The organism is Enterobacter sp. 4974935 (assembly GCF_058661735.1).
On the sequence record NZ_JBZWGT010000003.1, the window covers coordinates 4,107,995 to 4,223,337 of the forward strand.

The 115,343-nt window shown below is 55.1% G+C and carries 107 protein-coding genes and 9 tRNA genes (2 of these 116 running past the window's edge); 37 read left to right on the forward strand and 79 right to left on the reverse strand.

Annotated elements, in window-relative coordinates; genetic code table 11:
- The 12 genes from rpoB to AC4OVS_RS20905 all read right to left on the reverse strand — a co-directional run.
- Positions 1-3,203, reverse strand: partial view of a DNA-directed RNA polymerase subunit beta gene (gene rpoB, locus AC4OVS_RS20850; RefSeq protein ID WP_023299068.1) — the 5' portion only. Its footprint begins 826 nt before the window's first position; the window shows 3,203 of its 4,029 coding nt (coding positions 1-3,203); it begins with the start codon at positions 3,201-3,203; the stop codon falls past the left edge of the window.
- A gap of 319 nt (positions 3,204-3,522) precedes the next feature.
- Positions 3,523-3,888 carry a 50S ribosomal protein L7/L12 gene (gene rplL / locus AC4OVS_RS20855; protein ID WP_002445276.1) on the reverse strand — a complete coding sequence of 122 codons (366 nt, stop codon included), beginning with the start codon at positions 3,886-3,888 and terminating at the stop codon, positions 3,523-3,525.
- Between the two features lie 66 nt (positions 3,889-3,954).
- Positions 3,955-4,452 (reverse strand): 50S ribosomal protein L10, encoded by a 498-nt coding sequence (gene rplJ / locus AC4OVS_RS20860; RefSeq protein ID WP_003862338.1) that lies wholly within the window; start codon positions 4,450-4,452, stop codon positions 3,955-3,957.
- Between the two features lie 289 nt (positions 4,453-4,741).
- Positions 4,742-5,446 (reverse strand): 50S ribosomal protein L1, encoded by a 705-nt coding sequence (rplA, locus tag AC4OVS_RS20865; protein WP_006810530.1) that lies wholly within the window; start codon positions 5,444-5,446, stop codon positions 4,742-4,744.
- Between the two features lie 3 nt (positions 5,447-5,449).
- Complete coding sequence (gene rplK / locus AC4OVS_RS20870; RefSeq protein ID WP_003862340.1) at positions 5,450-5,878, reverse strand: 50S ribosomal protein L11; 429 nt, start codon at positions 5,876-5,878, stop codon at positions 5,450-5,452.
- 156 nt (positions 5,879-6,034) lie between these two features.
- The gene (nusG, locus tag AC4OVS_RS20875; protein WP_003862341.1) at positions 6,035-6,580 is read right to left on the reverse strand and encodes a transcription termination/antitermination protein NusG; all 546 of its coding nucleotides are present in this window, start codon (positions 6,578-6,580) and stop codon (positions 6,035-6,037) included.
- Position 6,581: 1 nt separating this feature from the next.
- The gene (gene secE, locus AC4OVS_RS20880) at positions 6,582-6,965 is read right to left on the reverse strand and encodes a preprotein translocase subunit SecE (protein WP_003862342.1); all 384 of its coding nucleotides are present in this window, start codon (positions 6,963-6,965) and stop codon (positions 6,582-6,584) included.
- 227 nt (positions 6,966-7,192) lie between these two features.
- Complete coding sequence (gene tuf, locus AC4OVS_RS20885) at positions 7,193-8,377, reverse strand: elongation factor Tu (protein WP_022646700.1); 1,185 nt, start codon at positions 8,375-8,377, stop codon at positions 7,193-7,195.
- Positions 8,378-8,495: 118 nt separating this feature from the next.
- Positions 8,496-8,571 (reverse strand) — tRNA-Thr (locus AC4OVS_RS20890).
- A gap of 6 nt (positions 8,572-8,577) precedes the next feature.
- Positions 8,578-8,652: transfer RNA gene (locus AC4OVS_RS20895), tRNA-Gly, on the reverse strand.
- Positions 8,653-8,768: 116 nt separating this feature from the next.
- A tRNA-Tyr gene (locus tag AC4OVS_RS20900) sits at positions 8,769-8,853 on the reverse strand.
- A gap of 8 nt (positions 8,854-8,861) precedes the next feature.
- Positions 8,862-8,937, reverse strand: a tRNA-Thr gene (locus AC4OVS_RS20905).
- A 317-nt stretch (positions 8,938-9,254) separates the two neighbouring features.
- Between AC4OVS_RS20905 and coaA the strand changes: the two genes are divergently transcribed.
- Positions 9,255-10,205, forward strand: coding sequence for a type I pantothenate kinase (coaA, locus tag AC4OVS_RS20910; protein WP_032622068.1), 951 nt, complete (start codon positions 9,255-9,257; stop codon positions 10,203-10,205).
- Between the two features lie 43 nt (positions 10,206-10,248).
- On the opposite strand, the gene dppF is transcribed toward coaA, so the two are convergent.
- The 9 genes from dppF to AC4OVS_RS20955 all read right to left on the reverse strand — a co-directional run bounded on the left by dppF (position 10,249) and on the right by AC4OVS_RS20955 (position 20,643).
- Positions 10,249-11,247, reverse strand: coding sequence for a dipeptide ABC transporter ATP-binding subunit DppF (gene dppF / locus AC4OVS_RS20915; RefSeq protein WP_022646698.1), 999 nt, complete (start codon positions 11,245-11,247; stop codon positions 10,249-10,251).
- A complete protein-coding gene (dppD, locus tag AC4OVS_RS20920) occupies positions 11,244-12,227 on the reverse strand; it encodes a dipeptide ABC transporter ATP-binding protein (protein WP_010426220.1) in 984 nt (327 codons plus the stop codon). Before dppD ends, dppF begins: the two co-directional genes overlap by 4 nt.
- A gap of 10 nt (positions 12,228-12,237) precedes the next feature.
- Positions 12,238-13,140, reverse strand: a complete 903-nt coding sequence (gene dppC / locus AC4OVS_RS20925) for a dipeptide ABC transporter permease DppC (protein WP_022646697.1) — start codon at positions 13,138-13,140, stop codon at positions 12,238-12,240.
- Between the two features lie 9 nt (positions 13,141-13,149).
- Positions 13,150-14,169 (reverse strand): dipeptide ABC transporter permease DppB, encoded by a 1,020-nt coding sequence (gene dppB, locus AC4OVS_RS20930; RefSeq protein ID WP_022646696.1) that lies wholly within the window; start codon positions 14,167-14,169, stop codon positions 13,150-13,152.
- A 161-nt stretch (positions 14,170-14,330) separates the two neighbouring features.
- Positions 14,331-15,938, reverse strand: coding sequence for a dipeptide ABC transporter periplasmic-binding protein DppA (dppA, locus tag AC4OVS_RS20935; protein WP_022646695.1), 1,608 nt, complete (start codon positions 15,936-15,938; stop codon positions 14,331-14,333).
- Between the two features lie 621 nt (positions 15,939-16,559).
- Positions 16,560-16,636, reverse strand: a tRNA-Pro gene (locus AC4OVS_RS20940).
- 91 nt (positions 16,637-16,727) lie between these two features.
- Positions 16,728-18,422 (reverse strand): kdo(2)-lipid A phosphoethanolamine 7''-transferase, encoded by a 1,695-nt coding sequence (gene eptB / locus AC4OVS_RS20945; protein ID WP_022646694.1) that lies wholly within the window; start codon positions 18,420-18,422, stop codon positions 16,728-16,730.
- 239 nt (positions 18,423-18,661) lie between these two features.
- Entirely contained in the window at positions 18,662-19,864 is a 1,203-nt protein-coding gene (locus AC4OVS_RS20950; RefSeq protein ID WP_023299065.1) for an L-lactate MFS transporter, read from the reverse strand.
- Positions 19,865-20,100: 236 nt separating this feature from the next.
- Positions 20,101-20,643: a lipase gene (locus AC4OVS_RS20955; RefSeq protein WP_023299064.1), complete on the reverse strand. Its 543-nt coding sequence runs from the start codon at positions 20,641-20,643 to the stop codon at positions 20,101-20,103.
- A gap of 160 nt (positions 20,644-20,803) precedes the next feature.
- On the opposite strand from AC4OVS_RS20955, the gene tag reads away from it, so the two are divergent.
- Together tag and AC4OVS_RS20965 are read left to right on the forward strand one after the other, a co-directional pair.
- Positions 20,804-21,385 carry a DNA-3-methyladenine glycosylase I gene (tag, locus tag AC4OVS_RS20960; RefSeq protein ID WP_022646691.1) on the forward strand — a complete coding sequence of 194 codons (582 nt, stop codon included), beginning with the start codon at positions 20,804-20,806 and terminating at the stop codon, positions 21,383-21,385.
- Positions 21,363-21,803: an N-acetyltransferase gene (locus AC4OVS_RS20965; protein ID WP_022646690.1), complete on the forward strand. Its 441-nt coding sequence runs from the start codon at positions 21,363-21,365 to the stop codon at positions 21,801-21,803. Before tag ends, AC4OVS_RS20965 begins: the two co-directional genes overlap by 23 nt.
- Here the strand turns inward: AC4OVS_RS20965 and AC4OVS_RS20970 are convergent.
- The gene (locus AC4OVS_RS20970) at positions 21,772-24,141 is read right to left on the reverse strand and encodes a molybdopterin guanine dinucleotide-containing S/N-oxide reductase (RefSeq protein ID WP_491922685.1); all 2,370 of its coding nucleotides are present in this window, start codon (positions 24,139-24,141) and stop codon (positions 21,772-21,774) included. The genes AC4OVS_RS20965 and AC4OVS_RS20970 overlap by 32 nt on opposite strands.
- A 122-nt stretch (positions 24,142-24,263) precedes the next feature.
- Between AC4OVS_RS20970 and AC4OVS_RS20975 the strand changes: the two genes are divergently transcribed.
- From AC4OVS_RS20975 to ghrB, 6 genes are all read left to right on the forward strand, one after another.
- A complete protein-coding gene (locus AC4OVS_RS20975; RefSeq protein ID WP_022646688.1) occupies positions 24,264-24,926 on the forward strand; it encodes an OmpA family lipoprotein in 663 nt (220 codons plus the stop codon).
- A gap of 158 nt (positions 24,927-25,084) precedes the next feature.
- On the forward strand, positions 25,085-26,101 hold the full coding sequence (locus tag AC4OVS_RS20980) for a LacI family DNA-binding transcriptional regulator (protein ID WP_491922686.1): 1,017 nt from the start codon (positions 25,085-25,087) through the stop codon (positions 26,099-26,101).
- A gap of 102 nt (positions 26,102-26,203) precedes the next feature.
- Positions 26,204-26,953: a sugar phosphate isomerase/epimerase family protein gene (locus AC4OVS_RS20985; RefSeq protein ID WP_032677165.1), complete on the forward strand. Its 750-nt coding sequence runs from the start codon at positions 26,204-26,206 to the stop codon at positions 26,951-26,953.
- 3 nt (positions 26,954-26,956) lie between these two features.
- Positions 26,957-27,895 (forward strand): sugar kinase, encoded by a 939-nt coding sequence (locus tag AC4OVS_RS20990; protein WP_063850214.1) that lies wholly within the window; start codon positions 26,957-26,959, stop codon positions 27,893-27,895.
- Positions 27,896-28,012: 117 nt separating this feature from the next.
- Positions 28,013-29,293, forward strand: a complete 1,281-nt coding sequence (locus AC4OVS_RS20995) for an MFS transporter (protein WP_001089079.1) — start codon at positions 28,013-28,015, stop codon at positions 29,291-29,293.
- 26 nt (positions 29,294-29,319) lie between these two features.
- A complete protein-coding gene (gene ghrB / locus AC4OVS_RS21000) occupies positions 29,320-30,294 on the forward strand; it encodes a glyoxylate/hydroxypyruvate reductase GhrB (RefSeq protein ID WP_022646684.1) in 975 nt (324 codons plus the stop codon).
- A gap of 58 nt (positions 30,295-30,352) precedes the next feature.
- On the opposite strand, the gene cspE is transcribed toward ghrB, so the two are convergent.
- Positions 30,353-30,565 (reverse strand): transcription antiterminator/RNA stability regulator CspE, encoded by a 213-nt coding sequence (cspE, locus tag AC4OVS_RS21005; protein WP_003860775.1) that lies wholly within the window; start codon positions 30,563-30,565, stop codon positions 30,353-30,355.
- A 243-nt stretch (positions 30,566-30,808) separates the two neighbouring features.
- Positions 30,809-31,519, reverse strand: a complete 711-nt coding sequence (locus AC4OVS_RS21010; RefSeq protein ID WP_023299059.1) for a DUF3053 domain-containing protein — start codon at positions 31,517-31,519, stop codon at positions 30,809-30,811.
- A 330-nt stretch (positions 31,520-31,849) separates the two neighbouring features.
- On the opposite strand from AC4OVS_RS21010, the gene AC4OVS_RS21015 reads away from it, so the two are divergent.
- A complete protein-coding gene (locus AC4OVS_RS21015; RefSeq protein ID WP_003860776.1) occupies positions 31,850-32,137 on the forward strand; it encodes an HTH-type transcriptional regulator in 288 nt (95 codons plus the stop codon).
- Between the two features lie 38 nt (positions 32,138-32,175).
- Here AC4OVS_RS21015 and AC4OVS_RS21020 read toward each other — a convergent pair whose 3' ends face one another.
- The 3 genes from AC4OVS_RS21020 to ubiD form a co-directional block, all read right to left on the reverse strand.
- On the reverse strand, positions 32,176-33,795 hold the full coding sequence (locus AC4OVS_RS21020) for an ABC-F family ATP-binding cassette domain-containing protein (protein WP_491922687.1): 1,620 nt from the start codon (positions 33,793-33,795) through the stop codon (positions 32,176-32,178).
- A 217-nt stretch (positions 33,796-34,012) separates the two neighbouring features.
- On the reverse strand, positions 34,013-34,714 hold the full coding sequence (fre, locus tag AC4OVS_RS21025) for an NAD(P)H-flavin reductase (RefSeq protein ID WP_003860778.1): 702 nt from the start codon (positions 34,712-34,714) through the stop codon (positions 34,013-34,015).
- A 39-nt stretch (positions 34,715-34,753) separates the two neighbouring features.
- Complete coding sequence (ubiD, locus tag AC4OVS_RS21030; RefSeq protein WP_491922767.1) at positions 34,754-36,247, reverse strand: 4-hydroxy-3-polyprenylbenzoate decarboxylase; 1,494 nt, start codon at positions 36,245-36,247, stop codon at positions 34,754-34,756.
- Between the two features lie 172 nt (positions 36,248-36,419).
- Between ubiD and rfaH the strand changes: the two genes are divergently transcribed.
- Positions 36,420-36,911, forward strand: coding sequence for a transcription/translation regulatory transformer protein RfaH (rfaH, locus tag AC4OVS_RS21035; protein ID WP_032626529.1), 492 nt, complete (start codon positions 36,420-36,422; stop codon positions 36,909-36,911).
- Here rfaH and tatD read toward each other — a convergent pair.
- The 9 genes from tatD to udp all read right to left on the reverse strand — a co-directional run bounded on the left by tatD (position 36,908) and on the right by udp (position 44,818).
- The gene (gene tatD, locus AC4OVS_RS21040; protein ID WP_491922688.1) at positions 36,908-37,690 is read right to left on the reverse strand and encodes a 3'-5' ssDNA/RNA exonuclease TatD; all 783 of its coding nucleotides are present in this window, start codon (positions 37,688-37,690) and stop codon (positions 36,908-36,910) included. The two genes, rfaH and tatD, sit on opposite strands and share 4 nt — an antisense overlap.
- A 41-nt stretch (positions 37,691-37,731) precedes the next feature.
- Positions 37,732-38,502 carry a Sec-independent protein translocase subunit TatC gene (gene tatC, locus AC4OVS_RS21045; protein WP_022646678.1) on the reverse strand — a complete coding sequence of 257 codons (771 nt, stop codon included), beginning with the start codon at positions 38,500-38,502 and terminating at the stop codon, positions 37,732-37,734.
- A 2-nt stretch (positions 38,503-38,504) separates the two neighbouring features.
- Positions 38,505-39,047: a Sec-independent protein translocase protein TatB gene (gene tatB / locus AC4OVS_RS21050; RefSeq protein ID WP_022646677.1), complete on the reverse strand. Its 543-nt coding sequence runs from the start codon at positions 39,045-39,047 to the stop codon at positions 38,505-38,507.
- 3 nt (positions 39,048-39,050) lie between these two features.
- Positions 39,051-39,305, reverse strand: a complete 255-nt coding sequence (gene tatA / locus AC4OVS_RS21055) for a Sec-independent protein translocase subunit TatA (RefSeq protein WP_022646676.1) — start codon at positions 39,303-39,305, stop codon at positions 39,051-39,053.
- A 76-nt stretch (positions 39,306-39,381) separates the two neighbouring features.
- A complete protein-coding gene (gene ubiB / locus AC4OVS_RS21060) occupies positions 39,382-41,022 on the reverse strand; it encodes a ubiquinone biosynthesis regulatory protein kinase UbiB (RefSeq protein ID WP_022646675.1) in 1,641 nt (546 codons plus the stop codon).
- On the reverse strand, positions 41,019-41,624 hold the full coding sequence (gene ubiJ / locus AC4OVS_RS21065; RefSeq protein WP_022646674.1) for a ubiquinone biosynthesis protein UbiJ: 606 nt from the start codon (positions 41,622-41,624) through the stop codon (positions 41,019-41,021). Before ubiJ ends, ubiB begins: the two co-directional genes overlap by 4 nt.
- A gap of 13 nt (positions 41,625-41,637) precedes the next feature.
- Positions 41,638-42,393, reverse strand: coding sequence for a bifunctional demethylmenaquinone methyltransferase/2-methoxy-6-polyprenyl-1,4-benzoquinol methylase UbiE (ubiE, locus tag AC4OVS_RS21070; RefSeq protein WP_022646673.1), 756 nt, complete (start codon positions 42,391-42,393; stop codon positions 41,638-41,640).
- Positions 42,394-42,459: 66 nt separating this feature from the next.
- Positions 42,460-43,917 (reverse strand): DNA recombination protein RmuC, encoded by a 1,458-nt coding sequence (rmuC, locus tag AC4OVS_RS21075; RefSeq protein WP_023299053.1) that lies wholly within the window; start codon positions 43,915-43,917, stop codon positions 42,460-42,462.
- A 139-nt stretch (positions 43,918-44,056) separates the two neighbouring features.
- A complete protein-coding gene (udp, locus tag AC4OVS_RS21080) occupies positions 44,057-44,818 on the reverse strand; it encodes a uridine phosphorylase (RefSeq protein WP_003860792.1) in 762 nt (253 codons plus the stop codon).
- A gap of 259 nt (positions 44,819-45,077) precedes the next feature.
- Here udp and AC4OVS_RS21085 point away from each other — a divergent pair, with 259 nt between their 5' ends.
- Positions 45,078-45,884 (forward strand): dienelactone hydrolase family protein, encoded by an 807-nt coding sequence (locus AC4OVS_RS21085; RefSeq protein WP_252066121.1) that lies wholly within the window; start codon positions 45,078-45,080, stop codon positions 45,882-45,884.
- A 47-nt stretch (positions 45,885-45,931) separates the two neighbouring features.
- Here the strand turns inward: AC4OVS_RS21085 and metE are convergent, their stop codons facing one another.
- A complete protein-coding gene (gene metE / locus AC4OVS_RS21090; RefSeq protein WP_491922689.1) occupies positions 45,932-48,193 on the reverse strand; it encodes a 5-methyltetrahydropteroyltriglutamate--homocysteine S-methyltransferase in 2,262 nt (753 codons plus the stop codon).
- A gap of 115 nt (positions 48,194-48,308) precedes the next feature.
- On the opposite strand from metE, the gene metR reads away from it, so the two are divergent.
- A complete protein-coding gene (gene metR, locus AC4OVS_RS21095; protein ID WP_015570000.1) occupies positions 48,309-49,262 on the forward strand; it encodes an HTH-type transcriptional regulator MetR in 954 nt (317 codons plus the stop codon).
- On the opposite strand, the gene AC4OVS_RS21100 is transcribed toward metR, so the two are convergent.
- The 3 genes from AC4OVS_RS21100 to pldB all read right to left on the reverse strand — a co-directional run bounded on the left by AC4OVS_RS21100 (position 49,150) and on the right by pldB (position 51,956).
- The gene (locus AC4OVS_RS21100) at positions 49,150-50,049 is read right to left on the reverse strand and encodes a carboxylate/amino acid/amine transporter (RefSeq protein ID WP_003860795.1); all 900 of its coding nucleotides are present in this window, start codon (positions 50,047-50,049) and stop codon (positions 49,150-49,152) included. The genes metR and AC4OVS_RS21100 overlap by 113 nt on opposite strands.
- Positions 50,050-50,131: 82 nt before the next feature.
- On the reverse strand, positions 50,132-50,932 hold the full coding sequence (yigL, locus tag AC4OVS_RS21105; RefSeq protein ID WP_023299050.1) for a sugar/pyridoxal phosphate phosphatase YigL: 801 nt from the start codon (positions 50,930-50,932) through the stop codon (positions 50,132-50,134).
- Between the two features lie 31 nt (positions 50,933-50,963).
- Positions 50,964-51,956 (reverse strand): lysophospholipase L2, encoded by a 993-nt coding sequence (pldB, locus tag AC4OVS_RS21110; protein WP_058676811.1) that lies wholly within the window; start codon positions 51,954-51,956, stop codon positions 50,964-50,966.
- A 111-nt stretch (positions 51,957-52,067) separates the two neighbouring features.
- Between pldB and rhtB the strand changes: the two genes are divergently transcribed.
- Positions 52,068-52,688 carry a homoserine/homoserine lactone efflux protein gene (rhtB, locus tag AC4OVS_RS21115; protein ID WP_006812363.1) on the forward strand — a complete coding sequence of 207 codons (621 nt, stop codon included), beginning with the start codon at positions 52,068-52,070 and terminating at the stop codon, positions 52,686-52,688.
- Here rhtB and rhtC read toward each other — a convergent pair.
- From rhtC to pldA, 3 genes are all read right to left on the reverse strand, one after another.
- Positions 52,685-53,305, reverse strand: coding sequence for a threonine export protein RhtC (gene rhtC, locus AC4OVS_RS21120; RefSeq protein ID WP_491922690.1), 621 nt, complete (start codon positions 53,303-53,305; stop codon positions 52,685-52,687). The two genes, rhtB and rhtC, sit on opposite strands and share 4 nt — an antisense overlap.
- A gap of 61 nt (positions 53,306-53,366) precedes the next feature.
- The gene (gene recQ, locus AC4OVS_RS21125) at positions 53,367-55,196 is read right to left on the reverse strand and encodes an ATP-dependent DNA helicase RecQ (RefSeq protein WP_032626543.1); all 1,830 of its coding nucleotides are present in this window, start codon (positions 55,194-55,196) and stop codon (positions 53,367-53,369) included.
- 90 nt (positions 55,197-55,286) lie between these two features.
- Positions 55,287-56,156: a phospholipase A gene (pldA, locus tag AC4OVS_RS21130; RefSeq protein ID WP_022646666.1), complete on the reverse strand. Its 870-nt coding sequence runs from the start codon at positions 56,154-56,156 to the stop codon at positions 55,287-55,289.
- Between the two features lie 160 nt (positions 56,157-56,316).
- On the opposite strand from pldA, the gene yigI reads away from it, so the two are divergent.
- Entirely contained in the window at positions 56,317-56,784 is a 468-nt protein-coding gene (yigI, locus tag AC4OVS_RS21135) for an acyl-CoA thioesterase YigI (protein WP_006812366.1), read from the forward strand.
- Positions 56,785-56,835: 51 nt separating this feature from the next.
- The gene (gene rarD / locus AC4OVS_RS21140) at positions 56,836-57,732 is read left to right on the forward strand and encodes an EamA family transporter RarD (RefSeq protein WP_023299047.1); all 897 of its coding nucleotides are present in this window, start codon (positions 56,836-56,838) and stop codon (positions 57,730-57,732) included.
- A gap of 43 nt (positions 57,733-57,775) precedes the next feature.
- Here the strand turns inward: rarD and corA are convergent, their stop codons facing one another.
- From corA to lptM, 8 genes are all read right to left on the reverse strand, one after another.
- Positions 57,776-58,726 (reverse strand): magnesium/cobalt transporter CorA, encoded by a 951-nt coding sequence (gene corA, locus AC4OVS_RS21145; RefSeq protein ID WP_003860807.1) that lies wholly within the window; start codon positions 58,724-58,726, stop codon positions 57,776-57,778.
- A gap of 150 nt (positions 58,727-58,876) precedes the next feature.
- Positions 58,877-58,933 carry a YsgD/CorL family protein gene (gene ysgD, locus AC4OVS_RS21150; RefSeq protein WP_212743980.1) on the reverse strand — a complete coding sequence of 19 codons (57 nt, stop codon included), beginning with the start codon at positions 58,931-58,933 and terminating at the stop codon, positions 58,877-58,879.
- Positions 58,934-59,082: 149 nt separating this feature from the next.
- Positions 59,083-61,245 (reverse strand): DNA helicase II, encoded by a 2,163-nt coding sequence (gene uvrD, locus AC4OVS_RS21155; RefSeq protein WP_017383586.1) that lies wholly within the window; start codon positions 61,243-61,245, stop codon positions 59,083-59,085.
- A gap of 79 nt (positions 61,246-61,324) precedes the next feature.
- Complete coding sequence (gene yigB / locus AC4OVS_RS21160; protein WP_022646664.1) at positions 61,325-62,041, reverse strand: 5-amino-6-(5-phospho-D-ribitylamino)uracil phosphatase YigB; 717 nt, start codon at positions 62,039-62,041, stop codon at positions 61,325-61,327.
- Positions 62,041-62,943, reverse strand: coding sequence for a tyrosine recombinase XerC (xerC, locus tag AC4OVS_RS21165; RefSeq protein ID WP_491922691.1), 903 nt, complete (start codon positions 62,941-62,943; stop codon positions 62,041-62,043). Before xerC ends, yigB begins: the two co-directional genes overlap by 1 nt.
- Positions 62,940-63,647 carry a DUF484 domain-containing protein gene (locus tag AC4OVS_RS21170; RefSeq protein WP_023295731.1) on the reverse strand — a complete coding sequence of 236 codons (708 nt, stop codon included), beginning with the start codon at positions 63,645-63,647 and terminating at the stop codon, positions 62,940-62,942. The genes xerC and AC4OVS_RS21170 overlap by 4 nt, the downstream gene beginning before the upstream one ends.
- Complete coding sequence (gene dapF / locus AC4OVS_RS21175) at positions 63,644-64,468, reverse strand: diaminopimelate epimerase (protein WP_023299045.1); 825 nt, start codon at positions 64,466-64,468, stop codon at positions 63,644-63,646. Before dapF ends, AC4OVS_RS21170 begins: the two co-directional genes overlap by 4 nt.
- A gap of 35 nt (positions 64,469-64,503) precedes the next feature.
- Positions 64,504-64,707: an LPS translocon maturation chaperone LptM gene (gene lptM / locus AC4OVS_RS21180; protein ID WP_006812373.1), complete on the reverse strand. Its 204-nt coding sequence runs from the start codon at positions 64,705-64,707 to the stop codon at positions 64,504-64,506.
- 135 nt (positions 64,708-64,842) lie between these two features.
- Here lptM and cyaY point away from each other — a divergent pair, with 135 nt between their 5' ends.
- A complete protein-coding gene (gene cyaY, locus AC4OVS_RS21185) occupies positions 64,843-65,163 on the forward strand; it encodes an iron donor protein CyaY (protein WP_006812374.1) in 321 nt (106 codons plus the stop codon).
- Positions 65,164-65,394: 231 nt separating this feature from the next.
- Here cyaY and cyaA read toward each other — a convergent pair whose 3' ends face one another.
- Complete coding sequence (gene cyaA, locus AC4OVS_RS21190; RefSeq protein WP_022646660.1) at positions 65,395-67,938, reverse strand: class I adenylate cyclase; 2,544 nt, start codon at positions 67,936-67,938, stop codon at positions 65,395-65,397.
- Positions 67,939-68,287: 349 nt separating this feature from the next.
- Here cyaA and hemC point away from each other — a divergent pair, with 349 nt between their 5' ends.
- From hemC to hemY, 4 genes are read left to right on the forward strand one after another with little or no spacing between them, the layout of a single operon-like run.
- Positions 68,288-69,229: a hydroxymethylbilane synthase gene (gene hemC, locus AC4OVS_RS21195; RefSeq protein WP_046621712.1), complete on the forward strand. Its 942-nt coding sequence runs from the start codon at positions 68,288-68,290 to the stop codon at positions 69,227-69,229.
- Entirely contained in the window at positions 69,226-69,966 is a 741-nt protein-coding gene (gene hemD / locus AC4OVS_RS21200; RefSeq protein ID WP_491922692.1) for a uroporphyrinogen-III synthase, read from the forward strand. The genes hemC and hemD overlap by 4 nt, the downstream gene beginning before the upstream one ends.
- A gap of 20 nt (positions 69,967-69,986) precedes the next feature.
- The gene (hemX, locus tag AC4OVS_RS21205) at positions 69,987-71,180 is read left to right on the forward strand and encodes a uroporphyrinogen-III C-methyltransferase (RefSeq protein ID WP_022646657.1); all 1,194 of its coding nucleotides are present in this window, start codon (positions 69,987-69,989) and stop codon (positions 71,178-71,180) included.
- Positions 71,181-71,182: 2 nt separating this feature from the next.
- Positions 71,183-72,382: a protoheme IX biogenesis protein HemY gene (hemY, locus tag AC4OVS_RS21210; RefSeq protein ID WP_032622057.1), complete on the forward strand. Its 1,200-nt coding sequence runs from the start codon at positions 71,183-71,185 to the stop codon at positions 72,380-72,382.
- Between the two features lie 539 nt (positions 72,383-72,921).
- Here hemY and AC4OVS_RS21215 read toward each other — a convergent pair.
- The 17 genes from AC4OVS_RS21215 to trxA all read right to left on the reverse strand — a co-directional run bounded on the left by AC4OVS_RS21215 (position 72,922) and on the right by trxA (position 88,077).
- A tRNA-Pro gene (locus tag AC4OVS_RS21215) sits at positions 72,922-72,998 on the reverse strand.
- Between the two features lie 44 nt (positions 72,999-73,042).
- A tRNA-Leu gene (locus tag AC4OVS_RS21220) sits at positions 73,043-73,129 on the reverse strand.
- Positions 73,130-73,150: 21 nt separating this feature from the next.
- Positions 73,151-73,226, reverse strand: a tRNA-His gene (locus AC4OVS_RS21225).
- Positions 73,227-73,293: 67 nt separating this feature from the next.
- Positions 73,294-73,370, reverse strand: a tRNA-Arg gene (locus AC4OVS_RS21230).
- A gap of 102 nt (positions 73,371-73,472) precedes the next feature.
- Positions 73,473-74,858: a bifunctional threonine/serine APC transporter ThrP gene (gene thrP / locus AC4OVS_RS21235; RefSeq protein WP_045308202.1), complete on the reverse strand. Its 1,386-nt coding sequence runs from the start codon at positions 74,856-74,858 to the stop codon at positions 73,473-73,475.
- A 197-nt stretch (positions 74,859-75,055) separates the two neighbouring features.
- A complete protein-coding gene (gene wecG, locus AC4OVS_RS21240; protein WP_023305224.1) occupies positions 75,056-75,796 on the reverse strand; it encodes a lipopolysaccharide N-acetylmannosaminouronosyltransferase in 741 nt (246 codons plus the stop codon).
- Positions 75,797-75,808: 12 nt separating this feature from the next.
- Positions 75,809-77,161 carry an ECA oligosaccharide polymerase gene (gene wzyE / locus AC4OVS_RS21245; RefSeq protein ID WP_017693948.1) on the reverse strand — a complete coding sequence of 451 codons (1,353 nt, stop codon included), beginning with the start codon at positions 77,159-77,161 and terminating at the stop codon, positions 75,809-75,811.
- Complete coding sequence (locus AC4OVS_RS21250) at positions 77,158-78,237, reverse strand: TDP-N-acetylfucosamine:lipid II N-acetylfucosaminyltransferase (protein ID WP_491922693.1); 1,080 nt, start codon at positions 78,235-78,237, stop codon at positions 77,158-77,160. The genes wzyE and AC4OVS_RS21250 overlap by 4 nt, the downstream gene beginning before the upstream one ends.
- A complete protein-coding gene (wzxE, locus tag AC4OVS_RS21255; protein ID WP_023299037.1) occupies positions 78,234-79,484 on the reverse strand; it encodes a lipid III flippase WzxE in 1,251 nt (416 codons plus the stop codon). Before wzxE ends, AC4OVS_RS21250 begins: the two co-directional genes overlap by 4 nt.
- 1 nt (position 79,485) lies before the next feature.
- The gene (rffA, locus tag AC4OVS_RS21260) at positions 79,486-80,616 is read right to left on the reverse strand and encodes a dTDP-4-amino-4,6-dideoxygalactose transaminase (RefSeq protein ID WP_032608214.1); all 1,131 of its coding nucleotides are present in this window, start codon (positions 80,614-80,616) and stop codon (positions 79,486-79,488) included.
- A gap of 4 nt (positions 80,617-80,620) precedes the next feature.
- Positions 80,621-81,298 (reverse strand): dTDP-4-amino-4,6-dideoxy-D-galactose acyltransferase, encoded by a 678-nt coding sequence (gene rffC, locus AC4OVS_RS21265; protein WP_491922694.1) that lies wholly within the window; start codon positions 81,296-81,298, stop codon positions 80,621-80,623.
- On the reverse strand, positions 81,295-82,557 hold the full coding sequence (wecC, locus tag AC4OVS_RS21270) for a UDP-N-acetyl-D-mannosamine dehydrogenase (RefSeq protein ID WP_199126565.1): 1,263 nt from the start codon (positions 82,555-82,557) through the stop codon (positions 81,295-81,297). Before wecC ends, rffC begins: the two co-directional genes overlap by 4 nt.
- A complete protein-coding gene (gene wecB, locus AC4OVS_RS21275) occupies positions 82,554-83,684 on the reverse strand; it encodes a non-hydrolyzing UDP-N-acetylglucosamine 2-epimerase (protein WP_032622055.1) in 1,131 nt (376 codons plus the stop codon). The genes wecC and wecB overlap by 4 nt, the downstream gene beginning before the upstream one ends.
- A gap of 56 nt (positions 83,685-83,740) precedes the next feature.
- On the reverse strand, positions 83,741-84,787 hold the full coding sequence (gene wzzE / locus AC4OVS_RS21280) for an ECA polysaccharide chain length modulation protein (protein WP_022646646.1): 1,047 nt from the start codon (positions 84,785-84,787) through the stop codon (positions 83,741-83,743).
- Between the two features lie 13 nt (positions 84,788-84,800).
- Positions 84,801-85,904 (reverse strand): UDP-N-acetylglucosamine--undecaprenyl-phosphate N-acetylglucosaminephosphotransferase, encoded by a 1,104-nt coding sequence (gene wecA / locus AC4OVS_RS21285; RefSeq protein ID WP_001050933.1) that lies wholly within the window; start codon positions 85,902-85,904, stop codon positions 84,801-84,803.
- A gap of 242 nt (positions 85,905-86,146) precedes the next feature.
- Positions 86,147-87,406 carry a transcription termination factor Rho gene (gene rho, locus AC4OVS_RS21290; RefSeq protein WP_001054528.1) on the reverse strand — a complete coding sequence of 420 codons (1,260 nt, stop codon included), beginning with the start codon at positions 87,404-87,406 and terminating at the stop codon, positions 86,147-86,149.
- Between the two features lie 341 nt (positions 87,407-87,747).
- Entirely contained in the window at positions 87,748-88,077 is a 330-nt protein-coding gene (trxA, locus tag AC4OVS_RS21295) for a thioredoxin TrxA (RefSeq protein WP_006812392.1), read from the reverse strand.
- A 144-nt stretch (positions 88,078-88,221) separates the two neighbouring features.
- Here trxA and rhlB point away from each other — a divergent pair, with 144 nt between their 5' ends.
- Together rhlB and gppA are read left to right on the forward strand one after the other, a co-directional pair.
- Entirely contained in the window at positions 88,222-89,490 is a 1,269-nt protein-coding gene (gene rhlB, locus AC4OVS_RS21300; protein ID WP_022646644.1) for an ATP-dependent RNA helicase RhlB, read from the forward strand.
- 6 nt (positions 89,491-89,496) lie between these two features.
- A complete protein-coding gene (gene gppA, locus AC4OVS_RS21305) occupies positions 89,497-90,981 on the forward strand; it encodes a guanosine-5'-triphosphate,3'-diphosphate diphosphatase (protein ID WP_038416966.1) in 1,485 nt (494 codons plus the stop codon).
- 52 nt (positions 90,982-91,033) lie between these two features.
- On the opposite strand, the gene rep is transcribed toward gppA, so the two are convergent.
- The gene (gene rep, locus AC4OVS_RS21310) at positions 91,034-93,058 is read right to left on the reverse strand and encodes a DNA helicase Rep (RefSeq protein ID WP_022646642.1); all 2,025 of its coding nucleotides are present in this window, start codon (positions 93,056-93,058) and stop codon (positions 91,034-91,036) included.
- Positions 93,059-93,143: 85 nt separating this feature from the next.
- Between rep and ppiC the strand changes: the two genes are divergently transcribed.
- Entirely contained in the window at positions 93,144-93,425 is a 282-nt protein-coding gene (gene ppiC, locus AC4OVS_RS21315; RefSeq protein WP_006812396.1) for a peptidylprolyl isomerase PpiC, read from the forward strand.
- 54 nt (positions 93,426-93,479) lie between these two features.
- Here ppiC and cysE read toward each other — a convergent pair whose 3' ends face one another.
- The 5 genes from cysE to AC4OVS_RS21340 all read right to left on the reverse strand — a co-directional run bounded on the left by cysE (position 93,480) and on the right by AC4OVS_RS21340 (position 96,589).
- Complete coding sequence (gene cysE, locus AC4OVS_RS21320; RefSeq protein WP_022646641.1) at positions 93,480-94,301, reverse strand: serine O-acetyltransferase; 822 nt, start codon at positions 94,299-94,301, stop codon at positions 93,480-93,482.
- A 75-nt stretch (positions 94,302-94,376) separates the two neighbouring features.
- Entirely contained in the window at positions 94,377-95,396 is a 1,020-nt protein-coding gene (gpsA, locus tag AC4OVS_RS21325; protein ID WP_006812398.1) for an NAD(P)H-dependent glycerol-3-phosphate dehydrogenase, read from the reverse strand.
- Positions 95,396-95,863, reverse strand: coding sequence for a protein-export chaperone SecB (gene secB, locus AC4OVS_RS21330; protein WP_003860835.1), 468 nt, complete (start codon positions 95,861-95,863; stop codon positions 95,396-95,398). Before secB ends, gpsA begins: the two co-directional genes overlap by 1 nt.
- 31 nt (positions 95,864-95,894) lie before the next feature.
- On the reverse strand, positions 95,895-96,146 hold the full coding sequence (gene grxC / locus AC4OVS_RS21335) for a glutaredoxin 3 (protein WP_003860837.1): 252 nt from the start codon (positions 96,144-96,146) through the stop codon (positions 95,895-95,897).
- A gap of 11 nt (positions 96,147-96,157) precedes the next feature.
- On the reverse strand, positions 96,158-96,589 hold the full coding sequence (locus AC4OVS_RS21340) for a rhodanese-like domain-containing protein (RefSeq protein WP_003860840.1): 432 nt from the start codon (positions 96,587-96,589) through the stop codon (positions 96,158-96,160).
- Positions 96,590-96,837: 248 nt separating this feature from the next.
- On the opposite strand from AC4OVS_RS21340, the gene gpmM reads away from it, so the two are divergent.
- The 3 genes from gpmM to AC4OVS_RS21355 are packed head-to-tail and all read left to right on the forward strand — an operon-like array spanning position 96,838 to position 100,611.
- Entirely contained in the window at positions 96,838-98,382 is a 1,545-nt protein-coding gene (gene gpmM, locus AC4OVS_RS21345) for a 2,3-bisphosphoglycerate-independent phosphoglycerate mutase (protein WP_017383605.1), read from the forward strand.
- A gap of 33 nt (positions 98,383-98,415) precedes the next feature.
- The gene (envC, locus tag AC4OVS_RS21350; protein ID WP_230259580.1) at positions 98,416-99,675 is read left to right on the forward strand and encodes a murein hydrolase activator EnvC; all 1,260 of its coding nucleotides are present in this window, start codon (positions 98,416-98,418) and stop codon (positions 99,673-99,675) included.
- 3 nt (positions 99,676-99,678) lie between these two features.
- Positions 99,679-100,611, forward strand: a complete 933-nt coding sequence (locus tag AC4OVS_RS21355; RefSeq protein ID WP_032622054.1) for a divergent polysaccharide deacetylase family protein — start codon at positions 99,679-99,681, stop codon at positions 100,609-100,611.
- Positions 100,612-100,622: 11 nt separating this feature from the next.
- Here AC4OVS_RS21355 and AC4OVS_RS21360 read toward each other — a convergent pair whose 3' ends face one another.
- Positions 100,623-101,423 carry a glycosyltransferase family 2 protein gene (locus tag AC4OVS_RS21360; RefSeq protein ID WP_069596131.1) on the reverse strand — a complete coding sequence of 267 codons (801 nt, stop codon included), beginning with the start codon at positions 101,421-101,423 and terminating at the stop codon, positions 100,623-100,625.
- 206 nt (positions 101,424-101,629) lie between these two features.
- On the opposite strand from AC4OVS_RS21360, the gene AC4OVS_RS21365 reads away from it, so the two are divergent.
- Together AC4OVS_RS21365 and AC4OVS_RS21370 are read left to right on the forward strand one after the other, a co-directional pair.
- Complete coding sequence (locus AC4OVS_RS21365; RefSeq protein WP_046621782.1) at positions 101,630-102,835, forward strand: glycosyltransferase; 1,206 nt, start codon at positions 101,630-101,632, stop codon at positions 102,833-102,835.
- Positions 102,836-102,850: 15 nt separating this feature from the next.
- The gene (locus tag AC4OVS_RS21370) at positions 102,851-103,765 is read left to right on the forward strand and encodes a hypothetical protein (RefSeq protein ID WP_063137880.1); all 915 of its coding nucleotides are present in this window, start codon (positions 102,851-102,853) and stop codon (positions 103,763-103,765) included.
- 26 nt (positions 103,766-103,791) lie between these two features.
- On the opposite strand, the gene tdh is transcribed toward AC4OVS_RS21370, so the two are convergent.
- Both tdh and kbl read right to left on the reverse strand, forming a co-directional pair.
- Positions 103,792-104,820, reverse strand: coding sequence for an L-threonine 3-dehydrogenase (gene tdh, locus AC4OVS_RS21375; protein ID WP_017383610.1), 1,029 nt, complete (start codon positions 104,818-104,820; stop codon positions 103,792-103,794).
- 9 nt (positions 104,821-104,829) lie between these two features.
- Positions 104,830-106,026: a glycine C-acetyltransferase gene (kbl, locus tag AC4OVS_RS21380; RefSeq protein ID WP_032626568.1), complete on the reverse strand. Its 1,197-nt coding sequence runs from the start codon at positions 106,024-106,026 to the stop codon at positions 104,830-104,832.
- A gap of 215 nt (positions 106,027-106,241) precedes the next feature.
- Here kbl and rfaD point away from each other — a divergent pair, with 215 nt between their 5' ends.
- The 6 genes from rfaD (at position 106,242) to AC4OVS_RS21410 (ending at position 112,552) form a co-directional block, all read left to right on the forward strand.
- Positions 106,242-107,222, forward strand: coding sequence for an ADP-glyceromanno-heptose 6-epimerase (gene rfaD / locus AC4OVS_RS21385; protein WP_022646634.1), 981 nt, complete (start codon positions 106,242-106,244; stop codon positions 107,220-107,222).
- 79 nt (positions 107,223-107,301) lie between these two features.
- Complete coding sequence (gene rfaF / locus AC4OVS_RS21390) at positions 107,302-108,348, forward strand: ADP-heptose--LPS heptosyltransferase RfaF (RefSeq protein ID WP_063152715.1); 1,047 nt, start codon at positions 107,302-107,304, stop codon at positions 108,346-108,348.
- A gap of 3 nt (positions 108,349-108,351) precedes the next feature.
- A complete protein-coding gene (rfaC, locus tag AC4OVS_RS21395) occupies positions 108,352-109,335 on the forward strand; it encodes a lipopolysaccharide heptosyltransferase RfaC (protein WP_022646632.1) in 984 nt (327 codons plus the stop codon).
- Between the two features lie 3 nt (positions 109,336-109,338).
- Positions 109,339-110,448 (forward strand): glycosyltransferase family 9 protein, encoded by a 1,110-nt coding sequence (locus AC4OVS_RS21400; RefSeq protein ID WP_063152713.1) that lies wholly within the window; start codon positions 109,339-109,341, stop codon positions 110,446-110,448.
- Positions 110,449-110,453: 5 nt separating this feature from the next.
- On the forward strand, positions 110,454-111,353 hold the full coding sequence (locus AC4OVS_RS21405) for a glycosyltransferase family 2 protein (protein WP_023305212.1): 900 nt from the start codon (positions 110,454-110,456) through the stop codon (positions 111,351-111,353).
- The gene (locus AC4OVS_RS21410) at positions 111,341-112,552 is read left to right on the forward strand and encodes an O-antigen ligase family protein (protein ID WP_022646629.1); all 1,212 of its coding nucleotides are present in this window, start codon (positions 111,341-111,343) and stop codon (positions 112,550-112,552) included. Before AC4OVS_RS21405 ends, AC4OVS_RS21410 begins: the two co-directional genes overlap by 13 nt.
- Positions 112,553-112,578: 26 nt before the next feature.
- Here AC4OVS_RS21410 and AC4OVS_RS21415 read toward each other — a convergent pair whose 3' ends face one another.
- Positions 112,579-113,532: a polysaccharide deacetylase family protein gene (locus tag AC4OVS_RS21415; protein WP_023299025.1), complete on the reverse strand. Its 954-nt coding sequence runs from the start codon at positions 113,530-113,532 to the stop codon at positions 112,579-112,581.
- A gap of 150 nt (positions 113,533-113,682) precedes the next feature.
- On the opposite strand from AC4OVS_RS21415, the gene rfaQ reads away from it, so the two are divergent.
- Both rfaQ and AC4OVS_RS21425 read left to right on the forward strand, forming a co-directional pair.
- Positions 113,683-114,753, forward strand: a complete 1,071-nt coding sequence (rfaQ, locus tag AC4OVS_RS21420; protein WP_491922695.1) for a putative lipopolysaccharide heptosyltransferase III — start codon at positions 113,683-113,685, stop codon at positions 114,751-114,753.
- Positions 114,750-115,343: the 5' portion of a glycosyltransferase family 4 protein gene (locus tag AC4OVS_RS21425; RefSeq protein ID WP_023299023.1), read on the forward strand. It continues 534 nt past the right edge of the window; only the first 594 of its 1,128 coding nucleotides appear in the window; it begins with the start codon at positions 114,750-114,752; its stop codon lies beyond the right edge, outside the window. Before rfaQ ends, AC4OVS_RS21425 begins: the two co-directional genes overlap by 4 nt.

Here is a 115,343-nt window from a genome sequence, read left to right on the forward strand (position 1 = left end):
CCTGCCATCTTGTCACCAGGCTGGATCTGACGTTTAACAGCCAGATACACCTTAACAATCTTCAGCACGCCTGGTGCCAGATCGTCGCCCTGAGTGATTTTGCGGCGTTTCGCTTCGAGTTTTTTCTCGAACTCGTGTTTCAGTTCGTCATACTGCTCAGCCAGCTGTTCCAGCTGATTCTGTTTCTCTTCGTCGGTCAGGCCCAGCTCCAGCCAGCGATCGCGTGGCAGTTTGTCGAGCTTCTCAGCTTCAACGCCACCGGCAACCAGCACCGCATAGATACGGCTGAACAGACCCGCTTCGAGGATTTGCAGTTCTTCAGACAGGTCTTTCTTAGCCTGTTTGAGCTGCATCTCTTCGATTTCCAGCGCACGCTTATCTTTCTCAACGCCGTCACGAGTGAAGACCTGAACGTCGATAACCGTACCGGAAACACCGTTTGGTACGCGCAGAGAAGAGTCTTTAACGTCAGACGCTTTCTCACCGAAGATAGCACGCAGCAGTTTCTCTTCTGGCGTCAGCTGGGTTTCGCCTTTCGGTGTAACCTTACCAACCAGAATGTCGCCGCCGGTCACTTCCGCACCGATGTAAACAATACCGGATTCATCCAGTTTGGAGAGCGCAGCTTCACCCACGTTAGGGATGTCGGCAGTGATCTCTTCTGGCCCCAGCTTGGTGTCACGGGACACACAGGCCAGTTCCTGAATGTGGATGGTGGTGAAACGATCTTCCTGAACCACACGCTCGGAGACGAGGATGGAGTCTTCGAAGTTGTAACCGTTCCACGGCATGAACGCTACGCGCATGTTCTGACCGAGCGCCAGTTCACCGAGGTCGGTGGACGGACCGTCTGCCAGCACGTCGCCGCGCTCAACTGGCTCACCCAGAGATACGCAAGGCATCTGGTTGATACAGGTGTTCTGGTTAGAACGGGTGTATTTGGTCAGGTTGTAGATGTCGATACCCGCTTCGCCCGGATACATCTCGTCTTCGTTAACTTTGATAACGATACGGGATGCGTCAACGTACTGAACGGTACCGCCACGCTTAGCAACTGCTGTAACACCAGAATCAACGGCAACAGCACGTTCCATACCGGTACCAACCAGCGGCTTATCAGCACGCAGAGTTGGAACGGCCTGACGTTGCATGTTCGCACCCATCAATGCACGGTTGGCGTCATCGTGTTCCAGGAACGGGATCAGGGACGCACCGACGGATACCACCTGTTGGGTGGATACGTCCATGTAGTCAACCTGGTCGCGGCTGAACAGGCTGGATTCGCCTTTGCTACGGCAGGTAACCAGATCTTCTACAAAGTGGCCTTCGTCATCCAGGTTGGAGTTCGCCTGAGCGATAACGTAGTTGCCTTCTTCGATAGCAGACAGGTAATGAATTTCGTCGGTAACCACACCGTCGGTCACTTTACGATACGGGGTCTCAAGGAAACCGTATTCGTTTGTCTGTGCGTACACGGACAGGGAGTTGATCAGACCGATGTTTGGACCTTCAGGCGTTTCGATTGGACATACGCGACCGTAGTGAGTCGGGTGTACGTCTCGAACTTCAAAGCCTGCACGTTCACGGGTCAGACCGCCTGGGCCGAGTGCAGAGATACGACGTTTGTGCGTGATCTCAGACAGCGGGTTGTTCTGGTCCATGAACTGAGACAGCTGGCTGGAACCGAAGAACTCTTTCACTGCCGCAGAAATCGGCTTGGCGTTGATCATATCCTGAGGCATCAGGGTATCCAGATCGCCCAGAGACAGACGCTCTTTCACCGCACGCTCTACACGAACCAGGCCAACGCGGAACTGGTTTTCCGCCATTTCGCCTACGGAACGGATACGACGGTTGCCGAGGTGGTCGATATCGTCCACTTCGCCTTTACCGTTACGGATATCGATGAGCTTCTTCATCACTTCAATGATGTCGTCTTTGCTCAGGATACCGGAACCTTCGATTTCGTCGCGCAGCAGAGAACGGTTGAACTTCATACGACCTACCGCGGACAGATCGTAGCGGTCTTCGGAGAAGAACAGGTTCTCGAACAGGCTTTCAGCCGCTTCGCGAGTTGGTGGCTCACCAGGACGCATCATGCGGTAGATTTCAACCAGCGCGCTCAGACGATCGTTGGTTGGGTCGACGCGTACAGTCTCAGAGATGTACGGACCGTGGTCCAGATCGTTGGTGAACAGCGTTTCGATACGTTTGTGGCCAGACTGGCTCAGCTTAGCCAGCAGATCCAGGCTCAGCTCCATGTTCGCCGGGCAGATCAGCTCGCCAGTTGATTCATCAACGTAATCTTTCGCGGCTACTTTTCCTGCAATGTATTCAACCGGAACTTCGATGTGTTTGATATCATCTTTTTCCAGCTGGCGGATGTGGCGCGCGGTGATACGGCGACCTTTTTCCACATACACTTTGCCGTCGGCTTCGATGTCGAACGACGCGGTCTCACCACGCAGACGTTCCGGCACCAACTCCATCTGCAACTTGTTGTCGCGGATTTCAAAGATCACTTTCTCAAAGAACAGGTCCAGGATCTGCTCAGTGGTATAGTTCAGTGCACGCAGAATGATGGTTGCAGGCAGCTTACGACGACGGTCGATACGGACAAACAGGTTGTCTTTTGGATCGAATTCGAAGTCCAGCCATGAACCACGGTAAGGAATGATGCGTGCGTTATACAGTACTTTACCGGAAGAGTGCGTTTTACCTTTATCGCTGTCGAAGAAGACGCCCGGGCTACGGTGCAGCTGGGAAACGATAACACGCTCAGTACCGTTGATAACGAAAGTACCGTTGTCCGTCATGAGTGGAATTTCACCCATGTAGACTTCTTGTTCTTTAATGTCTTTTACGGTGCCTTCCGGCGCTTCGCGCTCGTAGATCACCAGACGCAGTTTTACGCGCAGCGGTGCGGAATAGGTCACGCCACGGATCTGACATTCCTGAACGTCAAACACCGGTTCGCCAAGGCGGTAGCTGACGTACTGCAGCTCGGAATTACCGCTGTAGCTCTGAATCGGGAACACGGAACGGAAGGCTGCTTCCAGGCCGTACTGCCCTTCAGGATCTTGCTCGATAAACTTCTGGAACGAGTCAAGCTGGATAGAAAGGAGATATGGAATGTCCAGAACTTGTGGACGTTTACCAAAATCCTTACGAATACGTTTTTTCTCGGTATAGGAGTAAACCATAGGGTTCCTCAGCTCGCTGACAAGTCGACCCATCTGTCCGACGAAGGGACAGTTTGTGCAACACCATTTTGTGGACCGGAAAATTGAATACTTTCCGCAATACCTGTTGCTATCACGCTTAAACCATTTCATTGCGATTTACACAGAGCGAGCACCCTGTCGCAGTATATTAAGTCGTCGATAGAAACAAGCATTGTCAGGACAACCAGCAGTCAAACAGTGTGAAATGCTGCTGATGCCTTACAGCGCAAAAAGGCTGGTGACTAAAAAGTCACCAGCCATCAGCCTAATTACTTAGGCTGCAACCAGAAAAGTTGGCTTATTTAACTTCAACTTCAGCGCCAGCTTCTTCCAGAGATTTTTTCAGTGCTTCTGCGTCGTCTTTGCTCACGCCTTCTTTCAGCGCAGCTGGAGCAGATTCTACCAGGTCTTTAGCTTCTTTCAGACCCAGGCCAGTTGCGCCACGTACTGCTTTGATTACAGCAACTTTGTTCGCGCCAGCAGCTTTCAGAATTACGTCGAATTCAGTTTTTTCTTCAGCAGCTTCAGCCGGGCCCGCAGCTACAGCTACAGCAGCAGCAGCAGAAACACCGAATTTTTCTTCCATTGCAGAAACCAGCTCTACAACGTCCATTACGGACATAGCTGCTACTGCTTCAATGATTTGATCTTTAGTGATAGACATTTAAATTGTTCCTGAAAATCAGAATAAGTTTATACGTAAGCAAATGCTTTATAAAGATAACTGCGATTAAGCAGCTTCTTTCGCATCGCGTACAGCAGCCAGAGTGCGAACCAGTTTGCCAGCCGCAGCTTCTTTCATGGTTGCCATCAGGCGTGCAATTGCTTCTTCGTAGGTCGGCAGGGTGGCCAGGCGATCGATTTGCGATGCCGGGATCAACTCACCTTCAAAGGCTGCAGCTTTGACCTCAAATTTTGCATTCGCTTTCGCGAACTCTTTGAACAGACGAGCAGCAGCGCCCGGGTGTTCCATAGAGTATGCAATCAGGGTCGGACCAACAAACGTGTCTTTCAGGCACTCGAACTGAGTACCTTCAACTACGCGACGCAGCAGGGTGTTACGAACAACACGCATGTATACGCCAGCTTCACGACCTGCTTTACGCAGTTCAGTCATTTTGTCTACAGTAACGCCACGGGAATCCGCAACTACTGCAGACAGCGCGCCTTTGGCTACTTCGCTGACTTCAGCAACAATCGCTTGTTTGTCTTGAAGATTTAAAGCCATTAGCTTTGCTCCTGGATGTTTGCCGGAACTCATGTTCCGGAACTCACTTCACTCGACCCAACGGGAAGAGCGTCTTAATACGGTGAGCAGAAACAAGCCAGAGTATTTAAAATAATCTTAGCGTTCTGTCACCGTCTACGCAGGGGATTAAGTTTCTTGCGAAACACCTGCGGTCTTCGACGGAGGCCTGGATAGGCCAGGCTCCAACGAACAATTCTTTTAGCCGCTAACTTTTGTTAGCAAACGTGGGGGTAAGATTGTAGACAAAATCACCGCCCACGTAAAGGCATTAGTTTGCAGCAGCGCTCAGGCCAGCCTGGTCAACTGCAACACCTGCACCCATGGTGGTGGAGATGCTAACTTTCTTGATGTACACGCCTTTCGCCTGAGTTGGTTTAGCTTTTTTCAGCGCAACCAGCAGAGCTTCCAGGTTTTCTTTCAGTTTGTCAGCGTCAAAGTCCACTTTACCGATGGTGGTGTGGATGATGCCGTTTTTGTCGTTACGGTAACGAACCTGACCTGCTTTAGCGTTCTTAACCGCTTCAGCAACGTTAGGAGTTACAGTACCCACTTTCGGGTTTGGCATCAGGCCGCGTGGACCCAGAACCTGGCCCAGCTGGCCAACAACGCGCATTGCATCTGGAGAAGCAATAACAACGTCAAAGTTCATTTCGCCTTTCTTGATCTGGTCAGCCAGATCTTCCATACCTACCAGTTCAGCGCCGGCAGCTTTAGCCGCTTCAGCGTTTGCACCCTGAGCAAATACAGCTACGCGTACGGAACGGCCAGTACCGTGTGGCAGTACAGTTGCGCCACGAACGTTCTGATCGGATTTACGAGCGTCGATGCCCAGGTTAACGGCAACGTCAACGCTTTCAACGAACTTAGCAGTTGCCAGTTCTTTCAGCAGAGCGATAGCTTCGTTGATGTCGTACTGTTTGGTCGCATCAACTTTGTCACGGATCACGGACATGCGCTTGGTCAGTTTAGCCATTTCTTAGTCCTCCACTACCAGGCCCATGGAACGTGCAGTACCTTCAATGGAGCGAGTCATCGCTTCAATGTCGGAACCAGTCATGTCGGCAGCTTTGGTCTGCGCGATTTCCTGCAGCTGAGCGCGGGAAATTTTACCCACTTTGTCTTTGTTCGGCTTACCGGAACCAGACTTGATGCCCGCTGCTTTCTTCAGCAGAACTGCTGCTGGAGGGGTTTTGGTAACGAAAGTGAAAGAACGGTCAGCGTAAACAGTGATTACAACTGGGATTGGCAGACCTTTTTCCATGGATTCAGTTTTGGCGTTGAACGCTTTACAGAATTCCATGATGTTCACACCCTGCTGACCCAGAGCTGGACCAACTGGTGGACTTGGGTTCGCCATACCTGCTGCAACCTGCAGCTTGACGTAGGCTTGTACTTTCTTAGCCATTCTAAAATCCTCTGATTGGGTAATAACGCCTCGGAGAGGCTCCCCGTGAATAAAATTCGTTTTACGGGTCGGAACCCATAAAAACAAAAGGCGCGAAATTGTATTCCAATCTCGCGCCCTGTGCAACGATTAAATCGTCGCTTTTTTGATCGCTGCTTAGGCTTTTTCTACCTGAGCAAAGTCCAGCTCTACCGGGGTCGCACGACCAAAGATAGAAACGGAAACTTTCAGGCGGGACTTCTCGTAGTCCACTTCTTCGACGACGCCATTAAAGTCAGCAAACGGACCGTCGTTAACACGAACCATCTCACCCGGTTCAAACAGCGTTTTCGGACGCGGTTTATCACCCACCTGCTGGAGGCGGTTCATAATCGCATCAACTTCTTTGTCGCTGATTGGCGCCGGACGGTCAGATGTGCCGCCGATAAAGCCCATCACGCGTGGTACGCTGCGCACCAGGTGCCAGCTCGCGTCGTTCATCACCATCTGAACCAGCACGTAACCCGGGAAGAATTTACGCTCGCTTTTGCGACGTTGGCCGCCACGGATCTCAACCACTTCTTCGGTCGGAACCATAACTTCGCCAAATAACTCTTCCATATTGTGTAATTTGATATGCTCACGCAGCGACGTAGCTACGCGGCCTTCAAAACCGGAAAACGCCTGAACGACGTACCAGCGCTTTTTAGGGGCTTCAGACATCTCAGAACCTCAGGCCAGTGATAAAGGATACCAGGCGAACCAGAATACCATCCAGTCCCCACAGGATCAGTGACATTACAGCGGTTACCGCCGCTACAATCAGCGTGGTGTGCAATGTTTCCTGGCGAGTCGGCCAAATGACCTTGCGGACTTCGGTACGCGCTTCGCGGGCAAACGCAACGGTCGCTTTGCCTTTCGTCGTCAACAGCGCGACACCACCCGCCGCAGCAATCAGAATTACCACTGCAAGCGCGCGTAGCGGCAGCATCATGTCACGATAAAGATAGTTGCCGACAATCGCCACAATCAGCAGCACGGCTACAACTACCCATTTCATCGCTTCCAGGCCGCGCCCGCTCCCTTGAGCTTCGGTATTCGCACTCATAAACCAACCTGTCAGAAGTATTCTACAAACATTTTCACCCCGCGAGTGCGAGGCAAACCAATCGAAATGCTATTCGCTTTTCGTATTATACGCTCTCCGCAGAGCCTGTCTCAGCAATGATTATGACAAAATTAATCACTGATGAGCCAGGTTCTGATGTGAAAGCGTGCAAAAAGGGCATCAAATGATGCCCTTTTATTGCGCATTGCGTCAAATGTTATCAGCGATTAGCCGAGAACTTTAGCAACAACGCCCGCGCCAACGGTACGGCCGCCTTCACGGATTGCGAAACGCAGACCGTCGTCCATCGCGATTGGGTGGATCAGAGTCACAACCATCTTGATGTTGTCGCCTGGCATTACCATCTCTACGCCTTCTGGCAGTTCGATGGTACCGGTCACGTCAGTTGTACGGAAGTAGAACTGTGGACGGTAGCCTTTGAAGAACGGAGTATGACGGCCGCCTTCGTCTTTGGACAGAATGTACACTTCAGATTCGAACTTGGTGTGTGGCTTGATTGAGCCTGGCTTCGCCAGAACCTGACCACGTTCGATTTCTTCACGTTTGATACCACGCAGCAGAACACCAACGTTCTCACCAGCACGGCCTTCGTCCAGCAGTTTGCGGAACATTTCAACGCCAGTACAGGTAGACTTCGCAGTCTCTTTGATACCAACGATTTCAACTTCTTCACCAACTTTGATGATACCGCGCTCTACACGACCGGTAACAACGGTACCACGACCGGAGATGGAGAATACGTCTTCGATTGGCAGCAGGAATGGCTTGTCAATCGCACGCTCTGGTTCTGGGATGTAAGAATCCAGGAAGCCAGCCAGTTCGATGATTTTCGCTTCCCACTCTGCGTCGCCTTCCAGCGCTTTCAGCGCGGAACCACGAACGATTGGAGTATCGTCGCCTGGGAAATCGTACTGAGACAGCAGTTCACGAACTTCCATCTCTACCAGTTCCAGCAGCTCTTCGTCATCAACCATGTCGCATTTGTTCAGGAACACGATGATGAAAGGAACGCCTACCTGACGACCCAGCAGGATGTGCTCACGAGTCTGAGGCATAGGGCCGTCAGTCGCAGCAACAACCAGGATCGCGCCGTCCATCTGCGCAGCACCGGTGATCATGTTTTTAACATAGTCGGCGTGGCCTGGGCAGTCTACGTGTGCGTAGTGGCGAGTCGGGGTGTCATACTCAACGTGAGAGGTGTTGATGGTGATACCACGAGCTTTTTCTTCTGGTGCGTTATCGATCTGATCGAAAGCACGAGCAGCACCGCCGTAGGTTTTAGCCAGTACGGTAGTGATTGCAGCGGTCAGCGTTGTTTTACCATGGTCAACGTGGCCGATAGTACCGACGTTAACGTGCGGTTTTGTACGTTCAAACTTTTCTTTAGACATCGATTGTCCCTCTAAGACACGGATAAATCGGTGATATCACCACATCAACCAGGCGAAAATGCCTGAACTGTTGAATACATTTACATTGAAACAGAGAGAAAGGGAGGGAGAAGTGAAGTGGTGCTGATACCCAGAGTCGAACTGGGGACCTCACCCTTACCAAGGGTGCGCTCTACCAACTGAGCCATATCAGCACGTATTGGAGCGGGCAGCGGGAATCGAACCCGCATCATCAGCTTGGAAGGCTGAGGTAATAGCCATTATACGATGCCCGCATCCTGAAACTCGGCTACCCAGTTCTTTCTGTAACAAAAAAAGAGATTTCTCTCTTTTCTGTTCGAGCTGGTCAATTTTTCCAACCAGCTCCGGCGGCGTTGACGCTGCCAGAAAGTGGTGGTGGGGGAAGGATTCGAACCTTCGAAGTCTGTGACGGCAGATTTACAGTCTGCTCCCTTTGGCCGCTCGGGAACCCCACCGGACTTGATGGTGCCGACTACCGGAATCGAACTGGTGACCTACTGATTACAAGTCAGTTGCTCTACCTACTGAGCTAAGTCGGCATCAAGTAGCGCGCATTCTATGGAGACCTGCGCAGTCATGCAACTAAAAAATTGCATAAAACGTTCTTTCGCTCACATTTTATTCGAAACCAGGGCTAACCGCTGTAAATTCATCCGCTCGTGATTAAAAATCCAACATGAACGCCTGATTTCGGCACGCTATAGCCCCGGGTGATGCCTGCCCGGTTAAGCATCGCTTTCCCATATTTTTTCTTATTATTCCTCTCATCTGGTGTTAACCTCCTGCCCATTGTCCAAAATTAACTATGTGATGAGCCCGCACCCGCCGTTTCGTGATGGTTCACAGAAGCATGCTTATGAGCAAAAAAGAGCAAACGTTAATGACGCCCTATCTTCAGTTTAACCGTAGCCAGTGGGCAGCCCTGCGTGACTCCGTCCCTATGACACTGACGGAAGGTGAAATCGCACGGCTAAAAGGGATAAACGAAGATCTCTCCCTGGAAGAGGTGGCAGAAATCTATCTCCCCCTCTCTCGCTTGCTTAACTTTTATATCAGCTCCAACTTGCGTCGTCAGGCCGTACTGGAACAGTTCCTCGGCACGAACGGTCAACGTATTCCTTATATCATCAGTATTGCGGGCAGCGTGGCAGTGGGTAAAAGTACCACCGCGCGCGTGCTTCAGGCGCTGCTGAGCCGCTGGCCGGAACACCGCAGCGTGGAGCTGATCACCACCGACGGCTTCCTGCATCCCAATGAGGTGTTGAAAGAACGCGGCCTGATGAAGAAGAAGGGCTTCCCGCTCTCTTATGATATGCACCGCCTGGTAAAGTTTGTCTCTGATTTAAAATCGGGCGTGCCGAACGTTACCGCACCGGTCTACTCGCATCTGATCTACGACCGCATCCCGGATGGTGACAAAACGGTGGTGCAGCCCGACATCCTGATTCTGGAGGGCTTAAACGTACTGCAAAGCGGGATGGATTACCCTCACGATCCGCATCACGTGTTTGTCTCTGACTTCGTCGATTTCTCAATTTATGTGGATGCGCCTGAAGATCTGTTGCAACGCTGGTATATCAACCGCTTCCTGAAGTTCCGTGAAGGGGCGTTCACCGACCCGGATTCTTACTTCCACAACTACGCTCAGCTCTCTGAAGAAGAGGCTATCAACGTGGCGACCGGGCTATGGAATGAGATCAACTACGTCAACCTCAAAGAGAACATCCTGCCGACGCGCGAACGTGCAAGCCTGATCCTCACCAAGAGTGAGAAACACGCCGTTGACCAGATTCGTTTACGGAAGTAGATCTCAGACGTAAAAAAAACCGGCTTATCGCCGGTTTTTTCCTTTATGCATGCGGCTTTTCGCCGTTTTCATCCTGATCGACCGCGAAGCAGGCCACCAGCTGTCCACCATAATCTTTCAGTTGTGGCTGCAACTGCGTACACGGACCGAAGCGGCGACGGCAGCGGGCGTTGAACGCACATCCCGGCGGCGGGTTAAGCGGGCTTGGTAACTCGCCGGTCAGCTTAATGCGCTCACGGCGGTCATCCGGGTTCAGTCGCGGCGTCGCAGACAGTAGTGCCTGAGTATATGGATGACGCGGGTTATTAAAGATCTGATCTTTCGTCCCCTTCTCTACGCAGCGTCCCAGATACATCACCATCACCTCATCGGCAATGTGCTCAACCACAGACAGGTCATGGGAGATGAAAACGTACGACAGCCCAAGATCCTGCTGTAAATCCATCATCAGGTTCAGCACCTGCGCACGCACGGATACGTCGAGCGCCGAAACCGGTTCATCGGCAATCACCACGTCCGGGTCGAGCATCAGACCACGGGCGATGGCGATACGCTGACGTTGACCGCCAGAGAACATATGCGGATAGCGATCGTAATGCTCGGTTTTCAGGCCCACCTTCGCCATCATCGCCAGCGCTTTTTCACGACGCTGCTCTTTGCTCAGGTTGCTGTTGATCAGCAGCGGCTCTTCCAGAATCTGCCCCACTTTTTTTCGCGGGTTCAGCGAACCATACGGATTCTGGAACACAATCTGGATTTTCTGACGTCGCAGTTTCTGCGCCTGCGGATCGTGCTTGAGCAGATCCTGGCCCTGATAGTAAAGCTCGCCGCCAGTCGGAACTTCAATCATCGTTAACAGACGGCCCAGCGTGGACTTCCCACAGCCAGATTCCCCTACCACCGCCAGCGTTTTTCCGCGTTCGAGAGTAAAGGAGACACCATCCAGCGCTTTTACCAGGCGCTCAGGAGCAAAGAGGCCCTTCTTCACCGGGTAATGTTTTTTCAGGTCGATGGCCTGCAACAGCATTTGTTGCGTACTCATAGTGTTGGCCTCCCGGCATCATCGAGTGGGTAGTGGCATTTCGACTGACGTCCGTCAGCTAACAGGTTCAGCTCCGGCTCGTCGACGCGGCATTTATCCGTCGCATACGGGCAGCGCGGGTTAAGCAGACAGCCCTGAGGACGGTCATATTTACCCGGTACCACCCCCGGCAGCGAGGCCAGACGCGCTTTATCCTGCGCGAACTCCGGCAGCGCGCGCAGCAGCGCCTGCGTATAGGGATGACGCGGGGCCCGGAAGATATCGTGTGAACTCCCGGTCTCCACCACCTGGCCTGCATACATCACAATGATTTTGTGTGCCGCTTCAGCCACCAGCGCCAGATCGTGCGTAATCAGCACCAGCGCCATATTCTCTTTCTGCTGCAACTCCAGCAGTAGCTCAATAATTTGCGCCTGAATGGTCACGTCCAGCGCGGTTGTCGGTTCATCGGCAATCAGCAGTTTTGGACGACAGGCAATGGCCATCGCGATCATTACACGCTGACTCATCCCACCGGACAACTGGTGCGGATAAACGTCCAGACGCGATGCCGGATCGGGTATACCCACCTGCGTCAGCAGATCGATAGCGCGCTGGCGACGGGTTTGCTTGTTACCGCCCTGGTGCACCTTAATGGCTTCCATAATCTGGAAACCCACGGTGTAACACGGGTTCAGACTGGTCATCGGGTCCTGGAAGATCATCGCCACTTCCGCTCCCACCAGTTGGCGGCGCTGTTTTTCGGAAATGCGCTGCAGATCCTGACCATTGAACTCCAGGCTTTCCGCCATTACGCGGCCGGGATAGTCAATCAGCCCCATGATTGCCAGTGAACTCACTGACTTACCGGAACCGGACTCCCCAACGATACCAACCACTTCGCCCTGATTTACGCTATAGCTGATGCGGTCCACAGCACGAAACGGTGTGCCTTCATCGCCGAAGTGCACCGATAATTTATCTACATTTAATAACGCCATCTCGTGCCTCTTACTGCTTCAGTTTGGGATCAAGTGCATCACGCAGACCATCACCCATCAGGTTAAATGCCAGCACCGTCAGCAGAATCGCCAGACCCGGGAAGGTGACGACCCACCAGGCGCTTTGCGCGAACTGCAACACGTCGGAGAGCATGGTGCCCCATTCCGGTGTTGGCGGCTGCGCACCCATGCCAAGGAAGCCAAGAGCGGCCATATCGAGAATGGCGTTAGAAAAACCGAGCGACGCCTGAACAATCAGCGGTGCAAGGCAGTTAGGAAGAATATTGACGAACATCTGGCGCATCGCCCCCGCACCCGCCACTCGAGATGCCGTTACATAATCGCGGTTCACCTCGACCAGCACGGCCGCACGGGTTAATCGGACATAGTGAGGAAGCGCAACGAACGTTAGCGCGAGCGCGGCATTGCCTATCGAAGGACCAAAGACCGCGACCAGCACCAGGGCCAGCAGAAGGCTTGGCAATGCCAGCATGATATCGACGATACGCATGATGACGTTATCAACGATGCCGCCGAAGTAGCCCGCCACCAGACCAAGCACAACGCCCATGATCAGCGACAACACCACAACGAGACAGCCAACCAGCAGAGAGAGGCGCGCACCGTACATCAGACGAGACAGCACATCGCGGCCAACGTCATCAGTACCGAGCAGGTGCGTCAGGCTACCACCTTCCTGCCAGGCCGGTGGCGCGAGCAGCGCATCACGGAACTGGTCCGCGGGGTTATACGGCGCAAGGAAGTTCGCAAACACCGCAATCAGGATCATGATGGAAACATACACCAGCCCGACGACCGCGCCTTTGTTGCGCTTGAAGTAGTGCCAGAATTCCTGCATCGGCGTCATTGGCACCGGTGCGGTAACCGCTTTATTTTGAGTAACTTGTGACATGATGGCCCCTTACTTCTTATGACGAATACGCGGGTTCACCACGCCGTACAGCAAATCGACCAGCAGGTTGACGAGGATAATCATCGTCGCGACCAGCAATACACCGCCCTGCACAACCGGATAGTCACGGCGTTGCAGCGCATCAATCAGCCAGCGTCCAAGGCCTGGCCAGGAGAAGATGGTTTCGGTCAGGATCGCCCCGGCCAGCAGCGTACCGACCTGCAAACCGATAACGGTCACCACCGGCAGCATGGCGTTACGCAGGGCATGAATGATGATGACGCGCATACGGGTCAGACCTTTAGCGCGGGCAGTCCGAATATAATCTTCGCCCAGCACTTCCAGCATGGAGGAACGAGTCATACGCACGATCACCGCAAGTGGGATGGTGCCCAGCACCATTGCAGGCAGGATCATGTGCGCAACCGCATCAATGAAGTTGCCCTCTTCGCCCCAGATCGCCGTATCAATCAGCATAAAGCCGGTTAACGGGTTGGTGTCGTCAAGGAAAACCATATCGCTGACACGTCCGGAGACCGGCGTCAGGTTCCACTGTACCGAGACCAGCATGATCAGCATCATGCCCCACCAGAAGATAGGCATGGAGTAGCCGGTCAGTGCCAGGCCAACGGCGGTGTGGTCGAAAATAGAGCCACGCTTAACGGCAGCCAGCACGCCGACGGGAATCCCCACCGCGGTCGCGAAGATCATGGCGCAGATGCCGAGTTCCAGCGTCGCCTGGAAACGCGGCACGAACTCGTCCCACACCGGAAGACGGCTTTTCAGTGAAATCCCTAAATCGCCGTGTAATACGCCCCAGATGTAGTGGAGGTACTGCTGCCACATCGGCTTATCAAGGCCGAGTTCAGCCAGCAGTTGCGCATGACGTTCAGGGGAGATACCACGCTCGCCCGCCATAATCATCACCGGATCACCCGGAATCATATGGACGAAGGCAAAAGTGAGAAGGGTGATACCGATAAACGTCGGGATAACCAGTCCCAGACGTCGGAGGATGAACTGCAACATAACCCGGATTCTCTCTGATGACGCACGCTCAGTAGCGTGACGTCTGTATTGCTCACAAATGTAAATTCCCTCTCCCTTCGGGAGAGGGTTAGGGTGAGGGGATGCATGCACGCCCCTCACCCCTGCCCTCTCCCACAGGGAGAGGGAGAACACTCTACTTATTATTCAACAGACACGTTTTCGAAGTGGTGTTTGCCCAGTGGATCGACCACGTAGCCCTTCACTTCTTTACGCACTGGCTCGTACACGGTGGAGTGAGCAACAATCAGCGCCGGAGCCTGATCGTGCATGACAACCTGCGCTTGCTTGTACAGTTCGATACGTTTGTTGTGATCATCGGTCGCACGCGCTGGCTGGATCAGGTCTTCAAACGGCTTGTAGCACCAGCGAGAGTAGTTGGAACCGTCTTTCGCTGCCGCACAGCTGAACAGGGTCGCGAAGAAGTTGTCCGGATCCCCGTTGTCGCCGGTCCAGCCCATCATGACCGCCTGGTGTTCGCCCGCTTTGGCGCGTTTCAGGTACTCGCCCCACTCGTAGGTCACAATTTTGGCCTGTACGCCAATCTTCGCCCAGTCAGCCTGAACCATTTCCGCCATACGACGTGCGTTCGGGTTGTAAGGACGCTGTACCGGCATCGCCCACAGCTCAACGGTGAAACCTTTATCCTGGCCCGCTTCTTTCAGCAGCGCTTTCGCTTTCTCAGGATCGTAGGTGTAGTCCTTAATGTCGTCGTTATAGCCCCACATGGTTGGTGGGATCAGGTTCTTGGCCGCAACACCAGCGCCCTGATAAACGGCTTTGATGATCGCTTCTTTGTTCACCGCGTAGGTCAGCGCCTGACGCACTTTCACGTCATCGAACGGTTTCTTCTCGGTGTTGAAGGAGAGATAACCCACGTTCAGGCCCGCCTGCTCCATCAGGTTGATATTTTTGTCCTGCTTCATGCGCGCGATGTCAGCCGGGTTTGGATACGGCATCACCTGACATTCGTTTTTCTGCAATTTTGCGTAACGCACGGATGCGTCAGGCGTGATGGAGAAGACCAGACGGTCGATCTGCGGCTTGGTGCCCCAGTAGCCCGGGAAGGCTTTATACAGAATACGGGAATCTTTCTGGTACTGAAGCAGCTGGAACGGGCCGGTACCGATTGGGTTCAGGTCCACTTTTTCCGGCGTGCCGGCTTTCAGCATGTTGTCCGCGTACTCTTTAGAGAGAATAGAGGCGAAGTCCATCGCCAGGTCAGCGAGGAATGGCGCTTCCGGACGCGTCAGCACGAACTGAACGGTTTTATCGTCCACTTTTTTCACTTCAGCAATCAGGTCTGGCAGACCCATCCCTTCGAAGTATTCATAGCTGCCGCCAGACACTTTATGGTACGGGTTCTGGGCATTTTTTTGACGGTCGAAGGAGAACACTACGTCGTCGGCGTTAAAGTCGCGCGTAGGTTTGAATTCTTTGCTGTCCTGCCACTTCACGCCCTGACGCAGGTGGAAGGTATAGGTTTTACCGTCTTCGCTGATATCCCACTTTTCAGCCAGGCCAGGAATCACTTCCGTGGTGCCGGTTTTAAATTCAACCAGACGGTTATAGATCGGTACAGAGCTTGCGTCGTAAGTCGTACCAGAGGTAAAGAGCTGTGGGTTAAAGCCTTCCGGAGAGCCTTCAGAACAGTAAACCAGGGTTTTTGCCTGTACGCTTGCTGCGACGGTCATGGCCACCAGGCTCAGACCAAGCTTCAGCATCCCTGACTTCTTCAAGGAAATACTCATTATTGTGCTCCAATGTGATGTTTTGCTTTGTTGTGTTACGCCGCCTGACCTTTATTTATTTTTTACCCGGTCCGGTCGGTGATGCCCGAGGGCGTTAAAAGGGATAGAGAATCCTTTCAGAAGAGCGTTTGAGTTGCAGCGCAGATCCTCCCTGAAATGCCCCTCGTGCCCTACAATCTGTCAACAGAATGTGAAAACGTCAATACAGGTGGCGGGGATTTACGTGGAGTGTGAGAAACCGCAAACAAAGATTAAAAAAACTCTGAATGCCAGTTTTCAGCAGAGAAATTTATGCTACTCGCCATGTTGCAGCACAAACCCCTCCCTATTTCGCAACACCCAGTGATTAAGTTTTATTCAGAATGGGTAAATTTTCTTACAGAATGGTGATTATCTGAGCACTAAATACCGCGAACGTTAAAACGCACAGCGAAAAATGCTGAGGTTATCCATAAGCAACGCGAAAAAAGATCAAACTATATATAAAAAAATACAATGGATTATGTCACAAAACCGCAAGCAGGCAGGGGGAAGCAGGGCTAAGGGGTATTTTGAGGACTCGGGTGGGGTAACGCGTTAATGCAAAAAGGGCTAACCTTGCGGTTAGCCCTTTTTAGAATGTGGTCGGCGAGAGAGGATTCGAACCTCCGACCCACTGGTCCCAAACCAGTTGCGCTACCAAGCTGCGCTACTCGCCGAATGCGGAGCGCATCTTACTGCTGAGGTGCGCCCTCGTCAATCCCTTATTTTCAAAAAGCCATTCAACTGGCGATATTCTCGCCAGACCAGCTACTGCGCGGCTTTTGTGGTGTTATCAGGGAGTTTACACCAGTTGTTGTTTTCGTTAATCCCACCGTTCGGTGAGGTATAGCCGAGACAGCCCATAATAGTGTCGTACAGCTCAACGTGACGGCGCGGTACCTTAATCTCTGCCTGCTGTTTCAGGTGGGCAAACATTTTGGCTTTGTCCGGGTTTTCCAGATACTTGTCCGACATCCACATGATCATCGGCACGCGGAACTGCTCTGGTGGCGCCAGCTTACGCGGCGTACCGTGTAAATGCTCTTTCTCGTTGATGGACTCACCGTGGTCGGCCGCGTAGATCACAATCGCTTTCTTATCGCGAAGCTGGTCAATCACCCGGCTGAGGAAGGTATCCACATACAGAATCGAGTTATCATAGGCATTGATCAACTCCTGCTTGCTACAGTTCTTGTTAATGCCGACGCACTCAGGCGTCCATTTGGCGAAATCGCGCGTGTAACGCTGATAGTAGCTGTAGTGTGACCCTTTGGTATGCAGAACAATAAGGTGCTTACCCTGCGGATGGTTTTTCAGCGACTGTTCCATTTCAGAGAGCAGCAGCATGTCATCAACGTTCTTTCCGCGGTTACGCGGCTCGGCGCCAATCTGCTCGCGGTAGGCGATGTTATCCGCCATGGTGTTGGTGTAGAACCACATCTCACTTTGCATGGCGAACAGATCGGAGCTAAATCCAAGCTGCTTCAGAACAGCAAACACGTTTTGCTCTTTGAGAGTGCGCTGAGGGTTATCACTCGCACCGCCCTCGCGAACAAACATACAGCGCAACGAGAGCTTCGTGGCGGTATCGCAGGAGTAGCCGCGGTATGCCACCAGATTCTTTTCCTGCGCCAGTTTCGGGGTGGTATCGCGGTCATAACCGAGAATACCCATATGATCCCAGCGCGTCGTTTCGCCGATAACGAAGACCACGTAAGTATCATCCAGCCCGTCAGCCGGAGCCTGGTAGGTGAACTTTTTGGTCGGGTTAATCAGCGATTTCACATCGCTGGATTCGTCCGCCTGAGCCCAGGCATAAAGACCTAACGCCGACAGCCAGTTAGACGGCAGGTACGAGTTAGCCACCACGCCGCCGTAGCTTGGCATATCCACGCCTGTCGCTTTTTCGATCCGTTTTTGCTGCTTTTCCATCAGGCGAATAGGCGCCCATACCAGCAGACCCGCCAGAAGAACGACGGCGACGTTGCGGATGCGCTGTCCCCGGGTACGCAACTGGCGTAACAGGGTGTAGCGACAGGTGTTACTCCAGATAAAAAAGAGCGGGATCAGGCAGGTCAGAATCGTCCACAGGATGAACCCTTGACCCACCACCTCTTTCGAGAGGTCGATGTCCGTGGTCATCACCGAGGCCACAATACCGTAGCCAATGACCACGTTCATGAATGTCATGTAATAGCTTGCGGCGGCGGAGATAATCACCACCAGCGAGGCCAGAATTTGCCATGTACGACGGCCAAAGAGAGAGAGCAGGCGTAACAGGAAGAAGGTCGCCAGAATTGAGCCAAACACTTCAATCGCGGCAAAAATTCCATTTCTTACAGTGAGGTGTTCGAAATAACCTTCCACTCGTCTGAACAGCACCGCGCCATTCAGAAACAAACCGATATAGACAGCCAGCATCAGACACAATCTTTGCTGGGTAAGAGACCTAATATATTTCATGCAAACAACCCTGGGGGAAGGGGTATAAAAACCCGCCGAATCTCAGTGAGAAAGCTGACAGAGTAAGTAGATGCGAGAGAAACCGTTATCAGAAACGTCTACAAGCGCGATAAGTAGACCACAGCAGGGAAGAAAAGTGGCAGCAGAGAATGTGAATCGATGAAGATTTTTACAAAATAGCAAGTCCGGAAGCGATTTAGAAATAAATAAAAGAGGCCCTGCGGCCTCTTTTCATCGCATCATACATGCGCTTCTTTATACAGTTCGCGCTGCGGCTGACGGATCGTGGTGGACAGCGCCAGCGAAATAATCAGCAAGGCAAATATCACGCAGAAGGTTACGTAGAAGCCGCCAAACAGCGAGGCAATCAGTGAACCGCAAATACTGCCGATACCGAAGCCGAGATAAATGACGCCGTAGTTTTTCGCCAGGTTGTTCAGGCCGAAGAACTCGCTCACCAGTGACGGGAAGACGGTAATAGTGCCGCCAAAGTTAAAGGCTACGCAGGCAATTGCTGCAAAGAATGTCGCCTCGTTCAGCGGAGCGAACAGCAGAGCTGCCATACCCACCAGGGAGATGACCTGCCCCAGCGTAATCACACGGATACGGGCGATTTTGTCAGACAGGATACCCAGTACCAGACGACCCGAGAGGTTAGCGATGGAGATGACCGTTACCGCGTTCGCCGCCGTCGCCGCGTCCAGTTTTACCATCCCCTGCGCGATATCTTTCGCCACACCGATGACATACAGACCGCTCATGCAGGCCGTCAGGAACATCACCGCCAGCATCCAGTACTGCGGCTTACGCATGGACTGAGCGAGGGTGAAATCGTTCTCCACCACGCCGTTAACGGTTTTCACTTCCTGCTGCGGCGCATCTTTCATCAGCGTGGCGCCGAAGAGGATCATTACCAGCACAATCACGCCCCAGATCATAAAGGTTTTCTCAAGCCCCACCGAGGCCAGCAGATGGGAGTCAATGAATTTGAACCCCAGGCTGCCCAGGCCATATGAACCAATGGCAAACGCGGAAATAAGCCCTTTACGCTCCGGGAACCACTTCACGCAGTTAGACAGCGTCAGCAGATAACCTGCGCCGTCCGCCAGACCCACCAGCACCCCGGCGCTTAGCCACAGCATCATCAGGTTGTTTGAATGTGCCGTCAGGAAGAAGCCCACGCCCAGCAGGATCCCGGAGGCCATGGTTACGCGCTTCACGCCGAAGCGCTCCTGAAGTTTGCCCGCCACGGAAGAGGAAATCGCTAATCCAAGGCTCAGCAAGCCGAAGGAGAATGCCACCTGGCTTATCGGTGCGCCGAGCTTATCGGACAGGGCGCTGTTAAACAGGCTCCAGGTATAGACCGAGCCCAGTGCGAACTGGGTAACGATGGTGCCGAAAAGCGTCAGCCAACGCGTGCGGTTATAAGTTGATGTGTTCATGGCAGTGTCCTGCAAGAGAAATTAAGGAAGTTCGCTGAGGACACGATAAACAAAACCCCAAAACGCCAGGGGTAAAACGGCATGAAATGCAGGAGATACGGAATGAAATGCCTGGAAGCGGGAATGAATGACCTTGCCGGAAAAGAAAACGCTTAAAGGTGAGTGACCACTATCACCACAGCCCGCGCCGTTATTGTATTAAATATGTTACCGCAGCGTTTAAAAAAGTAACAATCCTAAAATTTGGCGCTTAAGCCCAGGGTGTACAAATATTCTTCCTCCGACTGCTGGTTGTAGCTGATCTTCGCCCAGGGATGTAAATCACCATACTGCGTATCAACGCGCCACCCCAACGAGTTCACGCTGGCATGCCAGAGGGGATCGGTAAGCGGCTGCGTGGTAGTTACCTCACCAAATGCATTCACCGTTGCAGGGGGAGCGCCATCAGTGCGCCACGCCATGACGGGGCCGGTGGTAAAATGTCCCGCCACGGGAAAATTCCAGCCAACGCTCAGAACGGTTTCCGCATCTGAACCGGATGGGTCGTTCAGGGCAAAGCCCGCAGCATTCTGCGAATGGTTGATACGCTCCGCGAGAATATCTTCATAACGAGGTTGGTGATCGGCGTCCCATGTATAGCGTTCCGTCGTATTACTTTGTGCATCTGAAACGATATATTCCTGTTGCCACGCAAAAGCGGTGTTACATATAAGCAGGCAGGCTGAGACACCCACCAGGCCAGAAGCAGCATGGCGACCACTGATTTTTTTTAACATCATCAAAGCGACTCCAGAAAGAGCCGAGTTCGGCGATATATGTCATTGTTCGAAGAGGTATTAGGGCGTATAGCCCTGTATTAACTATTGTCTCTTTAGCAAACACGTCAAGCCGGGCAGATTGAAATTTTTGCGTTTACCGTATCAGGAAGGGAGATGACCTATGCAACGTTGCGGCTGGGTAAGCCAGGATCAGCTTTATATCGATTATCACGACAAGGAATGGGGCGTGCCGGAAACCGACGGTAAAAAACTGTTTGAAATGATTTGCCTTGAAGGCCAGCAGGCCGGGCTGTCGTGGATCACCGTTCTGAAAAAGCGTGAGAACTATCGCAAGGCCTTCCACCATTTCGATCCGGTTGCGGTGGCCGCCATGACCGACGAAGACGTGGAAAGGCTGGTTCTGGATACCGGTATCATCCGCCATCGCGGTAAAATTCAGGCCATTATTGGTAACGCGCGTGCTTATCTGGCGATGGAGCAAAACGGCGAACCCTTCTCAGCTTTTGTCTGGTCGTTTGTGGATAACGAGCCGAAGGTAACGCAGGCCGCCACGCTTGCAGAGATCCCAACGTCTACCCCCGCCTCAGATGCCCTGTCAAAAGCGCTGAAAAAACGCGGCTTTAAGTTTGTGGGCACCACCATCTGCTACTCCTTTATGCAGGCCTGCGGGCTGGTCAATGACCATATTAAGGGCTGCTTCTGCCACCCGGAGGGCCACCATGATCCGCAAATGGCAAAGTGAGGATACCGCTCCGCTTTTGAGTCTGTGGCTGGAGAGCACCACCGAGGCGCATCCGTTTATCGACGCAAGTTACTGGCAAGCGAATGAAGCGGTAGTGCGGGATGATTACCTTCCCGCCGCCGAGACCTGGGTCTGGGAGGAAAACGGTACCCTGTGCGGTTTTATCAGCGTCATGCAGTTCCAGTTCGTGGGGGCGTTGTTTGTCGCCCCGGCGTTCATCGGAAGGGGGATCGGGCGTGCGCTGCTGAACTATGTTCAGCAGCACTACCCGTATTTAACCCTGGAGGTGTATCAGAAAAACGTGCGGGCGGTGAATTTCTATCATGCTCAGGGTTTTCGCATCGAAGACAGCGCCTGGCAGGATGATACCCAACACCCGACGTGGATCATGAGCTGGCAGGCGGATCAAATGCCGTAAGGGGAAGCGCCGGTCCCTCATATTTCTCCACCCATGCCAGCGCCGTATTCCCCGCACAGCCATTCCCCAGCTTCGAGCTGGGGAGATCTTTGGTCAGGACGTTTACGGCGCCGTTCTTACAAATACCGCCCTCGTCCAGCGCCAGATCCGGCCATGCTCCCTGATGAATGCAGAACACGCCAGGGCGGATCCCGTCACTCACCACGGCGCCAGCCAGCACCTGCCCGCGTGCGTTCCAGACGCGAACGAGATCGCCGTCGTTAATCCCCCGCGCCTTTGCATCGTCGTTATTCAGCGCGATCGGCTCACGACCCGCCACCGCATACTGCTCGCGCAGAGCCGAATAGTTGAGCTGGCTGTGCAGACGATGGGCAGGATGGGCAGACAGCAGCTGAAGCTGCCCCGGCTGCGCATTGCCATGCCATTCGTCCGGCTCCAGCCACGCCGGGTGCGGCGGGCAGTCCGCGTAGCCAAAGCTGGCGATGCGCTTGCTGTGGATCACAATCTTCCCGCTTTCGGTTTTTAACGGGTGATTCTCCGGATCGCGACGGAAGTCAGCAAAGCGCACAAACCGCGCGTTCTGCTCGCTTTCCGGCATTTCGAAGAGTTGATTCGCCTCCCAGAATTCAGCAAATGGCGGCAGCGTCACGCCCTGCGCAGCCCCGCGCTGGCTGGCTATCTGGTAAAACGTTTCGAGCCATTGCAGATCCGTTTTGCCCTCGGTGAAACGCTCGCGCCCGCCCGCTTCCCATAATTCACTCAGGTCAGCAAAGACGTCAAAATCATCACGCGCTTCATCCCGGGGGGCCACGACGCGCTTCATCGGAACCATGTGCTGGTTGCTGTAATCCCCGGTCATGGTGAGATCGTTACGCTCGAACGAGGTCGTGGCGGGCAACACGATGTCGGCATGTTTCGCTGACGCGGTCCAGAAGCACTCCGAGATCACCACCAGCTCCGGCTTCTGCCAGGCGCGGATCAGGCGGTTGGTATCCTGGTGATGGGTGAAGTTGGCCCCGCCCGCCCACCAGACAAACTTAATATCCGGGAAATGGCGATCCTGGCCGTTGTGCTGATAAAACCCGCCCGGGTTCTCCAGGGCCTCAACAATGCGCGCCACGGGAATTTTATCCACCGCGTCCACGCCACCCTGCACTGAGCCCTGCATGGACGCCAGCACCGCCGCTTTACGCGTTGGATTACCGCCGTTGGCAAAGTGATAGGAAAGCCCAAAACCGCCGCCGGGTGTGCCAATCTGCCCGAGCATCGCGGCGAGCGTCACCAGCATCCAGTGTTTTTGCTCGCCAAACTGCTGGCGCTGCATTCCCCAGCCGGACATCAGCATCGTGACGTTGCTATGGAATAACGCCGCCAGTTCGCGGATTTTAACGGCATCAACGCCGCAAACCGCAGCGGCCCACTCTGCGGTTTTGGCGACACCGTCGGTTTGGCCCGTCAGGTAGTCGGCAAATTTATCGAAGCCCGTTGTACAGCGCGTAAGAAAATCCGTATCGTGCCAGCCGTTCTCCACAAGGGTATGGGTGATACCCAGCATCATCGCCACGTCGGTGCCCATATGGGGCGCGATCCACTCGGCGCTGTCGCCGAAGAAATCCAGGGTTTCAGAGCGCATCGGATCGATACAGATGATGCGTTTGCCGCTTTTGCGCAGCGCGTCGAAGTAGGAAACGCCCTGCTCGTCGGACGCATTCCAGGCAATTTTCAGTGTATTGAGCGGGTTGGCGCTCCACAGCACCACCACGTCGGTATGCTCCAGCACCAGCGGCCAGCTGGTCTGCTGCTGATAAACCTCATTGCCGCCCACGACGTAAGGCATGATCGCCTGCGCTGCGCCGGTCGAGTAATCACCCAGATGGCCAGTATAGCCCCCGGCCAGGCTCATGTAGCGTTGCAGCAGGGTGGCGGCCTTATGCAGCACGCCATTTGAGCGCCAGCCATAGGAGCCGGCAAATACGGACGACGGGCCATAGCTGTCGCGGATGCGTTTATGCTGCGTATGGATCAGCGCCAGGGCATCGTCCCAGCTCACGCGCACGAACTCATCCTGCCCGCGAATACCTTGCGGTTTATCCGGTGACGCCAGAAAGCCTTTACGCACCATCGGCCAGCGTACGCGAGTTTTGCTATGTACCTGATCGCGAACGACGGTCTGTAAAGAGTTGAGATGGCGCGAAGGCAAAGCCCCGCGAGACGACAGCACGGTGTCGCCATCGGTTTCGACCAGCATCGGCCCCCAGTGGGCGGCGGTCAGAATGGTTTTTGTTGAGGTGCTCAAAGCGTGCGCTCCTGGTTGCGTGCAGGTATGACGGCCTTTCATTGAGGCAGTTTATCGTTTGTGACAAATTTCAGAGTTATACACTGAATTTTCTCCGTATTCGGACGTCATAATCCACTGCCACGTCCGTCGTGGCAAAGAATAAAAAGGATTAAGGAAATAAGATGAAAAAACGCGTACTCGTTATTGCCGCTCTGGTGAGCGGTGCTCTGGCTGTTTCAGGCTGCACAACCAACCCTTACACCGGCGAACGCGAAGCGGGTAAATCCGGCATTGGCGCGGGTATTGGTTCCCTGGTGGGCGCTGGCGTTGGCGCACTCTCCTCCTCCAAGAAAGATCGCGGTAAAGGTGCGCTGATTGGCGCAGCGGCAGGCGCAGCCCTGGGCGGCGGCGTGGGTTATTACATGGATGTGCAGGAAGCAAAACTCCGTGACAAAATGAAAGGTACAGGCGTGAGCGTGACGCGCAGCGGTGACAACATCATCCTGAACATGCCAAACAACGTGACCTTTGACAGCAGCAGCGCGACGCTGAAACCCGCAGGCGCGAACACCCTGACCGGCGTGGCCGCGGTGCTGAAAGAGTACAACAAAACTGCCGTGAACGTGATTGGCTACACCGACAGTACCGGCAGCCAGGATCTGAACATGCGTCTGTCGCAGCAGCGTGCCGATTCCGTGGCCAGCTCGCTGATCACCCAGGGCGTAGAAGCGAACCGCATCCGCACCAGCGGCATGGGTCCGGCTAACCCGATCGCCAGCAACAGCACGGCGGAAGGCAAAGCGCAGAACCGCCGCGTTGAGATTACGTTGAGCCCTGTGCAGTAGGTAAAAGCAAAACGGCAACCCCGTTGCCGTTTTTAGTGTTTGCGCCCTCTCCCGTGGGAGAGGGTTGGGGTGAGGGCATCAGGCCGCCACCCGGCAAATTGCTTGATTCGTCAGATTTTCCCGCTAAGGTATTCTCACTAATTTCAGGGAAATCAGCGATGAGCAAACCAACCCGGGCCACCATCAGCGACGTGGCGAAAGCCGCCAAAACCGGTAAAACCAGCATTTCACGCTACCTCAACGGCGAGAAACACCAGCTTTCCGATGCGCTGCTGGCGCGAATTGAACAGGCCATTGCCGATCTCGACTACCGTCCCAGCCTGATGGCGCGCGGCCTCAAGCGGGGTCGTACCCGTCTGATTGGCCTCATCATCGCCGATATCACCAACCCTTACTCCGTTAACGTCCTCAGCGGCATTGAGGCGGCGTGCCGTGAGAAAGGCTTTACCCCGCTGGTCTGTAACACCAATAACGAAGTTGATCAGGAGTTGCACTACCTCGATCTGCTGCGCAGCTATCAGGTGGAAGGGATCGTGGTCAATGCCGTCGGGATGCGCGAAGAGGGACTGAATCGCCTGCAACAATCGTCGCTGCCGATGGTGCTTATTGACCGCAAAATCCCGGAATTTGCCTGCGATGTGGTCGGGCTGGATAACACCCAGGCGGCCACCACTGCTACCGAACATCTGATTGAACAGGGTTTCGAAGCCATTTTGTTCCTGAGCGAACCGCTGGGTATGGTTAACACCCGCCGCGACCGCCTGGCTGCATTTCGTGCCACGCTGGCGCGTTATCCCGGTGTGATCGCCGAAAATGCCGAAATCTCCCTCCATGAAGCCGGTCAGCTGGATAATACCCTGCGCCAGTTCCATACCCGCCATCGGGGTATGCGCAAAGCGGTGATCTCCGCGAACGGGGCGCTGACGCTTCAGGTTGCCCGCTCGCTTAAACGCATTGGCCTGCACTGGGGCAGCGACATCGGCTTACTCGGCTTTGATGAACTGGAGTGGGCTGAACTTGCTGGCGTAGGCATTACCACCCTCAAACAACCCACCTGGCAGATCGGCTATGCCGCGGTTGAACAAGTGGTTCGCCGCATTGAAGGCACCCGCGACGCCGTACGCGAGCAGGTTTTTTCTGGCGAGCTGATCGTTCGCGGCTCTACTGCCCGTTAATTTCCCCTTCGTGACAGCGATCATAAATTCAGCATCCCGATCTTTTCTTTGGAACCGGTTCCATCTAGCGTAATACTATCGATTACGCCCTGGAGTCAGGAAATGAGCAGGAAAATTATGGTGGTCACCGCCGCGTATGGCGCGGATCAGGTGCGACAAGCAGGCGGTCAACGGGCGATGCTTCCCGTTATTGCCGGCGCAGGGGCTGATGGCGTTGAAATCCGCCGCGAGCTCTTCAGCAGCGACGAGTTAATGGCCCTGCCTGCGCTCGGCGAGTCCATTGAACTGCTGGGTTTACTGGCGTGCTACTCCGCCCCGGCCCCCCTGTTTATGCCCGATGGAACCCTCAACCCGGATCTTCCGCGCTACCTTAGCGAAGCCAGCACCCTGAACGCGCTGTGGCTTAAAGTCTCGCTGGGCCATTTCAGCGACAAACAACCGCTTGAAGCCCTGCGCGTACTGCTGGATGAAAGCGGCATGACGCTGGTGGTGGAAAACGACCAGACCGACTGCGGTCAGCTCGCTCCGATGCAGCGCTTCAAAGCCGCCTGCCGGGTAATGGCGCTGCCGGTCACGCTGACGTTCGATATGGGCAACTGGCTGTGGGTTGGCGACTCCCCGGAAGAGGCTGCACGTCAGTTGGCTCCCGCCGTGAGCTACATTCATGTGAAGGCCGCGATCCCGCATAAGGCGCAATTCCGCGCCGTCGCGCCGGATCAGACCGATTCTCGCTGGCGGGATCTGCTTAATCAACTCCCTGCCGATGCGCCACGCGGTATCGAATTTCCGCTGGAAGGGACGGATCTCACCGCCGTCACCCGCCATTACGTCAACCTGCTGCGCGAGGAGTAAACCATGCACAAGACGCTGGATGTCATCACCATCGGCGAGGCCATGGCGATGTTTGTCGCCACCGAAACAGGCGAGCTGAGCGCAGTGGAGCACTTTATCAAACGCGTTGCAGGTGCTGAGCTGAATGTTGCTACCGGCCTTGCGCGGCTGGGGCTGAATGTTGGCTGGGTAAGCCGCGTGGGAAATGACAGCTTTGGCCATTTCGTACTCGACTCGCTGAAAAAAGAGGGCATTGATGCCGCAGGCGTGACCCTCGACGGACGCTTCCCGACGGGTTTTCAGCTGAAATCTAAAGTTGAAAATGGAACCGATCCCATCGTGGAGTATTTCCGTAAAGGCTCAGCGGCAAGCCATCTCTCCGTGGATGATTATCACGCCGCGTATTTCTCCTCCGCGCGCCACCTGCACCTGAGCGGCGTGGCGGCGGCGCTCTCGGCCAGTTCGTACGATTTACTCGATCATGCCGCTTCGGCAATGAAAGCGCAGGGCAAAACGATCTCCTTTGATCCAAACCTGCGTCCGGTGCTGTGGAAAAGCGAAGCGGAGATGGTTGAGAAACTCAACCGACTGGCGTTTCAGGCGGACTGGGTACTGCCGGGGGTAAAAGAGGGAATGATCCTCACTGGCGAGAGCACGCCGGAAGGCATTGCTGATTTTTACCTCAACAAAGGAGTAAAAGCCGTGGTGCTGAAAACCGGTGCTGACGGTGCATGGTTCAAAACTGCCGACGGCGAGCAAGGCGCCGTCGCTGCGGTAAAAGTCGATAACGTGGTCGATACCGTGGGTGCGGGCGATGGGTTTGCCGTCGGGGTCATCAGCGCCCTGCTGGAGGGCAAACCGCTGTCGCAGGCCGTGGCGCGAGGCAACAAAATTGGTTCGCTGGCGATTCAGGTGCAGGGCGACAGCGAAGGATTACCAACACGAGCAGAGCTCGGAGTCTGAATTCTCTCTCCCACAGGGAGAGGGCCAGGGTGAGGGCAGCAATCCGCACCAGATAATTAAGCCACCGTGTACCCTACAGACAACGGCGGCAACAACCTCAACAACAGAGGCAAGCCTATGAACAGTTCGACCAATGCAGTAAAACGCTGGTGGTACATCATGCCAATCGTGTTTATCACGTACAGCCTGGCGTACCTGGATCGTGCCAACTTCAGTTTTGCATCCGCCGCCGGGATCAACGAAGACCTCGGGATCACCAAAGGGGTTTCCTCCCTGCTGGGCGCCCTCTTCTTCCTGGGTTATTTCTTCTTCCAGATCCCCGGCGCGATTTACGCTGAACGCCGCAGCGTGCGAAAGCTCATTTTCATCTGCCTGATCTTATGGGGTGCATGTGCATCGCTGACTGGCGTGGTGAATAACATTCCTGCTCTGGCGGCTATTCGCTTTATTCTCGGCGTGGTTGAGGCGGCCGTCATGCCAGCAATGCTGATTTACATCAGCAACTGGTTCACAAAATCTGAGCGTTCACGTGCCAATACGTTCCTGATACTCGGTAACCCGGTCACCGTGCTGTGGATGTCGGTGGTTTCCGGCTATCTGATCCAGTCCTTCGGCTGGCGCGAGATGTTCATCATCGAAGGGGTTCCCGCGATTATCTGGGCCTTCTGCTGGTGGGTGCTGGTGAAAGATAAGCCAGCCCAGGCAAAATGGCTTTCTGAAGACGAAAAAGCCGCACTCCAGGCGCAGCTGGATAAAGAGCAGCAGGGGCTGAAAGCGGTGCGTAACTACGGCGAAGCCTTCCGCTCCCGGAACGTTATTCTGCTATGCGCACAGTATTTTACCTGGAGTATTGGCGTGTACGGCTTTGTTCTGTGGCTGCCGTCGATTATCCGCAGCGGCGGTGAAAACCTTGGCATGGTGGAAGTGGGCTGGCTGTCATCAGTGCCTTACCTGGCTGCAACCATCGCGATGATTATCGTCTCCTGGGCATCGGACAAGCTGCAAAACCGAAAGCTGTTCGTCTGGCCACTCCTGCTGATCGCTGCTTTTGCCTTCATTGGTTCCTGGGCCGTAGGCGCGAACCACTTCTGGGCCTCGTATACGCTGCTGGTGATTGCGGGTGCGGCCATGTATGCCCCCTATGGTCCGTTCTTTGCCATCATCCCGGAAATGCTGCCGCGTAACGTCGCAGGGGGCGCGATGGCGCTGATCAACAGTATGGGTGCGCTGGGTTCGTTCTTTGGCTCGTGGTTTGTGGGCTATCTGAACGGCGCCACCGGCAGCCCTTCAGCTTCTTACATCTTTATGGGGGTGGCGCTTTTTGCCTCGGTATGGCTTACTCTGATCGTTAAGCCTGCTAATAATCAACAGCTACCCGTCGGCGCACGCCACGCCTGAATCCTTTTAAATCAACGGAGATTAGCATGAAGCCGTCCGTCATTTTGTACAAAGCACTGCCTGAAGATCTGCAAAAACGCCTGGAGGAACACTTTACCGTTACCCGGGTAAAGAACCTCAGCCCGCAAACCGTGGCACAGCACGCCGACGCGTTTGCCTGCGCCGAGGGCCTGCTGGGTTCAAGCGAAAAGGTGGATGCAGCGCTGCTGGAGAAAATGCCGAAGCTTCGTGCAACCTCAACCGTTTCTGTGGGCTACGACAATTTCGACGTGGATGCGCTTAACGCGCGCAACATCCTGCTGATGCACACGCCACATGCTCTGACGGAAACCGTCGCCGACACGCTGATGGCGCTGGTGCTCAGCACTGCTCGTCGCGTGGTGGAGGTGGCTGAGCGCGTGAAAGCGGGCGAATGGACGAAAAGCATTGGCCCGGACTGGTTCGGCGTGGACGTACATGGCAAAACGCTGGGGATTGTTGGGATGGGCCGTATCGGTCTGGCGCTGGCACAGCGCGCCCATTTCGGCTTCAACATGCCCATTCTGTATAATGCACGCCGTCATCACGCTGAAGCTGAAGAACGTTTCAACGCCCGTTACTGCGAGCTTGATACGTTGTTGCAGGAAGCCGACTTTGTCTGCCTGATCCTGCCGCTGACGGATGAAACGCGTCATCTCATCGGCAGGGCGGCGTTTGAAAAGATGAAGAAATCGGCCATTTTCATCAACGCAGGTCGCGGCCCGGTGGTCGATGAGAAGGCGCTGATTGAGGCACTGCAAAACGGTGAGATCCACGCCGCCGGTCTGGACGTGTTTGAACAGGAGCCACTGCCGGTGGATTCTCCGCTACTGAACATGCCAAACGTCGTCGCCCTGCCCCACATCGGCTCAGCCACTCACGAAACACGCTACAACATGGCGGCGACCGCCGTGGATAACCTGATTGCCGCGCTCGGCGGTAAAGTGGATAAGAACTGCGTTAACCCGCAGATACAACAGTAGAAACGAAAAAACCCGCCAGAAGGCGGGTTTTTGAATTTTGTGCTACTGGGTTGGAAGCTTACAGGCTTACAACGTTACCAGCTGCTGGGCCTTTAGCGCCGCTTTCGATGGTGAAGGAAACTTTCTGACCTTCATCCAGAGATTTGTAGCCATCGTTCTGGATAGCAGAGAAGTGTACGAACACGTCTTTAGAGCCATCGTCAGGAGTGATGAAGCCGAAACCTTTATCAGCGTTGAACCATTTTACCAGACCAGTCATTTTAGCAGACATAGAAATTACCTTATTAACAAATATATTGTGCCTTCCGGCTTGATGGATTGCGTTACAGATTTTTAAGCGATGAAGGAAGGGTCACTACGAAGGGTATCTATGGATAACAATCTGGACTGCTTTACTAAACTGCTTTAGGTCTGTGTAACAAACCGACGAAGATAGTTATACCGATATGGTAGAAGAATGACAAGCGTTATTTTCATCATGCATAAAAAAACCCCGCCGAAGCGGGGGTTTTTCTTATTCCGTTGCAGCGACCGCTGCGCTCCAGGCCTGGCTAAAGGCCTGATGCTGGGACGCCAGCGGCCCTATCAGCGTATTGTACTGACTCGCCTGCTGGGAGGTCGGGAACTGGATACCGTTAGAGACGAAGCTCACCTGCGTACCCTGCTCATTAATAAAGTCACCCACCTGAACCAGCTGCTGAGTAAAGACTTGCGCCGCCGGGATCAGTGGTTGCAAGGCGTTTGACGGCTTGGTCACGACTTTCTCATACACCTGGTCATAAACCGGCTTGAGATCCTCGTCCTGCTTCAACGCGGAGCGCGACGCATCAGCCTGCATTTTGGCATTTTGCAGCTGCTGGCTCAGTACCCCAAGCGCGCCATTTGACTGGCGCAGCGGTTCGCGCTGGGTCATATAATCCTGTGGAACGCGGATGGCATTCACGCTATCCACTACCGGGCGAATACCGGAATCCATCGCCTGGCTTACCTGCTGTGAATAGCCATACAGAATGGCGTAATCCGACACGAATGGACCAAACTGTTTTTTCTGATCCGCAGTCAGCGTTGGTAAACGCTCGCCGCTACGCATCACTGTATTCTGTAGAAAATCGATAAACGCTTTGCGCTGATCGCCTTCTTTATCGAAACACCCACTCAGGCTAACAACCATCAACAACGCCGCAATAGGCGCAAACCAGCGAGAGCAGGACTTTCCTGTCGCCATTTTATTACTCCTTTCACCCAAAAAGCGCACACCGGCACACGCGTGCCCAACGCTGACAAGGATAGTCCAGGTCAGCCTTGCAAGATAGAGTTTTCATGCAAAACGGGTATTGCCGTTTTTGTACTGACTATTTACAAAAAAATACCTGTGCATCCCTACATATGATTAATCAGGTAATTAGCATAACTATCCATATAGCTGAAACGGGTAAAGCGATCGTTATCGCACAATTAATCACAACCGTGACGATCCTGTGTTTGGTTTAGGGACTATTCTTAACATGCTCTCTGATGTTCATGATCCCGATGTGTGATTTATGAGGAGTTCTCAATGGAATTAAAAGATCCTGAGTTTGAGCTGCTGAGCAGCCTGGAACAGATTATTTTTAAAGATGTACCGCCGACGGTTACCCTGAATCAAAAGTCCAATCCTTTTAGTGAATTTGAGCGTTTACGCAAAGGGTCGGGCCTGAAAACAGATGAATTCGCAAGAGCGATGGGTGTCAGCGTAGCGATGGTGCTGGAGTGGGAGTCAAAGCGTGAAAAACCTACCCCAGCCGAGCTAAAGCTGATGCGCCTGATCCAGGCAAACCCTGACCTTCGCAAGCAGTTAGCCTGATAAAGTTTGTTTGCCCCCGCCCTTGCGGGGGCTTGTGTTTAGAGGCTTTCACATCGCCATCCCGACTCTTCCCACGCCAGCTCATGCGTCAGCTTTAATCCTGCTAAAAACGCTTCATCGTGCGACACCACCAGCAGCGCGCCGGGATAATCGGCCAGGGCCGCTTCAATGGCCTGAACGGAAGCCAGATCGAGGTGGTTGGTCGGCTCATCCAGAAGCAACAGCTGCGTTGCCGCTTCACGCCACAATACGCAGGCCAGCGCGGCCTTCAGGCGCTCGCCGCCGCTTAGATCGGCCAGTGGAAGTGTCACTTTCTCCGCGCCCAGCTGAAGCTGCGCTAAACGGGTACGCAGCGCCCCCTCTTCGAGCGGTGTATTGCCCAGGCTAAGGTGTGTCATCACCGACTGCGACAGATCCAGCCGGGAAAGATGCTGATCGAGATAAGCACATCTGACGGAGACCTTACAGGTTCCCGTAACAGGGGCGGTTTCGCCCAACATCACTTTCAACAGCGTGGATTTCCCACAGCCGTTCGGCCCGCGTAGCGCCACGCGCATCGGGCCATCCATTCGCCAGTTTATCGGGGAGACAGGCACGTGCGGAAGCACCAGTTCTTCCAGCACCAGCACCTGTTTTCCTTCCGGGATTTCACTGCCCGGCAGGGTAAACATCACCGCGTTATCTTCTTCAACCCGCTCGCGTGCCTGGTTAACCGCAGCGTTCAGGGCATGATTTTGATCGCTATGCTGTTTTTTCCAGGAACCAATCCGCTCTTTCGCCGCCCCTTTGTATTTGACCCGTTCAAACGAGGCGATGTTAAGGCTGTCGACCGTGCGAAGCGTTTTGGCCGAACGCCGCTGGCTGTCGTCATGCTCTTTATGCATACGGGCGCGGGTACGCTTGCGTTCGGTGGCAGCATGCTCCAGCGCGGCGCGGGCAGCCAGTTGCTCAGCATCACGCTGGGTTCGATAGTCAGCATAATTCCCGCCGTAGCTGCGCAAGCCCAACGCGCTCAGTTCAAGGATACGCGGTACCTGGGCCAGCAACTCACGGTCGTGAGAGGCCACCAGCACCCCGCCCTGATACCGGGAAAGCTGCTCGTAGAACCACACGCGGCCTTGCCTGTCGAGGTGGTTGGTCGGTTCGTCCAGCAGCAGGTAATCAGCATCCGCGGTGAATGCGCCGCACAGCAAGGCACGAATGCGCTCGCCGCCGCTTAGCTCTGCCGCGCGTTTGTTCGGCTCAAAAGAGGGAAGTTTTGCAGCGATAAAAGCCTGGCTTAGCCGTTCAGCCAGATCCCAGTAACCATCGAGCGTGTCGAGATCGTCGGGTTCATAATGACCGCCGTCGATGCGCGTGCGCGCCGCAAAGATCGCGTCGTAACCAAGCAGTCCGGCAAGAGTCGTATCCGCAGAAATATCCTGCTGCTGCGCCACATAGACGTGTGTACCAAAGCGCTCAACGTGACCGCTGGCGGGTTCATCAACCCCTGCCAGCAGACGCAGAAGGCGTGTTTTACCGCTGCCGTTGCGGCCAACCAGCGCACACACTGACGCATCCAGAGAAAGATTCAGTGGACCAAAAAGGATATCGCCCGTCGCAAACTGACAGGTGACCTGATGCAAAATAAAAGAGGGGGATTGCGCAAAATGAGCCATAAGCACTCCTGAATGAAATCAAAACATCCCCTGCCGACGCGATGCGTTGAGCAAGGATCGAAATTCATCAGTCGTGTTTGTTCATTTTTGGGGGGCGCTCCTGAGGGCGAAATTTAACGGGAACAAGAATAACGGCAATGCGCCGCCCATTTCAAGGTTAAATTTTCACCAGCGCTATTGCCCGAGCGTAAAAAACCCGCCGAAGCGGGTCTCACAATCAGATAAACGCAAACGCATCGCCAAACAGACGATCTTCCCGCGCGTCACGCTCGTTGCAGAACAGGTCGCGGGCAATTTTCGCCATTTCAAAGCGACCGGCAATGTAGATATCGTGCCCGGCCAGCGTTCCGTGATCCTGCAATACCGCAGTCAGCACCGTGCCGCTGCGCCCGCGCCAGCCCTCTTCCGGCTGCTCGACGACCGGCTCGATGCGCAGGTTTGGATGATTGACGCTCAGCGCTTCCAGCTCAGACAGATCGTAAAGGTGCTTCTCTTCACGGCCGCCCCAGTAGATGGTGATATCGCGATTTGGATTACGCGCCAGCGCCGTCAACAGAATAGAGCGGACATAGGAGAAGCCTGTACCACCGGCAATCAGGATCAGCGGACGGTCTTCGTCTTCACGCAGCCAGGCCTCGCCGTGAGGAATATCGACCACGATTTCACGCTCTTTCAGGATGCGATCCATCACGGCCATCGCGTACAGGTTAAGCTCAGACGCACCAATATGCAGCTCAATAAATTCCTTCTCTGCTGGCGTTGAGGCCATAGAGAAAGGACGCTTATCACGCTCGTCCATCACGACCATCAGGTACTGACCGGCACGGAATGAGAATGCCGCTTCAGGAACCAAACGGACGCGATATACGGTGTCGGTAATAGCATCTACCGACGTCACTTTACAGCTTAAGGTTGTCATTCGCTCTCTCTGTCGGGAAGTCTATAGGGCTAAACGGTCTTATTCTGCCTTACCGTTATTCATTATGGCCAGCTCGTCCCAGATCGCGTCAATTCGCGCGGTCACGGCAGGATCTTTTTCGATCGGGCGACCCCATTCACGGTCGGTTTCGCCAGGCCATTTGTTCGTGGCATCCAGTCCCATTTTTGAACCAAGGCCGGAAACCGGCGAGGCAAAGTCCAGATAATCAATCGGCGTGTTTTCCACTAACACCGTATCACGCGCCGGATCCATACGCGTGGTGATGGCCCAGATGACGTCATTCCAGTCGCGGGCATTGACGTCATCATCGCAGACAATCACAAACTTGGTATACATAAACTGGCGCAGGAAAGACCATACGCCCATCATCACGCGCTTAGCGTGACCGGCATACTGCTTCTTCATCGTCACCACCGCCAGGCGATACGAACACCCTTCCGGCGGCAGATAAAAATCAACAATTTCCGGGAACTGCTTTTGCAGGATCGGCACGAACACTTCGTTCAGCGCCACGCCAAGTACCGCCGGTTCATCCGGTGGACGGCCGGTGTAGGTAGAGTGATAGATGGCATCTTCACGCTGGGTAATGTGCGTGACGGTGAATACCGGGAAGTTATCCACTTCGTTGTAATAGCCGGTGTGGTCGCCGTACGGTCCTTCGGGTGCCAGCTCGCCCTGTTCAATGTAACCTTCCAGCACGATCTCTGCGCTGGCTGGCACTTCCAGGTCATTGGAGATGCACTTCACCACTTCGGTTTTGGTACCGCGCAGCAGCCCTGCAAAGGCATATTCCGACAGCGTATCAGGAACAGGCGTCACCGCGCCCAGAATGGTTGCCGGATCGGCACCCAGCGCGACGGAAACCGGGAAGCGTTCGCCCGGATGGGCCGCGCACCACTCCTGGAAATCCAGCGCGCCACCGCGGTGGGACAACCAGCGCATGATGAGCTTGTTTTTGCCAATCAACTGCTGGCGATAAATGCCGAGGTTTTGACGCTCTTTATGCGGCCCACGCGTCACGGTGAGGCCCCAGGTAATCAGCGGTGCGGCATCTTCAGGCCAGCACTGCATAATGGGAATTTTGGTCAGATCAACTGCATCGCCTTCCAGCACTTTTTGCTGGCATGGCGCGCCGCGCAGGCGTTTGGTGGGCATATTCAACACCTGCTTAAACTGCGGCAGCTTGTCGAACAGGTCGCGGAACCCTTTTGGCGGCTCCGGCTCTTTCAGAAAGGCCAGCAGTTTGCCCACTTCACGTAACGCCGTGACATCTTCCTGCCCCATGCCCATCGCCACGCGGCGAGGTGTGCCAAACAGGTTGCACAGTACCGGCATAGCGTAGCCTTTTGGGTTTTCAAACAGCAACGCCGGGCCGCCCGCGCGCAGGGTGCGGTCAGCGATTTCTGTCATTTCCAGATACGGATCAACAGGAAGCATAATGCGTTTGAGTTCGCCCTGCTTTTCCAGCAGCGCCAGGAAGTCGCGTAGATCGTGGTATTTCATGCAGTTAATCATGGCCTCTCTGTAAGCGCTTCATTATACGGCGTAAGACCGCGTGATGCTGTAATTTTGTTAAATTAGCGTGAACTTCCACGACTTACTCTCTTTTTCGCCATTATAATCACCTTAGCGATCCCGCCAGGGTTTTGGTATGCTTGCGCCCCGAACAATGGGAAGAGTGATTATGCAGGCCTGGTATTTACTGTATTGCAAACGCGGGCAACTTCAGCGCGCACAGGAACATCTTGAACGTCAGTCTGTTAACTGCCTGACGCCCGTGATCACGCTTGAAAAAATGCAGCGTGGAAAACGCACGACCGTCAGTGAGCCTCTGTTCCCGAACTATCTGTTCGTTGAGTTCGACCCCGAAGTGATCCACACCACGACGATCAGCGCCACGCGCGGCGTCAGCCATTTTGTACGTTTTGGCGCCCATCCGGCAAGAGTACCGTCATCGGTTATTCATCAGCTCTCTGTCTACCAGCAGCCTGAAGATATTACCGATCCGGAAACCCCTTATGCCGGGGACAGCGTGGTGATCACCGAAGGCGCTTTTGAAGGGTTACAGGCCATCTTCGCTGAACCAGACGGTGAAGCGCGTTCTATGCTGCTGCTCAACCTGCTGAACAAAGAGGTGTTGCAGAGCGTTAAAAACACCGATTTCCGCAAAGTTTAGAACTGCACGCCGAACAGACGACGCACGTTGTCATCGGTTTGGGCTGCCAGCCACTGCGCATCTTCCCCGCGCCAGTACGACACTCGCTCAGCAATGTGTCCCAGATAAGCCGGTTCGTTACGTCGTGATGCCGGTTTGGGCTGCATATCCCGGGGCAACAGATACGGCGCATCCGTTTCCAGCAACAAACGATCGGCCGGGATTACGGATAACAGCTCGCGCAGCTCCAGCCCACGACGCTCATCGCACACCCAGCCCGTGATACCCAAGTAAAGCCCGCGGTTCAGGCAATCCAGCGCTTCCTGACGGGAGCCCGTAAAGCAGTGCAACACCGCGCCTGGCAGTTTCTCCAGCCAGGGGTCCAGTAGCGCCAGAAAACGTTCATGCGCATCGCGACAGTGCATAAACACCGGCATCCCCAGCTCTGCAGCCAGCGCGAGCTGGGCGGTAAATGCCTTCTCCTGCTCTTCAGGCGTCGAGAAGTTACGGTTGAAATCAAGCCCGCATTCGCCAATGGCAACCACTTCTGGCGTAGCCGCCAGACGATGAAGCGCCTCAGCGCTTTCATGCGTCCACTGGCTGCTGTCATGAGGGTGCACGCCTGCGGTGGACCAGCAGTGTTGATAGCGTTGCGCCAGCTGCCGTGCCTGCTCACTCTCATGCAGATTTGTTCCCGTCAGTAACAGCCCGCTCACGCCGGCGGCAAACGCGCGCGCCACCACTTCATCGCGGTCTTTCGCAAACTGGGCGCTGGTCAGGTTAAGCCCGATATCAAACATACGTATCCCCATATGACAACCGCCCTGACGGGCGGTTGGTTTTATTCTTTAGTGGTCTCTTCAGACGGCTCGTCTTCTTCGTCCCGGGTACGCCCCTTTCCGACGTAGAAACGAGCGAAGAATACGCCGACTTCAAACAGGCAGTACATGGGTATCGCCAGTAAGGTTTGCGAGAAGACGTCCGGTGGCGTTAACAGCATACCTACGACAAATGCCCCTACCAGGATGTACGGGCGCTTCTTACGCAGATCGTCAGGCGTGGTCACCCCCACCCAGCAGAGCAGGACAATCGCGACGGGCACCTCGAAGGCGACACCAAAGGCCATAAACAGCGCCATAACGAAGCTGAGGTAGCTGGCGATGTCCGTCGACACCTGTACCCCTTCCGGCGCGGTATGCGTCAGGAAGCCGAAGGCCAGCGGGAAGACAACGAAGTAGGCGAACGCCATACCGATATAAAACAGCAGCGAACTGGACACCAGCAGCGGAATAACCAGCTTGCGTTCATGCCTGTACAGCGCGGGTGCCACAAATGCCCAGACCTGATACAAAATGACCGGCGCAGAGGCAATCAACGACACCCAGAAGGTCAGCTTGATCGGGGTAAAGAACGGCGAAGCAACGTCCGTTGCAATCATCGTTGCGCCCAGCGGCATCTGCTTAATCAGCGGTGCGGAAACCACCTGATAGATATCGTTGGCAAAATAGACCAGACATAAAAAAATGAGGAAAACCGCAATAATGCAGTTTAACAGACGCTTACGCAGCTCAATGAGGTGCGTAATCAGCGGTTGAGTATCATCTACTGCCATGTTTACGCTTTATCACTCGACGAGGGGGATGATTCGGAAACGGGCGCGGCGGGTTTTACCTCAGCCGTTTTGACCACGGGCTCTTCCGGCGGCACCTGCTTTTTCACTTCGGGCTCCTGCGGCGATTGCTCTGGCGAAGCAGCCTGATGTTCCGCGCTGGAAGGCGTCACACCCTCGCGCTGCTCTTCGCTGCCCTTCACCACCGGATTATGGATGGTGTTTGCTTCATCACTCGCCTTCTCAGGATCGTTAACGCTGTATGAGCGCTTCATGGATTCAGCCGCTTCGCGCAACTCATCCATGGATGCTTTCAGCTCCGGCGTCAGGTTGTCCATGCTCGCCTTTTCAACCTTTTTCAGGCTGTCCTGAAATTCCTGAAGCTTCAGTTCCTGCGCCAGCTCGTTCTGCACGGTCGTTGCCAGCGAACGGAGCGCACGCACCCAGCCCACGACAGTTTTTACCGCAACGGGTAAACGCTGCGGCCCCAGCACAATCAAACCAATCACAAAGACCAGCAGTAACTCACCAAAACCAATGTCGAACACGAATTACACCTGCTCTTTATCGTGACGTTTGGCCTCTTCCTTTTTGGCTTCGTCCTGCTTATCGGCGATAGATTTAGCGGTAAAATCAGCGTCCTGACCGCTTTTTTCCTGCTTATTCTCATCATCGCTCATGGCTTTCTTGAAGCCTTTGATTGACGCGCCCAGGTCGGAACCAATTGATCCGAGTTTTTTCGTGCCGAACAGCAGCACAACGATGACGGCAATGATCACTAACTGCCAGATACTGATACCACCCATGCGTGTTCCCCAGTGATAGATGATTAATTAGTCAGATCGCATTATACGTATGCAATCTCTCGATAGCGACGCTAATTCAGCGTGTTTTTTGCCAGCCAGCAAGCCAGACAACCACACCGGCAGCCATAATCCAGGCTGGCATCATTTCCCAGTCCGGACGATTGATCAACAGCAACGTGCCGCTTATCAGCAGCGTCGCGCCAATTCCGAAGAGATAGCGGGACTGCCCCTGACGCACGCGACTGGATTGAAGCTCGTGCGCGATTTTATCCATGCTGTGCTGAAGGTTCTTGCTCTGACGCAAACTGTCGTAAACCAGTTCAGGAATTTCTGGCATTTTTTCAATCCAGAACGGGCCTTTCTCTTTAAGCGAGCGAACCAGGGCTGGAATACCGACCTGATCCTTAATCCAGGATTCGAGGAACGGTTTCGCGGTTTTCCACAAGTCTAACTGAGGATAGAGCTGGCGGCCTACGCCCTCAACGTAAAGTAATGTTTTCTGAAGTAAAACTAATTGTGGCTGCACTTCCATATTAAAACGGCGTGCGGTGTTGAACAGGTTGAGCAGAACATGCCCGAAAGAGATCTCTGAGAGCGGCTTTTCAAAAATTGGCTCACAGACGGTACGGATCGCAAATTCAAACTCTTCCACGTTGGTATCTGGCGGAACCCAGCCTGAATCCACGTGCAGTTCGGCCACCTTACGGTAGTCGCGATTGAAGAAAGCGATAAAGTTCTCGGCGAGATAACGTTTATCCTCTTTATTCAGCGAGCCGACAATACCGCAGTCGATGCCGATGTACTTCGGGTCTTCCGGGTGCTCATAGCTGACGAAAATGTTGCCCGGATGCATGTCAGCATGGAAGAAGCTGTCGCGGAAAACCTGAGTAAAGAAGACCTGCACGCCGCGCTCGGCAAGCAGCTTCATGTTGGTGCCCTGTTTTTCCAGCGCTACCACGTCCGAGACCGGGATGCCGTAGATACGTTCCATCACCATCATGTTCTGACTGCAATAGTCAGAATAGACTTCCGGAACATACAGCATCGGACTGTCTTCAAAGTTTCGACGCAGCTGAATGGCGTTCGCCGATTCACGCAGCAAGTTAAGTTCATCGATGAGCGTTTTTTCGTATTCCCGTACCACTTCCAGTGGACGCAGACGGCGGCCATCCGGCAACAGACGCGGCACCCAGCGAGCCAGGCGATAGATCAGCTTCATGTCCGCTCTGATAACCGGCAGGATATCCGGGCGAATCACCTTAATGACCACCTCTTTGCCATTCTCCTTCAGGCGCGCGGTGTGAACCTGCGCAATAGAGGCAGAGGCCAGAGGCTGAATGTCGAAATCATCAAACCAGGTCTCGATGGGGATATTGCCCATCGCTTCTTCGATTTGTTTCTTCGCTCTCTCTCCGTCAAACGGAGCGACGCGGTCCTGCAATAGCGCGAGCTGATCGGCAATCTGCGGCGGGAAAAGGTCGCGACGCGTTGAGAGCATCTGCCCAAACTTGATCCAGACCGGTCCCAGCTCCTGCAACGCAAGACGCAGGCGTGCGCCCAGCTCCTGATCCTTATGGCGATTCGGCATCCAGAACAGCGTGCGACGCCAAAGCCGAAGCGGCAGGGTGATACGCATTCTGGGGATAAGCTCGTCGAGCCCGTAGCTCAAAAAGGTGCGAACGATAAAATAGAGGCGCCGAATTTCACCAGGCGTCATTTGCCCTCCAGTTTTTCAAGCCGTTTGGTTAACGCATCAACTGCGCGCTCAACTGCCGCGGTCTCTTCTGCAAACCAGGCGACTTCTAAAGGCCCAGGCGCCATACGCCACTCTTCGGTCAGCACCTCGGCAGCATAGCGCTGTTGACGGAGCAGGCCTTTACGCAGGAAAGTGGAACCCGTGCGCAGCGTTTTGCTTATCCCTTCAGCCGCGATGTCGCCGATATAGGGCGCCAGCAGTTCCGCGGGGTCAAATTCAGCCTGATCGCTGAGTGCAACGAAGTTCTGTACCACCTGAATATCGCCCTCGACCTCCAGCTCACCGCTGCGAATAAGCGCCGTCATCTGCTGACGGTCACGCAGTTTTGGCAATACGCTCATGTGCGTAATCACCGAGCAGTCAGCCTCGCCTTCCCACTCCCCCAGAACGTCAAGCTGGCGTTCGCTGAAGACCAGCACAAGCGGCGTCGAGAACTCTTTTAAAACGATACGCAGCACCTTTCCGTTAAGCCGCTGACGTGCGGTTTTCAGCGCCGGGGCGCGATACAGAAAGGCATTCAGTACATTCTCGATGCCTGCGGTGACTAAGGGTTTAATGGGCACGGGAAACCTCCACTCAGAACTTGTAACCACGATGCAGCGCGACGACACCCGCCGTCATATTGAAGTATTCCACGTTTTCAAACTCCGCATCCTGCATCATCGCTTTCAGCGTGTCCTGATCCGGGTGCATTCGGATGGATTCGGCCAGATAACGGTAACTTTCTGCATCGTTTGCCACCAGCTCGCCGATGCGCGGCAGAACGTGGAAGGAATAGGCATCGTAAGCTTTGCTCAGCGGGTCGATAATTGGTTTAGAAAACTCGAGAACCAGCAGTCGGCCGCCCGGCTTCAGCACGCGGTACATAGAGCGCAGCGCTTTATCTTTATCGGTCACGTTACGCAGGCCGAAGGAGATGGTGATGCAGTCGAACGTATTGTCCGGGAACGGCAGCGCTTCGGCGTTGGCCTGAACATATTCAACGTTGCCTACCACGCCGATGTTACGCAGCTTTTCGCGTCCCATTTTCAGCATGGAGTCGTTGATATCTGCCAGCACCACGCGACCGGTTTCGCCAACCAGACGGGAGAATTTAGCGGTCAGATCACCTGTGCCGCCGGCTAAATCCAGTACCTTTTGTCCACGGCGCACGCCGCTGCAATCAATAGTGAAGCGCTTCCACAAGCGATGAATGCCAAATGACATCAAATCATTCATCACATCGTACTTCGCCGCCACGGAATGAAATACGTGGGCCACCATGTCAGCTTTCTGCGCTTTGGCGACAGTCTGAAAGCCAAAGTGCGTTGTGTCTTGTGAATCGTCAACCATCTCAGAGCCTGCTAATCAGTCAAATGTTCGTGAAGTGTAACAGATTGGGCGCATTTGCCCTACGTTTCAACCACCGTGAAAGAAACGCGCCGACTGCGCTTCGGGGGATAAACTCGCCGCTAACCCATTGTCTTCATTGCGGCTATTTTGCTCACCATCGCCTTCACGCAAACGAAACTCCTCGTCCTGAGCCGTAGCCTGCTCCACCAGTTCCGGATTAATCTCGCGTTTAACTTCCACCCCCAGGCTGCGAAACGCCTCCGCCTGCGCCAGCAAATTGCCGCGCCCGGAGGAGAGTTTTTTCATCGCCTGGCGGTAGTTATCCTGCGCGCGATCCAGGCTTTGCCCCACCGAGGACATATCGTCCACAAACAGCCGCATTTTGTCGTACAGCTTGCTGGCGCGATCGGCAATCTGCTGCGCGTTACGGCTTTGGTGCTCATAACGCCACAGGTTGGCAATGGTACGTAACGCCACCAGCAGCGTGGTGGGGCTGACCAGCATAATGTTATTTTTCAGCGCTTCGGTGATCAGTTCGGGCTGTCTGTCGAGCGCCAGCAGGAAGGCTGGCTCAACCGGAATGAACATCAGCACATAATCCAGCGATCGCAGCCCCGGCAATTGTTGATAATCTTTTCTGCCCAGCAGACGGATATGGTTACGCACGGAGGCGATATGCTCCTGCAACGCTGTTTCGCGGGTATAGTCATCTTCCGCGTTGAAGTAGCGCTCATAGGCCACCAGCGTCATTTTGGCGTCGATAACCACATCTTTGCCCTGCGGCAGACGAACAATGACATCCGGCTGCATCCGCGAGCGCGCATCGTTTTCAATGCTGACCTGCGTTTCGTATTCGTATCCTTCACGCAGGCCAGAGGCCTCCAGCACGCGCGTCATGACCACTTCGCCCCAGTTTCCCTGCGCTTTGTTATCACCTTTCAGTGCGCGCGTCAGGTTAACCGCCTCCTGAGCCATCTGCGCATTTAGCTGCTGGAGATTACGGATCTCATGCGCCAGCGTGTGGCGCTCGCGAGCCTCCTGACCAAAGCTGTCCTGCACCTGACGGCGAAAGCCGTCCAGCTGTTCACGCAGCGGCGTCAGCAGGCTGTTCAGGCTCTGGCGGTTCTGCTCATCCACGCGGCGATTGCTGTGCTCAAAAATGCGGTTCGCGAGGTTCTCAAACTGCTCGCTAAGACGCTGCTCGCTGTTGATCATCTGACGGATTTTGTCTTCGGCGTGCAGTTGGGTGGATTCAAGGCGGGTGGTCACTTCCCGGAGATCGGCCTCCAGCGAGGTGTTAATGTCGCGCAGATTGCGCAGTTCGTTATTGAGCAGTTCACACTCATCGCGCCAGTGGTCACACAGCGCAAGCTGTTGTTTCGTCGCGCTGAGTTCGGCGACGATCTCTTCGCGCTCTGCCAGCTGATCGGCTTTCTGCTGAGCATGTTGGTAGCCGCAAATGAGCCAGCCAATCCCCACGCTCACCAGCGCAACTACCGCATAAACCAGGATTGAGATATCCACAATGCCCCCTGCATCCACGTGTAACCCGCACAAAATAGAATTGTGCTGTATGAACGTCCAGTTTGAAAGGGTTTTCCTGCGAGGCGTTACGCAAAAAAGAAAGGCCGAGCATGTCGGCCTTTTAGCACTGAAGAGAGAATTAGATCAGACGGCGCGCCGCTTCAACCACGATTTTCACCGCATGGCTTTCCGTCTGCTTCATGGTTTCAGCGTTCGGGATCTCCTGCTGGGTACGGTTGACGATAACGCCCGCCACCATACCGGCACGCAGACCCTGGCTTGCGCACATGGTCAGCAGCGTCGCAGATTCCATTTCGTAGTTCATGACGCCCATCGACTGCCACTCTTCCATGGAGCCTTTGAAACGGCTCACCACGCGACCAGAGAAGGTGTCGTAACGCTCCTGGCCCGGGTAGAAGGTATCGGAAGATGCAGTGACGCCCACGTGGGTGGTGGCGCCCACGGACTTCGCGGCTTCAACCAGCGCGGTGGTGCATTCGAAATCAGCCACTGCCGGGAATTCCATCGGTGCAAAGTGCAGGCTTGCCCCGTCCAGACGCACGGATGCGGTGGTAACCAGCACGTCGCCCACGTTGATGTGCGGCTGAATGGCGCCTGTGGTGCCAATGCGCAGGAAAGTACGAATGCCCAGCTGTGCCAGCTCTTCAACGGCGATAGAGGTAGACGGGCCACCGATACCGGTAGAGCACACGATCACCGCTTTACCGTCCAGCTCTGCGCGCCAGGTGGTGAATTCGCGATGCGCTGCCAGCTTAACCGGCTTATCCATCAGCGCGGCGATCTTTTCCACACGCTCAGGATCGCCAGGGACGATAGCAAGCGTAGCCCCTTGTAAATCGTTTTTAGTGAGGCCGAGATGAAAAACATCAGACTTAGACATAGGTGACTCCTCTGTGGGTCGGTTTGTCAGAAGAAGTAAAACGGTACTTTACAGAAGCAATGTGCATTATTTCGTGACACACCTCACCATGAATGAAAATGATTGCAGTTAATTTCCATAAAATGGTGATTCACATCACATTAACAAGTTATACCGCCGGGTGCTGCACAAAAGATAGACGCTATAAGGCACTGTGGGTTGTTAACCTGGTGTCTATATTTATCTTTGCGCTAATCCATTCATTGGTACGGAGAATGCCATGACTGAAAAAACCGGTTTTGCACCTGCTGCGGCCCCGCATGCTTCAACCATCGTCTCAACCCCTGAAGAGGCCATTACCGCAGGCGAGACCTCCATTCCCTCCCAGGGAGAGAACATGCCAGCGTACCACGCGCGGCCAAAATCCGCCGATGGCCCGCTGCCCATCGTGATCGTGGTGCAGGAAATATTTGGCGTTCATGAACATATTCGCGACCTCTGCCGCCGTCTGGCGCTGGAAGGTTACCTGGCCGTTGCGCCGGAACTGTATTTCCGTCAGGGCGATCCGAATGATTACAGCGACATCCCGACGCTGTTCAGCAACCTGGTCAACAAAGTGCCGGACGCGCAGGTGCTGGCCGATCTCGACCACGTTGCCAGCTGGGCAGCGCGCAACGGTGGCGACCCGCACCGTCTGATGGTGACCGGCTTCTGTTGGGGCGGACGCATTAGCTGGTTGTACGCCGCGCATAACCCGCAGCTAAAAGCGGCCGTGGCCTGGTACGGCAAGCTGGTGGGTGAAAAAACGCTGAATTCACCGAAGCAACCTGTTGATATTGCCACGGATTTAAATGCGCCTGTGTTGGGGCTCTATGGCGGTCAGGATACCGGGATCCCGCTTGATACGGTCGAGACCATGCGCCATGCGTTGCGCGCAGCAAACGCGAAGGCGGAAATTGTGGTGTATCCGGAAGCCGGGCACGCCTTTAATGCCGATTATCGTCCGAGCTATCATGCGGAATCGGCGAAAGATGGCTGGCAGCGGATGCTGACATGGTTTAGCCAGTACGGCGGGAAAAAAGCGTAAAAGCAAAAAGCCCGGTGGCGGCTACGCCTGACCGGGCCTACATTTCATCAAGCCTGACGCAAATTCTGCGCCGCCTGCACCATGTTCGCCAGCGCCGCGCGGGTTTCAGGCCAGCCACGGGTTTTCAGGCCGCAGTCCGGGTTTACCCACAGACGTTCCGCCGGGATGCGCTGGGCCGCTTTTTGCAGCAGCGATTCAATCCACTCCACGCTTGGCACATTCGGGGAGTGAATGTCGTACACGCCCGGCCCGATTTCGTTCGGGTAGTCGAACTCTTCGAACGACTCCAGCAGTTCCATGTCTGAACGCGAGGTCTCGATGGTGATCACATCGGCGTCGAGCGCGGCAATGGAGTCCATGATGTCGTTAAATTCGCAGTAACACATGTGGGTGTGGATCTGCGTATCGTCCTTCGCGACGGCCGCGTTGAGGCGGAACGCCTCCACGCCCCACTGTAAGTAAGCATCCCAGTCGCTGCGACGCAGCGGCAAACCTTCACGCAGCGCAGGTTCGTCGATCTGAATGATGCCAATCCCGGCCGCTTCCAGATCCGCAACTTCATCGCGCAGCGCCAGGGCGATCTGTTTGGCGATGGTTTCCCGGGTTACGTCTTCACGCGGGAACGACCAGCAGAGAATGGTCACCGGACCCGTCAGCATGCCTTTTACCGGTTTGTCGGTCAGAGACTGGGCATACTTCGCCCACTCCACGGTAATCGCTTCCGGGCGGCTGACGTCGCCGATTACCACCGGCGGCTTCACGCAGCGGGAGCCGTAGCTCTGCACCCAACCGTTCTGGGTAAAGACAAACCCGTCCAGGTGCTCACCGAAGTATTCCACCATGTCGTTACGCTCGGCTTCACCGTGCACCAGCACGTCCAGACCTAAACGTTCCTGCTCGACAATCGCCTGTTTGATGTGTTCCGCAATACCGGTGCGGTAGTGATTCGCATCCAGATTGCCCTTTTTGAAGTCCAGGCGCAGGCTGCGGATCTCGGTAGTCTGCGGGAAGGAGCCGATTGTCGTGGTCGGCCACGCGGGCAGGTTAAAGCGCGCACGCTGGGCTTCGGCGCGCACTTCATACGGGCTCTGGCGCTGGCTGTCCCGGGCGGTGATGGCCGCCAGACGCTTTTCCACTGCCGGGTTATGCACGCGCGTCGAGTGACGGCGCGCCTGGATCGGAGCGCTCCAGTCGCTAATCGCTGCCGTGTCGCCGCTGTTCAACGCGTCGCGCAGCAGAGCCAGCTCCTCACACTTTTGCAGGGCGAAGGCAAACCAGCTTTTCACCTCAGGGTCGAGTCGGGTCTCCACGCTCAGGTCAATCGGGCTATGCAGCAGGGAACAGGAAGAGGCCACCCACAATTCACGTTTACCGACTATGTCTTTAATTTGTGCATATTTCTCGGTGAGATCGGCACGCCAGACGTTACGACCATTCACCAGACCGGCAGAGAGCAGCCAGTCCACTGGCAGACGCTTGTGCAACTCTGCTACATCGTCTTTGCCGTGAACGAGGTCAACGTGCAGACCCTGAACCGGCAGCGCGGTAATGGTTTTCAGGTTCGGCGTTACGCCTTCGAAGTAGGTGGTCAGCAGCAGCTTCACCTGCCCGGTGAGCGCGTTATACGCCGGTTTGAAGGCGTCCAGCCACGCCTGCGGCAGCTCAAGCACCAGCGCCGGTTCATCGATTTGCACCCACTGAATGCCGCGTTTGCCCAGCTCAATCAGCCCCTGCTTATAAACCGGCAGAATGTCGTTCAGCAGGCTGAGGCGGTCGAACTGTTCGCCTTTCACTTTGCCCAGCCACAGGTAGGTTATCGGCCCCAGCAGCACGGGTTTCACCTGGTGACCCAGCGCCAGCGCTTCGTCCACTTCATCCAGAAGCTGGGTCCAGGTCAGTTTGAACTGCTGGCCTTTAACGAACTCCGGCACCATATAGTGATAGTTGGTGTTGAACCACTTGGTCATTTCCGCCGCCGCCGCTGGCTCACCCGTTGGCGCGCGGCCACGGCCGATGCGGAACAGGGTATCGATATCCACCGATCCATCGTTGTTCTGATGACGAGCCGGCACGTTGCCAAGCAGCAGGCTGGTGGTCAGAACATGGTCGTACCAGGCGAAATCGCCCACCGGCAGCAGGTCAATGCCCGCCTGTTTTTGCTGTTCCCAGTGACGCGCGCGCAGCTCACGTCCCACCGCCAGCAGTTCTTCACGGGTGGCGTTACCTGCCCAGTAGCTTTCTTGCGCTTTTTTTAGCTCGCGACGCAGGCCAACGCGAGGGAAACCGAGAGTGTGAGTGCGGATTGTCATGGTATGCCCCTTGTGAAATTCGTTATTTAGACGTCCAGATGTTTACACATCTATAATTGGCAGGTACTGTATATTCCTCAAGCGCAAAATGTTCATGGCGAAGTGAAGGACTTTCATGATCGAGATAAAACACCTGAAAACGCTACAAGCGTTGCGGAACTGCGGTTCTCTTGCGGCGGCAGCGGCCACGCTGCACCAGACTCAGTCTGCCCTTTCTCACCAGTTCAGCGATCTGGAACAACGCCTCGGCTTTCGTCTTTTTGTGCGTAAGAGCCAGCCTTTGCGCTTTACGCCGCAGGGCGAAATTTTGCTTCAGCTGGCGAACCAGGTGCTGCCGCAGATTGCCAGCGCGTTGCAGTCCTGCAACGAGCCGCAGCAGACCACCCTGCGCATCGCCATTGAGTGTCACAGCTGTATTCAGTGGCTGACCCCCGCGCTTGAGAATTTCCGCCAGAAGTGGCCGCAGGTGGAAATGGACTTCAAGTCCGGCGTCACGTTTGATCCGCAGCCGTCGCTTCAGCAGGGTGAGCTGGATCTGGTGATGACCTCAGATATTCTGCCGCGCAGCGGTCTGCACTATTCTCCAATGTTTGATTTTGAGGTACGTCTGGTGCTGGCCCCGGACCATCCGCTGGCCGCCAAAACGCGCATCACGCCGGAAGATCTGGCAACGGAGACGCTGCTGATTTACCCGGTACAGCGCAGTCGTCTGGATATCTGGCGCCATTTCCTGCAACCCGCAGGCATCAGCCCACAGCTGAAGAGCGTGGATAACACGCTGCTGTTAATTCAGATGGTGGCGGCCAGAATGGGAATTGCGGCGCTGCCGCACTGGGTGGTCGAGACGGTTGAACGCCAGGGTCTGGTGGTTACCAAAACCCTGGGTGAAGGACTGTGGAGCCGGCTGTACGCCGCCGTGCGCGACGGCGAGCAGCGTCAGCCGATTACGGAAGCGTTTATTCGCTCAGCGCGGAACCACGCGTGCGACCATCTTCCGTTTGTGCGGAGCGCGGAGCGACCCAGCGGCGATGTACCCACAGCGAAGCCAGGATCACCGTTCCCCCAATAAGGAAACTCGGCCAGTGCGGCTGTTCCTGCCAGATGGCGAGGTTCACCAGTAGCCCCGCCGGCACGTGCACGTTGTTCATGATCCCCAGCGTTCCGGCGTCTACCTGCGTCGCGCCGTAGTTCCACATAAAGTAGCCCAGCCCCGACGCCACCACGCCCAGCCAGACCAGAACGCTCCACTGCACGGGGGTGGTCGGCAGCTTTTGCGGGTTGCCGAGCATAAACCATGCCGCAATCGCGACAATCGCTGCGCCCATATAGAACCACGCAAACGCGTTATGCTGCGGCATCGGGCGGGTCTCCATGAGGCGTTTGTAGCCCACCATCCCGATGGCGAAGCTGATATTGGCGAGCTGGACGAACATCAGCCCGGTCCAGAAGTGATCGCTCACCTTGTCATAGCGAATTATCGCCGCGCCAATGACTGCCAGCGCCGCGCTCAGCAGGTATCCCCAGCGCAGGCGGCGCCTGCTGAGCAGGTCGTAAATCAGCGTGATATAGAGCGGCGTGAGCACGGTAAAGAGCAGAAATTCCGAGACGGAGAGGTAGACGTAAGCCCGGAAGCTGAACAGGTACATGATGCCGAGCTGCATCGCGCCTACCAGCATGTACAGCAGAATGGTTTTCAGCGATTGCCCGCGGGTACGCAGGAACGGCAGGAACACCAGCGCCGCCAGCCCCACACGCATCAGCACCGAAAAGTAGCTGTCGACCGATCCGGCAAGGTATTCGCCAATCAGGCTAAAGGAGAAGGCCCACAGGATAGTGGTGATAATGAGTAGCGCCACAATGCTTGTCTCTCAGAAAGAAGGAGAGGCATTGTAGCGAACTCTTTAGTTGACATCTGAACAATAAATAATCAAATGAAGATTATTCAAGGAACAGTTTGCGCAAATACTTAGGTACCGCGTTGTCTGCGTTGGTGCCAATCACTTCCAGCTCCGGGTGCAGATCTTTCAGGCGCTGGTGCGCGTTCTGCATGATGCAGCCTTTGCCCGCCATGGAGAGCATCTCGGCATCGTTCATGCCATCGCCGAACGCGATGCAGTCTTTCAGATCAAAGCCCAGACGCTTCGCGACCGCTTCCAGCGCGTGACCTTTGGACACCCCGCCCGCCATCACTTCCAGACAAGTCAGCGTGGAGAAGCTCACGTTCACGCGGTCTCCCCAGCGGGCGTTGATCGCCTGCTCCAGCGGAAGCAGCGCTTCGTGACTTTCGCAGGTAAAGAACACCTTGCTGATCCCTTCAGGATCCAGCAAACCCGGTTCATACAGGGAGTAGTTGAAGACGGCTTCCTTGAAGAAACGCATTTCGTCCGGGCGATGACGGTTCATAAACCACTCGTCGTCGCGATAAACGTTAGTGACGATATCCGGGTTGTTATGCACAATGCCGAACAAATCAGTGGCGATGTCGCGATCGAGATTGTGGGTAAAAATCAGGTTGCCGTCCGTGTCGTGTACGCGCGCACCGTTGGAGGTGATCATGTACGACTTGATCTCAAGGTTATCGCGGATCTGCCCCACGTCCACGTGGTGGCGGCCGGTGGCGAACACAAAGTTCACGCCGCGGGCAGTCAGGAGTTTTAAGGTCTCTTTCGCATAAGGCGACAGGGTGTGGTCGGGGGAAAGCAGCGTGCCATCTAAATCAGATGCAACAACCTGGTACATAGGGATTTCAACCTCTGGTGGAAAACAATAATCAGTTATGCCTGTTGAAAAATTCAACAATGGCGTTGAGCGCGACTGAGCGCATAGCGTCCTTTTCAAAAAGGATCTCATGGTACGCACCGTTGATGACCAGCGGTTTACCCCCTTCACAGGGATGGCCCGCCGCGGCGCGAAGTTCACAATAGCGGTCATGCATGCGGTTATCCACCACACGCTCTTCTTCCGCCTGGATCAGAAGCGTCGGCGTGTCATCATCGCCTACGCCCGCCAGCACCTGCTCACCGGCATGAATACCTTCCCGCACCCAGTGCCAGGTGGGGCCGCCGACCCGCAGACGCGGTTCATCGGCATAAAAACGCAGGTTGCGGCGATAACGCTGCCGACTGTGGGTTAACACGTTGATGGCAAACGGCAACGCCCGCCAGCGTCCTGTTCCTATGGCATAGCCTTCACGAATGCGCTGATGGCCCTCAGCCCAGTCGAGAAGATGGCGCACCATCCAGTCAGGAAAACGTATCACAATGCCGTACATCGGCGCGGTCAGCGCAATGGCGTCGCACTGGTGCTTATGGCGCTGCAAAAACAACGTCGAGATCGCGCCCCCCATGGAGTGGGCAAGAATATAACGCTTGCGCCACGGTCCGGGCTGCACTTCCTGATGCCAGAACGCGGCCAGATCGTCGACGTAATCGCTGAAGTTATCCACGTGGCCGCGATGGGTATCCGGCAGCATCCGGCCGGATAGCCCCTGCCCGCGATGGTCGATAATTAACACATCAAAGCCCAGATGGAACAGGTCATACGCCAGCTCGGCATATTTGATATAGCTTTCGATGCGCCCGGGGCAAACCACAATCACCCGGTCATTTTTTTCATCATGGAAACGAACGAAGCGTACCGGGATATCCCCGACGCCCATAAACTCATTTTCCTCACGCTGGCGCCAGAAATCGGTCAGCGGCCCCATGGAGAAAGCAGCAAATGCGTTTTCTCGTGTTTCCCAGTCCTTTTTCTGCTGAAACATTGGGTTTCCACCCCCCGTAATTCAGGGAATATCGTTTTTTTCGTCACCGGTCACAAAATGACTCAACAATAGCGTATTGTGGCATAAAAACAGACGATCCGGGAGTTTCAAATGACCTTCGAGTGGTGGTTCGCTTACCTGCTGACATCCATCATCCTCAGCCTTTCACCTGGCTCGGGCGCAATCAACACCATGACCACCTCCATTAATCACGGCTATCGCGGCGCGGCGGCGTCAATTGCCGGTTTACAGACAGGGCTTGGCATTCACATTGTGCTGGTGGGGATTGGTCTGGGCACGCTGTTCTCCCGTTCGGTGCTGGCCTTCGAGGTGCTGAAATGGGCTGGCGCAGCGTATCTTATCTGGCTGGGTATTCAACAGTGGCGCGCCGCAGGCTCGATTGATCTGCATACGCTCTCCCGGACGCAAACACGCGGCCACCTGTTTAAGCGCGCGGTATTCGTTAACCTGACCAACCCGAAAAGCATTGTGTTCCTCGCCGCCCTGTTCCCGCAGTTTATCGTGCCGCATCAGCCCCAGGTGATGCAGTACGTGGTGCTGGGCGCGACCACCATTATTGTCGATATCATTGTGATGATTGGTTACGCGACGCTGGCGCAGCGAATTGCGGCGTGGATCAAAGGGCCTAAGCAGATGAAGGCCCTGAACAAAGTCTTTGGTTCGCTGTTTATGCTGGTTGGCGCGCTGCTTGCGTCAGCGCGTCATGCTTAGCGAGAAATGATGAGATGAATGCCGAAGCCGGCGAACAGTGCGCCGGCAAAGCCGTCGATCCACTTCGCGATGCGCTGGTAGCCGCGACGCATCGCCGGTAAAGCAAACAGGCTTGCCACAACGGTAAACCAGGCGAACGTCTCAACAACGATTAGCAGGAAGATCCCCCAGCGCGCGCCCGCACCGACGTTATCCCCCACAAACAGCGAGAACACAGAGCCGAAGTAAATAATCGCTTTCGGGTTCGCCAGGTTAGTCAGCAGCCCTTTCACAAAGCTACGGCCGCCCGTTGCCAGCTCAACCTTTGGCTCTTCCGGCTTTTTCTCTTCTTTCTTCAGCGCCCCGCGCAGCATCTGGTAGCCCATCCAGCACAGGTAAAGACCGCCGCCAACCATGATGATGTTATGCAGCCACGCCATTTTCGCCAGGATCAGGTTCAGACCAAGCAGCGCAACCGCCGCCCAGACCATAACGCCCATGGTGATACCGAACACACCCATCATCGCCTCTTTGCGGGAGCGGCTGACGGCCGTTTGTGACACGAAGAAGAAGTCAGGGCCAGGGCTCATCAGCGCAACGATGTGCACTAACGCCACGGTGAGAAATAGCATTAACATAATTAGCTCGCGGGGAAATAATGTAGTGAGTCATCATCCTGGCACTTTTTCGCCCGGCTGACTACTCCTCATCATCACCATCAGCGTGGGAACGGATAAGCGCCATAAACTCTTTACCAAAGCGCTCCAGTTTGCGCGTGCCGACGCCGTTGACGCTGAGCATCTCGCTGGCGCTGAGTGGCATTTGCTCGGCCATCTCGATCAGCGTCGCGTCATTGAACACCACGTATGGCGGGATGTTCTCTTCATCGGCAATGGCTTTACGCAGCTTGCGCAGCTTGGCGAACAGCTTGCGATCGTAGTTGCCGCCGTAGGATTTCTGCATCACGCGCGGCTTCAGGGCGACGACGCGCGGAACGGCGAGCTTCAGTTCAACCTCACCGCGCAGGACCGGTCGCGCCGCTTCGGTAAGCTGAAGCGCAGAGTGCTGGGCAATATTTTGCGTGGCAAAGCCGAGATGGATCAGCTGGCGGATGATACTCACCCAGTGCTCATGGCTCTGGTCTTTCCCGATGCCGTAAACCGGCAGCTTGTCGTGACCCATATCGCGGATACGCTGGTTGTTAGCCCCACGCAGCACTTCGACGACGTAGCCCATCCCAAAGCGCTGGTTCACGCGTCCGATAGTCGAGAGCGCTTTGCGCGCGTCCATCAGACCGTCGTACTGCTTCGGCGGGTCGAGGCAGATATCGCAGTTGCCGCACGGCGCCTGACGCCCTTCACCAAAATAGTTGAGCAGCACCAGACGGCGGCAGGTTTGCGCTTCGGCGAAGGCACCCATCGCGTTAAGCTTGTGGCGTTCGATATCCTGCAACTGCCCCTGCGGTTTCTCCTCGAGACAGCGGCGCAGCCACGCCATATCCGCCGGATCGTAAAACAGCATCGCTTCCGCAGGCAGGCCATCACGCCCGGCGCGGCCGGTTTCCTGATAATAGGATTCGATATTGCGCGGGATATCAAAGTGCACCACAAAGCGCACGTTGGGCTTGTTGATCCCCATCCCGAACGCCACCGTTGCGACCACGATTTGCAGGTCGTCACGCTGGAATTTTTCCTGTACGTCGGCGCGGATGTGGTTTTCTAACCCGGCATGGTATGCCGCCGCGCTAAAGCCGCGATTTTGCAGACGCGCAGCGGTGTCTTCCACCTTCGCGCGGCTGTTGCAGTAGATGATGCCGGACTTGCCGCGCTGCTCCTGCACGTAGCGCAGGAGCTGATCCAGCGGCTTGAATTTTTCCATCAGCATATAGCGGATGTTCGGCCGGTCGAAGCTGCTGACCTGAATATAGGGGTCTTTCAGCCCCAGCAGGCGAACGATATCCTGACGCGTGGTGTCATCCGCCGTGGCGGTAAGCGCCATAAACGGCAGCTCAGGGAAGCGCTGACGCAGCTGGCCGAGGGCGGCATATTCCGGGCGGAAATCGTGCCCCCACTGGGAAATACAGTGCGCTTCATCCACCGCCAGCAGCACCGGGTTCCAGTGCGCCAGGTGGTCGAGGAAGTTGTCCAGCATCAGGCGCTCTGGCGCGATATACAGCAGGCGGATCTGCCCGGTGCGGCACCCGGCCATCACCTCTTGCTGCTGCTCGCGGGTTTGCGTCGAGTTAAGACAGGCCGCCGCCACGCCGTTGGCAAGCAGCTGGTCGACCTGGTCTTTCATCAGGGAAATAAGGGGGGAGACCACAACCGTCAGGCCATTAAGTACCAGCGCGGGCACCTGATAGCAGAGCGATTTTCCGCCGCCGGTCGGCATGACCACCAGGCAATCGCGGCCTTCCAGCACGGTTTCAATGATGGTTTCCTGGCCAGGACGGAACTGCTGGTAGCCAAAGGTTTCATGCAAAACCTGTTTAGCCAGCGATTCCTGATTCAATACTTCCGCCTGCGCCACGTTAACCCCATATGCCAGAAATGAAACAGGCGCTATTTTCAGCGCCTGAGAGAGAAACTTCAACGTTTAACGCAAAAACATTCGAGCAGCTTAGAAAATATCGTTCAGCATGACGCCCACACCAACGCGGGTCTGGTTGAAGTTATAGTCGATCAGCGATTCGCCATAACCGCTATACACCTGGGTATAGAGACGAACGTGTTTCGTCACCGGGTAGCTCAGGCCCAGCTCTGCGCCGCCGTAGCCGGTATTCCAGTTGTACTGCCCTTTGGCGCTCAGCACCGCGTCACCCAGCTGATAGCCCACTTTAAGCTGATAATAGCCCATGTATTTGGTGATATCCGGGTTGTCATCGGTGCTGCCCACCACGTACCACGGCTTCACTTCCACCATGAAATTGCCGTTCTGCGCCATCAGACGCGTATAGACGCGATTCCAGCTGCGTGAGGTTGGGTCGGAACGACCGTTGGAATCGTGGTTATAGCCCACCTCCACGTCGCGCAGCGTCCAGCCTGCAAACTCATAATCAGTGGCGAAACCGAGGAACAGCTGCGGTTCATAGTTGGTTTCGCGGAACGGTGAAGATTCCCCGCTGTTGGAGAGCTGCCACCATGACTTCTGCGTGTAAGATGCACCAAGCACCGAGTTCGGCCCCAGGATGCCGCGCCATAACGGGAAGGCCAGGCTGAGCTGGAACTTCACCTCATCTTTACGCGCATTGTCAGACCAGTTATAGGAGCTTATCGCCTCTTTGTTGAGATCGCTGGTCTGGGTATAGATCACGTAGTTTGTGTCATAGGGGTAGAGCGTGAACGGATTGTCATGCTCCTGAAGCATATTGGCGATGATGCTGCCCTGAACGGCAGGTTTATCATGCACTTCTTTGATCGTCGCTTCCTGCGCATATGCTGTGAGGGGCAGCGCAACCGCCGCCAGTAACCAACCCAGATACGTCCGCATCGGTGGTGTTCTCCTGAAATTGTGACATTTAATGAATAGTTTTGTCCGGGCATTCTACAGACTTCTGCGATAACTTCCGCTTCCTCGTTTCTTAAAGTGGCATTCCTTTATCCTGAAGCATAAAATCAACATTTTGTTAACAACAAGGATGCCACGTCAGATGTCAGCCACACTCACCGCCGAAGAAACCTTAAAGCTCGTGGGCGAGATTTTTGTGTACCACATGCCATTCAACCGTGCACTGGGTCTTGAGCTGGAGCGATACGAAAAAGACTTCGCTCAGCTGAGTTTCAATAATCAGCCAATGATGGTCGGTAACTGGGCGCAAAGCATTTTGCACGGCGGAGTGATTGCCTCTGCGCTGGACGTGGCGGCCGGTCTGGTGTGTGTGGGCAGCACGCTGACGCGCCATGACACCATCAACGAAGATGAGTTACGCCAGCGCCTGTCGCGCATGGGCACCATCGATTTACGCGTCGACTATCTGCGTCCGGGACGCGGAAACCGCTTCACCTGCACCAGCAGCCTGCTGCGCGCCGGGAATAAAGTTGCCGTCGCCCGCGTTGAGCTGCATAACGAGGAGCAGGTTTATATCGCCAGCGCAACCGCCACTTATATGGTGGGTTGAGGCGGCAAATTCGGGTAAAATTACTTCACTTTTTTGTAACGGATTTTCCCGATGGATGCTAAACAGACGCGGCAGGGCGTTTTACTCGCTCTTGCCGCTTATTTTATTTGGGGTATCGCGCCGGCGTACTTCAAGCTTATCGCCTATGTCCCGGCGGACGAGATCCTCACTCACCGCGTCATCTGGTCGTTTTTCTTTATGATCGCGCTGATGAGCATCAGCCGTCAGTGGTCAGGCGTCAAAACGCTGCTAAAAACCCCGAAGAAGGTCTTCCTGCTTGCCCTCTCTGCGGTGCTGATTGGCGGAAACTGGCTGCTGTTTATCTGGGCGGTGAATAACCATCACATGCTCGAAGCCAGCCTGGGCTACTTCATTAACCCGCTGGTGAACATCGTGCTGGGGATGATTTTCCTCGGCGAACGTTTCCGCCGGATGCAGTGGGTGGCGGTGATTCTGGCCCTCTGCGGCGTGCTGGTGCAGCTGTGGACCTTCGGTTCACTGCCGGTTATCGCCCTGGGGCTGGCGTTCAGCTTTGCCTTCTACGGCCTGGTGCGTAAAAAAATCGCCGTGGAAGCGCAGACGGGAATGCTGTTTGAAACCCTGTGGCTGCTGCCTGTCGCGGCGATCTACCTGTTCGGTATTGCCGACAGCGCCACCAGCCACATGGGCAGCAACCCATGGTCGCTGAACCTGATGCTGATGGCGGCGGGCGTGGTCACGACGATTCCCCTGCTGTGCTTCACCGGCGCGGCAACGCGTCTGCGTCTCTCGACGCTTGGCTTCTTCCAGTACATCGGCCCGACGCTGATGTTCCTGCTGGCGGTGGTGTTTTACGGCGAGGTGCCGGGTGCGGATAAGATGGTGACGTTTGCCTTTATCTGGGTGGCGCTGGCGATTTTCGTTGCGGATGCAATTTATACCCAGCGCAGGACTCGCAGAGGAATTTAGGTGCTTTGTAGGGCGGGTAAGCGCAGCGCCACCCGCCTGATTTTTACAACCAGTTCTTCCGCTTGAAGTACAGGTACGGCGCCAGCCCGGCGAGGATCATAAAGATAATCGCCCCCGGGTAGCCAAAGCTCCACTTCAGCTCCGGCATAAACTCAAAGTTCATCCCGTAGCTGGATGCCACCAGCGTCGGCGGCAGGAACACCACGGAAACCACCGAGAAGATCTTGATGATGCGGTTCTGCTCGATGTTGATAAAGCCCATTGCCGCCTGCATCAGGAAGTTGACCTTCTGGAACAGGGATTCGTTGTGCGGTAGCAGGGATTCGATATCGCGTAAGATCTCACGCGCCTGCTCCAGCTGACCGCCCGGCAGACGCGCCTTGCGAACCAGGAAGTTCAGCGCGCGCTGGGTATCCATCAGACACAAACGCACCTTCCAGCCGATATCTTCCAGCTCTGCAAGCGTGGACAACGCTTCGTCGTACTCATCACCCTGATGGCCTTCCATGATCACGCGGCTCAGCTTTTCCAGGTCGCTGTAGATGTTTTCGATTTCATCCGCCAGCTGTTCGATTTTGGTTTCGAACAGATCCAGCAGCAGCTCATAGGCGTTACCGTCCATCATCGCCTGGCTGCGGGCGCGCATGCGGTAGAGACGAAACGCAGGCAGTTCGCGCTCGCGCAGGGTGAACAGGCGGCCATCGCGGATGGTAAACGCCACGGTGGAGTTCCCCGCGTGGTCTTCGGCATCTTCGAAGAAGAAGAAGGAGTGAATGTGCAGGCCGTCTTCGTCTTCAAAAAAACGGGCGGATGCTTCGATGTCTTCCAGTTCCGGGCGTGTCGCCAGGCTTTGCCCCAGTTCAGATTGTACGCGAAGGCGCTCATCGTCGTCCGGCTCGACCAGATCCACCCATACGGCATCAATGAGGGGCTGTGACTCTTCGGCTTCAAGCCGAGTCAGTCGGTTATTTTCGAGTTGAAATGCGCTCAACATGACCGGGACTCCCAATGCAAAAAATATCGGACAGTTCGGTGGGCACACAGAAACAAATTGGGTTTCAGACCATTAAACAGCCTGACTCAGCGCGACGGGAATGATGCAGTCGCTGACAACCACTAAGGCCATCAGCAAGAGGAGATAGCCTTAGGAGTTGTTCCTGGATGACAGGGAATTGAGCCAGTATCTACTGGGTGTGTCCAAGGCGAATGTCCTCTTAGCGTAATCGTGCGCGCATGTTACGCCAGCAATAACTGTGGCGTCAACACGCAACGGAACGCTGAAGGGCATTAATTGACCTTCAACGTATAAGGCTAGCAGATTATTACAAAATAGTGATATTTTTCTGAAAGTTACACACTTTCCAGCTTGGCATAGGCTGCCACCAGCCATTTGATCCCCTGCCCCTGGAACGCGACCTGCAAACGGCTGTGCTCGCCGCTGCCTTCCAGGTTGACGATGGTGCCTTCGCCAAACTTCGAGTGGCGCACGCGCTGGCCCAGCTTGTAACCGGTGTCGGTTTCAGAGATTGGCGAGCCCATACGCTGATGACTGACCGGACGGCTGATGCTGGCGCGCAGGCGCACCTCTTCCACACACTCTTCCGGCAGTTCGCCGATAAAGCGCGACGGACGGTGATACACTTCTTTCCCGTACAGGCGGCGGGTTTCCGCGTAGGTCAGGGTCAGTTTCTGCATCGCACGGGTCACACCCACGTAGGCCAGACGACGCTCCTCTTCCAGACGCCCGCCTTCATCCAGCGACATCTGGCTCGGGAACATCCCCTCTTCCATCCCGACGATGAACACCTGCGGGAACTCCAGACCTTTCGCGGAGTGCAGGGTCATCAGCTGAACCGCATCCTGCCAGGTATCGGCCTGCCCTTCACCCGCCTCCAGCGCGGCGTGAGAGAGGAATGCCTGCAACGGCATCAGGTCTTCGTCTTCTTCGTTGTAGCTGAACTGGCGCGTTGCCGTCACCAGCTCCTCTAAGTTCTCAATACGGGTCTGGCCCTTCTCGCCTTTTTCCTGCTCGTACATGGTGCGCAGGCCGGAATCTTTGATTACCCGGTCAGTCTGGACGTGCAGCGGCATGTCGGCCGTTTCCTGCGCCAGCGCGTCGATTAACTCCAGGAAGCGCTGCAATGCGCTGGCGGCGCGCCCGGCGAGGGCTTTTTCCTGTAACAGCTCGCGGCATGCCTGCCATAGCGTGAGCTGACGATCGCGCGAGGCCTGACGCACCACGTCCAGCGTACGATCGCCGATGCCGCGCGTCGGCGTGTTCACCACGCGCTCAAACGCCGCATCGTCGTTACGGTTGGCAATCAGACGCAAATACGAGAGCGCATCTTTGATCTCCTGACGTTCGAAGAAGCGCATACCGCCATAAATGCGGTACGGCATGCTCACCTGTAACAGCGCCTCTTCCAGCACGCGCGACTGGGCGTTGCTGCGATAGAGAATGGCACACTGCTCCAGCGCACCGCCGTTCTCCTGCCAGGTTTTAATGCGGTTCACCACGAAGCGGGCTTCGTCGAGCTCGTTGAAGGCGCAGTAAATCGAAATCGGTTCGCCGTCGACGCCATCGGTCCACAGCTTTTTACCCAGTCGCCCGTTGTTGTTCTCAATCAGGGCGTTGGCCGCGCTCAGTATGTTGCTGGTAGAACGGTAGTTCTGCTCCAGACGGATGGTTTGCGCGCCGGGGAAATCGTTGAGAAAGCGCTGGATGTTCTCCACCTGCGCGCCGCGCCAGCCGTAGATAGACTGGTCGTCATCGCCCACGATCATCACCTTGCCGGTATCCCCGGCCAGCAGGCGGATCCACGCGTACTGAATGTTGTTGGTATCCTGGAATTCGTCCACCAGAATGTTGGTGAAGCGTTCACGGTAGTGTTGCAGGATATGTGGTTTGTTGAGCCACAGCTCGTGGGCGCGCAGCAGCAGTTCGGCGAAATCCACCAGACCGGCGCGATCGCACGCTTCCTGATAGGCCTTGTAGACGTTCTGCCAGGTCTGCTCAACCGGGTTACCGAAGCTTTGAATGTGGTGCGGACGCAGCCCTTCGTCTTTCTGACCGTTGATGTACCACATCGCCTGACGCGGCGGCCACTGCTTCTCGTCGAGGTTCATCGCCTTGATCAGACGTTTCAGTAAGCGCAGCTGATCTTCGCTGTCGAGGATCTGGAAATCCTGCGGCAGGTTAGCGTCCATATGGTGCGCGCGCAGCAGACGGTGCGCCAGGCCGTGGAAGGTGCCAACCCACATGCCGCCCTGGCTGGTGCCCATCAGCTGTGCGATACGGTGGCGCATCTCCGCCGCCGCCTTGTTGGTGAACGTCACGGCCATAATCGAGTACGGCGAGCAGTTCTCCACGCTCTGTAGCCAGGCGATACGGTGAACCAGCACGCGCGTCTTACCACTGCCCGCTCCAGCCAGTACCAGCAGGTTTGTACGCGAGGCGGCAACCGCGTCACGCTGTTTGTCATTAAGGCTGTCGAGCAGGTAAGAAACGTCCATTGGCACCGTCACGTCATGTCGGGCGGGCAAATGTTTCCATTCGCCAAAACCCTGTTAATTTATACAGAACAATTGATGATTATATCAGCGTCGTGAGGGATGCCAACCGTGAAATTTCCACGTGCGGCAGAAGACGGCTATCCGGGGTAGTCATCAGATCGGCATTTTCCGGCTTGATCCAGCAGGCCTGCATGCCGCAGCGGATCGCCCCGGCGACGTCCGTGGTCAGGTCGTCGCCCACGTGCAGGATCTCACCGAGCGGCAAATCCAGTTTTTCCGCCGCCAGATGATACATATCGTTGAACGGCTTCGAGCGTCCGTGCGGGCCCGCGCGCAGCACGAACTGAAAATAGTTCCCCAGACCAAACAGTTCAGGCTGAGCGTTGCCGTTGGTAATGGCGACCAGCGGCCACTTTTCGGCGAGCTTCGCCAGCGTGTCGTGGGTCTCCTGCGGCACGTCGATTCGGCTGCGCCATTTGGCGAAGTTTTCCATGGCCGCTTCAGCACCCATGGCCGCGTCCTGCGCGCTCAGGCCGGCATTGAGCATCGCCTGCTCAACCGCACGGCGGCGCCATTCGGTCACGTCATGATAAATTTCCGGCTCGGTTTCCCGCAGGGACTGACGCAGCTTCTGGAACTCTTTGTTCTGGATCGCTTTCAGCGCAGGATGGTAGTTCTGCACAAACGCCAGCGACTCCTGCTCGGTACGCAGGATCACTGGGCGGTTGTCGTAAAGGGTGTCATCAAGATCAAACGTCAGGGCTGAGATCTGACCGAGTGGGCGGTAAAAACGCATTATTTCCCCCGTTTGGCGCGTGGATGCGCCGCGTCATACACCGAGGCAAGGTGTTGGAAGTCTAAGTGGGTATAGATTTGGGTGGTCGACAGATTCGCGTGACCAAGCAGCTCCTGTACGCCGCGCAGGTCGCCGCTTGATTCCAGCATGTGCGTCGCAAAAGAGTGGCGCAGCTTATGCGGGTGAACGTGGCTGTTCAGCCCCTGCTTAATGCCCCACTCCGCAAAGCGCTTCTGCACGTTACGCGCCGAGATCCGCTTGCCGAGCTTCGACAGGAACAGCGCATCCTCTTCCGCGCCAAACAGACCGCGCAGATCCAGCCAGTGCTCAATCCAGGAAACCGCATTGCGGCCGATCGGCAGGCGGCGCTCTTTGCTGCCTTTGCCCATCACCCACACTTCGCCAGATTCCAGATCGAGGTGCTTTAAGTCGAGGTTCACCAGCTCAGAGAGACGCAGGCCCGCGCCGTACATCACCTCCAGCATCGCACGGTCGCGCACGGCCAGCGGATCGTTAAGATCGATATTCAGCAGGCGGTTTACGTCGTCGACGTCGATATTTTTCGGCAGATGACGCGGGGCCTTTGGCGTGGCGATCCCTTTTGCCGGGTTGGCTTTCAGACCGCCCTGGCTGACCAGCCAGTCGAAGAAACTGCGCAGGGCTGAGAGCCGGAGCGCCAGGCTCGCCGGGCTTAAGTTTTTTTTACGGCTACGCACAACGAAGCCGCGAACCGTGGCGGCGTCACATTGTTGCCAGCTTTTCAGGCCGATTTCATCGGCAATCTGCATGATGGCATCAAGCTGACGCTGATAGTTGAGCAGCGTAATAGGGCTAAGCTGGCGTTCTACGCCAAGATAGCGCAGAAAACGGGTGACGTCAGTGGCGAGCAGTCCGTCCGTCATACGCGCTCAATCCAGCGCTCCAGCAGCTCAGGCAGCATCAGGGCGATCTCCTGCAACAGTTGCGTGCCCTGCCCCTGTTCATAATGATGCGCGTCGCGGCTGGTAAATAACATCACGCCCAGGTCACCATCGCGCCCCATCAGCGACATCGCCACCGAGCCGATAGCTTTGGCTTCCGGCAGCACCACCAGCAGTTCTGGCCCGTTAAGCGGCCCCAGATAGTGGTGCTCATGGCCCAGACGCTGAATGCGCAGCGGTTCAAACGCCTGACGGCTCAGCGCCAGATGGGTAAACCCGGACGGCGCGCCAATGCGCCAGCGGTCGGGAAAGAGACGGATCGTCGCGCCTGCCAGCCCCAGCTCGCGCGCCCAGCGGTGGAAGCGGTTGAGGAACTCTTCGAGACTGTGCGCGGAAGCCAGACGCGCCTGAAGGTGCAGAAGACGATAGAACAGGCTTTCGTTATTGCTGGCCTGCTCCATCAGCAGCGTCATGTTCTCTTCGAGCTGATTGATGTGGTTGCGCGAGCGCGCCATGTGCCATTCAACCAGCGACACGGTCTCGCGAACCGGATGCGGCACGCGCATCCTTTCGACGACGCGTGCATTGCGGATAAAAAACTCAGGATTGTGCAGCAGGTAATCCACCACAGCGCTGTCGTCCAGCTCCGTTACAGGTTCCCGCAGTTCTTCCCCTGGTTGCTTCATAGATGGATAAACCCGTCATAAACATGTGTCGCCGGGCCAGTCATGTACAGTGGATGACCCGCTCCTTTCCAGGCGATATCAAGACGCCCGCCCGGTAATTCCACGCGAACCTCTTCCGCCAGTAACCCCTGCGAGATACCGACGGCCACCGCCGCACAGGCACCGCTTCCGCAGGCCTGGGTTTCGCCCGCGCCGCGCTCGTAAACCCGCAGGCGAATGTGTTCACGCTTCACCACCTGCATGAAACCGATGTTCGCCCGCTCCGGGAAGCGCTCGTGGCTTTCCAGCACCGGGCCGAGCGTTTCAACCGCCGCAGTTTGCACATCATCTACCTGAATCACGCAGTGCGGGTTACCCATCGAGACGACGCCGCACAATACTGTCTGCTCGGCGGCACGCATAATATAGGTCTTTTCCGCTTTGTTGGCGCGAAACGGCACGGCAGCGGGTTCGAAGTTCGGCTCGCCCATGTTCACGCGCACCAGTTCGTCGTCGGTGACGCTGAGCACCATCCGGCCATTGGCGGTGCTGACGCGGATATCGCGCTTGTTGGTCAGCCCTTTCAGCCGAACAAAGCGGGCAAAACAGCGCGCGCCGTTGCCGCACTGGGAAACTTCGCTGCCGTCGGCGTTAAAAATGCGATAGTGGAAGTCCAGGTCAGGATCGTAAGGCGGCTCCACCACCAGCAGCTGGTCAAAACCCACGCCCACGTGCCGATCCGCCAGACGACGGATCAGTTCCGGGGAGAAAAAGACATTCTGCGTTACCGCGTCGACGACCATAAAGTCGTTGCCAAGGCCATGCATTTTAGAGAACTGCATCATTTGCTCCATTGCGCGGGTACAGAACGTAATCGTCAGAGATTGACCTGAGTCGGGCCGCCGTTATTGCCGCGATCGTTGGTATCCGGCGTAGATGACTCGATACCACTTTGCACCGGTTTCGTCGGCGGTGGTGCGTTTTTATCCTCTGGCGGGAAGTACAGTGGTCCCTTCAGTCCACAGCCGGTCAGGCTAAACAGAGTGACAAGAACGGCAAGCGTTCGAAAGACGTTTTTCATGTAGAGGTTGCCCGTAAGTTCAAATCTGTTTCTATCATCGCAGGAGAAGACACAAAAGCAAGAGTTTGCCGCTTTCCTGCAACGGGAATTATTTAGCGTTATACTGCCGCCATCACGAAAAACAGGAATAAAACCATGAACGACAGTGAATTTCATCGCCTTGCCGATACCCTGTGGATGACCATCGAAGAGCGTATCGACGACTGGGACGGCGACAGCGATATCGATTGTGAAATCAACGGCGGGATCCTGACCTTAAGCTTCGAAAACGGCAGCAAGATTATTATTAACCGTCAGGAGCCGCTTCACCAGGTGTGGCTGGCGGCGAAACAGGGCGGCTATCACTTTGATCTGAAAGGTGACGAGTGGGTCTGCGACCGCAGCGGCGAAACGTTCTGGGATCTGCTGGAGCAGGCGGCGACGGCGCAGGCGGGTGAGGCAGTGAGTTTCAGGTAGTTTTGTTGCCCGGTGGCGGCTACGCCTTACCGGGCCTACAACGGCTCGAATCGTAGGCCGGGTAAGCGTGAGCGCCAACCGGCAACAGCGGCTCGGACCGTAGGCCGGGTAAGCGTTAGCGCCACCCGGCAAAAGCAGCTCGGACCGTAGGCCGGGTAAGCGTTAGCGCCAACCGCAACAGCAGCTCGGACCGTAGGCCGGGTAAGCGTTAGCGCCACCCGGCGAAAAGGTTCAGGAGAAATACTGCTGCAACAGCGGCGCAGTTTCCTGGTTAGCGGGCACCGCAGGGGTAATCGCCTGCGTACGGAACGGGATCACCTGCGCTCGTCCATCCACATTCACAATCTGGTAGAACTGCGGCAGGTTGAAGTTGATAAAGCTTGAGCCGTAGGTAAAGCGATCGTGCGAGGATGAATAGAACCGGCTGACGTCGCGCACCAGCTCCTCTTTGCTGCCTTCACAGTGGTGATACACCTCGGCACGGTTGGTTTCATCCAGAATGTAGATATTAAACCCGGCGTTATCGCCCGACTCCTCGAAGAAGAACTGAATAATCCCTTCACTCGCAAAGCCATCCACCACCTGCGGCAGCTTAACGTGGTTGGTTTCCACCTGAACCGACAGGCCATGCAGTTTGTTGTGTGAAATCGCGCCGTAGAATTCAATGGCGTTCTCCAGCTTCTGCACCGACACGTTCAGGCGCTCAAAGAACAGCCCCCAGGTCTGGCCGGAGACGCGCAGCGCTTTAAAGCGTCCGGTTTCATTCCGGGTGCTGGAAAGACGCAATTCGATGCACTCAGACACCAGCTGCTGCACGCGGGTACGAATCAGGCCGCGAAGGTGCTGGCTGTAGCAGAACACCTCTACGCTGTCCGGCGGCGCGGCGTCCTGATGCATCTTGCCGAGGATCGTTTTCAGCGCCTCGATCATCGCCTGCTCGCCGTTAAAGTGCAGGGTACGCACTTCGTTCCACGAGTTGCGGTACAGCAGATCCACGCTGCCCACCAGGCAGTTTTGCTGCTCACCGAAGCTAAAGACGTCCAGCTTACGGAAGTCAAAGTGAACCACCTGATTGCGGAAGGCCGCCGTCGGGTCGTATTCCAGGTTGACGATGATCGCCAGATGGCGAATCTCACACGGGCTGTAGAGCGCTTTTGGCGTCGGCGCAGGCAGACGCAGTGGGAAGTGGTGCGAGACATCCGCCACCATCTCCTGCAATTTGGCTAAATCGACCACCTCGTTGCCCTTGATAAACAACCGGGTGCGTGAGGTGAGAAGGCCGTTAAACCAGGCCCAGGCCACCAGCTTGTTAAGGTAGCGGTTATACTCCAGCGGCTGATGGCTGATGATCGAATCCATGCTTGGCGCACGGTTGTACAGATACCACCCGGTGCGGTTTGCGCGGCCCGGCGGCACGTAGATAAAGGTCAGATTCGGTTCAGACAGGTCAGGCGAAATCTGTGGGTTCACCAGCGTTACCTTGCCCGGCAACGCTTCAAACGCGGCGTACAGTTTACGGGTCAGCACCCCGATATCCTGTGGGCTGGCAGAAACGCTAAGGTTGTTACGGCGGGCAAAGCGGATCAGGTTGCGGTAGCTCTGCATCATCGCATCAAGCAGCTCGTTGTGCGCCTCGCGCACCTGATCGATTTTCCAGTTGGCGCGGTTGTCGAGCATGGCGAGACGCGCTTCGTCCCATCCCCACTCTTTTACTAACTGGCTGACCACTTCACGGCGCCAGCCAACGCAGGCGCGCTCGCGGCTCAGTTTTTCACAGACTTTGAGATAGAAACATCGACGCACCAGGTCAAGACGCGTGGCGTCATCAATGGCCGTCAGGTATTCGGTGACGCGTTCCAGCATCATGCAGTAGGCATCAAGCCCGTAGGAGACGATCTCCCCATCGTGCAGACGCTGCTTAATATCTTTCGCCAGCAGACGCGGGGTGGGGTATTCCCAGGAGTAGGCTTCCAGCAGCAGGGTTTTCAGCACCGCTTTGTACGGTGAATCAATGCTCTTATAGAGCTGCCAGAGGCTTGCACCAAAGTACTCTTCGGCGGACAGGGAGCTCAGACCGCCCAGATCCAGCCACTCGTTTGGCGTCAGTACGCCCTGCGAGTAAAGCGACATGACGTAGTCGTCATAATTCTCTTCTTCATCGCACGGCACCATATTCCACAGAATACGTTTTCCGGCCAGGCGAACCGCTGTACGGTAAAACTCATCCAGCAACAGAATATGCTGAGTCGAGCCGCAGTCTTCACCACCCAGACTGCCGCTTTCGTTATGGCGGAAACGGTTTTCATCAATCAGGAAGAAGCTCACTTCCACGCCGAGCGACGCCGCCCAGCTCTCCAGCAGACTGCATTTACGCTGCAACAGCTGGCGCTCTTCATTGTCGAGCCAGGACTGATGGCAGACCCAGATATCCAGGTCAGAAGAACAACTTTGCCCAACCGATGACGTGCTGCCCATGGAGTAAACCCCGGTAATCGGCAGCTCGCCTTTCGGCGAAACCTGCGGCGGCATACCACGGTAAAGCTCAAGTTCAGTCAGATAGTGTTGTTGGGTTTCATCAGGCGTGAAGAGGCAAATGCCCTGGGGAACGTTACCATCGAGGTAACCCGGCATTAGCGGATGGTGATAGTGCAACAATGTCGGCAGTAGACTGTATACCTGCTGGAAAGCAGGGCCCATGGCAGCAAGCGCGCGATCCACACGCAATTGATTGATGGCATCCAGTCTCTGTTTCAGAGTCTCAATATAGAGGTACAAGACGTATCGCCTGATGTTTCCGGGTTTCGCACGCCAGTCAAAACAGAACAAGCAGCGGACCCGCAGTATTTCAAAAAATAACCGTTACCCTTTTTCGCCTTGTTCTTTTCTGGTGGTACAGACGAAAAAATGGTCTAAAACGTGATCAATTTAACACCTTGCCGGTTGACCGTAAAGAAAGATGCGCTACATACAAGTGTAGCACCGTTCTGTACGTGTAAATTCCTGAATACGGCGGTGGCTGACGCGAACGCCGCCCTGTCCCTCTCACTCTTCATCAACCGTAAAACTGCCATCCGAGTGTCAACAATGTTAGGATGGTTAGCGATTGATAATGACGGTAACAAGCATGTTAGACAATGTTTTGAGAATTGCCACACGCCAAAGTCCTCTTGCGCTCTGGCAGGCACATTATGTTAAGCAGCGCCTGGAAGCCTGCCACACCGGATTACGCGTTGAGCTGGTGCCAATGGTCACGCGTGGCGATGTCATTCTTGATACGCCGCTGGCCAAAGTGGGCGGAAAGGGTCTGTTTGTCAAAGAGCTGGAGCTGGCATTGCTTGAGAACCGCGCCGATATCGCCGTGCATTCGATGAAAGACGTGCCCGTTGAGTTCCCGGAAGGGCTGGGGCTGGTGACCATCTGCGAGCGCGAGGATCCGCGCGATGCGTTTGTCTCTAATCGCTATGACTCGCTTGATGCGTTGCCGGCAGGCAGCGTGGTCGGCACGTCAAGTTTACGCCGCCAGTGTCAGTTGGCTGAACGTCGTCCGGATCTGGTGATTCGCTCGCTGCGCGGGAACGTCGGCACACGCCTTGGCAAGCTGGATAACGGCGACTACGATGCCATTATTCTTGCGGTTGCGGGCCTGAAACGCCTGGGGCTGGAAGAACGTATTCGCGTGGCGTTGCCGCCGGAGCTGTCGCTGCCCGCCGTCGGCCAGGGTGCCGTCGGCATTGAGTGTCGTCTGGATGATACGCGTACTCAGGCACTGCTCGCGCCGCTGAATCATGACGATACCGCCGTTCGCGTAAAAGCCGAGCGCGCGATGAATACTCGCCTCGAAGGAGGCTGTCAGGTGCCAATTGGCAGCTATGCTGAATTAACTGACGGTGAGCTGTGGCTGCGTGCGCTGGTTGGCGCGCCGGACGGCTCGCAGATGGTTCGCGGTGAACGTCGCGGCAAGCCGCAGGATGCCGAGGCGCTTGGCGTATCGCTGGCGGAAGAGCTGCTGAGTAATGGCGCGCGTGAAATTCTGGCTGAGGTCTATAACGGAGAGCCCCCTGCATGAGCATACTTGTCACCCGCCCTTCTCCCGCAGGAGAGCAGTTAGTGAGCCGTCTGCGCGCACTGGGGCAGGTGGCCTGGAGTTTTCCGTTGATTGAATTCTCCCCCGGTCGCGAGCTGCCTACGCTCGCTGACCAGATGCGTGCCTTGCAGGAAGGTGATCTGCTCTTTGCGCTATCGCAGCATGCCGTGGAATTTGCCCATGCGCAGCTACAACAGCAGGGCGTTAACTGGCCCCACGCACCCCGCTATTTCGCCATCGGGCGCACCACGGCGCTGGCCTTACATACCGCGAGCGGAATCGATGTTCGTTACCCGTTAGATCGGGAAATCAGCGAAGTCTTGCTACAATTACCTGAATTACAAACTATTGCCGGAAAGCGTGCGCTCATTTTGCGCGGCAACGGTGGCCGCGAACTGCTGGGCGAGACGCTGCGCGAACGCAGCGCAGACGTGACGTTTGTGGAGTGCTATCAGCGCTGTGCGAAACACTATGATGGCGCGGAAGAAGCCATGCGCTGGCATGCGCGCGGCATTAATACGCTGGTGGTTACCAGCGGTGAAATGTTACAACAGCTTTGGTCGCTGATTCCGCTTTGGTATCGCGAAAACTGGTTACTCCGCTGTCGGCTTCTGGTCGTCAGCGAGCGTCTGGCGAACCACGCCCGGGAACTGGGCTGGCAGGATATTCGGATCGCTGATAACGCCGACAACGATGCGCTGCTGCGCGCATTACAATAACTCTCAAATGGGAAGCCATAATGACGGAACACGAAAAATCCTCCGCCGTGGTTGAAGAGACCAGGGAGACTGTGGACACCACGTCACAGCCAGAGACGACAGACAAAACCGTTGAGAAGAAAAACGGCAGCAATAAAACCAGCCTCACGCTGAGCGTGATTGCCATCGCGATTGCGCTGGCCGCAGGCGTGGGTCTCTACGGACTGGTGAAGAAACAAGGCACCAACCAGACGGCCACCAGCGACGCGCTGGTTAACCAAATCACCGCCCTACAGAAAGCGCAGGAGACGCAAAAAGCTGAGCTGGAAGGCGTGATCAAACAGCAGGCTGCCGCCCTCGCCGACGCGAACAGCAAACGTGAAGAGTTGACCAAACAGCTGAGCGAAGTGCAGGAGAAAGTCGCCACGATTTCGGGAACCGATGCCAAAACCTGGCTGCTCTCACAGGCCGATTTTCTGGTGAAGCTGGCCGGGCGCAAGCTCTGGAGCGATCAGGATGTCACCACCGCCGCCGCGCTGCTGAAAAGCGCCGACGCAAGCCTGGCCGATATGAACGATCCGAGCCTCATCAACGCACGCCGCGCTATTACGGAAGATATCGCCAGCCTGTCTGCGGTTTCTCAGGTCGACTATGACGGTATCATCCTTAAGGTAAATCAGCTCTCCAACCAGATTGATAACCTTCAACTGGCCGATAACAACGACGATGACTCCCCGATGGATTCCGACGGTACCGAGCTGTCCAGCTCCCTGAGCGAATGGCGTATCAACCTGCAAAAGAGCTGGCAGAACTTTATGGACAGCTTTATTACCATTCGCCGCCGCGATGAAACCGCCGTGCCGCTGCTGGCACCGAACCAGGATGTCTATCTGCGCGAAAACATTCGCTCCCGCCTGCTGGTGGCTGCCCAGGCCGTACCACGTCACCAGGAAGAGACCTACAAACAGGCGCTGGATAACGTTTCAACCTGGGTACGTGCTTACTACGATACCAATGACGCAACCACGACCGCGTTCCTGGAGGATATCGACAAGCTGAGCCAGCAAAACATCACCATGAACGTGCCGGACAAGCTGGAAAGCCAGCCGATTCTGGAGAAGATCATGCAGACGCGCGTGCGTAACCTGCTGGCCCAGCCGGGCGTTCCGGCAGAGCGCCCGGCTGAAGCACCTGCCGCCGCGCCAGCGCCTGAAAGCGCGCCGCAAGGAGAGTGATGATGCTAAAAGTCTTCTTACTCTTCATCCTGCTGATCGCCGGAATTGTACTGGGGCCGATGCTCGCGGGTCACCAGGGTTACGTATTGATCCAGACCGATAACTACAACGTCGAAACCAGCGTGACAGGGCTGGTGATCATCCTGATCCTGGGTGTGGTCGTCCTGCTGGCAGTGGAATGGATCCTGCGTCGGATTTTCCGTACCGGGGTTCACACGCGCGGCTGGTTCGTTGGCCGTAAGCGCCGTCGCGCCCGTAAGCAGACCGAGCAAGCGTTGCTGAAGCTGGCCGAAGGCGACTATCAGCAGGTTGAAAAGCTGATGTCGAAAAATGCCGACCATGCAGAACAGCCGGTTGTTAACTATCTGCTGGCCGCTGAGGCGGCGCAACAGCGAGGCGATGAGGCCCGCGCCAATCAGCATCTCGAACGCGCGTCTGAGCTCTCAACTAAGGATCCGATTCCGGTTGAGATCACCCGCGTTCGTCTGCAACTGGCGCGCAATGAAAACCATGCCGCACGTCACGGCGTTGACCGTCTGCTGGAAATCACCCCTCGTCATCCGGAAGTGCTGCGTCTTGCGGAGCAGGCATACATTCGGACAGGTGCCTGGGGTTCGCTGCTGGACATTATCCCTTCCATGGCGAAAGCCGACGTGGGCGATGATGAACATCGTGATGAACTTCAGCGTCTGGCCTGGATTGGCCTGATGGATCAGGCGCGCGCCGATCTTGGCAGCGACGGCCTGAAAACCTGGTGGAAAAACCAGAGCCGCAAAACGCGCCAGCAGGTTCCCCTTCAGGTGGCGATGGCAGAACATCTGATTGAGTGTGACGACCATGACACCGCGCAGGAGATCCTTCTCGACGGTCTCAAGCGACAGTATGATGACCGCCTGGTGATGGTCATCCCGCGTCTGAAAACCAACAATCCGGAACAAATAGAAAAAGCACTGCGCCAGCAGATCAAAACCGTGGGCGATCGTCCGCTGCTGTGGAGTACGCTTGGCCAGTCTTTGATGAAACACGGCGAGTGGCAGGAGGCGAGTCTCGCCTTCCGCGCTGCGCTGAAGCAACGCCCGGACGCATTTGATTACGCCTGGCTTGCTGATTCGCTGGACAAGCAGCACAAGCCGGAAGAGGCCGCAGCCATGCGGCGTGATGGGCTTCTGCTTACGCTACACAATAACGGAACGCAGCAGTAATTATCCAGGAGGCCAGATGGCCTCCTTTTTTGTACCCATAAAAAAACGCCTGCTATAAAAGCAGGCGTTAAAACAGGTCTGTAAGACAACATATTTGGTGCTTCACTCAACGTTATGTCCATGGTGTTTGATGAGGCCGAAGCGACATCTGTCAGTGGACGATAAGCACCGTAAACGGCTCTGCGTCATTCCTGAGTTTATGAGGCCGTAGGGCGAACATAAGAGATGGAATGAGCATCTACACGCATATTATTGCATGTAATGTGCCAGGTTTACACGCATAACTTTTACATCGCGCAACATTTTAAGATAAAAGGAAATTATGTTGTTAAGAGGCGCCTTACGCCATACAAACTCGCGCTAAGGGCGGCAATCTGTCGTCACCAGGAGACAGGTTAAGAGAGAAAATAATAAATTCTTTATTATTAACAGCTTATATGTCGCTGAATCGCGACAAGGATATAGAGTGTTGTCGGGGAATGGCTACAGGATGAAAAAGCGCAGAAAACAAAAAACCCCGCCGAAGCGGGGTTCAAAATTGGTCGGCGAGAGAGGATTCGAACCTCCGACCCACTGGTCCCAAACCAGTTGCGCTACCAAGCTGCGCTACTCGCCGATGTACTGCTTTTTTGAATTTTTAGTTCAACTCATTAAAAGTCGTGGTGCGAGGGGGGGGACTTGAACCCCCACGTCCGTAAGAACACTAACACCTGAAGCTAGCGCGTCTACCAATTCCGCCACCTTCGCAATTCACAACTCTTTCAATAATGGGGTGGCTAATGGGATTCGAACCCACGACAACTGGAATCACAATCCAGGGCTCTACCAACTGAGCTATAGCCACCACTGTATTCTTTCACGCGGTTCTGACTACTTCTCAGACCACCGCAGCTCTAGCGCCGGGACTAAAATGGCGCGCCCGACAGGATTCGAACCTGAGACCTCTGCCTCCGGAGGGCAGCGCTCTATCCAGCTGAGCTACGGGCGCTTAGCGCCGTTGCGGGGCTGGATATTACGTACCTCCGACCCCGCTGTCTAGTGCTTTTTTGAAAAAAATGCGCGTTTGGTTATGGTTTGCACATTTTGCCGCTTATTCCTCCACTTTATGGGCGGAGCCACGGCGACCCAGGCCAAAAAGTTTATATGCAGCTGTGACGGCAGCCAGGAAGATCATCCCGACAAACAGCGACATGCGGGTATCTTCATTAAAGTACATTCCAATTAATACGCAAATCAGGAACGCCATCGTCAAATAGTTCGCATACGGGAACAGAATGGAACGGAATGGATGGCTGGCGATCGCTTCTTTGTGCGCCTGTCGGAAACGCAGCTGGCTAATCAAAATGACAAACCACGGTACCATCCCCGGCAGCACGCTGGCGCTATAAACATAAACAAACACGCGCTGCGGATTCGGGATGATGTAGTTCAGGCAAGAGCCAATCAGCAGAATCACAATCGACACCGCTACGCCCGCCACCGGTACACCCACGCGGGAGACTTTACCCATCATCGCCGGCAGCTGTTTGTTTTGCGAGAGCGCGTAAAGCATACGCCCACAGCTGTACATTCCGCTGTTACAGCCGGAGAGCGCCGCCGTCAGCACCACAAAGTTGATAATGGCGGCTGCCGCCGTGATGCCAATCTTAGCGAAGGTTAAGACAAACGGGCTGCCGGTGGTGCCGATCTCGTTCCATGGGAAAATGGTCACGATAACGAAGATCGCGCCCACATAGAAAATCAGGATACGCCACAGTACCTTGCCTACCGCGCTACGCAGCGTGACCTGCGGGTTTTTCGCCTCACCTGCGGTAATGCCGATCAGCTCAACGCCCTGATAGGAGGCGACAACGATACAGAGCGCCGTCAGAAAGCCCTTCCAGCCGCCCGCAAAGAAGCCGCCGTGCCCGGTCAGGTTACCAAAACCGATAGCGTGCCCGCCGTTACCGAAGCCAAAGAAGATGACCCCAAGGCCAACGACAATCATCACGATGATGGTGGTGACTTTGATCATCGCAAACCAGAACTCGATTTCGCCGTAAAGACGAACGGCGGCAAGGTTCGCCAGCGCCACCAGCCCTACGGCAATAAGCGCGGGTATCCACTGGGCCATCTCCGGGAACCAGAACTGCACGTAGACCCCGATGGCGGTGATCTCCGAAATCCCCACGGCCATCCACATAAACCAGTACGACCAGGCCGTGAGATAACCAAAGAACGGGCTCATATACCGGTGGGCGTAAACGGCGAAAGAGCCCGTCACCGGCTCCAGAAACAGCATTTCGCCCATTGAGCGCATGATGAAGAAGACGAACAGTCCGGCAATAATATACGCCAGCAGGACGGAAGGCCCCGCCCACTTCAGCGTGCTTGCCGAGCCCATAAACAGGCCAACGCCGATAGTCCCGCCCAGCGCGATCAGTTCAATATGTCGAGCTTCCAGCCCACGCTGAAGCTCCGGTTTTTTCTCTGCCATAATTCCTCGGTTGTGTTTGCTGTTTCCCGACTTGTTGCCGGGTATTGTTTTGAGGGGTACTGAAATACGGAGCGAATGGTTTCTTAAATTCTGGCAAATGGCAAACAATGCATTAAAAAAATGAATGCATTGCACATAAACTCAGCAGTTTTGCGGGGGGCGTTGCAGCGCGAACAGCAGATCGCGCTGCATATTGATTACATTTTCCCGGTGTAGTGCCAGGCAAGGTAGCGCAGAAGGCGAATCTGTCGTTTTATACGCGTCGGTTGGGAGAGCAGGCGGTAGAGCCACTCCAGCCCCAGATTTTGCCAGACTTTGGGCGCACGCTTAACGTGGCCGGTAAAGACGTCGTAGGTGCCGCCAACGCCCATATAAAGCGCATCCGGGCTGACCAGACGGCAATCGCGCATCAGTATTTCCTGGCGCGGCGACCCCATAGCGACAGTGACAATTTTCGCCCCGCTGTCGCGCACGCGCTCATATAACGCCAGGCGATCTTCCGGCCTGAAATAGCCATCCTGGCTGCCCACTATGTTAACATTCCACTGGTTACGCAGCTTTTGTTCGGTCTGCGCCAGCACCTCTGGCTTGCCGCCGATCAAAAATACCGGCGTGCCTTCAGCGCCTGCGCGCTCCATAAGCCGCTCCCAAAGGTCAGCACCCGCCACGCGAGACACATTAGCGTCTGGAAACTTTTTACGAATTGAACGCACCACGCTAATACCGTCTGCGTATTTAAACTCCGCGGCTTCAATCAGGCTTTTCACTTCCACATTATCTTCAACCGCCAGCATTTTTTCTGCGTTGATGGCCACCAGCGTGCCCGACTTCATCTGCCCGTCCGCGAACAGAAAATCCAGCGCGTGCTGCATGTCACGCCAGCCAATCAGCTGTAGCCCGCGCAGCGCATAACGCGGGGCTGAAGTTGTATCCGTCATGATAATCCCTACTCAGACTTGCGACAGCGTTGTGCTGCCCTGTGGCTCACGTCTGTGCACAAGCCCTGCACTGTCAAACAACCAGTACAGCAGTTTTGCCAGCAGCAGACAGAGTCCGAAAACGACCATAAAGAACACCACGCGTGAGACGAATGAATCCAGCCCCTCGCGCGCCAGAACGATCATATTGAAAATGGCACCGAAACAGAAACTGTGCAAAACAGCGGCTTTGTAGCGGTTGGTCTCTTCGTTACCCAGCGTATATAGCCAGTCGAACCATTTTATTATCAGCCCTACCGCGATCGCGCCAGGCAGGATAAACCACGTTCCGCCCATCACTACCAGCGAGCCAATCAGGGTTGGGGAAATCGCCAGACCCGAATGGTTGTTCAGCACTTCCCAGGTGAAGTAGTTCGCCGTGTTCAGGACAATGCCGGGACGATCGGGCCACAGCCACGTCGGTATAAAGACATAGAAATCGCGAACAATCGGCGCCAGTCCCTGGAATTCGATCTTGTCGTAGTTTTGCAGCAGTAATGCCAGGTTTTCCCACGGCGAGAAGGTGTCGCGCGTCAGATACAGGAAGGTGTAAAACGCTTCGTCGCCGGCCACGTTCAGCCCGTAGCGCTTCAGCGCAAGCCAGAACATCCCCACAATGCCAAAGACGCCTGCCGCCGCCAGCATCCACAGCGAGATCCAGCCGCGAATAATGCCGATAAACAGGAAAATCGCGAAGGCGATAATGATGTTGGCGCGGGTGCCGCCGACGATCATGTAGGTCAGAATGCCAAATGCGACGGTGCTGACCAGGAAGAACAGCCAGGCTTTGCTGTCCTGACGCAGGAAAAAGACCACCAGCATCGCCGGGATAAAGAAATAGAAGAAACGCTTGAGCGCGACGCCGGAGACTTCGGCGGAGAAAATCTGGCTATAGGACTGCAACTTAAACAGTAAAAAGCCGTTATGCATGAAGAAAATCGCCACGCTAACGAGGGCGATAGTCATCAGCATAACCCACGTCAAATGGGTTTCTACCCGGTTCATGGTAAACAGCGGACGACGAGGGGTGGTGTCTTTTGCCGCTCGCAGGCGCGTTTTATAAGTGACGTAGTACACCGCGTAGAAGCAGGTCGCAGAGAGCAGCGCCTGCAACAAGATTTCCGGCGGCGCGACGCCAACATCAAAGCGGAACACGAGGATGCTGGTCAGCGGGAAGCCAAAGAAAAAGGTCAGCAAAAACAGCAGCGAGAAGAATACGTTGAAGTTAAAACGTACCCGCCGGAATTCAAACCAGGTGAGCGTGGCGATAAACAGCGTGCTCAGCAGCCAGACCACCAGCAAGCCGCTAAACTGCAACTGGCTCATGCGTTGTCTCCTGAAGCAATACGCAGCGCGCGGTGCCACGGCGTGAGGTAGTTCGGGCTGAAAAAGTCGATGCTATTTTTATCAACCAGCGTGAGCTGACGCTGCGCTTCCCGTACCACCTCGACATTAAGCGTGTCAGAGGTAAACAGCACCGGAATATGCTGCTCGGCCATGTCCTGCCAGAACGGGTTTTCGCGGTTGAGCACGCAGGGTACGCCCGCCTGAATCAGCAGACACAGCGTGCCAATCCCCTGCTGACGGGCAAAGATGAAATAGCCCAGATCGCATTTTCGCAGCAGCGCGAGATAGTCATCAAATTCCAGCTTATCGCTGAGAATGTGCAGGTTTTCTGCGCTAAACAGCGCAAGCCCCTGCTGGCGAACTTCATCGATGTAGGCGTCGTTATTGGCGGGATAGCCCATCGGCACCACCACGTTCACCGTGTCGCCAAACTGCTGATGCACCGCCCTCAGCGCCGCGACATGCTCGTTACTGCGATCGCCGGAATTCCCCACCAGGATGGTCAGCTTGCCCTCTCGAACCGTGTCATTCGCCATGGTGTTCAGCGCCGGATCCATACGGGTCGGGAAATAGAGCAGCTCCCCGCGAACCTTCGGGTGCTGTTTAGCAAAATAGTTGAGATCGCCTCGGGTAGCAAAAACGCAGCCCACGCGCACCTGCGCCAGACGACGCAGCGGATAGAAAAGTCGGAACTTCCAGCCACGGGAGACTTCGTAGAGATCCGCTCCCCAGATATGCCAGCTGAACTGAGAAGGTTTGATCCCGCCGTTTAACAGCGCCAGCCACAGTCCGGTATTGAACTGTCCATGGAAGAAGAAACGTTGGCTTCGATCCGCTTTGGCTTTAGCAACCACGGCCTTCGTCAGCGCCGCTTTGTCTGGCCAGAAGGTGATATGCAATGCCGGACACGCCGCGCTCAGGCCGTTATCGCATCCAACGACCATAAACTCACGCGCATCGGGCGTGCCGGATGCCAGTTCATCGTTGAAGAACCGCAGAACGGTCTGGTTATGATGCGGGATATCCGATCCCAGTATGTGTATCAGTGCAGTCATGCGCGTTTACGCCAAAGTAAAAATACGCCGCAACAGGCAGCGAAATAAACGATATAAGTTGCCATATAGGCCTGCGCCGCCCCCAGCGCACCGTGGGTGGGGATCAGCCAGTGAGAAAATGCCGTTAGCAGCGCAAACTGGCCGATCTCTGCCAGGATATACAACCGCAGCGAAGCCTTCGCAATCACCAGATAGCCGAAAACGTATGCCCCCACTTTCAGCACATCGCCGACCAGTTGCCAGGCAAACAGATCGCGCATGGCGGTAAACTTCGCCGAAAACAGCAGCCAGATGGCGAAATCACGCAGTAACCAGACGGTAAAGCTGGCGATCGCAACCGCCGGCAACACGAAACGCAGGGCGCGAAAAATCTCGCGGGTAATATCCTGCCTGGACGTCAGGCGCGATAAGGTTGGCAGCAAATAGACGCTAAAGGAAGCCGTAATAAATTGGAGGTAAGCATCTGAAATGCTGCTCACGCCCTGCCAGATCCCCACTTCATCCCAGCTGTAATGCGCTGCCAGCAGGTTTCGCATCATCACGTAAGCCACGGGAAGCGTTACCGAAGTGATGAGCGCCATCAGGGTAAACTTTCCTAGCTGCCCCGCCAGCATCTTGTCCCACTGCGGTTTCAGGTAACTCAGCGGGACATTGCCTCTGCGCATCAGCATAAACGCTGCCGGAATGACAACGAGCGCAGGCACCAGCGCCAGCCCCAGCAGCGCGCCTTCATAGCCGCCCAGTCGATAGCAAAAGTAGTAGGCGATAACGCCGATGATGCTGCCGAGGATCAGCGCCAGCGCATTCCCGGCGGCATCACGGAAGCCTTTCATCAGCGCCAGCAGCAGGTTCGCCCAGGCGATGCCCATCTGAACGAACGCCACCAGGCGCACCAGTCCCTGATAGTGCGTGTGTCCGAACAGTCCCTGACTAACAGGTGCCGCCGCCAGCAAAAAGACGATGGCCAGCAACGTAGAGAAGCCCAGCACCATAGCAGAGGAGGTGCCCACCACCGTGCGAAGCTTTTCGGCATCGTCATGATGCTGCGCGACGTATTTGGTGACGCCATTGAATATCCCGGCACCTGCCAGCACGCCAAGCACCGTGACCAGCTGGCGGAAGTTCCCTGCCAGCCCAACGCCTGACGGACCAAATGAGACGGCCAGCAGCTTGACGACCAGTAACCCGGCGCCAATTTTTACTAGCGTGGACGCTGCCGTCCACACCGACGCTTTTGCCAGAGACATATCAGGCGAAATAACTCAGAAGCGAATTGATCACCGTACGCTGGTTCACCGGCGCGAGGTTGTAGAACAGGGGCAGGCGGAGCAGACGTTCGCTCTCTTTGGTGGTGTAGCGGTCTTCACCGGCAAACATCCCGAAGGCTTCGCCAGCCGGGCTGGAGTGCAGCGGAATATAGTGGAATACCGCCATAATTTCCGCCTCCTTCAGCCAGGCAATCAGCTTGCTGCGATCGTCGTTATCGCGCAGCTTGATATAGAACATGTGGGCGTTGTGGATGCAGTCTGCCGGAATAGTCGGCAGTTCAATACGTCCGGCTTTAGCCAGCGGCTCCAGCGCGTCGTAGTAGGTTTGCCACAGGGAGAGGCGTTGCAGATTGATTCGCTCTGCCGCTTCCAGCTGCGCCCAGAGATACGCGGCCTGCAAGTCCGCCATCAGGTAGCTTGAGCCGATATCGCGCCAGGTGTATTTATCCACCTGACCGCGGAAGAACTGGCTGCGGTTGGTCCCTTTTTCACGGATCACTTCCGCACGCTCCACAAGGGCACGATCGTTAATCAGCGTCGCGCCGCCTTCGCCGCCTGCGGTGTAGTTTTTGGTTTCGTGGAAGCTAAAGCAGCCGATATGACCGATGGTTCCCAGCGCGCGACCTTTGTAGGTGGACATCACGCCCTGCGCGGCGTCTTCCACCACGAACAGGTTGTGCTTTTTGGCGATGGCCATGATGGTGTCCATTTCACAGGCCACGCCCGCGTAATGCACCGGAACAATCGCCCGCGTTTTGTCGGTGATCGCCGCTTCAATCAGCGTTTCGTCGATGTTCATGGTATCCGGACGGATATCCACAAACACGATTTTCGCCCCGCGCAGGACAAACGCGTTCGCCGTGGAGACGAAGGTGTAGCTCGGCATGATCACTTCATCGCCGGGCTGAATATCCAGCAGCAGCGCGGCCATTTCGAGCGATGCGGTGCAGGACGGCGTCAGCAGCACCTTGGCACTGTGAAAACGTTGCTCCATCCACTGCTGGCAGCGACGGGTAAAACCACCGTCGCCACAGAGCTTGCCGCTGCCCATAGCCGACTGCATGTAATCAAGTTCAGTGCCCACAACGGGAGGCGCGTTAAATGGAATCATCTTGTCACCTGTATAACCAGTAGGCGGTGGCGTCGATGCTGGCACCACTCGCAATATAACGTTTAAGCGCAGCGGTGTTGCCCATCTGGGTTGCGACCCGCAGCGTCGATACATGTTGTTGCTCCGCCCAGTGCAGCGCCGCCTGCATGAGTTTTTCGCCCATGCCGCGCCCGGCTAACAAACCGATGCGCGCCTCTTGCTCGTTGAGCCTGCGAAGCGAAACAAAACCCTGAATCTGCCCACCGGCAGTACGGAACACCAGACAGACGTGGTCAAACGTGCCTTTAACCGCATTCTCTATCCACCGGGCATAAAAGCGGCCGCTGTCATCGGGCGCATACCAGGGCGTCCGGAAACGGCTTTGAGCGAAAGCCAGCGCCGCCATCTTGCGCAGCGCGGGGATATCCTGCTCCGTTGCAATTTCCGCGCCCGGTGAGCCGTGGCGGGCCACGGTAACAGAGAGATCAACCTCGCCCTCGACCAGCCGGAATCCGTGCTGCTGGAGCACGTCCAGCAGATCGGCGCGGTCCGCCGGGATCTTAGCCTGTACGCGCTGCCAGGCGCTGAAGTCTGCGTCCTGCAACGCAGGAGCGTTATCGCGCAGACGCACTATCGCTGAGGGGAGCGAAAAAAATACGCTTTCCCACTCAAGGGACTCCAGCACGCCGTTGAGAGTAATCAACGCCAAACGCCCTTAGTATCAACAATATACTGCTGACGCACGGCATCAGCGGAGACCGCTTTAAACGCATTGTGATCCACCAGCAGCACCAGCACATCCGCCGTCGCCAGCGCGTCATCCAGTGCGGTAAGGGTGCAGTGACCGGCAAGTTTTGCCGGCAACGCATGAATATTCGGCTCAACCACCAGCGTTTCACCGCTGTGCCAGGCTGCGATCGTTTCGGCAATTTCCATTGCCGGGCTTTCGCGAAGATCGTCAATATTCGGTTTGAATGCCAGACCAAAGCAGGCAATTTTCAGCTCACTGGCACGTTTACCACTGTCGGCGAGGCAATCCGCCACAGTGGCTTTCACCTGGTTGATAACCCAGTGCGGTTTGTGGTCGTTTACTTCGCGCGCGGTGCGAATCAGGCGCGCCTGTTCCGGATTCTGCGCCACGATAAACCACGGATCGACAGCGATACAGTGCCCACCCACACCCGGCCCCGGCTGAAGGATGTTCACGCGTGGGTGACGATTGGCAAGGCGAACAAGTTCCCAGACGTTAATCCCCTGATCGGCGCAAATCAACGACAGTTCATTCGCAAATGCAATGTTAACATCGCGGAAGCTGTTTTCGGTCAGTTTGCACATTTCGGCAGTACGGGAGTTGGTCACCACACATTCGCCTTCAAGGAAGATCTTATACAGCTCGCTGGCGCGCGCGGAGCAGACTGGGGTCATGCCGCCAATCACGCGGTCATTTTTAATCAGTTCCACCATCACCTGGCCTGGCAGTACGCGCTCAGGGCAGTAGGCGATGTTGATATCGGCCTGGTCGCCCGCCTGCTGGGGGAAGCTGAGATCGGGACGCGCCTCGGCCAGCCACTGTGCCATCTGCTCGGTTGCCCCAACAGGTGAAGTGGACTCAAGAATAACCAGTGCCCCTTTCTTCAGCACAGGCGCAATGGATTTTGCCGCCGCCTCGACGTAAACCATGTCAGGCTCATGATCGCCTTTAAAGGGCGTAGGCACCGCAATCAGGTACGCATCGGCTTCTACCGGCGTGGTGCTGGCGCGCAGGAAGCCACCGTCCACCGCCTTTTTCACCACACGATCGAGATCGGGCTCCACGATATGAATTTCGCCACGGTTGATGGTTTCCACCGCGTGCGCGTTAATATCTACGCCAACGACCTGCTTTTGACGAGAGGCAAAGGCCGCCGCAGTAGGCAGCCCGATATAGCCAAGACCAACAACAGAGATGGTAGAAAAACTCATAGCGTTACCCGATTGTGTTTAAGTGCGTGCAAAATACGTCCACAAGCCTGCCCGTCCCCGTACGGGTTATGGGCACGGCTCATCGCCTGATACTCTTCTTCGTCATGCAGTAAGCGCGTGACCTCTTCGACAATACGACGCGGATCCGTTCCCACCAGACGCACGGTACCGGCAGTGACCGCTTCCGGACGTTCAGTGGTTTCGCGCATCACCAGTACCGGCTTACCGAGGGAAGGCGCCTCTTCCTGAATGCCGCCAGAATCGGTCAGGATCAGCCAGGCGTGGTTCATCAGCCAGACAAATGGCAGATAGTCCTGCGGCTCTATCAGGAGCACGTTTTCCACGTGGCCCAGGATACGGTTGACCGGTTCGCTGACGTTAGGGTTAAGGTGCACCGGATAGACAATCTGCACATCCTCATTCTGCGCGGCGATTTCAGCCAGCGCGTGGCAGATTTGCTCAAAGCCACGGCCAAAACTTTCGCGGCGGTGTCCCGTCACCAGAATCGTTTTCTTGCCGTTGTTCAGGAACGGATAGCGCGCAGCGAGTTCTGCCTGAAGCTCGCTGTTAGCCAGCACGCGGTCACGCACCCAAATCAGCGCATCAATGACCGTATTGCCGGTAACGAAGATTTTGCTGTCGCTGATATTTTCGCGCAGCAGGTTCTGACGTGAGTTCTCGGTTGGCGCAAAATGGTACATCGCCAGGTGACCGGTGAGCGTACGGTTGGCCTCTTCCGGCCACGGGGAATAAAGATTGCCGGTACGCAGTCCCGCTTCGACATGGCCAACAGGGATACGCTGATAGAACGCGGCCAGGCTGGTCGCCACGGTGGTGGTGGTGTCGCCGTGCACCAGCACTACATCCGGCTTGAACGACTCCAGAATAGGCTTTAATTCTTGCAGAATACGGCAGGTGATTTCCGTCAGTCCCTGTCCCGGTTTCATTATATTGAGATCGTAATCCGGGACGATAGAAAAGAGGGTTAAGACCTGATCGAGCATCTCACGGTGCTGGGCAGTCACGCACACTTTCGCTTCAATATCAGGATCTCTGGCCAGCGCATGAACCAGAGGCGCCATCTTGATGGCCTCCGGCCTGGTGCCAAATACGGTTAGTACTTTCACATCGATTCTCTTCGATTAGACGATGAAGGCCGCAGCCTTCATCGTAGACGGCGTTCTTAGTTTGTGCGGCGACGTAATAACGCTACGCCAGCGCCAGTCAGTGCGCCCACAATCCCCCACATGATCATCAGGAATGCGCGACGCGGACTATCGCGTTTTACAGGCTCTTCAGGCGTTCTTAAATAACGATAGGTCTGAAAACGCGGGTCCAGCGTTGGACCGACGTTGAGCGTATTGAGCATGGCGCGGTTTTGGTCGTAATCAAGGTCAAAGTCAGGGCCAACGGCCTGGATATTTTCCAGACGTGCCTGAAGCATTGGGCGACCAAGAAGGAACATTTCTGAATCAGGGAGTTCGTCAGCCGGAACATCCGTTTCGCTACGGGAAATATTGTGCTGTTCCGCAATCTTCAGCGCCTGCTCAATATTATGCACGCGACGGGCGAAGATGGCCTTAGCGACCTCTTCCTGACGTTTGACCTGCGCTTTCATCTGGATAGTTCGCGCAGCCCAGGCGCCTTTCAGCTCGTCATTCAGATGACTGGCCGCACGCTGGCTGGCAAAAGCAACGTACTGACGCAACAGGTTATTGGCGTCAGGCGCCGTTTCCGCAATCAGCTTCACGCTGTCGCTAACGTTACGGAGCACATCGCCAGGCATAAACTGAATGTTGTTGATTAAATCATCCAGCAGCGCGGCATCCGCTTTGCTGTTACCGACCATGCGCTGCTTGTAGTAGTCTGTCTGGGACCAGAAATCGCGACGTGTATCCCACGACGCCAGCTGCATCACAAACTCTTTGTAGGACTCATCCATCACCGAGGCCTGATCCGGGGTCGCCAGATTGGCCTTGATATCAAGATTACGCAGGAATTGCTGCTGGGAGTAGTAGCCTCCAAGCATATTCACCGTTGGTCGGTCTGTGATCGCCGTGGCGCTCCACTCTTGTTTCGCAAAGAAGGTGTAGGCAAGCGCTAACAGCGCGAACCCCAGGCCAATCCCCACAATCCACAGTTTGCCTTGCCATAACACTCGAAACAAACCACGAATATCCAGCTCGTTCTCAGTGCCCACTGATTTCGCTCCCGCCAACGGTTGAGTCATCATAGTCCCGGTTTTACTTAGTTAAAGTTGTGTTTTTGCCACTGTTCCGACGCATCCTGCGTTTTAAACGTTTAATAAAACGCGCGACTTTCCATGCACGCTTGATGCAGTAACCGTACATGAAAAATGCTAGCAAGAATAATACCAACATTACCCATTCAGGAATGAAATGAGCGTATTCCGCGGCAACGCCAATCGCAGCCAGAATAGCAGCCGCTAGCGTAATCAACACAAACGCCTGACGAGACGTGAAGCCGGCGCGCATAATCAGATGATGAATATGCTGCCGATCGGGAGAAAACGGGCTCATCCCTTTACGTAGACGACGGTACATAATAGCGACCATGTCCATCAGCGGGATGGCGATAATCCAGAGAGCCGTTACCGGGCTGATAGGGTGCGTTTTACCCTGCGTGGTCTCCAGCAGGACCCAGATCACCGTAAAGCCAATCAGGGTACTGCCCGCATCGCCCATAAAGACTTTATAGCGACGCCCTAACACACCCAGGTTCAGGCAGATGTAAGGCAGAATGGCGGCAATCATGGCAAAGCACCACATTGACAAGCTGTACTGGCCGTCAAACCATAAAATGATGCCGATTGCGCCAAACGAAACAGAGGACAGCCCACCGAGCAGACCGTCTATGCCATCAACCATGTTAAAGGCGTTGATAGCCGCCCACACGGCAAACAGCGTGAGGAAGAAGCCGAACGGCCCAAGCACCAGCTCCCAGGGACCAAACACGTAGCCCAGGCTTCTGAGATAGAGGCCGCCCACCACCATCATAATGATGCCAATGGCCGCCTGCACCGTCGCGCGGAACTTCACGCTGATATCAAAACGATCATCAAGGGCGCCGACCAGTACCAGCACACCGGCACATGCCAGGTAGAGTGCGGCATGGGGGATATAGTAATCCGCGATCCCGAATGTGAAACAGATGCCTGCGTATACCGAAATGCCGCCCACCAGCGGAATAAGCCCCTGATGACGTTTACGGAAATTCGGTTTGTCCACTAACCCAATTCTTTTTGCTACCTTGCGCGCAATGAACAAAAAACAGGTTGTGAATAAAAAAATACTGATCAGCTCAGTTACTGCAGTGAGTAGATTCACAATGGATTGCTCTCAACAAATGTTAGTCCCGGAAGTATAACCATGAAGCCTCTGCCTCAGAAGGATTAAAGAAGGCTTATCACAACTCCCTTTGTATGTTTTTCAATCAATTATTTCTTTGACTGTGCAAACCTTCTTATTGTCGCACCGACCGGTCAAAATTGGGAGTGTGTGGTAATAGCGTATAGTCCATAAATAAAAAACGCCACGTAAAAACGTGGCGTTTACTGGGATTATTTGCGTTACGAGCGTTTCATCATGTCGAAGAAATCGTCGTTCGTTTTAGTCATCGCCAGTTTGTTAATGAGGAATTCCATTGCGTCGATTTCGCCCATTGGATGGATGATTTTGCGCAGGATCCACATTTTCTGCAGCTCTTCCTGAGTGGTAAGCAGCTCTTCTTTACGGGTACCGGAACGGTTGTAGTCGATCGCCGGGAAGACGCGTTTTTCTGCGATTTTACGAGAAAGGTGCAGTTCCATGTTGCCTGTACCTTTAAACTCTTCGTAGATAACTTCGTCCATTTTGGAGCCGGTATCGATCAGCGCCGTCGCGATAATGGTCAGGCTACCGCCCTCTTCCACGTTACGCGCCGCACCGAAGAAACGCTTCGGACGATGCAGGGCGTTGGCATCCACACCACCGGTCAGTACTTTACCGGAAGCCGGCACCACGGTGTTGTAGGCACGCGCCAGACGGGTAATGGAATCGAGCAGGATGATCACGTCTTTCTTGTGCTCAACCAGGCGTTTCGCCTTCTCGATGACCATTTCCGCAACCTGAACGTGGCGGGAAGCAGGCTCGTCGAAGGTTGACGCAACCACTTCCCCTTTCACCAGACGCTGCATCTCGGTCACTTCTTCCGGACGTTCGTCAATCAGCAGCACCATCAGCACACAGTCTGGATGGTTGTAAGCAATGCTCTGCGCGATGTTTTGCAGCAGCATGGTTTTACCGGCTTTTGGCGGCGCCACAATCAGACCACGCTGGCCACGACCAATTGGCGATGCCAGATCCAGCACACGAGCGGTTAAGTCTTCAGTAGACCCGTTACCACGCTCCATACGCAAACGAGAGTTCGCGTGCAGCGGCGTTAAGTTCTCGAACAGGATCTTATTGCGGGAGTTTTCCGGTTTGTCGTAGTTGACTTCATTAACCTTCAACAGCGCAAAGTAGCGTTCACCCTCTTTTGGAGGACGAATCTTACCTGAAATGGTGTCACCAGTGCGGAGGTTGAAACGGCGGATTTGGCTAGGGGATACGTAGATGTCGTCAGGGCCGGCGAGGTAGGAGCTGTCTGCAGAGCGGAGGAAACCAAATCCGTCTTGCAGTATCTCCAGCACACCGTCGCCAAAGATATCTTCGCCACTCTTAGCGTGTTGCTTCAGGATGGCGAAAATGATGTCCTGCTTGCGCATACGAGCCTGGTTTTCCAGTCCCATATTTTCGCCGAGAGTGATCAGCTCAGAAACCGGCGTATTCTTTAATTCGGTAAGATTCATAATGGTGTGGGTTCTTAAACTCGGGGTGATTCTCGAACTTAATGTTGTGAATGGTATGGCAGGGTCATCCATGCCTGTTTAGCGGCCATCACCTCATGTCTGTTCGCTGTCTGGTCACAGGGAAAGAACGCAGAACTGAAACGACAAGACGGATTGAGTGACAAGCCCGGAATCTAGCAACTTCACGCACTGTTTAAGTTAACAACGGGAAGTATCGGGTAAAACAAGATTCAAACAACAAGATATGTTTAAAACGTAGTCATAGCTAACTTAGCACGACTAAAGCCGGGCGTCCAGAGCTCACCATTAATTAGGCGCTCTGGACGCTCAGCGGAGAAACCTTACGCCAGGTTAGCGTCCAGGAACTCTTTCAGTTGACCTTTGGACAGTGCGCCCACTTTGGTCGCCGCCACGTCACCGTTCTTGAACAGCAGCAGGGTCGGGATGCCACGGATACCGTATTTTGGCGCGGTGCCCGGGTTCTGGTCGATGTTCAGCTTGGCAACGGTCAGTTTGCCCTGATATTCGTCAGCGATTTCATCCAGAATCGGAGCGATCATTTTGCAAGGACCACACCATTCAGCCCAGAAATCAACGAGGATCAGCCCGTCAGCTTTAAGTACGTCCGTGTCAAAACTGTCGTCAGTCAGGTGAATAATTTTATCGCTCATATATAACTCCACAGGAATAAGCCTGGTACGTTGGTTTTGTCTCCACCAACGACGTGTTGATGTCGCATTAACCAACTAAAGGTTGACTTTATTTCACCGGATACGCTTTCGTAAAGCAATAGTAAGCTGATATTCTACCACACTATGAGCAAAACACATTTAACAGAACAGAAGTTTTCCGACTTCGCCCTGCACCCAAAGGTGATCGAAGCCCTTGAAACTAAAGGGTTTCATAACTGCACGCCCATTCAGGCTCTCGCCCTGCCGCTGACGCTGGCCGGTCGTGATGTTGCAGGGCAGGCGCAAACCGGTACTGGCAAAACGATGGCGTTTTTAACGTCAACGTTTCATTATTTACTTTCTCACCCAGCGATTGCAGACCGCAAAGTTAACCAGCCGCGCGCGCTAATTATGGCCCCGACGCGAGAACTGGCGGTACAGATCCACGCAGACGCTGAACCCCTGGCGCAAGCCACTGGCCTGAAACTTGGCCTGGCCTATGGCGGCGACGGCTACGATAAACAGCTGAAAGTGCTGGAAAGCGGCGTAGATATCCTGATTGGGACCACCGGCCGTCTTATCGACTACGCTAAACAGAACCATATCAACCTCGGCGCAATCCAGGTCGTGGTGCTGGATGAAGCAGACCGCATGTACGATCTGGGCTTCATTAAAGACATCCGCTGGCTGTTCCGCCGTATGCCTGCGGCAAACCAGCGTCTGAACATGCTGTTCTCCGCAACCCTTTCATACCGCGTACGTGAACTCGCATTCGAGCAGATGAACAATGCGGAATATGTGGAAGTAGAACCGGAGCAGAAAACCGGGCACCGCATTAAAGAAGAGCTCTTCTATCCTTCTAATGAAGAGAAAATGCGCCTGCTACAAACCCTGATCGAAGAAGAGTGGCCGGATCGCGCGATCATCTTCGCGAACACCAAACACCGCTGTGAAGATATCTGGGGCCACCTGGCGGCAGATGGTCACCGTGTGGGCCTGCTGACCGGCGACGTGGCGCAGAAAAAACGCCTGCGCATTCTCGACGAATTTACTCGTGGCGACCTTGATATTCTGGTCGCGACCGACGTGGCGGCCCGTGGCCTGCACATTCCAGCCGTGACGCACGTCTTTAACTATGACCTGCCAGATGACTGTGAAGACTATGTACACCGTATCGGTCGTACCGGTCGTGCCGGCGCAAGCGGTCACTCCATCAGCCTTGCATGTGAAGAGTATGCGCTGAACCTTCCGGCCATTGAGACCTATATCGGTCACTCTATTCCACAGAGTAAATACAATCCGGACGCGCTGATGAGCGAACTGCCGCCACCTAAGCGCCTTACCCGTCCACGTACCGGTAATGGCCCGCGTCGTTCCGGCGGTGCGCCGCGTAATCGTCGTCGTTCAGGTTAAAAAATGATGCTCAGTTCCACCTCGCTCTATGCGGCAATTGATCTCGGTTCGAATAGTTTTCATATGCTGGTTGTACGCGAGGTGGCGGGAAGCATACAGACGCTGACGCGCATCAAGCGCAAGGTCCGCCTGGCGGCGGGCCTGAGCAGCGATAATCACCTCTCTCCCGAAGCCATGGAACGTGGCTGGCAGTGTCTGCGCCTCTTTGCAGAGCGTCTGCAGGACATACCGCATGCCCAAATCCGCGTTGTCGCGACCGCGACGCTCCGTCTGGCGGTTAATGCCGTCGATTTTATTGCCAAAGCGCAGGAAATTCTCGGCTGCCCGGTGCAAGTCATCAGCGGTGAAGAAGAAGCGCGTCTGATATATCAGGGCGTGGCGCACACTACCGGGGGCGACGATCGCCGTCTGGTGGTGGATATTGGCGGAGCGAGTACTGAACTGGTGACCGGCACGGGTGCCCAGGCGACCTCGCTGTTCAGTCTGTCGATGGGCTGCGTAACCTGGTTGGAGCGCTACTTTACTGACCGCAATCTCGCGCAAGAAAACTTCGACGAGGCTGAAAATGCCGCGCGTGAAGTGCTGCGTCCGGTCATGGACGAACTGCGCTACCACGGCTGGAAAGTGTGTGTTGGGGCGTCAGGAACTGTACAGGCGTTGCAGGAAATCATGATGGCGCAGGGGATGGATGAGCGGATCACGCTTGCTAAACTCCAGCAGCTTAAACAGCGCGCCATTCAATGTGGTCGTCTGGAAGAGCTGGAAATTGAAGGGCTGACGCTCGAACGTGCGCTGGTCTTCCCCAGCGGGCTAGCCATTCTCATCGCCATTTTCACCGAGCTAAACATCCAGTGCATGACCCTGGCAGGCGGCGCACTGCGCGAAGGTCTGGTCTATGGGATGCTGCATCTTTCGGTGGACCAGGACATTCGAAGCCGTACGCTACGTAACGTCCAGCGCCGCTTTATTGTGGATACCGATCAGGCGCAGCGAGTGGGCCAACTGGCATCGCTCTTTGCGGATCAGGTTAAACCACGTTGGGATATCGAACCGTTAAGCCGCGATTTGCTGCTAAGTGCGTGTGCGTTGCATGAAATTGGGCTTAGCGTTGAGTACAAACAAGCGCCGCTACACGCAGCCTGGCTGGTGCGTAATCTCGATTTGCCGGGCTACACTCCCGCGCAGAAAAAATTGCTCGCGACCCTGCTGCTGAATCAAACCAACGCCGTTGACCTCTCTTCACTTCATCAGCAAAACGCTGTACCGCCGCGCGTGGCCGAACATCTCTGCCGCTTACTTCGTCTGGCGATTCTGTTTGCCAGCCGGCGTCGCGACGATCTCCTCCCGGCCATTACGCTGGTGGCAGACGATGAAAAACTGACTCTGACGCTGCCGGAAAATTGGCTAGAAGATCATCCGCTTGGAGCAGAGTTGATCGAGCAGGAGTGCCAGTGGCAGAGCTATGTGCACTGGGCGCTTGATGTGAAGTGACCCTTTGAAGCGTGCCGGGGGGCGGCTTCGCCTTACCCGGCCTACAAAATTGTTATCCTTTCTCTTTGGCTTTCGCCAGCATGGCGCGTATGTTCGCCACGTTGGCTTGACCCTTGTGCATCCGCTCTTCAGCGGTAATAGCTTTACGCTCCTGCTCCCAGATAAGATCGTCCTGAGGCAACTCCAGCAGGAAACGGCTCGGCTCCGGGCGCACCAGCTCACCATACTGACGGCGCTCTTTGCACAGCGTAAACGTCAGCTCTTTCTGCGCACGGGTGATCCCCACGTAGGCCAGACGGCGCTCTTCGTCGACGTTATCTTCATCAATGCTGCTCTGGTGCGGCAGCAGGCCCTCTTCCATCCCCACCAGATAGACATACGGGAACTCCAGCCCTTTCGAGGCATGCAACGTCATCAGTTGGACCTGATCGGCTTCTTCTTCACTCTCGCCGCGCTCCATCATATCGCGCAGCGTGAAGCGGGTGACCACCTGCGTCAGGGTCATCGGCTCGTCAATCTCAGAACCTTCAAGCATTTCGGTCATCCAGCTGAAGAGCTGATTAACGTTTTTCATGCGCATTTCTGCCGCTTTCGGGCTGGCGGAGGTTTCATACAACCAGGATTCGTAATCAATGCCGTGGATCAGATCGCGTACTGCCGCCACGGGCTCGCGCTCTGCCAGACGCTGCACCTCACCCAGCCAGTGGGTAAAGCGGGTTAAGGCGTCATAGCCGCGCCCGGTCAGGGTCTGGCTCAGCCCCATATCGAAGCTGGCGGTGAACAGACTTTTGTTGCGGGTCATCGCCCATTCACCCAGCTTTTGCAGCGTCGCAGAGCCAATCTCGCGCTTCGGCGTATTTACAATGCGCAGGAAAGCGCTGTCGTCATCCGGGTTGGTCAGCACGCGCAGATAGGCCAGCAGATCCTTGATTTCCGGACGCGAAAAGAACGACGTACCGCCGGAGATTTTGTAGGGGATGCGGTTCTGCATCAGCATCTTTTCAAAGACGCGCGACTGGTGGTTTCCGCGATAGAGGATCGCGTAATCCTTGTATTCAGTTTTGTTGACGAAGTGATGGGCAATCAGCTCGCCGGTTACGCGCTCCGCTTCGTGCTCTTCGTTATTGGCGCTAAGGACTTTCAGCTCGGTCCCGTAACCCAGTTCAGAGAACAGGCGCTTCTCAAAGACGTGCGGGTTGTTGGCAATCAGGATGTTCGCCGCCTTCAGGATACGCCCGGAAGAACGGTAGTTCTGCTCCAGTTTAATCACCTGCAACGCCGGGAAGTCTTTGCTCAGCAGCACCAGGTTTTGCGGACGTGCGCCACGCCATGAGTAAATCGACTGATCGTCATCGCCTACAACGGTAAAACGCGCGCGCTGTCCTACCAGCAGCTTCACCAGCTCGTACTGGCTGGTGTTGGTATCCTGGTATTCATCCACCAGCAGGTAACGAATTTTGTTCTGCCAGCGCTCGCGCACCTCTTCATTCCGCTGAAGCAGCAGCGTCGGCAGCAGGATCAGATCGTCGAAATCCAGTACGTTGCAGGCTTTCATATGCGCGTCGTACAGGCCATAGCAGTGGGCAAAGATGCGGTCACGCTCGCCTTTGGCACTTGCCGCTGCCTGGGCCGGCGTCATCAGATCGTTTTTCCAGTTCGAGATCGTTGAGATCAGCTGTTGCAACAGCACTTTGTCATCTTCTATCAGCCCTTCCGTCAGCTCTTTGAGCAGCGCCACCTGGTCGGTGTCATCAAAGAGCGAAAAGTTGGACTTCATTCCCAGCGCCGCGTATTCGCGCTTGATGATATCCAGACCCAGCGTGTGGAAGGTGGAGATCATCAGCCCGCGCGCCTCTTTACGGCCAAGCGTCTGGCCGACGCGCTCTTTCATCTCACGCGCCGCTTTGTTGGTAAAGGTGACCGCCGCGATATGGCGCGCCTGGTATCCACAACCCCGAATTAAGTGGGCGATTTTGTTGGTGATCACGCGTGTTTTACCAGATCCCGCTCCCGCCAGCACCAGGCAGGGTCCGGTGACGAATTCGACAGCTTGTTGTTGTCCGGGGTTTAAACGCATAAATGATCACTCAATGAAAGTCGGGAGAGGAGGAAAAACGCGTGGTAGTATACCGATCGTAAACTCGTTGACTCAAGGCACGATCATGGCAAAAACAGCAGCAGCACTGCATATCCTTGTTAAAGAAGAAAAACTGGCACAGGATCTGCTCGAACAGATTAAAAACGGCGCCGACTTCGGCAAACTGGCGAAGAAACACTCGATTTGCCCGTCAGGCAAACGCGGTGGTGACTTAGGCGAGTTCCGCCAGGGCCAGATGGTTCCGGCGTTTGATAAAGTGGTCTTCTCCTGCCCGGTGCTGGAGCCAACCGGCCCACTGCATACGCAGTTCGGCTATCACATTATCAAAGTGTTATACCGCAACTAATCAAAAGCCCGGTGCATTAACTCACCGGGCTTTTTTATTTGAGTGTTCCAGCGTTCAGATACCGTCGCCGTATTCGAAGGTGTGGTGAATACCGTTAAAGTGCTGATCCATATCCATCGACGGTTTATCGCTGTCTGGCTTACCGACGATGCGCGCCGGGACGCCAGCGGCGGTGGTGTGCGGCGGTACAGGCTGGAGCACAACCGATCCCGCGCCAATCTTTGCGCCGCGTCCGACTTCAATATTGCCAAGGATTTTAGCACCCGCGCCGATCATCACCCCTTCACGAATTTTCGGATGGCGATCGCCGCTGGTTTTACCTGTACCGCCCAGCGTAACGGATTGCAGAATCGACACGTCATCTTCGATCACCGCCGTTTCACCGACAACAATGCCGGTGGCGTGATCGAGCATGATCCCGCGGCCAATTTTCGCCGCCGGGTGAATATCGACCTGGAAGGTCACGGAAACCTGGTTTTGCAGGAAGATGGCCAGCGCGCGGCGTCCCTCATTCCATAACCAGTGGCCGATGCGGTACGCCTGTAAGGCGTGGAAGCCTTTGAGATACAGCAGCGGCGTGGAGTATTTATCCACCGCCGGGTCACGCGTGCGCACGGCCTGAATATCGCAGGCGGCAGAAGCAATCATTTCCGGATCGGCAGCGTAGGCCTCTTCCACCACCTCGCGAATAGCGATAGCAGGCATGATAGGGGAAGCCAGTTTATTGGCGAGCATGTAGCTCAGGGCGCTGCCGAGATTTTCGTGCTTGAGTAGCGTCGCGTGATAAAAACTGGCCAGCATGGGCTCACAGTCGGCCAACGCTCGGGCTTCGGCTTTAATATTATTCCAGACGATATCCAGTTCTTCACACGGCATTGCTTGCTCCAGACGATAGTTAATGACCAGCCAGTTCTGCGCTGGCTGGGTCATTCAGGTGACGATACTTCCCGGCTAATTGCTGCTGCGCTCGTCCTTGCGCGCACGACCTAATAAGGTCAATGCTGCCTCGCGCGCATTTTTTCCGCAATACAATACCTGATAAATTTCCTCGGTTATTGGCATTTCGACACCGAAACGATGCGCCAATTCGCGAACTTCTTTGGTATTGCGATAGCCTTCAACCACCTGACCAATCTTCTCCTGCGCGCTTTTGACATCGCTACCCTGTCCGAGCATCATGCCAAAGCGGCGGTTACGCGACTGGTTGTCGGTGCAGGTCAACACCAGATCGCCCAGCCCAGCCATTCCCATAAAGGTGGCCGGATCGGCGCCCAGCGCTTCGCCCAGGCGTGACATTTCGGTCAGGCCACGGGTGATCAGCGCAGTACGCGCATTCGCGCCGAAGCCGATGCCGTCAGACATCCCGGCCCCGATGGCAATGACGTTCTTCACCGCACCGCCCAGCTGTACGCCGATAAAATCAGGGTTGCTGTACACGCGGAAGCTTTTGCCGCAGTGCAGCAGTTGCTGAAGATCGTCGGAAAATGCCTGGTCGGTGGACGCCAGCGAGATCGCCGTCGGCAAGCCCGCAGCCAGCTCTTTGGCGAATGTCGGCCCGGAGATCACCGCCAGCGGGATCGCTGTTCCCAGCGCTTCGCGGGCAACGTCCTGCAACAGACGTCCGGTTTCCGCTTCCAGCCCTTTCGTCGCCCACACAATACGCGCATCCGCACGCATCAGCGGCTTAATCTGACGCAGGACTTCGCCAAACACATGGCTTGGCACCACAATCAAAATATTGCGGCTGGCCGCCAGCGCGGTTGCGAGGTCGCTTTCCAGATACAGAGAGTCAGGGAACGGAACGTCCGGGAGAAACGCCACGTTGCAGCGGTCGTGTTGCAACGTCGCGATATGTTTTGGATCGTGGCCCCACAGGACCACGTCGTGACCATTTCTTGCCAGTGTGATGGCAAGAGCGGTGCCGTAAGAGCCGGCACCGATCACAGTCATTGACGCATTAACAGTGCTCATCAGGCATCCTGATGTTGTTCGGCACCTTCGCCAGCCTGCTGCTGTAGATAGTTCATAAACAGCGCATCAAAGTTGACTGGCGCAAGGTTCAGTTGCGGGAATGTACCGCGAGAAACCAGGCTGGTGATGCATTCACGCGCATACGGGAACAGAATGTTCGGGCAGTATGCACCCAGGCAATGCGCCATCTGGTTACCTTCGATGCCGCCGATAGAGAAGATACCGCCCTGCTGGACTTCGCACAGGAATGCAGTTTCTTCGCCCAGGGAGGCGGTCACGGTGACACGCAGTACGACTTCATACACGTCATCCGCCAGCTGGGTGGATGCGGTATCCAGATCAAGTTTAACCTCTGGCTGCCAGTCTTTCTGGAAAACGTGCGGCGCATTTGGCGCTTCGAAAGAGACATCCTTGGTGTAGATGCGCTGGATCTGGAAAGTCATCTCGGTGTTGTTTTGTTCTGACATGGAAAAACCCTTTTTAATTGTCCTAAAGTCTCTAGCTCAGCAGCGGATCGAGTCCACCGCGGGCGTCGAGCGCATACAAGTCATCACAGCCGCCAATGTGCTGCGCATCAATAAAAATCTGTGGAACCGTTGTGCGACCACTGCGTTGGATCATCTCTTCGCGTTTAATCGCGTCACCATCAATCGGCAGTTCCTTAAACGTTACGCCTTTGCTGGACAGCAGCGCTTTCGCTCGGTGGCAGAACGGGCACGTTGCTTTGGTGTAGATCTCAATATTGGCCATCACTTAACTCCTTATTTACCGCGCACTAAAGGAAGATTCTCCCCGCTCCAGCCGGAGATGCCTTCTTTCAGCACCGTTACGTTTTCAAAGCCTGCTTTATGCAGTGCGTTGGCAGATTCCTGCGCCTGCATGCCAGTGCCGTCAACAACAATAATCGGCTGGGCTTTATGCTTCTCCAGCTCACCAATGTTGTTCGCTTTAATTTCCGCTGGCAGCAGGTTGATAGCACCTGCAATATGGCCCTTGCGGAAATCGTCGCGCTGACGCAGATCGACAACCACGGCGTCCTCTTTGTTGATCAGACGTGTCGCTTCACCGCGGGTGATCACCTTAATTTTAGACGTCAGACCCTTAAATGTGGTGAACAGTACAGCGACCAGCAGGCCAATCCACGCGATGCTCAGAACCGGGTGGCGGCTAACGAATTGCATAATTTCTTGCATGGGGGGTAACAACTCCCGACTAAGTGATTAAAAAAACCAGGACAGGAGTATACCTGTGCGCTGTGGCAAATACAGCCAGCGACATAAAGCTAATCTATTTTCTGCGGCATGCCACGAAAAAAAAGCCTCAAAATGGCCCGAGAACGGCCTTGCCTCCACGCTTTCTTTGATCTTCTGCGGCTATTTTATCGATTCAGCTGTAGTAAAATTACGCAAATTTTTTGTCTCTTGAGCATGAGGTTGTCGCAATGTCGGTTTCTAAAAAACCTATGGTACTGGTGATTCTGGATGGCTATGGCTACCGTGAAGATCAACAGGATAACGCCATTTTCAACGCCAAAACCCCGGTTATGGATGCGCTATGGGCAAAACGTCCCCACACCCTGATTGATGCGTCTGGTCTGGAAGTCGGCCTGCCGGATCGTCAGATGGGCAACTCTGAAGTGGGTCACGTTAACCTGGGCGCAGGCCGTATCGTTTATCAGGACCTGACGCGCCTGGACGTTGAAATCAAAGAACGTACATTCTTTGCCAACCCAACGCTCACCGGAGCAGTTGATAAAGCCGTTGCCGCAGGCAAGGCCGTGCACATTATGGGCCTGCTCTCTGCGGGCGGCGTTCACAGCCACGAAGATCACATCATGGCGATGGTAGAGCTGGCCGCTGAGCGCGGTGCGGAAAAAATCTATCTGCACGCCTTCCTGGATGGTCGCGATACGCCGCCACGCAGCGCAAAAGGTTCTCTGAAAGCCTTTGAAGATAAATTTGCCGCACTGGGCAAAGGCCGCGTGGCATCCATCGTTGGCCGTTACTATGCCATGGACCGCGACAACCGCTGGGACCGCGTTGAGCAAGCCTATGATCTACTGACCCTGGCAAAAGGCGAGTTCCAGTTCCCGACCGCCGTTGAAGGCCTGGAAGCGGCTTACGCGCGTGATGAAAACGACGAATTTGTGAAGGCAACCGTGATCCGCGCTGAAGGCCAGGCCGATGCCGCTATGGAAGATGGCGATGCGCTGATCTTCATGAACTTCCGTGCTGACCGCGCGCGCGAAATCACCCGCGCCTTCGTCAACAGCGATTTCGACGGTTTCGCCCGTAAGAAAGTGGCGAAGATCGATTTCATCCAGTTGACCGAGTATGCAGCGGATATCAAAGCCCCATGCGCGTATCCACCCGCTTCCCTGGAAAATACCTTCGGCGAGTGGATGGCGAAAAACGATAAAACGCAGCTGCGCATCTCCGAAACTGAGAAGTATGCGCACGTGACCTTCTTCTTTAACGGGGGCGTAGAAGAGCCGTTTAAAGGCGAAGACCGCATCCTGATTAACTCACCGAAAGTCGCCACATACGATCTCCAGCCAGAAATGAGCTCTGCGGAGCTGACCGAAAAACTGGTGGCCGCGATCGAAAGCGGTAAATACGACACCATCATCTGTAACTATCCGAATGGCGACATGGTGGGCCACACCGGCGTGATGGAAGCTGCCGTTAAAGCGGTTGAAGCGCTGGACCACTGCGTTGAGCAGGTCGCGAAAGCGGTTGAATCCGTGGGCGGCCAGCTGCTGATCACCGCTGACCACGGTAACGCAGAACAGATGCGTGACCCGGCAACCGGTCAGGCGCATACTGCCCATACCAACCTGCCTGTTCCACTGATTTATGTAGGTGATAAGTCAGTGAAAGCAGTGGAAGGCGGCAAGCTTTCCGACATCGCGCCAACCATGTTGTCGCTGATGGGTATGGAAATCCCTGAAGAGATGACTGGCAAGCCGCTGTTCATCGTGGAATAATCGCTCCCCATGAGGGGAAAGGCGATTTTTTCAATCACATGGGTCGTGAAGCCGTTTCGGTTATCAGTCAGACCTCTGCTTTGCGCCAGCGCACTCAGCGCTGGCGTATTGCTGTGCGCCGCATCTGCCCACGCGGATGACCGCGACCAGCTCAAATCCATTCAGGCCGATATCGCCGCCAAAGAGCGTGTGGTACGCCAGCAGCAGCAGCAGCGCTCTGCCCTGCTTGCCCAGCTTAAAAAGCAGGAAGAGGCCATTTCCGCCGCCGCGCGTAAGCTGCGTGAAACGCAAAACACTCTTGCCCAGCTTAATAAGCAAATCGATGAAATGAACGCGTCGATTGCGAAACTGGAGCGTCAGCGCGATGCCCAGGAGCGCAACCTTGCTGCACAGCTTGACGCCGCTTTCCGCCAGGGTGAGCACACAGGCCTTCAGTTGATCCTCAGCGGTGAAGAGAGCCAGCGCGGTCAGCGTTTACAGGCCTATTTCGGCTATCTCAACCAGGCTCGTCAGGAGACCATTGCGCAGCTGAAACAGACGCGCGAAGAAGTCACCACGCAAAAAGCCGAGCTGGAAGAGAAGCAGAGCCAGCAGCAAACGCTGCTCTACGATCAGCAGGCGCAGCAGGAGAAGCTTGAGCAGGCGCGCAATGAGCGTAAGAAGACGCTCGCCGGGCTGGAGTCCTCTATCCAGGCAGGACAAAGCCAGCTGAGCGAAATGCGCGCCAACGAATCCAGACTGCGTAACAGCATTGCCCGGGCAGAGGCCGCGGCCAAAGCGCGTGCCGAAAAAGAAGCGCGCGAAGCGCAGGCGGTGCGTAATAAGCAGCAGGAAGCCTCCCGGAAAGGCACCACCTACAAACCGACTGAAAATGAACGTTCCCTGATGTCGCGTACCGGCGGCCTCGGCTCCCCGCGTGGTCAGGCTTACTGGCCCGTTCGCGGTACGATCCTGCATCGCTATGGCGAACAGTTGCAGGGTGAGCTACGTTGGAAGGGGATCGTTATCGGTGCGTCTGAAGGTAGCGAAGTGAAAGCCATCGCCGATGGCCGCGTGATCCTGGCCGACTGGCTACAGGGTTACGGGCTCGTGGTGGTGGTCGAGCACGGTAAAGGCGACATGAGTCTTTACGGCTACAACCAGAGCGCGCTGGTCAGCGTTGGCACTCAGGTGCGCGCGGGTCAACCCATTGCCCTTGTGGGCAGCAGTGGCGGTCAGGGCCGCCCGTCACTCTATTTCGAAATTCGTCGTCAGGGTCAGGCGGTCAATCCACAGCCGTGGTTGGGAAGATAAGTTTTGCTTCAATTTCGTCGAATTGTTTTTTCCGTCGTCAGCGCACTGGCGCTGGCTGCACCGGTTTATGCAGGCAAACTCGCGATTGTGATTGATGACTTCGGTTATCGACCACACTATGAAAATCAGGTGCTGGCGATGCCGTCAGCCATCTCTGTCGCCGTCCTGCCTAATGCGCCTCACGCGCATGAAATGGCGACCAAAGCGCACAATGGCGGCCATCAGGTCCTCATCCATCTGCCGATGGCCCCTCTCAGCAAGCAGCCGCTGGAAAAAGATACCCTGCGTCCGGACATGAGCAGCGACGAGATCGATCGCATCATCCGCGATGCGTACAATAAAGTGCCGTATGCCGTGGGTCTGAATAACCATATGGGCAGCGCGATGACCTCCAGCCTGTACGGTATGCTGAAAGTGATGCAGGCGCTGGAGCGTTACAATCTCTACTTCCTCGACAGCATGACCATCGGCAATAGCCAGGCGATGCGTGCCGCTCAGGGGACGGGTGTAAAAGTCATCAAGCGCAAAGTCTTCCTGGACGACTCCCAGAACGAAGCGGATATCCGCGTGCAGTTCAACCGCGCGGTACAGCTGGCGCGCCGTAACGGTTCGGCGATTGCCATTGGGCATCCGCATCCGTCTACCGTTCGCGTTTTGCAGCAAATGTTGCCGGGCTTACCCGCCGATATCACGCTGGTGCGTCCGAGCGATCTGCTCAATGAACCTCAGGTGGATACTTCCCGTCCGGGTAGCGCGCAACCACCCGCAACGCAGCCGCGTAATCCATTCCGCGGCGTGAAGAACTGCACGCTGAAACAGCCGCCTGAACCGGTCTATGCAACCCGCTTCTTCACGGTGATTGGCGAAAGCATCAGCAGCAGTACGCTGGTTAAATACGTCCAGCAACAGTGGCAGGGTTGGGGAAAAAAAGCCTGATCGGCTAACGCCTATTCTGCCAGATAAGAGTTCGACTGCTCTTTTGCAACGGACTCTTTCTTTTCTCGATCCTGATACCAGGCCTTGAAATACTTCAAAAAACTGTACGCCGTGGCATAAAACCCTGTCACCACACCCACTTTGCCCTGACGCCACGCACCGCTAAACAGATACCATTTGAAAAATGCGCCGATAGCGCTGATCGCGCCGCGACCAAGAGAGGGACGTATCGTCTGATATTGAACCAGGCGAGTGGTATATCCGTTTAATTTATTGAAAAGTTCATGCAGTGAATAAAACGTATCATGTCTGACATAGCCAGGAATACGTTCAGAACGGAGAAAACCTTCAACCTGATCGTCTACTGGCCGGTTATTAAATCGCGACTGCGTACGGTTAAAAAGACGCACCGGATAATCCGGAGATGAGACTGGATAAATCGTTCGGACATTTTCTCCCAGAACAAACCAGTGACGACATATCCGCCACGCCATATCCGATTCGGGTTCATCGCCCATTTTTAATTTTAAAATAGCACCAACGGTTTCTTGATCGAGTATTTCGTCACTGTCCATGCACAGCACCCAGTCGTTGTGCGCATGGGATATGGCATGGTTCATCTGCTCGCCGTGCCAGCTATATTTTTTGAATATGGGCGACAATCCATAACTCTGGCAAATATATATCGTTGCGTCTGTACTGCCGGAATCAACTACAACGAATTCATCCGCTATTTTTAAAAGAGGAGGAATAACATCGTGCAACGTTCTTTCGGAGTTAAACGTTAATAAGCAAACCGTTATTTTAAACATATTCTCACTCTCTCAAAAACAACATAAAATTTTTGCGCTAATACTATCGAATTGAGAAGAGGCGATTAAAGTCTTAAATCGCACTTTTAAAATAAGCGCGTTTAAAACCTTTCCTTATAAAAAGACAAAGAAATACAAAAAATCTATTTTATTTCAGTAAATTCTTTATAATGCGGTCAGATGAAGGGTAGCATACGGATTCAGACATGCCGCAAAAACGTAAAATCCTCCTCCTGGACACAGGCAAAGAATGGGGGGGAGGTACCAACAGTATGCTTGAGCTTCTGAAGCGAATCAACCGCGACAAATTCGACATTACCTGTTGTTTTTACAGTGATTATAGTCGTGCTGAAGGTCAAACGATAGGCCAGGTGCTCAACAGCATTGGGATCCCATTACTCGTTATCCCTCAACGTAAGCAACCGGCATGGGCAAAACTCCTGAAAGAAGCGGGACGTGGTCTGCTGTTTTTCTCGCGTTCGGCGCGCAAAGCATTTACGCGGCATATTGATACCCTGTGGCGTATCCGGCCCAACGTCAGCAAGATCGAGACCATTTTCAGGGAAGGTGGATTCGATACGCTGTATATGAACAACCAGCCAGGCTCTAATGAAGAAGGGTATCTGGCGGGCGCAAACCTGCGTGCACGGATAATCCAGCACTGCCGGATTGAACCAGTGCTGACCCCGCCGCTGGTGAAGCTGGTGAATGCCCATGCCACAAAAATCATTGCCGTCTCGCACGGCGTTGAACGCGTGCTACTTCAGCATGGCGTCCGGCCAGAGCTGTGTACCACGGTCAACAATGCCATCGACATCCATCAGCCTTTGCCGGACCGATGCGCGATGCGCCAGCGACTGAATATTGAAGACGATACGTTTGTATTCGGCAGCATTGGCTCGTTAATCCCTCGTAAGGCCAACCACCACACGCTGGAGGCGCTGGCACAGTTCAGCCAGAGACACCCGCAGGCAAAATGGAAAATGGTGCTGGTCGGTGAAGGGGCTGAACGCGGCGCGCTGGCTGCACAAGCTGATGCATCAGGTATTGCTGAGCACGTCATTTTTACCGGTTTCCAGAACACGCCTTTTGACTATCTCGCCACTTTTGACGCGTTCATTCTGGCCTCGCAGAGCGAAGGCTTGCCCCGCGTCGTGCTGGAAGCAATGCTGCTCAACATCCCCGTGATTGGTTCAAAAGTGACCGGCACGGCAGAATTGATCGACCATGAGTCGACCGGGCTGCTGTTCCCCTGGAGCGACGTGTCGCAACTTGCTCAACATCTGGATAATATCTGGCAGGATCCTGCTCTGCGCACCCGGCTCGCCGCAGCCGCGCACCAGAATGTCTGCAACATGTATGCCATTGAAAGCTATGTTAACGGTGTCGAGGCCGTTCTTGGCGCGCAATAACCAAACGAGAAGAACATGTTTAAATTCCTGAATGCTCGCTACCGCCACATTACCGGGCGTCATAACATTCCTTACGCTTCCCTTCCGGTCACGCGCGATCTCGTTGCGGTTGATTCCATTGTGATCCCGTGTACGGGCGCGGATTTCGTCGAAGAGGCGTTATTGTCAGCGACCTTTGCAGAGCGTTATGCCTCTGACGTCAGCGAGATTGTTATCGTCAGCGATCAGCCTGAATCCGCTTTCGGCGAACTGCCGCCAAAAACCCGCGTTGTTACCCTCACGCTTCCAAAACGTGAAGAAGGTTACCGCTATAAGCAGATCTACCTCAGTCGTCTGGTGAAGCTTAACGCTCCGTTGCAGGCGCGCGGTCAAGGTGTGCTGATGATCGACTCCGATCTCAACCTGCTTAAAATGCCAGAGATCAACATGGCGGATATGCACATCTACTCCAGCTTCCGTCAGGGCAAAATGATTGCCAAGCTGGACGGCGCGCCAGCGGAGAAAGTGCCGGCGTATTACAAAGAAACGGTGCGCCCGTATCTGGTCGATCACGTTAACGGCGCGTTTCTTGCCGCCACCAAAAAGACCTGGCGCCGTATCTGCCCGCTGTGGCTGACGCTGTTCCAGGATACCTGGGAGCTGATGGACGATACGCAGCCGCCGACCGATCAGCTGCCGCTCGCTGCGCTGCTGGACATGCTGGATGTCAAAACGGTTAACCTGGGCGACTGGATGAACTGGCCGGTCTCCAAGAAGATCGGCGGACAGGAAGCCGTTGTGCCGAAAGAGGTGATTGGCGCGCACGGCGGTTTCCCACTTTCCGAATGGCAGAAGTATCTGGAATCACCGGATAATAAGCTGCTGTTCAAAGGTCAGGATTACACCCGCAAGGTGCGTTACCTGACGGACGAAGAGAAAAAGAATCAGTAAAAAAGGGGCCTCAGGCCCCTTTTTGATTACTTATCCCAGCTCAGGATCACTTTCCCTGACTGGCCGGAACGCATTGCGTCGAAGCCCTGCTGGAACTCATCGATGGAGAAACGGTGAGTGATAATCGGGGACAGATCCAGACCGGACTGGATCAGCGCAGCCATCTTGTACCAGGTTTCGAACATCTCGCGGCCATAAATGCCCTTAATGAACAGCCCTTTGAAGATGACTTTGTTCCAGTCGATGGACATATCTGACGGCGGAATACCCAGCATCGCGATACGGCCTCCGTGGTTCATGGTGTCGAGCATGGTGCGGAACGCCGGTGGCGCGCCGGACATCTCCAGACCCACGTCAAAGCCTTCGGTCATGCCCAGCTCTTCCATCACGTCTGTCAGGCTCTCTTTCGAGACATCCACCGCGCGGGTGACGCCCATTTTGCGCGCCAGCGACAGGCGGTATTCGTTCACGTCGGTGATCACCACGTTGCGCGCACCCACATGCTTCGCCACGGCTGCCGCCATAATGCCGATTGGGCCCGCGCCGGAGACCAGCACGTCTTCACCCACCAGGTCAAAGGAGAGCGCCGTGTGTACCGCGTTGCCGAACGGGTCGAAGATGGAGGCCAGGTCGTCAGAGATATTGTCCGGGATTTTGAACGCGTTAAACGCCGGGATCACCAGGTATTCCGCGAAGCATCCCGGACGGTTCACACCCACGCCGACGGTATTGCGGCACAGGTGCGTACGCCCACCGCGACAGTTGCGGCAGTGACCGCAGGTAATGTGGCCTTCACCGGAGACGCGGTCGCCAATGTTGAAGCCTTTCACTTCCTGGCCAATGCCGACCACTTCGCCGACATATTCGTGGCCGACAACCATTGGCACGGGAATGGTTTTTTGCGACCACTGGTCCCAGTTATAGATGTGAACGTCAGTACCGCAGATGGCGGTTTTACGAATTTTGATCAGTAGATCGTTATGACCGACTTCCGGCTCCGGCACGTCGGTCATCCAAATCCCTTCTTCCGCTTTCAGTTTGGATAACGCTTTCATCACACGTCCTCAGGCAATTACGCCCAGCTGTTTGCCGATGCGGGTAAAGGCTTCCACCGCACGTTCAATTTGTTCAGGCGAGTGCGCCGCAGACATCTGGGTGCGGATACGCGCCTGACCTTTTGGTACCACCGGGAAGAAGAACCCGGTCACGTAAATCCCTTCTTTCTGAAGCTCACGAGCAAATTTCTGCGCGACAACCGCGTCGCCCAGCATCACCGGAATGATCGCATGGTCAGCGCCTGCCAGGGTGAATCCTGCGGCACTCATTTTTTCACGGAACAGGCGGGCGTTAGCCCACAGGCGGTCGCGCAGCTCAGCCCCGGATTCCACCATCTCCAGCACTTTAATAGAGGCGGCCACAATCGCCGGCGCCAGGGAGTTGGAGAACAGGTACGGGCGGGAGCGCTGACGCAGCCACTCAACCACCTCTTTGCGCGCAGCAGTGTAGCCGCCAGACGCGCCACCAAGCGCTTTGCCCAGCGTACCGGTGATGATATCTACGCGGCCCATTACGTCGCAGTATTCGTGGGAGCCGCGGCCATTTTCGCCGACAAAGCCAACCGCGTGAGAGTCATCCACCATCACCAGCGCGTCGTATTTATCCGCCAGATCGCACACGCCATTCAGGTTGGCGATCACGCCATCCATGGAGAACACGCCGTCGGTGGCGATCAGCACGTGGCGGGCACCGGCTTCACGGGCCTCTTTCAGGCGGGCTTCCAGCTCAACCATGTCGTTGTTGGCGTAGCGGAAACGCTTCGCTTTACACAGGCGAACACCGTCGATGATGGAGGCGTGGTTCAGGGCGTCGGAGATAATCGCATCTTCTGCGCCGAGCAGGGTTTCAAACAGACCGCCGTTGGCGTCGAAGCAGGATGAGTACAGAATCGCGTCTTCCATTCCGAGGAAGTTCGCCAGCTTTTGCTCAAGCTGCTTGTGGCTGTCCTGCGTACCGCAGATAAAGCGAACGGAGGCCATACCGAAACCGTGGGTGTCCATGCCGTTTTTCGCCGCGGCAATTAGCTCAGGGTGATTCGCAAGACCTAAATAGTTGTTCGCGCAAAAGTTGATCACATGGCTGCCGTCGGCAACGGTGATGTCCGCCTGCTGGGCAGACGTGATAATACGCTCTTCTTTGAACAACCCTTCCGCACGTGCGGTGTCGAGGTCGCTGTTTAACTGTTTGTAAAAATCACCACGCATTGCAATTCTCCAGACTCGGCAAATTTTGGCACATATTACCCAAACCAATAGTTCATGACGAGATGACGCCGTATCTCTTCTCGTTTTTGCAGCATAAATCACGTGTACCCCTGCTGCATATCGGTGAATGGCTGAAGACCGGGCATTGTGATGATATGATAAAGAGATTAGCGTTCGGGATGTTCCCCGGACTCCACACTTCAAAGGTTACAGTTATGATCATCGTTACCGGCGGCGCGGGCTTTATCGGCAGCAATATTGTTAAGGCCCTCAATGACAAAGGCATCACCGACATCCTGGTGGTGGACAACCTGAAAGACGGCACCAAGTTCGTAAACCTGGTGGATCTGAACATCGCTGACTACATGGATAAAGAAGACTTTCTTATCCAGATTATGGCGGGTGAAGAGTTCGGCGAGATCGAAGCCATCTTCCACGAAGGGGCCTGTTCCTCCACCACCGAGTGGGACGGCAAGTACATGATGGATAACAACTATCAGTACTCCAAAGAGATCCTGCACTACTGCCTGGAGCGTGAAATTCCGTTCCTGTACGCCTCTTCCGCGGCAACCTACGGTGGACGCACTTCAGATTTCATCGAATCCCGCGAGTATGAGCAGCCGCTGAACGTTTACGGTTACTCCAAATTCCTGTTTGATGAGTACGTGCGTCAGATCCTCCCAGAAGCCAACTCTCAGATTGTCGGCTTCCGCTACTTCAACGTCTACGGACCGCGCGAAGGCCACAAAGGCAGCATGGCGAGCGTGGCGTTCCACCTGAACACCCAGTTAAATAACGGCGAAAGTCCGAAACTGTTCGAAGGCAGCGACGGCTTTAAGCGTGACTTCGTCTACGTAGGCGACGTGGCGGCAGTGAACCTGTGGTTCCTGGAAAACGGCGTGTCCGGCATTTTCAACCTGGGCACAGGCCGCGCGGAATCCTTCCAGGCGGTGGCAGACGCGACGCTGGCTTACCACAAGAAAGGCAGCATCGAGTACATTCCGTTCCCGGATAAGCTGAAAGGCCGCTACCAGGCATTCACCCAGGCGGACCTGACTAACCTGCGCGCCGCAGGCTACGACAAGCCGTTCAAGACCGTTGCCGAAGGCGTAACGGAATATATGGCCTGGCTGAACCGTGACCGCGATATAAATTCACAAAATCATTCGAGCGGTATCAAGGCGGCAACGAAGTGAATCTTCGGGAGCTTACAAAAGTAAGTGACTGGAGTGAACGCAGGCAGCCAACGCAGAGACAGCTTGAAGGATGAAGTGAATGAAAATACTGGTGATCGGCCCGTCCTGGGTGGGCGACATGATGATGTCGCAAAGTCTCTATCGCACGCTCAAGGCGCGTTATCCCCAGGCGATAATCGACGTGATGGCACCCGCATGGTGCCGTCCGCTGTTATCGCGTATGCCGGAAGTGAACGAGGCGATCCCGATGCCGCTCGGCCACGGGGCGCTGGAAATCGGTGAACGCCGCAAACTCGGCCATAGCCTGCGCGAGAAACGCTATGATCGCGCATATGTCCTGCCAAACTCCTTCAAATCCGCTCTTGTGCCCTTCTTTGCGGGCATCCCGCACCGTACCGGTTGGCGCGGTGAAATGCGCTACGGCCTGCTTAACGACGCCCGGGTGCTGGATAAAGAGGCCTGGCCGCTGATGGTAGAACGCTACGTGGCGCTGGCCTACGACAAAGGCGTGATGCGCAGCGCGAAAGATCTGCCGCAGCCGCTACTGTGGCCGCAGCTCCAGGTAAGCGACGGGGAGAAATCCCACACCTGCAACGCGTTTGGCATTTCGTCCGAACGCCCGATGATTGGCTTCTGCCCCGGCGCGGAGTTTGGTCCGGCAAAACGCTGGCCGCACTATCACTACGCAGAGCTGGCGAAACAGCTGATCGACGAAGGCCATCAAATTGTGCTGTTTGGCTCAGCGAAAGATCACGAGGTGGGCAATGAAATTCTCGCCACGCTCAGCACCGAGCAACAGGCCTGGTGCCGAAACCTGGCCGGGGAAACGCAGCTCGAGCAGGCGGTTATTTTGATTGCCGCCTGTAAAGCCGTTGTCAGCAACGACTCTGGCCTGATGCACGTCGCCGCCGCGCTGGATCGTCCGCTGGTGGCGCTGTATGGCCCGAGCAGCCCGGACTTCACGCCGCCGCTGTCGCACAAAGCGCGCGTAATTCGCCTGATCACCGGCTACCACAAGGTACGTAAAGGTGATGCCGCAGAAGGCTACCATCAGAGCCTGATCGACATTACGCCGCAGCGCGTTCTCGAAGAGCTCAACGAACTTCTGTTGAGCGAAGAAGGATAACGAATGCGGGTATTGATCGTTAAAACCTCTTCGATGGGCGATGTGCTGCATACGCTGCCGTCACTGACGGACGCGATGCGGGCCATTCCCGGCATTCGTTTTGACTGGGTGGTGGAAGAAGGCTTCGCGCAGATCCCCACCTGGCACGAAGCGGTTGACCGCGTGATCCCGGTGGCCATTCGCCGCTGGCGCAAAGCATGGTTCTCCGCACCGATTAAAGCCGAACGTAAAGCCTTCCGCGAAGCGGTGCAGGCCCGGCGTTACGACGCGATCGTTGACGCTCAGGGCCTGGTGAAAAGCGCCGCGCTGGTCACGCGTCTGGCGCACGGCGTAAAGCACGGCATGGACTGGCAAACCGCCCGCGAACCGCTGGCGAGCCTGTTCTATAATCGTCGCCACCATATTGCGAAGCAGCAGCACGCCGTGGAGCGCACCCGCGAGCTGTTCGCGAAAAGCCTGGGCTATGCAAAACCTGAAGCCCAGGGTGACTACGCTATTGCACAGCATTTTTTGCGCGAGACGGAGGAGCATGCCGAACCGTATCTGGTGTTCCTGCATGCCACAACGCGCGACGATAAGCACTGGCCGGAAACGCACTGGAGAAGGCTGATTGAACTAATGCAACCTTGCGGTATCCATATTAAACTCCCGTGGGGTGCAGAACATGAGCGGCAGCGTGCGGAGCGTCTGGCAGCAGGCTTTTCCCACGTTGAGGTGTTACCCAAACTCACGCTGGCGCAAGTTGCCGCACAGCTGGCGGGCGCTAACGCCGTCGTTTCTGTGGATACAGGGTTAAGCCATTTAACCGCCGCACTGGATCGTCCTAATATCACGATTTTCGGCCCGACCGATCCGGGGTTGATCGGGGGTTACGGTAAAAACCAGCATCAGATGGTCAGCCCTACGCAACAAACGAAGGATATTAGCGCAGATGCTATTTTTTCATTTTTACAGGGCAGCCATCGGCTTTCCAACAGGGATATTTAACCCATGAGTTATGTATTTCTGCTGATTTTACTCTTTCCGGTGAAACTCCTCCGGAAGCTGTTTCGAAAAGACACGGGCAAAAACCTTGTCATTCAGACAGCCAAAATCGGTGACTTTATTAATGCGACACCTCTACTGGCATATCTGCAAAAAAGCGATGTGTTGGTCAGTCGCAGCGTTGGTGCGCTGGCGAAGCATGATGAGACTATCGAGCAGATCTATTTTATTGAGCAGCATAAGCGCAACCTGTGGCGTAAACTGTGCTTCGCGTGCAGGATCATGAACCGCTACGACAACGTCTACCTGCTACAACCCAACAGCGTGAACCTCTTTTTTGCCGCCGTCTGCAATGCTAAAAACAAACAATTTTTAACCATTTACACGCGCAGGTGGTATCACGGGATTTTCTATCTTGCGGCTGACGGTACCGTTGAGCATGGCAAAAAAACGCTTTCGGTGACGAACTACCTGAAACTGGCCGACCGCGCACTCACATGGCAAGACTCTCCCAAGCACGCCACAAAGCCGCTCTTTGAACCGACGACCTGGCCGGCCATTCTTGATAAACCTGACGTTATCCGCATCGGCATCAGTATTGCGGCGGGCAATAAAGCCAAAACCGTTCCTCCGGTTATCTGGAAGCGGATTGTTGATCAACTCGCTGATTTACCCTGCGAGTTTTATGTCTTCGGTGCGCCAAATGAACAGTCGTGGATGGACGATATCACCCGCCTTTACGGTGAAATCCCTAATTTTATCAATCTTATTGGCAAAATTTCGCTGGAAGAGCTTCCCTGGGCCATTTCTAAGATGGACTGTTATATCGCGTCTGACTCGGGGAATGTGTATATCGCAGACGCCGTTGGCGTTCCGGTAGTCCTGCTGTTTGGTCCGTGTTGTCACTATGAACAACGTCCGCTTGGCAATGTGTTGCTGATCGGGAATGACGACAACATTTGTTCTTATGTGTTTGAAACGCGCTATTACTTCATGCAAGAACGGGAAGCACTATTCTCTGTCACTGACTCCGCGTTACACGATCTTCAGCAGTTTATCCGTACATTACCCAAAGCCCGCTCACTGGCTAGCGCTACCGACGCTCAAGGAAACTAATTTTTATGGCTTTTTTAAGCGTCATTATTGCTGCGCATAACGCTGAAGCTACGCTGCATGCCACGCTTTCAAGCCTGCTGGCAGCAACCGTTCAAGACACTGAAATTATTATTTTTAATGACAGTTCTGAGGATACCACGCAGGCAATAATTGAAGAGTGGTCACCTAAATTTCCTCAGATCATAACGCGCACCGTGAACTTTCGTAACGTCGGCCGGGTACGAAACAGTGCTGTCGCACTGGCATCCGGTGAATATATTACGATGCTCGACAGTGACGATTGCTTAAAGCCGGGCAGCCTCAGGGACGCAATTACCTTTCTGAAAGCGCAACGTCCGGATATGTTACTGACACGTTTGCTTGAGATTCGCGATCCCCGGAAAATGACTTCAGACTGGCAGGGATTCAATCCTGTGCCATTGTCACAACATGAAGCAGTCGCTCGTTTCTTACGCCATAAAGACTTTCAGGCGCATCTCATTGGCCAGTTTATTCATCGTAGCCTGTACGAAAGCAACCCTATTCCTCCAATGTTATGTTATGAGGATTTCGCTGTCTTCCCCGGAATGTTGATGCAGTCGAGCAAAATAGTCTATCAACGCCAAGGGCATTATTATTACGTCAAGCGTCGCGACAGTTTGTCGAGCAGTCTGGACGCCAGCAAAATTTCAACGCTTGTCGAATGCACGTTACAGATGGAAAGAACATTTCCGTCAAGCTACAGGCATCTTGTCAATTGCCACTGGTTTGATATTTACAGCAACCATCGGTCCTGTCTTACAGACCAACAATTGCAACTCGTGAAACAACGCGTAAAGGCCATGTACACATTGTCTTTTTTCCTGTCCACCGATGTTCGTTTTAGCTACAAAAAAAGGGTTATTGAGGCGTTATGGAAAAAATAAAACCACGGCTATATCAACTGACGATTGCTTTGAGCCTCATCTCTTTGATGCTGGCATTAGTCAGTTCAGGGAAGCAAAGAGAGTTTTTCTATATTGCTATTTACGTCAGTATTATTGGCCTGGCTTTCGAATATAAAAAAATCACTCTTCGACCTTTTACTATAGCGCTGCCCATTCTGCTGATTGGGTTACTTAACCTCGGCTGGTACTTAATCTATGAGTATCATAACGAGGGACTCAACCTTTATAGCGACTATCTAGGCGCCAGCAAAAAGTTAATTTTAGCGAGTATCCTGATTTTCTATATTGACCGCTTTAAGTTTTACATTGATAAAGACAACTTCAGGAAATTTTTCTTCTACGCAGCGGCCTTAGGGTTTGTGCTCGCCACAGGATATGGCTTGTGGCAGGCCTCGCAAGGTATGACTCGCGTTGAGATGGCAATTAACCGTGCCACCGTTTCAGCCTATGTTTATTCTGTCCTGTCACTGGCTTTCGTATACAGTCTTTACCTTCAGCAGAACGTGAAGCTGTATGTTGTCGCGGGTTTCACTATATTAATCTCTTACTTCGTCATACTGTTGACGGGTACCCGTGCTGCGATGGGTTTATATCTGCTTCTGGCGATAGTGCTCACGCTATATCATTTCAGAAAAATTCATCTCAAATCCACTCTCATCTTTTTATGCATTGTGGCCGGCATTGTCGTCGTAAGCTACAAACCGTTGATTGCACCGAAAATAACGCAAACCCAAATTGAAGTTGAGAAATATCAGCAAGGCTATGACCGCACGTCACTGGGCGCACGTTTTTCGATGTGGACTGTCGGGATCGAGAATGGTCTTGCACATCCGTTGGGGCAATCACTTGAAGAGCGTGAAACGTGGACACGGCAGTATATAAAAGACGGTCATCCACATCTTGCTACCGCGCTCGTGTACATCAAAGTCCACCTGCATAATGAATTTATAGAGAAATATTCATTGCAGGGGATCCCCGGCGTGGCGGTAATGCTCTTTTTCTTCGTTTCGATGATTGTGTATGCCCTACGAAACAGAAACGCACTGCTGCTAACCTCGATGCTACTTTTGCTTTTGTATGGACTGACGGATGTCATACTGCTCAGTTCAGAAGCCTTAATCTTCTTTATGGTTTTGTTTGCATTAAGTACACCTTTCACCCAAACAAAGCAGCAATAGCAAATATGCCCGCCTGGCGGGCATAACTATTTTTTGTACTGGTAAAACTCCGCCAGCGTCATCCCCACGGTCTTATCTGATAACCAGGTAAAGAGCTGCTCCAGATCCTGATAAAGCCCCTCAATCGCGGCCTCGTCTTTAAAAGTAGGGCTCCCGCCAGGCATAAATTCCGACGAATGCAGCATGAACTCTACGTAGTCATTTCCCTGAGACAGGCACTGCTGCGCCACCTTAATCATCTCCTCCGCGTTACCGCCGGCCGGGCGTAACCAGTTAACTGACGGAGAACGGTATTTACCGCGCAGACGATCGTAACCCTGCTTCAGGGAATTCAGCCATGCCGGGTGTTTATACTGGATGCTCATTGGCACTTCGAGGAGAAGGCTGTTTCCCGGCCGGGAAATGTCGTCTACGTCCAAAAAGTAGGCGCGATCGGGAAAATGCTGGTAATTCGTTCCGCCATTACCCTGCGGGGCACCTTTCGCGTTGCGCCAGTTCACGCGCGGCGTAACGGAACAATCTACCTGATACCCCAGCTCAATCAGCAACCGGGCGTAACGGCTGTCGAATGCCCAGCGCCCGGCGCGATGGCTGAGCATTTTTGTCTGGAAGGTCTCTTCCAGTAGGCGGGTCATGAACAGCACTTTCTCACGCATGACCTCGTCTGAAAACTCAATCAGATAAGGCTGCCAGCGCCAGTCATCACCGGTCAGATCGTGCTCCGGAGGGCTGTTCCAGGCATGGAGATGCATTCCTACCTCGCCCTGCCCCCGGGCTATGACCTCTTTCGCGAACTCAATGAACACCGGTTCGACGGCCATCTCGTAGTTGGTGAGCCAGACAGGCTTAAAGCCGAAACGCTCGCAAAGCGTCTGAAACCGCGCCAGGTAGCGCGCGTTTTCCGTTTTGATGACCCGGTGGTTCTGCCAGAGATTATCCCCTTCGGTATCGATCGTGATGATAAACGCTGGTTTTTTCATAATGAGTCCGCAAGACAAAATAGTTAGCGCTATGTTACGCACGCCCGAAAGCAGGAGTAAACCCTTCCAGGGAAATTCCTGACATTATGGAGAAAGAGTGCAAGTCGTTACCAGGTCTATTAGAATTGCCAACAGTACAACGCCGATAAGATGATGATGAATAACTTACCTGACACGCCTGATTTGCGCATTTTACTGATTAAACTTCGCCATCATGGTGACATGTTACTCACCACCCCCGTCATCAATTCATTGCGCCAGAAATGGCCTGAAGCCCAAATCGACGTGCTTCTCTATGAAGAGACGCGAGACATGCTCGCCGCGCATCCGGCAATCGGTACGATCTATGGTATCGATCGTAAATGGAAGCAGTTGGGGACGCTGAAGCACCTGCAAAAAGAGTGGCAGTTGCTTCGTGCTTTACGCGCTCAGCATTATCATCTGGTGATCAATCTTGCCGATCAGTGGCGCAGCGCGATTGTTACCCGCTTCACCGGCGCACCGGTTCGGCTCGGGTTCGCTTTTAACAAGCGCAATAATGCCTTCTGGCGTTTTTGTCACAGTGAACTGGTCTCGGTCGCCAGCCATCAGAACCTGCATACCGTTGAACAAAACCTGTCCATACTGAAACCATTACCCGTTGCCGCCAGACCCGCCGTCACCATGGCTTACAGCGCGGATGACTGGAACCATGCTCATCACAAGCTGACACAAAAGGGCGTGGGAGAACGCTATATCGTTATTCAACCCACTTCACGCTGGTTCTTTAAGTGCTGGGACGAAGGCAAAATGGCGCAAACTATCGCCGCATTGCAGCAGGACGGCCACACTATCGTCCTTACGGCGGGACCGGATAAGAAAGAACTGGCGATGATTGACCGCATTCTTGCCGCCTCCCCGCAGACGGGGGTTGTGTCGCTGGCAGGGCAGTTAACCCTGCGCCAGCTGGCCTCGCTTATCGATCACGCAGCCCTGTTCATTGGCGTTGACTCCGTCCCCATGCACATGGCCGCCGCCCTTCAGACGCCCTGCGTGGCGCTGTTTGGCCCATCAAAGTTGACGTTCTGGTCGCCATGGCAGGTTAACGGCGAGGTCATCTGGGCTGGTAACTACGGCCCGCTTCCCAACCCTGACGCCATTGATACAAAAACGACGGAACGTTATCTCGACGCCATCCCCGTTGATGCTGTCGTCTCCGCCGCAAGGAGATACCTGCAATGAAGCTTCATCGTCTGGCCATTGTGCGCCAAAAATATCGGCCGGATGGGGGAGCAGAACGTTTTGTCTCCAGGGCACTCACCGCGCTGAGCAATCAAAATCTTGAGCTCAACGTCATCACCCGCGAGTGGCAGGGCGAAAAGCAGGACGACTGGCATATTCATATCTGCGATCCACGAAAGTGGGGCCGCATCAGCCGTGAACGCGGCTTTGCACACGCCGCGCGCGCGCTGTGGCAGCAACAGCAGTTTGATATTGTACAGAGCCACGAACGTATTCCGGGCTGCGATATTTACCGCGCCGGAGATGGTGTACATCGACGCTGGCTGCTACAGCGTACGCGTATTCTTCCCGCCTGGCGCGCGAAGCTGCTCATGCACGATCGCTATCACCGCTACGTGATGAACGCCGAACGTGAAATGTACCAGGCTCCCGAGTTGAAAGCCGTTATCTGTAATGCGGAGATGATCAAGCGCGAAATCGTCGAAGACTTTGATATTGACGCAAAAAAGATACATGTGATTTATAATTCAATAGATTCCCGCCGCTTCGTTCCGGCAGAAGAGAGGCAGCGCGCTGTACTGCGTAAGCAA

Coding starts and splice junctions, on each gene's coding strand:
- rplL (WP_002445276.1), bottom strand. CDS start 3,888: ATGTCTATCACTAAAGATCAAATCATTGAAGCAGTAGCAGCTATGTCC.
- rplJ (WP_003862338.1), bottom strand. CDS start 4,452: ATGGCTTTAAATCTTCAAGACAAACAAGCGATTGTTGCTGAAGTCAGC.
- rplA (WP_006810530.1), bottom strand. CDS start 5,446: ATGGCTAAACTGACCAAGCGCATGTCCGTGATCCGTGACAAAGTTGAT.
- rplK (WP_003862340.1), bottom strand. CDS start 5,878: ATGGCTAAGAAAGTACAAGCCTACGTCAAGCTGCAGGTTGCAGCAGGT.
- nusG (WP_003862341.1), bottom strand. CDS start 6,580: ATGTCTGAAGCCCCTAAAAAGCGCTGGTACGTCGTTCAGGCGTTTTCC.
- secE (WP_003862342.1), bottom strand. CDS start 6,965: ATGAGTGCGAATACCGAAGCTCAAGGGAGCGGGCGCGGCCTGGAAGCG.
- tuf (WP_022646700.1), bottom strand. CDS start 8,377: ATGTCTAAAGAAAAGTTTGAACGTACAAAACCGCACGTTAACGTCGGT.
- coaA (WP_032622068.1), top strand. CDS start 9,255: ATGAGCAAAAAAGAGCAAACGTTAATGACGCCCTATCTTCAGTTTAAC.
- dppF (WP_022646698.1), bottom strand. CDS start 11,247: ATGAGTACGCAACAAATGCTGTTGCAGGCCATCGACCTGAAAAAACAT.
- dppD (WP_010426220.1), bottom strand. CDS start 12,227: ATGGCGTTATTAAATGTAGATAAATTATCGGTGCACTTCGGCGATGAA.
- dppC (WP_022646697.1), bottom strand. CDS start 13,140: ATGTCACAAGTTACTCAAAATAAAGCGGTTACCGCACCGGTGCCAATG.
- dppB (WP_022646696.1), bottom strand. CDS start 14,169: ATGTTGCAGTTCATCCTCCGACGTCTGGGACTGGTTATCCCGACGTTT.
- dppA (WP_022646695.1), bottom strand. CDS start 15,938: ATGAGTATTTCCTTGAAGAAGTCAGGGATGCTGAAGCTTGGTCTGAGC.
- eptB (WP_022646694.1), bottom strand. CDS start 18,422: ATGAAATATATTAGGTCTCTTACCCAGCAAAGATTGTGTCTGATGCTG.
- AC4OVS_RS20950 (WP_023299065.1), bottom strand. CDS start 19,864: ATGAACACATCAACTTATAACCGCACGCGTTGGCTGACGCTTTTCGGC.
- AC4OVS_RS20955 (WP_023299064.1), bottom strand. CDS start 20,643: ATGATGTTAAAAAAAATCAGTGGTCGCCATGCTGCTTCTGGCCTGGTG.
- tag (WP_022646691.1), top strand. CDS start 20,804: ATGCAACGTTGCGGCTGGGTAAGCCAGGATCAGCTTTATATCGATTAT.
- AC4OVS_RS20965 (WP_022646690.1), top strand. CDS start 21,363: ATGATCCGCAAATGGCAAAGTGAGGATACCGCTCCGCTTTTGAGTCTG.
- AC4OVS_RS20970 (WP_491922685.1), bottom strand. CDS start 24,141: ATGAAAGGCCGTCATACCTGCACGCAACCAGGAGCGCACGCTTTGAGC.
- AC4OVS_RS20975 (WP_022646688.1), top strand. CDS start 24,264: ATGAAAAAACGCGTACTCGTTATTGCCGCTCTGGTGAGCGGTGCTCTG.
- AC4OVS_RS20980 (WP_491922686.1), top strand. CDS start 25,085: ATGAGCAAACCAACCCGGGCCACCATCAGCGACGTGGCGAAAGCCGCC.
- AC4OVS_RS20985 (WP_032677165.1), top strand. CDS start 26,204: ATGAGCAGGAAAATTATGGTGGTCACCGCCGCGTATGGCGCGGATCAG.
- AC4OVS_RS20990 (WP_063850214.1), top strand. CDS start 26,957: ATGCACAAGACGCTGGATGTCATCACCATCGGCGAGGCCATGGCGATG.
- AC4OVS_RS20995 (WP_001089079.1), top strand. CDS start 28,013: ATGAACAGTTCGACCAATGCAGTAAAACGCTGGTGGTACATCATGCCA.
- ghrB (WP_022646684.1), top strand. CDS start 29,320: ATGAAGCCGTCCGTCATTTTGTACAAAGCACTGCCTGAAGATCTGCAA.
- cspE (WP_003860775.1), bottom strand. CDS start 30,565: ATGTCTGCTAAAATGACTGGTCTGGTAAAATGGTTCAACGCTGATAAA.
- AC4OVS_RS21010 (WP_023299059.1), bottom strand. CDS start 31,519: ATGGCGACAGGAAAGTCCTGCTCTCGCTGGTTTGCGCCTATTGCGGCG.
- AC4OVS_RS21015 (WP_003860776.1), top strand. CDS start 31,850: ATGGAATTAAAAGATCCTGAGTTTGAGCTGCTGAGCAGCCTGGAACAG.
- AC4OVS_RS21020 (WP_491922687.1), bottom strand. CDS start 33,795: ATGGCTCATTTTGCGCAATCCCCCTCTTTTATTTTGCATCAGGTCACC.
- fre (WP_003860778.1), bottom strand. CDS start 34,714: ATGACAACCTTAAGCTGTAAAGTGACGTCGGTAGATGCTATTACCGAC.
- rfaH (WP_032626529.1), top strand. CDS start 36,420: ATGCAGGCCTGGTATTTACTGTATTGCAAACGCGGGCAACTTCAGCGC.
- tatD (WP_491922688.1), bottom strand. CDS start 37,690: ATGTTTGATATCGGGCTTAACCTGACCAGCGCCCAGTTTGCGAAAGAC.
- tatC (WP_022646678.1), bottom strand. CDS start 38,502: ATGGCAGTAGATGATACTCAACCGCTGATTACGCACCTCATTGAGCTG.
- tatA (WP_022646676.1), bottom strand. CDS start 39,305: ATGGGTGGTATCAGTATCTGGCAGTTAGTGATCATTGCCGTCATCGTT.
- ubiB (WP_022646675.1), bottom strand. CDS start 41,022: ATGACGCCTGGTGAAATTCGGCGCCTCTATTTTATCGTTCGCACCTTT.
- ubiE (WP_022646673.1), bottom strand. CDS start 42,393: ATGGTTGACGATTCACAAGACACAACGCACTTTGGCTTTCAGACTGTC.
- udp (WP_003860792.1), bottom strand. CDS start 44,818: ATGTCTAAGTCTGATGTTTTTCATCTCGGCCTCACTAAAAACGATTTA.
- AC4OVS_RS21085 (WP_252066121.1), top strand. CDS start 45,078: ATGACTGAAAAAACCGGTTTTGCACCTGCTGCGGCCCCGCATGCTTCA.
- metE (WP_491922689.1), bottom strand. CDS start 48,193: ATGACAATCCGCACTCACACTCTCGGTTTCCCTCGCGTTGGCCTGCGT.
- metR (WP_015570000.1), top strand. CDS start 48,309: ATGATCGAGATAAAACACCTGAAAACGCTACAAGCGTTGCGGAACTGC.
- yigL (WP_023299050.1), bottom strand. CDS start 50,932: ATGTACCAGGTTGTTGCATCTGATTTAGATGGCACGCTGCTTTCCCCC.
- pldB (WP_058676811.1), bottom strand. CDS start 51,956: ATGTTTCAGCAGAAAAAGGACTGGGAAACACGAGAAAACGCATTTGCT.
- rhtB (WP_006812363.1), top strand. CDS start 52,068: ATGACCTTCGAGTGGTGGTTCGCTTACCTGCTGACATCCATCATCCTC.
- rhtC (WP_491922690.1), bottom strand. CDS start 53,305: ATGTTAATGCTATTTCTCACCGTGGCGTTAGTGCACATCGTTGCGCTG.
- pldA (WP_022646666.1), bottom strand. CDS start 56,156: ATGCGGACGTATCTGGGTTGGTTACTGGCGGCGGTTGCGCTGCCCCTC.
- yigI (WP_006812366.1), top strand. CDS start 56,317: ATGTCAGCCACACTCACCGCCGAAGAAACCTTAAAGCTCGTGGGCGAG.
- rarD (WP_023299047.1), top strand. CDS start 56,836: ATGGATGCTAAACAGACGCGGCAGGGCGTTTTACTCGCTCTTGCCGCT.
- corA (WP_003860807.1), bottom strand. CDS start 58,726: ATGTTGAGCGCATTTCAACTCGAAAATAACCGACTGACTCGGCTTGAA.
- uvrD (WP_017383586.1), bottom strand. CDS start 61,245: ATGGACGTTTCTTACCTGCTCGACAGCCTTAATGACAAACAGCGTGAC.
- yigB (WP_022646664.1), bottom strand. CDS start 62,041: ATGCGTTTTTACCGCCCACTCGGTCAGATCTCAGCCCTGACGTTTGAT.
- xerC (WP_491922691.1), bottom strand. CDS start 62,943: ATGACGGACGGACTGCTCGCCACTGACGTCACCCGTTTTCTGCGCTAT.
- AC4OVS_RS21170 (WP_023295731.1), bottom strand. CDS start 63,647: ATGAAGCAACCAGGGGAAGAACTGCGGGAACCTGTAACGGAGCTGGAC.
- dapF (WP_023299045.1), bottom strand. CDS start 64,468: ATGCAGTTCTCTAAAATGCATGGCCTTGGCAACGACTTTATGGTCGTC.
- lptM (WP_006812373.1), bottom strand. CDS start 64,707: ATGAAAAACGTCTTTCGAACGCTTGCCGTTCTTGTCACTCTGTTTAGC.
- cyaY (WP_006812374.1), top strand. CDS start 64,843: ATGAACGACAGTGAATTTCATCGCCTTGCCGATACCCTGTGGATGACC.
- hemC (WP_046621712.1), top strand. CDS start 68,288: ATGTTAGACAATGTTTTGAGAATTGCCACACGCCAAAGTCCTCTTGCG.
- hemD (WP_491922692.1), top strand. CDS start 69,226: ATGAGCATACTTGTCACCCGCCCTTCTCCCGCAGGAGAGCAGTTAGTG.
- hemX (WP_022646657.1), top strand. CDS start 69,987: ATGACGGAACACGAAAAATCCTCCGCCGTGGTTGAAGAGACCAGGGAG.
- hemY (WP_032622057.1), top strand. CDS start 71,183: ATGCTAAAAGTCTTCTTACTCTTCATCCTGCTGATCGCCGGAATTGTA.
- thrP (WP_045308202.1), bottom strand. CDS start 74,858: ATGGCAGAGAAAAAACCGGAGCTTCAGCGTGGGCTGGAAGCTCGACAT.
- wecG (WP_023305224.1), bottom strand. CDS start 75,796: ATGACGGATACAACTTCAGCCCCGCGTTATGCGCTGCGCGGGCTACAG.
- wzyE (WP_017693948.1), bottom strand. CDS start 77,161: ATGAGCCAGTTGCAGTTTAGCGGCTTGCTGGTGGTCTGGCTGCTGAGC.
- AC4OVS_RS21250 (WP_491922693.1), bottom strand. CDS start 78,237: ATGACTGCACTGATACACATACTGGGATCGGATATCCCGCATCATAAC.
- wzxE (WP_023299037.1), bottom strand. CDS start 79,484: ATGTCTCTGGCAAAAGCGTCGGTGTGGACGGCAGCGTCCACGCTAGTA.
- rffA (WP_032608214.1), bottom strand. CDS start 80,616: ATGATTCCATTTAACGCGCCTCCCGTTGTGGGCACTGAACTTGATTAC.
- wecC (WP_199126565.1), bottom strand. CDS start 82,557: ATGAGTTTTTCTACCATCTCTGTTGTTGGTCTTGGCTATATCGGGCTG.
- wzzE (WP_022646646.1), bottom strand. CDS start 84,787: ATGACTCAACCGTTGGCGGGAGCGAAATCAGTGGGCACTGAGAACGAG.
- rho (WP_001054528.1), bottom strand. CDS start 87,406: ATGAATCTTACCGAATTAAAGAATACGCCGGTTTCTGAGCTGATCACT.
- trxA (WP_006812392.1), bottom strand. CDS start 88,077: ATGAGCGATAAAATTATTCACCTGACTGACGACAGTTTTGACACGGAC.
- rhlB (WP_022646644.1), top strand. CDS start 88,222: ATGAGCAAAACACATTTAACAGAACAGAAGTTTTCCGACTTCGCCCTG.
- gppA (WP_038416966.1), top strand. CDS start 89,497: ATGCTCAGTTCCACCTCGCTCTATGCGGCAATTGATCTCGGTTCGAAT.
- rep (WP_022646642.1), bottom strand. CDS start 93,058: ATGCGTTTAAACCCCGGACAACAACAAGCTGTCGAATTCGTCACCGGA.
- ppiC (WP_006812396.1), top strand. CDS start 93,144: ATGGCAAAAACAGCAGCAGCACTGCATATCCTTGTTAAAGAAGAAAAA.
- cysE (WP_022646641.1), bottom strand. CDS start 94,301: ATGCCGTGTGAAGAACTGGATATCGTCTGGAATAATATTAAAGCCGAA.
- gpsA (WP_006812398.1), bottom strand. CDS start 95,396: ATGAGCACTGTTAATGCGTCAATGACTGTGATCGGTGCCGGCTCTTAC.
- secB (WP_003860835.1), bottom strand. CDS start 95,863: ATGTCAGAACAAAACAACACCGAGATGACTTTCCAGATCCAGCGCATC.
- grxC (WP_003860837.1), bottom strand. CDS start 96,146: ATGGCCAATATTGAGATCTACACCAAAGCAACGTGCCCGTTCTGCCAC.
- AC4OVS_RS21340 (WP_003860840.1), bottom strand. CDS start 96,589: ATGCAAGAAATTATGCAATTCGTTAGCCGCCACCCGGTTCTGAGCATC.
- gpmM (WP_017383605.1), top strand. CDS start 96,838: ATGTCGGTTTCTAAAAAACCTATGGTACTGGTGATTCTGGATGGCTAT.
- AC4OVS_RS21360 (WP_069596131.1), bottom strand. CDS start 101,423: ATGTTTAAAATAACGGTTTGCTTATTAACGTTTAACTCCGAAAGAACG.
- AC4OVS_RS21365 (WP_046621782.1), top strand. CDS start 101,630: ATGCCGCAAAAACGTAAAATCCTCCTCCTGGACACAGGCAAAGAATGG.
- AC4OVS_RS21370 (WP_063137880.1), top strand. CDS start 102,851: ATGTTTAAATTCCTGAATGCTCGCTACCGCCACATTACCGGGCGTCAT.
- tdh (WP_017383610.1), bottom strand. CDS start 104,820: ATGAAAGCGTTATCCAAACTGAAAGCGGAAGAAGGGATTTGGATGACC.
- kbl (WP_032626568.1), bottom strand. CDS start 106,026: ATGCGTGGTGATTTTTACAAACAGTTAAACAGCGACCTCGACACCGCA.
- rfaD (WP_022646634.1), top strand. CDS start 106,242: ATGATCATCGTTACCGGCGGCGCGGGCTTTATCGGCAGCAATATTGTT.
- rfaF (WP_063152715.1), top strand. CDS start 107,302: ATGAAAATACTGGTGATCGGCCCGTCCTGGGTGGGCGACATGATGATG.
- rfaC (WP_022646632.1), top strand. CDS start 108,352: ATGCGGGTATTGATCGTTAAAACCTCTTCGATGGGCGATGTGCTGCAT.
- AC4OVS_RS21400 (WP_063152713.1), top strand. CDS start 109,339: ATGAGTTATGTATTTCTGCTGATTTTACTCTTTCCGGTGAAACTCCTC.
- AC4OVS_RS21405 (WP_023305212.1), top strand. CDS start 110,454: ATGGCTTTTTTAAGCGTCATTATTGCTGCGCATAACGCTGAAGCTACG.
- AC4OVS_RS21410 (WP_022646629.1), top strand. CDS start 111,341: ATGGAAAAAATAAAACCACGGCTATATCAACTGACGATTGCTTTGAGC.
- AC4OVS_RS21415 (WP_023299025.1), bottom strand. CDS start 113,532: ATGAAAAAACCAGCGTTTATCATCACGATCGATACCGAAGGGGATAAT.
- rfaQ (WP_491922695.1), top strand. CDS start 113,683: ATGATGATGAATAACTTACCTGACACGCCTGATTTGCGCATTTTACTG.